Origin of the sequence: Bradyrhizobium sp. BRP23 (genome assembly GCF_020194135.1) — a bacterium.
In the GTDB taxonomy this organism is placed as follows: Bacteria; Pseudomonadota; Alphaproteobacteria; order Rhizobiales; family Xanthobacteraceae; genus Bradyrhizobium; species Bradyrhizobium yuanmingense.
Genome location: NZ_JADYVW010000005.1, coordinates 169,210 through 280,061, shown reverse-complemented (window position 1 = coordinate 280,061; position 110,852 = coordinate 169,210). Strand labels below are relative to the sequence as shown.

At 64.3% G+C, this 110,852-nt stretch carries 115 protein-coding genes, 2 tRNA genes and 1 pseudogene (2 of these 118 only partly in view); 44 read left to right on the top strand and 74 right to left on the bottom strand.

Annotation, left to right across the window (positions count from 1 at the left end):
- From I6F24_RS16255 to I6F24_RS16245, 3 genes are all read left to right on the top strand, one after another.
- On the top strand, positions 1–17 hold the 3' end of the coding sequence (locus I6F24_RS16255) for a TadE/TadG family type IV pilus assembly protein (RefSeq protein ID WP_036027076.1). The gene continues 424 nt to the left of window position 1, outside the view; 17 of the gene's 441 nt are visible here — the last part of the coding sequence; its start codon lies beyond the left edge, outside the window; it ends in the stop codon at positions 15–17.
- The gene (locus I6F24_RS16250; protein WP_225113339.1) at positions 14–391 is read left to right on the top strand and encodes a TadE/TadG family type IV pilus assembly protein; all 378 of its coding nucleotides are present in this window, start codon (positions 14–16) and stop codon (positions 389–391) included. The genes I6F24_RS16255 and I6F24_RS16250 overlap by 4 nt, the downstream gene beginning before the upstream one ends.
- 310 nt (positions 392–701) lie before the next feature.
- On the top strand, positions 702–929 hold the full coding sequence (locus I6F24_RS16245) for a hypothetical protein (protein WP_225150970.1): 228 nt from the start codon (positions 702–704) through the stop codon (positions 927–929).
- 317 nt (positions 930–1,246) lie between these two features.
- Here I6F24_RS16245 and lpxK read toward each other — a convergent pair whose 3' ends face one another.
- The 6 genes from lpxK to I6F24_RS16215 all read right to left on the bottom strand — a co-directional run bounded on the left by lpxK (position 1,247) and on the right by I6F24_RS16215 (position 6,781).
- A complete protein-coding gene (gene lpxK, locus I6F24_RS16240) occupies positions 1,247–2,263 on the bottom strand; it encodes a tetraacyldisaccharide 4'-kinase (protein WP_225150968.1) in 1,017 nt (338 codons plus the stop codon).
- A complete protein-coding gene (locus I6F24_RS16235) occupies positions 2,256–3,602 on the bottom strand; it encodes a 3-deoxy-D-manno-octulosonic acid transferase (RefSeq protein ID WP_225113342.1) in 1,347 nt (448 codons plus the stop codon). The genes lpxK and I6F24_RS16235 overlap by 8 nt, the downstream gene beginning before the upstream one ends.
- Positions 3,565–4,284 carry a lysophospholipid acyltransferase family protein gene (locus I6F24_RS16230; RefSeq protein WP_036039958.1) on the bottom strand — a complete coding sequence of 240 codons (720 nt, stop codon included), beginning with the start codon at positions 4,282–4,284 and terminating at the stop codon, positions 3,565–3,567. The genes I6F24_RS16235 and I6F24_RS16230 overlap by 38 nt, the downstream gene beginning before the upstream one ends.
- The gene (locus tag I6F24_RS16225) at positions 4,281–4,523 is read right to left on the bottom strand and encodes a DUF4170 domain-containing protein (protein WP_036039955.1); all 243 of its coding nucleotides are present in this window, start codon (positions 4,521–4,523) and stop codon (positions 4,281–4,283) included. The genes I6F24_RS16230 and I6F24_RS16225 overlap by 4 nt, the downstream gene beginning before the upstream one ends.
- 61 nt (positions 4,524–4,584) lie before the next feature.
- Entirely contained in the window at positions 4,585–5,403 is an 819-nt protein-coding gene (locus I6F24_RS16220) for a 3'(2'),5'-bisphosphate nucleotidase CysQ (protein ID WP_225150967.1), read from the bottom strand.
- Complete coding sequence (locus I6F24_RS16215; protein ID WP_036027073.1) at positions 5,390–6,781, bottom strand: TldD/PmbA family protein; 1,392 nt, start codon at positions 6,779–6,781, stop codon at positions 5,390–5,392. The genes I6F24_RS16220 and I6F24_RS16215 overlap by 14 nt, the downstream gene beginning before the upstream one ends.
- A gap of 264 nt (positions 6,782–7,045) precedes the next feature.
- Here I6F24_RS16215 and I6F24_RS16210 point away from each other — a divergent pair, with 264 nt between their 5' ends.
- Positions 7,046–7,564, top strand: coding sequence for a DUF6101 family protein (locus tag I6F24_RS16210; protein WP_225113345.1), 519 nt, complete (start codon positions 7,046–7,048; stop codon positions 7,562–7,564).
- Between the two features lie 108 nt (positions 7,565–7,672).
- On the opposite strand, the gene ubiA is transcribed toward I6F24_RS16210, so the two are convergent.
- The gene (ubiA, locus tag I6F24_RS16205; protein ID WP_225150965.1) at positions 7,673–8,629 is read right to left on the bottom strand and encodes a 4-hydroxybenzoate octaprenyltransferase; all 957 of its coding nucleotides are present in this window, start codon (positions 8,627–8,629) and stop codon (positions 7,673–7,675) included.
- A 140-nt stretch (positions 8,630–8,769) separates the two neighbouring features.
- Positions 8,770–9,432 (bottom strand): hypothetical protein, encoded by a 663-nt coding sequence (locus I6F24_RS16200; RefSeq protein WP_225124427.1) that lies wholly within the window; start codon positions 9,430–9,432, stop codon positions 8,770–8,772.
- Between the two features lie 208 nt (positions 9,433–9,640).
- On the opposite strand from I6F24_RS16200, the gene I6F24_RS16195 reads away from it, so the two are divergent.
- The 6 genes from I6F24_RS16195 (at position 9,641) to I6F24_RS16170 (ending at position 15,853) form a co-directional block, all read left to right on the top strand.
- The gene (locus I6F24_RS16195; RefSeq protein WP_225150963.1) at positions 9,641–10,396 is read left to right on the top strand and encodes a 16S rRNA (uracil(1498)-N(3))-methyltransferase; all 756 of its coding nucleotides are present in this window, start codon (positions 9,641–9,643) and stop codon (positions 10,394–10,396) included.
- A gap of 237 nt (positions 10,397–10,633) precedes the next feature.
- Positions 10,634–11,785, top strand: a complete 1,152-nt coding sequence (locus I6F24_RS16190) for an ATP phosphoribosyltransferase regulatory subunit (RefSeq protein ID WP_225150961.1) — start codon at positions 10,634–10,636, stop codon at positions 11,783–11,785.
- A gap of 3 nt (positions 11,786–11,788) precedes the next feature.
- Complete coding sequence (hisG, locus tag I6F24_RS16185) at positions 11,789–12,766, top strand: ATP phosphoribosyltransferase (protein ID WP_036014272.1); 978 nt, start codon at positions 11,789–11,791, stop codon at positions 12,764–12,766.
- An 86-nt stretch (positions 12,767–12,852) separates the two neighbouring features.
- Entirely contained in the window at positions 12,853–13,890 is a 1,038-nt protein-coding gene (locus tag I6F24_RS16180) for a glycosyltransferase family 2 protein (protein WP_057027634.1), read from the top strand.
- Positions 13,887–14,732: a ChbG/HpnK family deacetylase gene (locus I6F24_RS16175; RefSeq protein WP_225150959.1), complete on the top strand. Its 846-nt coding sequence runs from the start codon at positions 13,887–13,889 to the stop codon at positions 14,730–14,732. The genes I6F24_RS16180 and I6F24_RS16175 overlap by 4 nt, the downstream gene beginning before the upstream one ends.
- A 305-nt stretch (positions 14,733–15,037) precedes the next feature.
- On the top strand, positions 15,038–15,853 hold the full coding sequence (locus I6F24_RS16170; protein ID WP_036014279.1) for a DUF2076 domain-containing protein: 816 nt from the start codon (positions 15,038–15,040) through the stop codon (positions 15,851–15,853).
- A 649-nt stretch (positions 15,854–16,502) separates the two neighbouring features.
- On the opposite strand, the gene I6F24_RS16165 is transcribed toward I6F24_RS16170, so the two are convergent.
- Entirely contained in the window at positions 16,503–17,333 is an 831-nt protein-coding gene (locus tag I6F24_RS16165; RefSeq protein WP_225113352.1) for a L,D-transpeptidase, read from the bottom strand.
- Between the two features lie 316 nt (positions 17,334–17,649).
- Between I6F24_RS16165 and I6F24_RS16160 the strand changes: the two genes are divergently transcribed.
- Positions 17,650–18,435: a protein phosphatase CheZ gene (locus I6F24_RS16160; RefSeq protein WP_036014285.1), complete on the top strand. Its 786-nt coding sequence runs from the start codon at positions 17,650–17,652 to the stop codon at positions 18,433–18,435.
- Positions 18,436–18,665: 230 nt separating this feature from the next.
- Here the strand turns inward: I6F24_RS16160 and I6F24_RS16155 are convergent, their stop codons facing one another.
- Positions 18,666–19,187 (bottom strand): hypothetical protein, encoded by a 522-nt coding sequence (locus I6F24_RS16155; protein ID WP_036014287.1) that lies wholly within the window; start codon positions 19,185–19,187, stop codon positions 18,666–18,668.
- Between the two features lie 314 nt (positions 19,188–19,501).
- Here I6F24_RS16155 and I6F24_RS16150 point away from each other — a divergent pair, with 314 nt between their 5' ends.
- The 3 genes from I6F24_RS16150 (at position 19,502) to I6F24_RS16140 (ending at position 22,951) form a co-directional block, all read left to right on the top strand.
- Positions 19,502–19,798 carry a co-chaperone GroES gene (locus tag I6F24_RS16150; RefSeq protein WP_025033779.1) on the top strand — a complete coding sequence of 99 codons (297 nt, stop codon included), beginning with the start codon at positions 19,502–19,504 and terminating at the stop codon, positions 19,796–19,798.
- 118 nt (positions 19,799–19,916) lie between these two features.
- On the top strand, positions 19,917–21,548 hold the full coding sequence (gene groL, locus I6F24_RS16145; protein WP_225150954.1) for a chaperonin GroEL: 1,632 nt from the start codon (positions 19,917–19,919) through the stop codon (positions 21,546–21,548).
- A gap of 197 nt (positions 21,549–21,745) precedes the next feature.
- Entirely contained in the window at positions 21,746–22,951 is a 1,206-nt protein-coding gene (locus I6F24_RS16140) for a hypothetical protein (RefSeq protein WP_225150953.1), read from the top strand.
- A gap of 125 nt (positions 22,952–23,076) precedes the next feature.
- On the opposite strand, the gene I6F24_RS16135 is transcribed toward I6F24_RS16140, so the two are convergent.
- A complete protein-coding gene (locus I6F24_RS16135; protein WP_036014293.1) occupies positions 23,077–23,475 on the bottom strand; it encodes an META domain-containing protein in 399 nt (132 codons plus the stop codon).
- Positions 23,476–23,863: 388 nt separating this feature from the next.
- Here I6F24_RS16135 and I6F24_RS16130 point away from each other — a divergent pair, with 388 nt between their 5' ends.
- Positions 23,864–25,615: an ABC transporter ATP-binding protein/permease gene (locus I6F24_RS16130; protein ID WP_225150951.1), complete on the top strand. Its 1,752-nt coding sequence runs from the start codon at positions 23,864–23,866 to the stop codon at positions 25,613–25,615.
- A 141-nt stretch (positions 25,616–25,756) separates the two neighbouring features.
- Here I6F24_RS16130 and I6F24_RS16125 read toward each other — a convergent pair whose 3' ends face one another.
- From I6F24_RS16125 to I6F24_RS16110, 4 genes are all read right to left on the bottom strand, one after another.
- A complete protein-coding gene (locus I6F24_RS16125) occupies positions 25,757–26,770 on the bottom strand; it encodes a TorF family putative porin (RefSeq protein ID WP_036027050.1) in 1,014 nt (337 codons plus the stop codon).
- Between the two features lie 440 nt (positions 26,771–27,210).
- Positions 27,211–27,588 carry a hypothetical protein gene (locus tag I6F24_RS16120; RefSeq protein ID WP_036027048.1) on the bottom strand — a complete coding sequence of 126 codons (378 nt, stop codon included), beginning with the start codon at positions 27,586–27,588 and terminating at the stop codon, positions 27,211–27,213.
- Between the two features lie 85 nt (positions 27,589–27,673).
- Positions 27,674–28,996: a glycolate oxidase subunit GlcF gene (gene glcF / locus I6F24_RS16115; protein ID WP_074448046.1), complete on the bottom strand. Its 1,323-nt coding sequence runs from the start codon at positions 28,994–28,996 to the stop codon at positions 27,674–27,676.
- On the bottom strand, positions 28,996–30,237 hold the full coding sequence (locus I6F24_RS16110) for an FAD-binding protein (RefSeq protein ID WP_036014306.1): 1,242 nt from the start codon (positions 30,235–30,237) through the stop codon (positions 28,996–28,998). The genes glcF and I6F24_RS16110 overlap by 1 nt, the downstream gene beginning before the upstream one ends.
- Positions 30,238–30,386: 149 nt before the next feature.
- On the opposite strand from I6F24_RS16110, the gene I6F24_RS16105 reads away from it, so the two are divergent.
- Positions 30,387–30,722: an antibiotic biosynthesis monooxygenase family protein gene (locus I6F24_RS16105; protein WP_050996005.1), complete on the top strand. Its 336-nt coding sequence runs from the start codon at positions 30,387–30,389 to the stop codon at positions 30,720–30,722.
- 78 nt (positions 30,723–30,800) lie between these two features.
- Here I6F24_RS16105 and I6F24_RS16100 read toward each other — a convergent pair whose 3' ends face one another.
- The 5 genes from I6F24_RS16100 to I6F24_RS16080 all read right to left on the bottom strand — a co-directional run bounded on the left by I6F24_RS16100 (position 30,801) and on the right by I6F24_RS16080 (position 36,129).
- On the bottom strand, positions 30,801–31,607 hold the full coding sequence (locus I6F24_RS16100; protein WP_036027040.1) for a glucose 1-dehydrogenase: 807 nt from the start codon (positions 31,605–31,607) through the stop codon (positions 30,801–30,803).
- A 93-nt stretch (positions 31,608–31,700) separates the two neighbouring features.
- Positions 31,701–32,114, bottom strand: coding sequence for a DUF1850 domain-containing protein (locus tag I6F24_RS16095; RefSeq protein ID WP_036027039.1), 414 nt, complete (start codon positions 32,112–32,114; stop codon positions 31,701–31,703).
- Positions 32,075–34,195 (bottom strand): TRAP transporter permease, encoded by a 2,121-nt coding sequence (locus I6F24_RS16090; protein WP_036027038.1) that lies wholly within the window; start codon positions 34,193–34,195, stop codon positions 32,075–32,077. Before I6F24_RS16090 ends, I6F24_RS16095 begins: the two co-directional genes overlap by 40 nt.
- 162 nt (positions 34,196–34,357) lie before the next feature.
- Entirely contained in the window at positions 34,358–35,305 is a 948-nt protein-coding gene (locus I6F24_RS16085; RefSeq protein ID WP_036027036.1) for a TAXI family TRAP transporter solute-binding subunit, read from the bottom strand.
- Positions 35,306–35,649: 344 nt separating this feature from the next.
- Entirely contained in the window at positions 35,650–36,129 is a 480-nt protein-coding gene (locus tag I6F24_RS16080) for a hypothetical protein (protein WP_036014322.1), read from the bottom strand.
- Between the two features lie 193 nt (positions 36,130–36,322).
- Between I6F24_RS16080 and I6F24_RS16075 the strand changes: the two genes are divergently transcribed.
- Positions 36,323–36,628 (top strand): hypothetical protein, encoded by a 306-nt coding sequence (locus I6F24_RS16075; protein ID WP_036027034.1) that lies wholly within the window; start codon positions 36,323–36,325, stop codon positions 36,626–36,628.
- A gap of 124 nt (positions 36,629–36,752) precedes the next feature.
- Here I6F24_RS16075 and I6F24_RS16070 read toward each other — a convergent pair whose 3' ends face one another.
- Together I6F24_RS16070 and I6F24_RS16065 are read right to left on the bottom strand one after the other, a co-directional pair.
- Positions 36,753–37,970: a hypothetical protein gene (locus tag I6F24_RS16070; protein ID WP_225150949.1), complete on the bottom strand. Its 1,218-nt coding sequence runs from the start codon at positions 37,968–37,970 to the stop codon at positions 36,753–36,755.
- A gap of 56 nt (positions 37,971–38,026) precedes the next feature.
- Entirely contained in the window at positions 38,027–38,653 is a 627-nt protein-coding gene (locus I6F24_RS16065) for a CoA pyrophosphatase (protein WP_225144909.1), read from the bottom strand.
- Positions 38,654–38,723: 70 nt separating this feature from the next.
- Here I6F24_RS16065 and I6F24_RS16060 point away from each other — a divergent pair, with 70 nt between their 5' ends.
- The 5 genes from I6F24_RS16060 to I6F24_RS16040 all read left to right on the top strand — a co-directional run bounded on the left by I6F24_RS16060 (position 38,724) and on the right by I6F24_RS16040 (position 43,331).
- Complete coding sequence (locus I6F24_RS16060; protein ID WP_036014328.1) at positions 38,724–39,149, top strand: PaaI family thioesterase; 426 nt, start codon at positions 38,724–38,726, stop codon at positions 39,147–39,149.
- A 297-nt stretch (positions 39,150–39,446) separates the two neighbouring features.
- Complete coding sequence (locus tag I6F24_RS16055) at positions 39,447–40,457, top strand: aldo/keto reductase (protein ID WP_225144910.1); 1,011 nt, start codon at positions 39,447–39,449, stop codon at positions 40,455–40,457.
- A 12-nt stretch (positions 40,458–40,469) separates the two neighbouring features.
- Positions 40,470–41,783, top strand: coding sequence for a tetratricopeptide repeat protein (locus tag I6F24_RS16050; RefSeq protein WP_225144911.1), 1,314 nt, complete (start codon positions 40,470–40,472; stop codon positions 41,781–41,783).
- Between the two features lie 251 nt (positions 41,784–42,034).
- Positions 42,035–42,613, top strand: coding sequence for a hypothetical protein (locus tag I6F24_RS16045; protein WP_225144912.1), 579 nt, complete (start codon positions 42,035–42,037; stop codon positions 42,611–42,613).
- A 415-nt stretch (positions 42,614–43,028) separates the two neighbouring features.
- The gene (locus I6F24_RS16040) at positions 43,029–43,331 is read left to right on the top strand and encodes a hypothetical protein (protein WP_036027019.1); all 303 of its coding nucleotides are present in this window, start codon (positions 43,029–43,031) and stop codon (positions 43,329–43,331) included.
- Positions 43,332–43,381: 50 nt separating this feature from the next.
- Here I6F24_RS16040 and I6F24_RS16035 read toward each other — a convergent pair whose 3' ends face one another.
- The 19 genes from I6F24_RS16035 to I6F24_RS15935 all read right to left on the bottom strand — a co-directional run bounded on the left by I6F24_RS16035 (position 43,382) and on the right by I6F24_RS15935 (position 59,798).
- Positions 43,382–44,653 (bottom strand): NAD(P)/FAD-dependent oxidoreductase, encoded by a 1,272-nt coding sequence (locus I6F24_RS16035; RefSeq protein ID WP_225150946.1) that lies wholly within the window; start codon positions 44,651–44,653, stop codon positions 43,382–43,384.
- A 9-nt stretch (positions 44,654–44,662) separates the two neighbouring features.
- Complete coding sequence (locus tag I6F24_RS16030; protein ID WP_225150944.1) at positions 44,663–45,370, bottom strand: dihydrofolate reductase family protein; 708 nt, start codon at positions 45,368–45,370, stop codon at positions 44,663–44,665.
- 19 nt (positions 45,371–45,389) lie between these two features.
- Positions 45,390–46,052 carry a heme-binding beta-barrel domain-containing protein gene (locus I6F24_RS16025; RefSeq protein ID WP_225150942.1) on the bottom strand — a complete coding sequence of 221 codons (663 nt, stop codon included), beginning with the start codon at positions 46,050–46,052 and terminating at the stop codon, positions 45,390–45,392.
- A gap of 190 nt (positions 46,053–46,242) precedes the next feature.
- Positions 46,243–46,491, bottom strand: coding sequence for a hypothetical protein (locus tag I6F24_RS16020; protein ID WP_225113365.1), 249 nt, complete (start codon positions 46,489–46,491; stop codon positions 46,243–46,245).
- A gap of 170 nt (positions 46,492–46,661) precedes the next feature.
- On the bottom strand, positions 46,662–49,358 hold the full coding sequence (locus I6F24_RS37600) for an EAL domain-containing protein (protein ID WP_276573668.1): 2,697 nt from the start codon (positions 49,356–49,358) through the stop codon (positions 46,662–46,664).
- A 224-nt stretch (positions 49,359–49,582) separates the two neighbouring features.
- Positions 49,583–50,248 carry a DUF2182 domain-containing protein gene (locus I6F24_RS16000; RefSeq protein WP_345944114.1) on the bottom strand — a complete coding sequence of 222 codons (666 nt, stop codon included), beginning with the start codon at positions 50,246–50,248 and terminating at the stop codon, positions 49,583–49,585.
- A gap of 174 nt (positions 50,249–50,422) precedes the next feature.
- The gene (locus tag I6F24_RS15995; protein ID WP_036014350.1) at positions 50,423–51,055 is read right to left on the bottom strand and encodes a DUF1326 domain-containing protein; all 633 of its coding nucleotides are present in this window, start codon (positions 51,053–51,055) and stop codon (positions 50,423–50,425) included.
- A gap of 250 nt (positions 51,056–51,305) precedes the next feature.
- Positions 51,306–51,381 (bottom strand) — tRNA-Phe (locus I6F24_RS15990).
- 186 nt (positions 51,382–51,567) lie between these two features.
- A complete protein-coding gene (gene yacG, locus I6F24_RS15985; RefSeq protein WP_036027000.1) occupies positions 51,568–51,750 on the bottom strand; it encodes a DNA gyrase inhibitor YacG in 183 nt (60 codons plus the stop codon).
- 166 nt (positions 51,751–51,916) lie between these two features.
- On the bottom strand, positions 51,917–52,546 hold the full coding sequence (locus I6F24_RS15980; RefSeq protein WP_057027605.1) for a Maf-like protein: 630 nt from the start codon (positions 52,544–52,546) through the stop codon (positions 51,917–51,919).
- 154 nt (positions 52,547–52,700) lie between these two features.
- Positions 52,701–53,168, bottom strand: a complete 468-nt coding sequence (locus tag I6F24_RS15975) for an arsenate reductase ArsC (protein ID WP_036026992.1) — start codon at positions 53,166–53,168, stop codon at positions 52,701–52,703.
- A 71-nt stretch (positions 53,169–53,239) separates the two neighbouring features.
- On the bottom strand, positions 53,240–53,737 hold the full coding sequence (locus I6F24_RS15970; RefSeq protein WP_025032375.1) for a UPF0262 family protein: 498 nt from the start codon (positions 53,735–53,737) through the stop codon (positions 53,240–53,242).
- On the bottom strand, positions 53,734–55,029 hold the full coding sequence (gene hisD / locus I6F24_RS15965) for a histidinol dehydrogenase (RefSeq protein WP_225126906.1): 1,296 nt from the start codon (positions 55,027–55,029) through the stop codon (positions 53,734–53,736). Before hisD ends, I6F24_RS15970 begins: the two co-directional genes overlap by 4 nt.
- Positions 55,030–55,168: 139 nt before the next feature.
- Positions 55,169–55,612 carry a DUF2948 family protein gene (locus I6F24_RS15960; RefSeq protein ID WP_036014359.1) on the bottom strand — a complete coding sequence of 148 codons (444 nt, stop codon included), beginning with the start codon at positions 55,610–55,612 and terminating at the stop codon, positions 55,169–55,171.
- Positions 55,613–55,752: 140 nt separating this feature from the next.
- Positions 55,753–56,577 carry an alpha/beta hydrolase gene (locus tag I6F24_RS15955; protein ID WP_128264893.1) on the bottom strand — a complete coding sequence of 275 codons (825 nt, stop codon included), beginning with the start codon at positions 56,575–56,577 and terminating at the stop codon, positions 55,753–55,755.
- Between the two features lie 150 nt (positions 56,578–56,727).
- A complete protein-coding gene (locus I6F24_RS15950) occupies positions 56,728–57,237 on the bottom strand; it encodes a hypothetical protein (protein ID WP_036014365.1) in 510 nt (169 codons plus the stop codon).
- Positions 57,238–57,428: 191 nt separating this feature from the next.
- Entirely contained in the window at positions 57,429–57,737 is a 309-nt protein-coding gene (locus I6F24_RS15945) for an EthD family reductase (RefSeq protein ID WP_225150940.1), read from the bottom strand.
- Between the two features lie 126 nt (positions 57,738–57,863).
- Positions 57,864–59,570 (bottom strand): FAD-dependent oxidoreductase, encoded by a 1,707-nt coding sequence (locus tag I6F24_RS15940; RefSeq protein WP_225151142.1) that lies wholly within the window; start codon positions 59,568–59,570, stop codon positions 57,864–57,866.
- A gap of 39 nt (positions 59,571–59,609) precedes the next feature.
- A complete protein-coding gene (locus I6F24_RS15935) occupies positions 59,610–59,798 on the bottom strand; it encodes a hypothetical protein (RefSeq protein WP_036014369.1) in 189 nt (62 codons plus the stop codon).
- A gap of 317 nt (positions 59,799–60,115) precedes the next feature.
- Between I6F24_RS15935 and I6F24_RS15930 the strand changes: the two genes are divergently transcribed.
- The 5 genes from I6F24_RS15930 (at position 60,116) to dsr1 (ending at position 67,187) form a co-directional block, all read left to right on the top strand.
- Positions 60,116–60,190 (top strand) — tRNA-Thr (locus I6F24_RS15930).
- 79 nt (positions 60,191–60,269) lie between these two features.
- Entirely contained in the window at positions 60,270–60,620 is a 351-nt protein-coding gene (locus tag I6F24_RS15925) for a RidA family protein (RefSeq protein WP_225144921.1), read from the top strand.
- An 829-nt stretch (positions 60,621–61,449) separates the two neighbouring features.
- On the top strand, positions 61,450–62,607 hold the full coding sequence (locus I6F24_RS15920; protein ID WP_225156438.1) for a site-specific integrase: 1,158 nt from the start codon (positions 61,450–61,452) through the stop codon (positions 62,605–62,607).
- A 212-nt stretch (positions 62,608–62,819) separates the two neighbouring features.
- Positions 62,820–63,236 carry a hypothetical protein gene (locus tag I6F24_RS15915; RefSeq protein ID WP_036027439.1) on the top strand — a complete coding sequence of 139 codons (417 nt, stop codon included), beginning with the start codon at positions 62,820–62,822 and terminating at the stop codon, positions 63,234–63,236.
- 141 nt (positions 63,237–63,377) lie between these two features.
- Positions 63,378–67,187: an anti-phage defense-associated sirtuin Dsr1 gene (dsr1, locus tag I6F24_RS15910; protein ID WP_036027441.1), complete on the top strand. Its 3,810-nt coding sequence runs from the start codon at positions 63,378–63,380 to the stop codon at positions 67,185–67,187.
- 105 nt (positions 67,188–67,292) lie between these two features.
- Here dsr1 and I6F24_RS15905 read toward each other — a convergent pair whose 3' ends face one another.
- From I6F24_RS15905 to I6F24_RS15885, 5 genes are all read right to left on the bottom strand, one after another.
- A complete protein-coding gene (locus I6F24_RS15905; RefSeq protein ID WP_036027443.1) occupies positions 67,293–67,679 on the bottom strand; it encodes a hypothetical protein in 387 nt (128 codons plus the stop codon).
- Entirely contained in the window at positions 67,676–68,410 is a 735-nt protein-coding gene (locus tag I6F24_RS15900) for a hypothetical protein (protein WP_036027444.1), read from the bottom strand. The genes I6F24_RS15905 and I6F24_RS15900 overlap by 4 nt, the downstream gene beginning before the upstream one ends.
- Positions 68,411–68,431: 21 nt before the next feature.
- Complete coding sequence (locus tag I6F24_RS15895) at positions 68,432–69,520, bottom strand: DUF2235 domain-containing protein (RefSeq protein WP_225149178.1); 1,089 nt, start codon at positions 69,518–69,520, stop codon at positions 68,432–68,434.
- Positions 69,521–69,881: 361 nt separating this feature from the next.
- Positions 69,882–70,472, bottom strand: a complete 591-nt coding sequence (locus I6F24_RS15890; protein WP_225149179.1) for a recombinase family protein — start codon at positions 70,470–70,472, stop codon at positions 69,882–69,884.
- Between the two features lie 334 nt (positions 70,473–70,806).
- Positions 70,807–71,247 carry a hypothetical protein gene (locus I6F24_RS15885; RefSeq protein ID WP_141697558.1) on the bottom strand — a complete coding sequence of 147 codons (441 nt, stop codon included), beginning with the start codon at positions 71,245–71,247 and terminating at the stop codon, positions 70,807–70,809.
- A gap of 272 nt (positions 71,248–71,519) precedes the next feature.
- On the opposite strand from I6F24_RS15885, the gene I6F24_RS15880 reads away from it, so the two are divergent.
- The 7 genes and pseudogenes from I6F24_RS15880 to I6F24_RS15850 all read left to right on the top strand — a co-directional run bounded on the left by I6F24_RS15880 (position 71,520) and on the right by I6F24_RS15850 (position 76,414).
- The gene (locus I6F24_RS15880) at positions 71,520–72,146 is read left to right on the top strand and encodes a hypothetical protein (protein WP_036027451.1); all 627 of its coding nucleotides are present in this window, start codon (positions 71,520–71,522) and stop codon (positions 72,144–72,146) included.
- A 436-nt stretch (positions 72,147–72,582) separates the two neighbouring features.
- Entirely contained in the window at positions 72,583–72,798 is a 216-nt protein-coding gene (locus I6F24_RS15875) for a hypothetical protein (RefSeq protein ID WP_141697559.1), read from the top strand.
- 71 nt (positions 72,799–72,869) lie between these two features.
- Positions 72,870–73,469 (top strand): hypothetical protein, encoded by a 600-nt coding sequence (locus tag I6F24_RS15870; RefSeq protein WP_050996017.1) that lies wholly within the window; start codon positions 72,870–72,872, stop codon positions 73,467–73,469.
- 347 nt (positions 73,470–73,816) lie between these two features.
- Positions 73,817–73,999 (top strand): annotated as a pseudogene (locus I6F24_RS15865) (primase-helicase zinc-binding domain-containing protein); the annotation flags it as partial.
- A gap of 30 nt (positions 74,000–74,029) precedes the next feature.
- Positions 74,030–74,815, top strand: a complete 786-nt coding sequence (locus I6F24_RS15860) for a toprim domain-containing protein (RefSeq protein ID WP_225149388.1) — start codon at positions 74,030–74,032, stop codon at positions 74,813–74,815.
- Positions 74,812–76,038, top strand: a complete 1,227-nt coding sequence (locus I6F24_RS15855) for a hypothetical protein (RefSeq protein ID WP_050996018.1) — start codon at positions 74,812–74,814, stop codon at positions 76,036–76,038. The genes I6F24_RS15860 and I6F24_RS15855 overlap by 4 nt, the downstream gene beginning before the upstream one ends.
- Positions 76,039–76,204: 166 nt before the next feature.
- Positions 76,205–76,414: an AlpA family phage regulatory protein gene (locus tag I6F24_RS15850; RefSeq protein WP_036027454.1), complete on the top strand. Its 210-nt coding sequence runs from the start codon at positions 76,205–76,207 to the stop codon at positions 76,412–76,414.
- A gap of 11 nt (positions 76,415–76,425) precedes the next feature.
- Here the strand turns inward: I6F24_RS15850 and I6F24_RS15845 are convergent, their stop codons facing one another.
- On the bottom strand, positions 76,426–77,493 hold the full coding sequence (locus I6F24_RS15845; RefSeq protein ID WP_036027456.1) for a hypothetical protein: 1,068 nt from the start codon (positions 77,491–77,493) through the stop codon (positions 76,426–76,428).
- A gap of 654 nt (positions 77,494–78,147) precedes the next feature.
- Here I6F24_RS15845 and I6F24_RS15840 point away from each other — a divergent pair.
- The gene (locus tag I6F24_RS15840; protein ID WP_036026980.1) at positions 78,148–78,351 is read left to right on the top strand and encodes a hypothetical protein; all 204 of its coding nucleotides are present in this window, start codon (positions 78,148–78,150) and stop codon (positions 78,349–78,351) included.
- 126 nt (positions 78,352–78,477) lie between these two features.
- Here I6F24_RS15840 and I6F24_RS15835 read toward each other — a convergent pair whose 3' ends face one another.
- The 4 genes from I6F24_RS15835 to I6F24_RS15820 all read right to left on the bottom strand — a co-directional run bounded on the left by I6F24_RS15835 (position 78,478) and on the right by I6F24_RS15820 (position 81,269).
- Positions 78,478–78,954: a cyclic nucleotide-binding domain-containing protein gene (locus I6F24_RS15835; RefSeq protein ID WP_036014373.1), complete on the bottom strand. Its 477-nt coding sequence runs from the start codon at positions 78,952–78,954 to the stop codon at positions 78,478–78,480.
- Between the two features lie 273 nt (positions 78,955–79,227).
- Entirely contained in the window at positions 79,228–80,016 is a 789-nt protein-coding gene (locus I6F24_RS15830) for a class I SAM-dependent methyltransferase (protein WP_225150938.1), read from the bottom strand.
- 97 nt (positions 80,017–80,113) lie between these two features.
- Positions 80,114–80,752 carry a ferric reductase-like transmembrane domain-containing protein gene (locus I6F24_RS15825; RefSeq protein WP_225150936.1) on the bottom strand — a complete coding sequence of 213 codons (639 nt, stop codon included), beginning with the start codon at positions 80,750–80,752 and terminating at the stop codon, positions 80,114–80,116.
- A gap of 13 nt (positions 80,753–80,765) precedes the next feature.
- Positions 80,766–81,269 carry a twin-arginine translocation pathway signal gene (locus tag I6F24_RS15820; protein WP_036014379.1) on the bottom strand — a complete coding sequence of 168 codons (504 nt, stop codon included), beginning with the start codon at positions 81,267–81,269 and terminating at the stop codon, positions 80,766–80,768.
- 252 nt (positions 81,270–81,521) lie between these two features.
- Here I6F24_RS15820 and I6F24_RS15815 point away from each other — a divergent pair, with 252 nt between their 5' ends.
- On the top strand, positions 81,522–82,529 hold the full coding sequence (locus I6F24_RS15815) for an LLM class flavin-dependent oxidoreductase (protein WP_036026975.1): 1,008 nt from the start codon (positions 81,522–81,524) through the stop codon (positions 82,527–82,529).
- Positions 82,530–82,714: 185 nt separating this feature from the next.
- Here I6F24_RS15815 and I6F24_RS15810 read toward each other — a convergent pair whose 3' ends face one another.
- From I6F24_RS15810 to I6F24_RS15785, 6 genes are read right to left on the bottom strand one after another with little or no spacing between them, the layout of a single operon-like run.
- A complete protein-coding gene (locus tag I6F24_RS15810) occupies positions 82,715–83,590 on the bottom strand; it encodes an amidohydrolase family protein (protein WP_225140539.1) in 876 nt (291 codons plus the stop codon).
- Between the two features lie 12 nt (positions 83,591–83,602).
- The gene (locus I6F24_RS15805) at positions 83,603–83,998 is read right to left on the bottom strand and encodes a RidA family protein (protein WP_225140540.1); all 396 of its coding nucleotides are present in this window, start codon (positions 83,996–83,998) and stop codon (positions 83,603–83,605) included.
- Positions 83,999–84,023: 25 nt separating this feature from the next.
- The gene (hpaH, locus tag I6F24_RS15800; protein ID WP_225150935.1) at positions 84,024–84,827 is read right to left on the bottom strand and encodes a 2-oxo-hept-4-ene-1,7-dioate hydratase; all 804 of its coding nucleotides are present in this window, start codon (positions 84,825–84,827) and stop codon (positions 84,024–84,026) included.
- 4 nt (positions 84,828–84,831) lie between these two features.
- Complete coding sequence (locus I6F24_RS15795) at positions 84,832–85,692, bottom strand: fumarylacetoacetate hydrolase family protein (protein ID WP_036026966.1); 861 nt, start codon at positions 85,690–85,692, stop codon at positions 84,832–84,834.
- A 52-nt stretch (positions 85,693–85,744) separates the two neighbouring features.
- Positions 85,745–86,362 (bottom strand): flavin reductase family protein, encoded by a 618-nt coding sequence (locus I6F24_RS15790; RefSeq protein WP_225150933.1) that lies wholly within the window; start codon positions 86,360–86,362, stop codon positions 85,745–85,747.
- 3 nt (positions 86,363–86,365) lie between these two features.
- Positions 86,366–87,331, bottom strand: a complete 966-nt coding sequence (locus I6F24_RS15785) for a tripartite tricarboxylate transporter substrate binding protein (RefSeq protein WP_057027821.1) — start codon at positions 87,329–87,331, stop codon at positions 86,366–86,368.
- Between the two features lie 129 nt (positions 87,332–87,460).
- On the opposite strand from I6F24_RS15785, the gene I6F24_RS15780 reads away from it, so the two are divergent.
- The 4 genes from I6F24_RS15780 to I6F24_RS15765 all read left to right on the top strand — a co-directional run bounded on the left by I6F24_RS15780 (position 87,461) and on the right by I6F24_RS15765 (position 91,252).
- Positions 87,461–88,261, top strand: a complete 801-nt coding sequence (locus I6F24_RS15780) for an IclR family transcriptional regulator (RefSeq protein WP_109145389.1) — start codon at positions 87,461–87,463, stop codon at positions 88,259–88,261.
- A gap of 278 nt (positions 88,262–88,539) precedes the next feature.
- Complete coding sequence (locus tag I6F24_RS15775) at positions 88,540–89,835, top strand: O-acetylhomoserine aminocarboxypropyltransferase (RefSeq protein ID WP_036014390.1); 1,296 nt, start codon at positions 88,540–88,542, stop codon at positions 89,833–89,835.
- 4 nt (positions 89,836–89,839) lie between these two features.
- Positions 89,840–90,622, top strand: a complete 783-nt coding sequence (locus I6F24_RS15770) for an alpha/beta hydrolase (protein WP_036026951.1) — start codon at positions 89,840–89,842, stop codon at positions 90,620–90,622.
- A gap of 126 nt (positions 90,623–90,748) precedes the next feature.
- Complete coding sequence (locus tag I6F24_RS15765; RefSeq protein WP_036026948.1) at positions 90,749–91,252, top strand: DUF6496 domain-containing protein; 504 nt, start codon at positions 90,749–90,751, stop codon at positions 91,250–91,252.
- Positions 91,253–91,446: 194 nt separating this feature from the next.
- Here I6F24_RS15765 and I6F24_RS15760 read toward each other — a convergent pair whose 3' ends face one another.
- Genes I6F24_RS15760 through phnG form a run of 9 tightly spaced genes read right to left on the bottom strand, consistent with a single transcriptional unit; the run spans position 91,447 to position 98,430 of the window.
- Positions 91,447–92,058, bottom strand: a complete 612-nt coding sequence (locus tag I6F24_RS15760; protein WP_036014393.1) for a pyridoxamine 5'-phosphate oxidase family protein — start codon at positions 92,056–92,058, stop codon at positions 91,447–91,449.
- A gap of 28 nt (positions 92,059–92,086) precedes the next feature.
- Positions 92,087–92,683 carry a phosphonate metabolism protein/1,5-bisphosphokinase (PRPP-forming) PhnN gene (gene phnN / locus I6F24_RS15755; RefSeq protein ID WP_036014394.1) on the bottom strand — a complete coding sequence of 199 codons (597 nt, stop codon included), beginning with the start codon at positions 92,681–92,683 and terminating at the stop codon, positions 92,087–92,089.
- A complete protein-coding gene (locus I6F24_RS15750) occupies positions 92,680–93,828 on the bottom strand; it encodes an alpha-D-ribose 1-methylphosphonate 5-triphosphate diphosphatase (protein WP_036014396.1) in 1,149 nt (382 codons plus the stop codon). The genes phnN and I6F24_RS15750 overlap by 4 nt, the downstream gene beginning before the upstream one ends.
- 12 nt (positions 93,829–93,840) lie before the next feature.
- Complete coding sequence (gene phnL, locus I6F24_RS15745; RefSeq protein WP_057027587.1) at positions 93,841–94,539, bottom strand: phosphonate C-P lyase system protein PhnL; 699 nt, start codon at positions 94,537–94,539, stop codon at positions 93,841–93,843.
- A gap of 22 nt (positions 94,540–94,561) precedes the next feature.
- Complete coding sequence (gene phnK / locus I6F24_RS15740; RefSeq protein ID WP_225150930.1) at positions 94,562–95,359, bottom strand: phosphonate C-P lyase system protein PhnK; 798 nt, start codon at positions 95,357–95,359, stop codon at positions 94,562–94,564.
- The gene (locus tag I6F24_RS15735) at positions 95,352–96,248 is read right to left on the bottom strand and encodes an alpha-D-ribose 1-methylphosphonate 5-phosphate C-P-lyase PhnJ (protein ID WP_225150928.1); all 897 of its coding nucleotides are present in this window, start codon (positions 96,246–96,248) and stop codon (positions 95,352–95,354) included. Before I6F24_RS15735 ends, phnK begins: the two co-directional genes overlap by 8 nt.
- Positions 96,245–97,348: a carbon-phosphorus lyase complex subunit PhnI gene (locus I6F24_RS15730; protein WP_225150926.1), complete on the bottom strand. Its 1,104-nt coding sequence runs from the start codon at positions 97,346–97,348 to the stop codon at positions 96,245–96,247. Before I6F24_RS15730 ends, I6F24_RS15735 begins: the two co-directional genes overlap by 4 nt.
- Positions 97,349–97,352: 4 nt before the next feature.
- Entirely contained in the window at positions 97,353–97,961 is a 609-nt protein-coding gene (gene phnH / locus I6F24_RS15725; protein WP_225150924.1) for a phosphonate C-P lyase system protein PhnH, read from the bottom strand.
- A 4-nt stretch (positions 97,962–97,965) separates the two neighbouring features.
- A complete protein-coding gene (phnG, locus tag I6F24_RS15720; protein WP_225150922.1) occupies positions 97,966–98,430 on the bottom strand; it encodes a phosphonate C-P lyase system protein PhnG in 465 nt (154 codons plus the stop codon).
- A 119-nt stretch (positions 98,431–98,549) separates the two neighbouring features.
- On the opposite strand from phnG, the gene phnF reads away from it, so the two are divergent.
- Entirely contained in the window at positions 98,550–99,281 is a 732-nt protein-coding gene (phnF, locus tag I6F24_RS15715; protein WP_225150920.1) for a phosphonate metabolism transcriptional regulator PhnF, read from the top strand.
- Positions 99,282–99,417: 136 nt separating this feature from the next.
- On the opposite strand, the gene phnE (I6F24_RS15710) is transcribed toward phnF, so the two are convergent.
- The 4 genes from phnE (I6F24_RS15710) to phnC form a co-directional block, all read right to left on the bottom strand.
- On the bottom strand, positions 99,418–100,272 hold the full coding sequence (phnE, locus tag I6F24_RS15710) for a phosphonate ABC transporter, permease protein PhnE (RefSeq protein ID WP_225150918.1): 855 nt from the start codon (positions 100,270–100,272) through the stop codon (positions 99,418–99,420).
- On the bottom strand, positions 100,269–101,156 hold the full coding sequence (phnE, locus tag I6F24_RS15705; RefSeq protein ID WP_036026925.1) for a phosphonate ABC transporter, permease protein PhnE: 888 nt from the start codon (positions 101,154–101,156) through the stop codon (positions 100,269–100,271). Before phnE (I6F24_RS15705) ends, phnE (I6F24_RS15710) begins: the two co-directional genes overlap by 4 nt.
- Before the next feature lie 67 nt (positions 101,157–101,223).
- Positions 101,224–102,132, bottom strand: coding sequence for a phosphonate ABC transporter substrate-binding protein (phnD, locus tag I6F24_RS15700; protein ID WP_225144939.1), 909 nt, complete (start codon positions 102,130–102,132; stop codon positions 101,224–101,226).
- Positions 102,133–102,206: 74 nt separating this feature from the next.
- Entirely contained in the window at positions 102,207–103,022 is an 816-nt protein-coding gene (gene phnC, locus I6F24_RS15695) for a phosphonate ABC transporter ATP-binding protein (RefSeq protein ID WP_036026922.1), read from the bottom strand.
- Between the two features lie 174 nt (positions 103,023–103,196).
- Here phnC and I6F24_RS15690 point away from each other — a divergent pair, with 174 nt between their 5' ends.
- Genes I6F24_RS15690 through I6F24_RS15680 form a run of 3 tightly spaced genes read left to right on the top strand, consistent with a single transcriptional unit; the run spans position 103,197 to position 105,772 of the window.
- Positions 103,197–103,865, top strand: a complete 669-nt coding sequence (locus I6F24_RS15690) for a chloramphenicol acetyltransferase (RefSeq protein ID WP_036026920.1) — start codon at positions 103,197–103,199, stop codon at positions 103,863–103,865.
- Positions 103,862–105,055 (top strand): alpha-D-ribose 1-methylphosphonate 5-triphosphate diphosphatase, encoded by a 1,194-nt coding sequence (locus I6F24_RS15685; RefSeq protein WP_225150916.1) that lies wholly within the window; start codon positions 103,862–103,864, stop codon positions 105,053–105,055. Before I6F24_RS15690 ends, I6F24_RS15685 begins: the two co-directional genes overlap by 4 nt.
- 18 nt (positions 105,056–105,073) lie before the next feature.
- Complete coding sequence (locus I6F24_RS15680; protein ID WP_036026875.1) at positions 105,074–105,772, top strand: DUF1045 domain-containing protein; 699 nt, start codon at positions 105,074–105,076, stop codon at positions 105,770–105,772.
- 3 nt (positions 105,773–105,775) lie between these two features.
- Here I6F24_RS15680 and I6F24_RS15675 read toward each other — a convergent pair whose 3' ends face one another.
- The 4 genes from I6F24_RS15675 to I6F24_RS15660 form a co-directional block, all read right to left on the bottom strand.
- Complete coding sequence (locus I6F24_RS15675) at positions 105,776–106,369, bottom strand: hypothetical protein (RefSeq protein WP_085972252.1); 594 nt, start codon at positions 106,367–106,369, stop codon at positions 105,776–105,778.
- Between the two features lie 83 nt (positions 106,370–106,452).
- Positions 106,453–107,853 carry a selenium-binding protein SBP56-related protein gene (locus I6F24_RS15670; RefSeq protein ID WP_036026873.1) on the bottom strand — a complete coding sequence of 467 codons (1,401 nt, stop codon included), beginning with the start codon at positions 107,851–107,853 and terminating at the stop codon, positions 106,453–106,455.
- A 354-nt stretch (positions 107,854–108,207) separates the two neighbouring features.
- Positions 108,208–109,146, bottom strand: a complete 939-nt coding sequence (locus tag I6F24_RS15665; protein WP_036026912.1) for a dihydrodipicolinate synthase family protein — start codon at positions 109,144–109,146, stop codon at positions 108,208–108,210.
- A 127-nt stretch (positions 109,147–109,273) separates the two neighbouring features.
- Positions 109,274–110,852, bottom strand: the 3' portion of a protein-coding gene (locus I6F24_RS15660) for a methyl-accepting chemotaxis protein (protein ID WP_225150914.1). Its footprint extends 503 nt past the window's final position; the window shows 1,579 of its 2,082 coding nt (coding positions 504–2,082); its start codon lies off the right edge, out of view; the stop codon is at positions 109,274–109,276.

The window sequence follows — 110,852 nt, the reverse complement described above, 5'->3', positions numbered from 1 at the left end:
CCACGAGGCTGCAGTGAAGCTCACCGCATTATGGCGGGACACGCGCGGCACCACAGCGCTGGAATTTGCGCTGACCGCTCCCGTGTTCTTCCTGTTCATATTCGGGATCATCGAATGCGGGCTGCTGTTCTGGACTCAGCTCGGAATCCAGCATGGCAGCGAAATGGCCGCGCGCTGCGCGAGCGTCAACAACACGCTCTGCCCGAGCAGCAGCGCGATCACGACCTACGCTGCCCAGCAGGCCTACGGCCTCACGCTCCCCCCGGGGACATTCACCTTTGCCACGGCCGCATGCGGCAACCAGGTCAGCGCGAGCTATTCATTCGAGTTTCCGCAGATCATCAACCTGTCTCCGATCACGCTGACCGCGCGAGCCTGCTTCCCGAGCTGAGGTCGCCGACAGAAAAATGGATTCTGCCATGCCAATCGCTTGCGTTCTACATTCCTTGCAGCCGTGGGTGAGTCGTTTCGCCCTGTGGTTGGATTCTTTGTTGCAATTCCGCGCCCTAGAGTTGTTTGATGAAGTTCTGCTGAAACAAAGCACTGCTATAGTGCACGTTAGGTAATTGACCCTGTTCTTTTTTATCGCACAGACGATCCGGTCAACCAAACAGCCATCGAGCGTTGGAATTGGCGCGGTCTGTGAACGGGCTCATATCGAAGAGCCATCTGACGGGCGACGATCACCTTGAAAATTCGCGGTGGAATATCTGCAAATCGACAATCAAGCGATGGGGGTGATCATGCCCGCCATTTTCGACCTGCTCTATCGTGAATATTGCCGCGCCCGTCTCGCTGAGATGCGCAAACAGCTTCTGATCGCAGCTGAGCGCGCTGAAGCTGTCACAGCGGATCATTATCCCGCGACGCTGAGTGACGATGAGAGAACGGACCCGCACCGCAAGACCGGTCTCGGCCTGCCGAATTGAAGCGGCTCCAAGACCGGCGATCACTCCCGCGTAGCAGTGACCAAGCAATTGGCAACAGTTTGGGAGACGGCAATGAATACACCCGAATGCTACACCGTCGTCGTCGCCTGCATGTCGTGCCTCACCATCATCGGATTGATGGCCGCCGGCGCGTGGTGAGCATGGCTCGTTGCAGACATGATTCCGACTTCGACATGAGTACAGCCGCCGCGTCGTCCGACGGCGGCGGCTGAACTTTGGATCCGCAGATCAGCTTCCCGGCGGCGAATACGACACGTTTCGCGACCAGGGCAGAGACGTTGCCTCACGTTGCGCGATCAGCGCGCACTGAACCTTCGCTCGCGCGCTCTATATAGATGATCGCTGATCAATTGCCGCAGCTTCGCCAGGTCATCGAACTCGAGCTGAACGGCGAACGGCACGATGCCGTCAGGCACGCCTGCGCTGCCGCGCAAGCGTGCAAGATCCTTTTCCGTCGTCACCAGCGTGAGCTGCTCGCGCTGCGCCTCCGCTGCGAGCGCTGCGATCTCGCCGTCCGAAAACATGTGGTGATCGGCGAAGGCGCGCGTGCGAACGACGTCGATCCCGCTCGCACGCAGGGTACGGAAGAAACGCTCGGGATCGCCGATGCCGGCGAAGGCGAACACCCGCTTGCCGAGCAGCTGCGCGAGCGAGGCCGCATCCGGCTTCAGGCGCGCACGCAGCTCGGGCTTGTTCCGCTTCGCGATCTCCGCCGCGACGTCGTTGGCGGCATTGCCGTCGCCGATCAGCACCAGCGCATCGGTGCGCGCGAGCTGCGCCGCGAGCGGGGCGCGCAGGGGCCCTGCGGGAAACACCTCGCCGTTGCCGAGGCCGCGCTCGCCGTCGATCACGATCAGCGAGGCGTCCTTGAACAGGCGCGGATTCTGGAAGCCGTCATCCATCAGGATCACGGTGGCGCCTTGCGATTTCGCCAGCGCGACGCCGTCGAGGCGGTCGCGCGCGACCACGACCGGGACGTCGCGCGCCATCATCATGGGTTCGTCGCCGACGTCGGACGCATCGTGACGCTCGCGGTCGACCATCACCGGCCCCTTCAGGCGCCCGCCATAGCCGCGGCTGAGCACGACCGGCGTCTCGCCGAGCTCGCGCAAGAGCTTGGTCAAGGCCAGCACCGTCGGCGTCTTGCCGGCACCGCCGACATGGTAGTTGCCGACACAGATCACGGGGATGCCGGCGTCCACGCCCTGGCGCAGCATGCGCCGTGCAGTGATCGCGCCGTAAAGCGCACCGAGCGGCCATAGCGCGTACGATTGAAGGGAGCGTGGCCGGTACCAAAAGGCCGGCTCACGCATTGGCGGCCCCCATCTCGATCCGCAACTGCAGCAGATACGGCTCGAGCGCGGTCATGGTGCGATCGAGCGCACCGCCAAGCTGCTCGACCACGCCCGTGCCTGCGCGCTGCATCTTGTCGCGCATGGTGGGATCGGCCAGCAACTGGCCGAGCTGCTTGACGAGCGCCTCCTGCGTGTCGGCTTGCCGCGCCCCGCCGCTGGTATCGAGCGCTTCATAGACGTCGGCGAAGTTGAACACGTGCGGACCGTGGACGATCGCGGCGCCCAGCTTGATCGCCTCGATCGGGTTCTGCCCGCCATGGTGGATCAGCGATCCGCCCATGAACACGATTCCCGAGAGCCGATAGAACAGGCCGAGCTCGCCCATGGTGTCGGCGACATAGACGTCGGTCGTCGCGGTCGGCAGCTCCTCGCGCGAGCGCAAGCTGGGCTTCAGGCCCGACGCCGTGACGAGGCCTGCGATCGATGAGCCGCGATCCGGGTGCCGCGGCACGATCACGGTGAGAAGCTGCGGGAAGAAGCCGACCAGGCTGCGATGCGCCGCGACCAGCATCTCGTCCTCGCCCGGATGGGTCGAGGCCGCGACGATGATCGGACGCCCGCGCGTCATCGCCATCAGCCGTTCGAGCTTGGCGGGGTCGGCCGGCGGCGCGGGCACGTCGAGCTTGAGATTGCCCGTCGTCGCGACGTCGCGGCCGCCGAGCGCGGCAAAGCGCTCGGCATCTTTCTTCGACTGCGCAAGACAGATGTCGAACCGCGACAACAGCGCCGAGATGGTGCCGTGCATGCGGCGCCAGCGCGGGAAGGAACGCGGCGACATCCGCCCGTTGATCAGCACCATCGGCACCCGGCGCGCCGCGCCGGCGAGGATCAGGTTCGGCCACAAATCGGATTCAATGAACAGCGCCAGCGACGGCTTCCAATGATCGAGGAAGCGCGCGACGTAGCGCGGCGAGTCATACGGCACGTATTGATGGATGACGTCGGGGGGAAAGCGTTTTGCGACGACCGCGGCCGAGGTGACCGTGCCCGAGGTGAGCAGGATGCGCAGATTGAGATCGCGCAGGCGCTCGATCAGGGCGGCCGCCGCCAGGACCTCGCCGACGCTGGCACCATGAATCCAGACCAACGGGCCGTGCGGCCGCACGTCGGCGGACAGGCCGCGCCGCTCGCCGACGCGGGCGGGATCCTCCTTGCCCTGCTTCAGCCGCCGCTTGATCAGCGCAGGCGCGAGTGGCACCAGGCCGGCGGCCAGGCGCCGATACATCCGCAGCGTGATCGGCAGCGCAATGGGCAGCGACTTAGGCATCTTCCGGTCCCGGGCGGCCGAGCTGCGCATAGGCGCGCCGGGTCGCCTCGTTCAACGTGTCTTCCAGCTCCTGCCGCAACGTCTCCATCATGGCGGCGTCGGCATCTGCGGGAACGTGGATTTCCTTGATGCCGACCAAAGCGCCCCGCCCGAATGGCAAATTGATGGTGGTGCGATCCCAGTTCTTGAGCCGGACGAAGCGGCTGGTCGCCATCGCGAAAGGCATGATCGGCCGTCCCGATTCCCGTGCCAGCATGATAATGCCGAGCCCGACCACGCGCGAGCGCTTGGGGACATCGGCGGTCAACGCGACATTACAACCGGCCTGGAGCGTCCGCACCATTTCCTTGAAGGCGCCGACGCCACCTTTGCGGTGGAACGCGCCGCCATGGTCGCCGGAACCGCGGATCGTGCCGATCCCGAGCCGCTCGGCGGCGATGGCATTGAACTCGCCGTCGCGGTGCCGGGAGATCAGCACCTTGGCCCGATAGGAGGCCTTGTTCTGGTTCTTGATGAAGGGCGTCAGGAAATGCTGGCCGTGCCAGAACGCGAAGATCGCAGGGAGCTGCGGCTCGACGCGCTCGTAGACGTCGGGCGGATCGAAGGTGAAGGTGTTGGTCCGCCAGACCAGACGCAGATATTCGGCCGCCAGGACCCCGACGGCACGCTGAAACCAGCTGCTTCGCAGCGTATTGCGAAGCAGTTTCTTCAACGCGCCGGTTCTTGATTCGGATCGAGCAGCCGATGCAGGTGGACGATGAAGTAGCGCATCTGCGCGTTGTCGACCGTGCTCTGCGCCTTGGCCCGCCAGGCGGCGTGGGCGCTGGCATAGTTCGGATACAGGCCGACGATGTCGACCTCGTCCAGATTCTTGAAGGTGTTGTGCTCGAGATCGACGAGCTCGCCGCCGATGACGAGGTGGAGCAGTTGTTGCGGGGCGCTATCTGGCATGAGTTCTGTTCCTAAGGGGCTGCCCGGCAAAGCAGTGTTCGAGAAGCACCACGAATGCGCCTTAGGCTATCGGACGGTTGCGAAAATGCGCGACAATGCCCGCATGACGTTCGCGTCCCGCTGCCACCAGCACCCCGTGCGCCACTTCCCGGCGGTTATAGAGGATGGGTTCTCCGGAGAGGTCGCTCATCCTACCATCCGCTTCCTGCACGATCAAATCGGCCGCCGCAAGATCCCAATCATGGCTGTTGCCGCCCGCAAATGCCGCATCCAGCGCGCCATCGGCGACCCGGCACAGCCGCAGCGCCAGCGAGCCGATCCGCCGGTGCAGCTTGATCTCGCCGAGTGACGGCTTCAGCCGCTCGACCAGCGGCTTCGGGCCGGCGACGCGGGCGAAGTCGAGTTCGGATCCGCCTGTCGCGCGCACCGGCTTGTCGTTGAGCGTCGTGCCCTTGCCGCGCACCGCGAAGAAGAATTCGTCGCTGGCCGGGGCGAATACGGCGGCGAGCACCGGCGAAGCGTCCGCCACCAGCGCGACGCTGACGCACCATTCGTCATGGCCGCCGAGATAATTGCGCGTGCCGTCGATGGGATCGACGATCCAGGTCAGCCGCCGCGACAGCCGCGCCGCATCGTCGGCGCTCTCCTCGGACAGCCAGCCATATTCGGGCGTTTCAGCACGCAGGCGCGATTCGAGCAGATCGTTGACGGCGATGTCGGCCTCCGACACCGGCGAGGACGCGCCCTTGGTCCACTTCCTCAGCTCGGTGCGGAACATCGACTGCGCCAGCGCGCCCGCCTCCCGCACCGTGTCCTTCAGCAGCGCCGCGTCGCGGGTCAGGAGGGTGTGGTCGAGAGAATGCGCGTCAGCGTCCGCCAAGCGTCAAACCCTCGATGCGCACCGTCGGCGCATTGATGCCGTAGCGGAATTCGAGATTGTTCGCAGGCTGCATCGACCTGAAGATCTCGAACAGATGGCCGGCGATCGTCACCTCGCTGACGGGATAGGTGATCTCGCCGTTCTCGATCCAGAAGCCGGAGGCGCCGCGGCTGTAATCGCCGGTGACGCCGTTGACGCCGGAGCCGATCAGGTCGGTGACGTAGAAGCCCTGCTTGATGTCGGCGATCAGCTCGGCCGGCGTTGCAGAGCCGGGCTCAAGATGCAGATTGTACGGCCCCGGCGAAGGCGAGGAGGACACGCCGCGATGGGCGTGACCGGTGGTGGTGAGGCCGAGCTCGCGCGCGGTGGCACAGTCGAGCAGCCAAGTCGTCAACACGCCGTCGTCGACCAGCGCGGTCCGCTTCACCGCGACGCCTTCGGCATCGAAGGTCTGCGAGCGCAGCCCGCGCTTGCGCAGGGGATCGTCGATGATGCGGATGTTCTTCGCAAACAGCTGCTGGCCGAGCTTGTCCTTCAGGAAGCTGGTCTTGCGCGCGATCGAGGCGCCGTTGATGGCGCCGACGAGATGGCCGACCAGGGAGCCGGCGACGCGCGGATCGAACACCACCGGGACCTTGCAGGTCTCGACCTTGCGCGGATTGTAGCGCGCCACGGTGCGCTCGCCGGCGGAGCGGCCGACGACCTCCGGCGACAGCAGATCGGCGCCATGCGGCGCCGAGGTGAAGTCGTAGTCGCGCTCCATGCCGGTGCCTTCGCCCGATATGGCGGTGGCGGAGATGCCCTGGCTGGAGCGCAGATAGGAGCCGTGGAAGCCGGTCGAGGTGACGAGCACCATGCCGCCGATGCCGGATGAGGCCGAGGCGCCGCCGGACTTGGTCACGCCCTTGACGCCGAGCGCGGCAGCTTCGGCCGCGAGCGCGCGGCGCTCGAGCTCGGTCGTCGTGGGCACGGCGGGATCGAGCAGGTCGAGATCGGGAAAGTCGCGCGCGAGCAGCGCGGGATCGGCAAGGCCGACATATTTGTCGTCGGGCGCGACGCGCGCCATCGCAACCGCACGCTCGGCGAGCTTGGTGACGGCATCGCCGCTGACGTCGTTGGTGGAGACCACCGCCTGACGCTGACCGACCAGCACGCGCAGACCGACATCGTCGCCCTCGGACCGCTCGGATTCCTCGACGCGTCCGTCGCGGACCTCGACGCCCTGCGAGACGCCGCGCACCGCGACCGCGTCGGCCGCATCCGCGCCGGCGCGCTTGGCCGCCTCGACCAGCCGCTGCGCGAGATCGGAGAGCGCGGACTGATCGAACAGGTCGCGATTGGCGGAAGGCGAAAGCGTCGGGCTTGGTGAAGAGTTCACGAACGAAATCCTGTTGGGGCGGGGTTCGGGACCGGAACCCACAGATGTGCCCTGATAGCGCGGACTTCAAGCATTTTCAGCCCGCCAAAAGCTCAGATTCGCGACGTCGGCGCAACGTCTCGTCAATCATGCACGCCAAGGTCTTGTCAATCATGAGGAGCGAGTGACGGTGGGTTAACCAGCCTTTTTAAGCGGTTTCGGACCGCCCGGCGCTAAGGTCCTCGCATCGACCGGGAACATAATCCTGGCGGGGAGAACGAAGCCGTGAGGCGTCAAACAGCAACATGCGGGGCCCACCCCGCCGGGTCGAGCCGCTCCCTGCGGCTCGACCCTCTTTCCCTTCCGGTCCGCTTCGATGCGCATGATCCGCGCGCCGACGGACATGTCAGGCAGATCGAGCTTCATCGCGAGCGTGTCGTGCTGCGCCGTGCCGTGCGCGGCATGCAGATGGCGATCAACGTGCGCGTCGCCGACTTCACCGGCGTTGCGCTCCGCGGCAATGACGAGACGCAGACGCTCGTCCTCGTGCATCGCGATCCTTCGCTGTCCATCCCGCTACTGATCAGCGCGGACGCGGACGAGATCGCGCAGGCCTGGGCGATCTGGAGCGAGATCTTTGCGCTGCCGCAGCTCGACGAAGGCGCGCGCAAACCCGCACCGCGCCGCCGCCGCGCCAATGCGATCCGCGCCCGCCGTCCGAAATTCTTGATGCGCCGGCGCACCGCAATGGCGCGCGAGCTGCCGGTTCATCAGGGCGAGCGCGAGATCATCGCGAGGAATTGACGGTGCCGTAGGGTGGGTTAGCCCGAAGGGCGTAACCCACCTCTTTGCTTTCCGCGCAGATAGGAGTTGGTGGATTACGCTTCGCTAATCCACCCTACGCATTTCGCGTCACGCCGCCCGCAGCACCGCGTCGGCGAGCAACCCCGCAAACAACAGCAAGCCGGCATCGCGGTTCGACTTGAACAGGCGCAGGCACAGCTCGGGATCGTTGATGCGCAGCCGCACGATCTGCCACACCAGATGCGCGGCGAAGGCGGCAAGCCCGAGCCAGGCCGGCCAGCGCGCTTCGCCAGATGCCAGCGCGACGCCGATCAGCATCACCGCGAGCCCGTAGAACAGGACCAGCGCCTGGCGCGTATGCGCGCCGAACAGGCGCGCGGTCGACTTGATGCCGATCAACGCGTCGTCCTCAGTGTCCTGATGCGCGTAGATGGTGTCATAGCCGATCACCCAGGAGATCGCGCCGGCATAGAGCACGAGCGCGGTGGCGTCGATGCGGCCGAAGGTGACGGCAAACCCCATCAACGCGCCCCAGGAGAAGGCGAGCCCGAGCACGATCTGCGGCCACCAGGTGATGCGCTTCATGAAGGGATAGATCGCGACGATCAGGAGTGAGGCGATGCCCGTTGCAATCGCGAAGCGGTTGAACTGCAGCAGCACCGCAAGACCGACCAGCGCCTGCGCGACCATGAAGACCAGCGCCTGCCTGGTGGTCACCTGCCGCGACGGCAGCGGCCGCGAGCGCGTGCGCTCGACCTTGCCGTCGAGGTCGCGATCGGTGATGTCGTTCCAGGTGCAGCCGGCCCCGCGCATGACGAAAGCGCCGATGAAGAACAGCACGATGGTGAGCGGCAGGCCGCGAACGTCATGCGCCATGCCGGCGGCCAGCGCCGCCGACCACCAGCATGGCATCAGGAGAAGCCAGGAGCCGATCGGGCGATCGAAGCGGGACAGGCGCAGGTAAGGCCGCGCCCAATGCGGCGCGAGCGTATCGACCCAGTTGCCGGTGGAATCGGCAACGCGGGCGGATGTGCTGGTGCCCAGTTTTCGAAGTTCGTATTCCATCGCGGCGTATTCCGGTACGGACTTCGAAAACTACAAGGGCACGAGCAAGAAAACCAATTCATGCGCCGCTTATCGATTTGAAGTTCCTATGAGGATCTCGCGGCAAGCACCGTAGGAACTTCAAATCGGCGGCACGTGTATCATCGGGTCAGGACGTTGCCGTTGAGCGTATCGAAGGTGCTGCCGCCCTTCTTGCCGGCGTTAGCCTCGGGCGCGGAGCCAGAGCCCAGCACCTCGCTCAGCGACGGACCGGCCGGACCGCGCGGCTGGTTCTGCATCTGTTGCGCGACGTTGCAGACCTTCGTCGCCATGGCCTCGGTGTTCTTGTGACCTTCCTTCAGCTGCGCACCGATCTGGGGCGGGATTCCGCATTTGGCGGCATTGGTCTCGATGTACTTGATCATCTTGACTTCAGCCTGGCTGAAATTGCGGATCAGCTTGCAGGCCTCGTCCGGTTGCGCGCGACGATCGCTCGCGGCCTTGATCAGCTTGCCGCGCTTCTCGGCTTCCTCGCGCAGCGGAATGAATGCCTTCATGCAGTCCTCGCCGGGACCGGCCTGCGTCGGGGGAGCCGCGCTGAAGGCGCCGGCGCCACCGATCGGGGCAGCACCGTTCACGGGAAAGGACGATTGCGGCGCCGCACCGAGCGAAGCTGCGGGTGCCGAACCGTTAACCGGAGGAAATGGGGAATTGGCGGCAGGCTGGTTGGGCAGCGGCGCCGGGAACGCGCTTTGCGCAGACGCGCCCGCAGCACCCATGGCCACCATGGCGGCAGTGATCGGAACCATCAAATGGCGGATCATCAAGATAGTCTCTCCGGCAGGAGCTTACGGGTTCAGGGCTTCCCAATTGAAGCGCGACCAGCGTGTTCGCGTTTTTACGATTCCCGCCGGCGCTTAACAACCCGTGGAATAGGGCGAGAGCGCGGCGCTGGGACGCACCAGTTCGGCAATATTTACCCCCGAAATGGCGCCTTTCGGTTAAGAACGGCCGGTAATCGGATCCCAAGCGATGCCTTCCCACGATTTTCGCGCCCCCCGCCTGTTCGTCGATGCCACCCTGGCCCAGGACGCCAGGGTGCCGCTCGACCGCGACCAGAGCAACTATCTCGGCAATGTGCTGCGGCTGGCGGCCGGGGCCGAGGTCCTGGCCTTCAACGGCAGGGATGGCGAGTGGCAGGCCGCCATCGAGGGCCGCAAGCGGCCGGACGGCCTCGTGATCCTGCAGCAGACCCGGCCCCAGGACCATCTCGCCGACCTCACTTACGTCTTTGCCCCGCTCAAACATGCCCGGCTGGACTACATGGTGCAGAAGGCCATCGAGATGGGCGCCGCCGCCCTGCAGCCGGTGCTGACCCGGTTCACCCAGGCGTCCCGGGTGAACACCGAGCGGATGCGCGCCAATGTGGTCGAGGCGGCCGAACAATGCGGCATCCTCAGCATCGCCAGCGTGGCCGAGCCGGTGCCGCTGGAGCGCTTCCTGAGCCAGCGGCCCGCCGACCGCCTGCTGATCTTCTGCGACGAGGCGGCGGAGGTCCAGAATCCCATTCAGAGCCTGCAAGGCGCGCGCGAGGTCGGACGCGGTATCGACGTGCTGATCGGCCCCGAGGGCGGTTTTGCCGAGGAAGAGCGGGCGCTGTTGCTGCGCCAGCCCAAAATCCTGCGGCTGGCGCTCGGCCCCCGCATCATGCGGGCGGACACCGCCGCGGTCGCCGCCCTGGCGCTGGTGCAAGCGGTGCTGGGGGATTGGAGCGGAAAGGCCAGCTAACTTCGTCAGCGGTGCAAACGCATGGCGTCGTCATGCCCGGGCTTGTCCCGGGCATCCACGTCCTTTTGCGCCGGTGGGCAAGGCGTGGACGGCCGGGACAAGCCCGGCCATGACGAATTGCCCACCCGTTAAGCGATTGATCCTTTGGAGGTCGAAACCGCTGTCGGGCCATGCTAAGGGCTGCGCCAATTCGCCTCCCCTTGCCTGCCCGGTTCCGCCGGGCGATGGACCGCAGAGATGACCGCGACTGCCACCTCAAATGCTGCCGGCTCCGCCGCCTGGGCGGATACGCTGCTCTTGTCGTTTGCGCAGGCCGGCTATGTGAGGGCCGAACCCGCCATCCTGCAGCCGGCCGAGCCGTTCCTGGACCTCTCCGGCGAGGACATCCGCAAGAGCCTGTACCTGACCACCGACCTCTCCGGCGAGGAGCTCTGCCTGCGCCCGGACCTGACCATTCCTGTCGCGCGCGACTATCTGGCCTCGGGGCGCGCCGGCCAGCCGGCGGGGTTCAGCTATCTCGGCCCGGTGTTCCGCTACCGTAGCGGCCAGGCCCGTGAATTCCTCCAGGCCGGTATCGAATCGTTCGCCCGTGAGGATCGCGCCGCGGCCGATGCCGAGATGCTGGCGCTGGGGCTGGAGGCGACGGCCGCCTTCGGCGTCCGCGACGTCGAGATCCGCACCGGCGATGTCGCCTTGTTCAATGCGCTGCTCGACGCCCTCAACCTCTATCCGGTCTGGCGCCGCCGTCTGGTCAAGGATTTCAACCGCAAGATCAGCCTGGAGCAGGATCTGGAGCGGCTGGCGGCCGCGACCACCGCGACGCGCAGCGAGTATGAGGGCGTGCTGGCGGCCCTTGCCGGCTCCGACCGCAAGGCTGCGCTCGCCTTCGTCACCGATCTGATGTCGATCGCCGGCACCACCAATGTCGGCGGCCGCACCACGGCAGAGATCGCCGATCGCTTCCTTGAGCAATCGACGCTGAAGGGCGGCGCGCTGCCGCGCGAGGCGATCGCCGTGCTCAAGCGCTTCCTGTCGATTTCGGGCAATCCAGACGACGCCATCGCCGAGCTGCGCGCACTCACGACGAACGCGAAGCTCGATCTCGCATCTGCGATCGATCAGTTCGAGAGCCGGGTCGGCTTCATGGCCGCGCGCGGCATCAACGTGAGGCAGATTCGTTTCTCGACCGCGTTCGGGCGCGGGCTCGATTATTACACCGGCTTCGAGTTCGAGCTGCATCACAGCGGCAACGGCACCGAGCCGCTGGTCGCCGGCGGCCGCTACGACGGGCTGATGACCCAGCTCGGATCAGCTGAGCCGATTCCGGCGGTCGGCTTCTCGGTCTGGGTGGAGGCGCTGAACCGGATCGGCCGCAAGGTGGGAGCTTAAGTCATGAGCGCGCCATTCGTTCTGGCCGTTCCCTCCAAGGGCCGCCTGCAGGAGAACACTGAGGCCTTCTTTGCCCGTGCCGGCCTCAAACTGTCAAAGGCCGGCGGCGCCCGCGACTACCGCGGCACCATCGCAGGCCTCGACAATGTCGAGGTCGCCTATCTCTCGGCGAGCGAGATCGCCGCGCAATTGTCGCGCGGCTTCGCGCATCTCGGCGTCACCGGCGAAGACCTGGTGCGCGAGAACATCGCCGATGCCGACAAGCGCGTGTCGCTGATCGACGGGCTCGGCTTCGGCTATGCCGACGTCGTCGTCGCGGTGCCGCAGGCCTGGATCGACGTCCGCACCATGGCCGACCTTGACGACGTCACCACCGGCTTCCGCGAGCAGCATCACATGCGGATGCGGGTCGCGACCAAGTTCGTCAACCTCACCCGCGGCTTCTTCCAGGCTCACGGCATCAGCGATTACCGCATCGTCGAGAGCGCGGGCGCCACCGAAGGGGCGCCGGCGGCCGGCAGCGCCGAGCTGATCGTCGACATCACCACGACCGGCGCGACGCTTGCGGCCAACGGCCTGCGGGTGCTCGACGACGGCGTGATCCTGCGCAGCCAGGCCAATCTGGTGGCCGCCAAGGAGGCCGACTGGTCGCCGCAGGCGCGCGAGACGGCGCGTGTCATCCTCGATCACATCGCAGCGCGGGCGCGGGCCAACAAGTACCGCGAAGTCCGCACCCGCTTCCGGCAATGCGATGCCGCCCTGCTCGGGGAAGCCCACAGCCGGTTCGGCGTGGAGGCCCCGTTCGGCGGTCCGACCTCGTCAGGCATGCTGACCCTGCACTGCCCACCGGGGCAGCTCTACGCGCTGGCGAGCTTCCTGCGCGAGCATGGCGCCGAGACCGTCTCGGTGGTGTCGCTCGACTACGTGTTCGACCGCGAGAATCCGCTGTTCGCCAGGCTGGAGGCGTTCCTGCGGCGGTGAGCCCAAGGTTTGTTCAGCTTTGCGACAGCAAACAGCAGCTACCATATGCGGTTGAGAAGACCTAAACACCTCTGGAACCTTGATCGATGACGCTGGGCTCTGACGTATCCGGCATGACGACCACCGCAGCCAGCGCAGCCGCGAAGGGGCTGTCGATCGTCGTTCCCGTCTACAACGAGGCGGCTGGCCTTGCCGGCCTGCATCAGCGCATCTGCGAGCTCGCCAAGACCCTGCGGCAGCGCTATCGCCTGTCTTGCGAGGTGGTCTATGTCGATGACGGCAGCAAGGATGCGACGCTGGCGATCGCGCGCTCATTGCCGGCCGACGCCATCGACGTTCAGGTGGTGTCGCTGTCGCGCAATTTCGGCAAGGAGGCCGCGCTGATGGCGGGCCTCGACCATGCCCGCCTCGGCGCGGTGATGTTCATGGACGGCGACGGCCAGCATCCGCCGGCGCTGGTGGAACAGCTGGTGCGGCACTGGATCGATGACGGCTATGACGTCGTCTACACCGCCAAGGCGCATCGCGACAACGAGTCCTTCCTGCGCCGGGTCGCGGTGCACGGCTTCTACGCGCTGATCAATTGGGGCGCCCGCCAGAAGATTCCGGAGGACGCTGGCGATTTCCGCCTGCTGTCGCCGCGCGCGGTCGCGGCGCTGAGGCAGCTGCCGGAACGCAACCGCTTCTTCAAGGGCCTCGCCAGCTGGATCGGTTTCCGCCAGATCCGCGTCGACTACGAGCCCGCAGCGCGTGCCCATGGCGTCACCACCTTCAACGCCGCGAGCCTGCTTGGCCTGTCGATCGAGGGCCTGACGTCCTTTTCAGTGGCGCCCTTGCGCTTCGCCAGCCTGCTCGGCGTCATTCTCGCAGGAGGCGCCTTCCTGTTCGGCCTTTCGATCCTCTGGGAAGTGTTCACGACCGGCAAGCAGGTGCCCGGCTATCCCTCGCTCGTGATCGGACTGATGACGATCGGCGGCGTGCAGCTCATCATGATCGGCATCGTCGGCGAATATATCGGCAAGATCCTCTCCGAGCTGAAGGCGCGCCCGATCTACTTCGTCGCCGAGCACAGCGAGAAGCATTCCGAAGCTGATGATGCCGCGAGCAGGACGGCAGCCGAATGAGCGTGGCCGCGAGCCCGCGGCGGATCTGGCTCTGCGCCGACGATTACGGCATCAGCCCGGGCGTCAACCGCGCCATCCGCGACCTGATCGAACGCGGCCGCCTCAATGCGACGTCGGTGATGATGGTGGGGCCCGCGATCGCGCGCGGCGACGTCGAGGCGCTGCAGGCTTCGGCAAAGCAAAGCCCGCGCTGCGCGATCGGGCTGCATGTGACGCTGTCGGCGCCGTTCCGGCCGCTCACCATGCATTTCCGCCCCTTGGACGGCGACATGTTCTTCGCCTTTCCCAAGCTGCTGCGCGCCGGACTGATGCGCCGGCTCGACCGTGAATTCATCCGCAACGAGGTGAAGGCACAGCTGGCCGCCTTCATGGACGCGTTCGGACGCACCCCCGACTTCGTCGACGGTCACCAGCATGTGCAGCTCTTCCCGCAGGTGCGCGACGGTTTTGTCGATGCGGTCAGCGAAGTCGCGCCAAACGCCTGGGTGCGCCAAGGCGGCCGCGACCTGCCGCTGCGGCAGCGGCTGGCCTCCCCCAAGGCCATGGTGCTCGATATCCTCAGCGCGCAATTCCGCCGCCGCGCCGGCAGCGCCGGCCTCAGCTTCAACCCCGGCTTCGCCGGCGCCTATGATTTCACGCGCGCCGCCGATTTCTGCGCGCTGATGCGGCAATTCCTGGACGGCCTTCCCGATGGCGGCCTCGTGATGTGCCATCCGGGCTTCGTCGATGATGTCCTTACCGGCCTCGATCCGATGACCGACGTGCGCGAGCGCGAGCACGCCTATCTCGCGGGCGATGCCTTCGCGCGCCTGCTGGCGGATAGCAACGTGACATTGGAGTGATATGTTGTCCTCATGGACAATCGAGACCGCCCTTTTCCAGAGCTACCAGGCTGGCGTTTCACGCTGACGGAGACGTCTTTTGGCGTTTACCGGGCCGAAGGCTTCCACGAGGACGGTCGCTCCGTTAGCCGCATGGGTCACGACGTCCCACTTCTGATGAAGGAAACCGCCGAAGACGCGAGGAATCTGCCGAAGCGGCGAGGCAGCTTGTCGCATACCGAAATTTAATCCGGCCGGCACTGTTGGGGCCATAATGGAACCCTACATCTCCTCTCGCGCTTGGTTTGGCGCGAAGGAGACAGATCATGACGCCGCAGGAACGCCAGCTCGTCGACGACCTTTTTGACCGGCTTTCTAAGCTGGAGAATGCACAGCGCGATCCCGATGCGATCGCCGCGATCTCCGACGGGCTGCGCAAGGCGCCCGGCGCCATCTACGCGCTGGTGCAGACCACGCTGGTCCAGGACGAAGCGCTGAAGCGCGCCAATGCCCGCATCCAGGAGCTGGAAGCGGCCCACGCGCCCGAGCAGGCGCAGTCCGGCGGCTTCCTCGACACCATGCGCGACACATTGTTTGGCGGCGGCCCGTCCCGCGGCTCGGTGCCGAATGTGCCGCAGCGTGAGCAGCGTCCGGCTTGGAATACCGGACAGGCGATGCCGCAAGGCCAGCCGGGTTACGGCGCGCCGCCTTACGGACAGGCTTACGGCCAAGGTCCGGGTCAGGGCGCTCCGCCGATCGGCGGTGGCGGCGGCTCGTTCCTCGGCACGGCGGCGGCAGCCGCGGCCGGCGTTGTCGGCGGCTCGCTGCTGCTCTCCAGCATCCGCGGCATGATGGGCGGATCGCACCAGCAGGGTTTTGGCGACAGCAACGCGCTCGGCGACCGCAGCGCTGGTGGAAGTCCTTGGGGCGGCGGCGATCAGTCCGGCGGCTCGCTGGCGCGCGAGGCCGGCCTCGATGACATCGGCTCGAACCGGGAATCCCGCCAGGGCTTCTTCGACCAGGCGTCGAACGAGCGCGACAACTACGACCAGAACTACGGCAACGATCACGACGACAGCTTCGACACGGCCGACAACAGCGATTTCGGCGGCGACGACGACGGCGGCAGCGATTACGCGTAGGCCATTCGACCGACAGATGTGGAACGGCCGCCTCCGGGCGGCCGATTTCTGTTGAAGCAGAGCTCAACGCAGTTCTGCTCTGCCACCACACGCCATGATGCCATTCGATATAGTATGACTAGTGCGTGCGTTGTCGGACCGCACCGTGCAGAACGTCACGAGGTGCGCCTGACTTCACCATGCCGGGCGAAATCGTCCTCCGACACACGCCGCCGTAGACTCCCGGATTTCCAAATTTGGACATGGGTGTTCAATTGGAAGAACACACTGCTTATGCCACACATCGTGGCTGCCTCTCTTGGCTACAGTCGGGGGTTTTAAGAATGAGTTCACTTCAACAGCGCATCGCGACCCTGAGCGACGTCACGACCCATCTCATCACCGAATTGTACGAGTTGGAGGGACTGCACGAGCGCCTCAGGAAGGCAGAGCTGTCGGTGCGGCGGCTGAACCGCTCGGCTCGCGCACCGCATTCGGCTTCATCAGCTCGTCCTCGCCGCGCCGCTGTCCCTCGTCGCGGGTCGAGGCACCGTCAGCGGACGTAGGACTATTCAGGCGGACGTTTGGCCGCGGCAGCGTCCCTTCGACGCCGCGCATTTCGAGCCGACGCGGCACCCGGACTTGATCGCTCCATCGAGCGCATGACGCTTCACATCACCACGACCTTGGTGCCGACGTTGACGCGGCCATAGAGATCGATGACGTCCTCGTTGCGCATGCGGATGCAGCCGGAGGAGACATTGGTGCCGATGGTCCAGGGCTCGTTGGAGCCGTGGATGCGATAGAGCGTCGATCCCAGATACATCGCACGGGCACCGAGCGGATTTTCCGGGCCGCCTTCCATGTGCCTGGGCAGATCGGGCCGGCGCGCGAGCATTTCCGCCGGCGGCGTCCAGTCCGGCCATTCGCGCTTGGCGGTGATCGATTTCACGCCGGACCAGGTGAAGCCGGGACGGCCGACGCCGATGCCGTAGCGCAATGCCCGGCCGTTGCCTTCGACGAGATAGAGGAATTTGTTCGGCGTATCGACCACGATCGTGCCGGGACTTTCCTTGCCGCTATAGTCAACGAGTTGTTTCTCGAATTTCGGATCGAACGGACGCTGCCGCGGATCGACCGCCTCCTGCTGCAGAGACGCGCCCTGCTGATATCCGCCTTGTTGATACCCACCTTGCATCTGCGGCTCGCCCATCGGCGGCAGGCGCCGCTGGTCGTAATAGCCCGGCTGCTGCTGATACACCGGCCGCTCCGGCGCGTAGGCCGGGCCGCGGCCGGGGCCATCGCCGAACAGGAATTCGATGAAGCCGCCGCCCATGTTGGAATGGGACGCCACGCGCACCGGCGCCGGCGGCACGCGCGGCTGGTACAGCACCGCGGGCGGATCGTTCGGCACGCTGTTGTCGAAGGCGCCCGCGTCGTTCGCGCCGGCCATGAAGGTGCAAGCGCTGCCGAGCAGCGCGACAGACATTTTCTTGAACATCGACGTACTCTGTACTGTTTCGTCTAGATCACATGCGTCGTGGAGAGCCGGTGGCTGATCCGCGCTCTTCGACGTGGTCAATAAAAAGCAAAAGCCGTTTTGTTTGGTAAACGGACAGCGCGTTTGGATTCACCACGTCGCGAGCGCGCCTGCAATTTGGCGATCAGCGTTTATTTTCGATGAATGCCGCGCGGTGATGGTTAATCGCTTCTTTGCGCCGCGTCGTGCGCGGCCGATCAGCAGTTCCTGCTGTGAACTTCGTGTTAAATCGCTTCTGCCTACAAAGACGCGTGAGTGAGGTGGGGGGAGTATCCTGATGGCTGTTCACCGCAAGCGTTTTCGCGTCGAAGATATCGTCGGTGGCGAGATGCCCATTGTAGACGTAACTGAAGAGGCACTCCCGATGCATAGCGAGATCATGGCCGAGCTGCGCGCGATCCGCGCCCAGATGGCGAAGGGCATCGTCGCGGCCCCGCTGTCCGGCAGCGCTGCCATGGCGGCGATCGACGCCTCGACCGCGCACGAGCTTGCCGAAGCGCGCACCATGCTCGATACCTACCGGGCGCAGATCGAGCAGTGCGAGAAGCTGAAGGTCGAACTCGACCTCATCCACGACGCCATCGACCGCACCAAGCGCGAGATCGCGACGCTGCACGGCAAGAGCTTCGACGGCGGCGAGATGGCCAAGGTCAACGGCGAGCTCGGCGCGGTGGTCGGCGGCACCGAGCAGGCGACCCAGCAGATCCTCGAAGCCGCGGAATCGATCGACCAGGCCGCCAGCGCGATGTCGAAGGTGGACTCGATCGATCAGCAGAAGCGCCTTGCCGACGACATCCAGGAACGCGTCATCTCGATCTTCGAAGCCTGCAACTTCCAGGACCTGACCGGCCAGCGCATCAGCAAGGTCATGGGCACGATGAAGTTCATCGAGCAGCACATCAACGCGATGATGGAGATCTGGGGCGGCGTCGACGCGATCAAGTCCCATGTGCCCGCGCAGGTCGACAACCGCAGCGAGGACGAGAAGCTCCTCAACGGCCCCAAGCTCGCCGGCGACGTCGGCCACGCCTCGCAGGACGACATCGACGCGCTGTTCGACTGAGCGGCGACGACATCGGAATACCAAAACGCCGGCCTTGGGCCGGCGTTTTTTGTTTTGGCCGGTGCAGATCGTGAACTCTTCTTCTCCCCTTGTGGGAGAAGGTGGCGCGAAGCGCCGGATGAGGGGTTCTCTCGACTCGCAAGACCGTTCGTGAGGAGATAGACCCCTCACCCGTCTCGCCGCTACGCGGCGAGCCACCCTCTCCCACAAGGGGAGAGGGTAAGAGACCGTCACGCCCTCGGCGCGCAGCGGACGTAGACCATGTTGCCGTAGCGGGTGCCGGCGTCCTTGTCGATGAAGCGGGTGATCATGACGCGACCGTCGAAGGAGACGATTTCGCGGTCCTGGTCGCCGGGGGTCGGGCCGGCCGGCCCGATGTAGTTCTTGCCGCTCGGCGAGCCCTTCAGCCGCAGCTCCTGCGGCGTCGCCTGGTCGGCGAGATGCATGATCACGCCACCGGAGGAACCGGCGGTGATCACGTAGGGGTTCCTGCATTGCTCACGCGCCATCTTCTCGGTGCGGGCGCGATCGGCCGGGTTCTGGAACGAGGCGAGGCCCCAGCGGCCGACGATCTCGTCGGCGCGGATGCTGGCGGGCATTTCCGGAGCGACGCCAGGTTCGGCTTCGGGCGGCGGCGGGGACGACGTGAGGGACGGCAGGTTGAAGCCGCCGCCGCAGGCGCCCAGCAGCAGCGCCAGACAAGAGGCGGCCGCCAGATTGGCAACCGTGCGCGCGTGAGCCGAACTGATCATGGCATTCCCCCGAACAAGACCATGGCCGCACCCCTCCCGCAGCCAAGCGCAAAACCGCTGCCGGAGCAATGACGTCGTTCTTTACGGCGACGCCCCGAGCGAGTTTCCAATGCCACCATCCTATATCCGCCTCAACAATCGCTTAACCACCTTTGCTTGACAGGATCGCGGCCAAGCCATATTTCCGGACCCACTATTAGCACTCGGAAAGCCCGATTGCTAAGCGCGCCGTTCGATCCTCGACGCGAGGGCGGACGGAAGCGCCGCCCCACCGACCCCACTACTTCCGAAGCGAGCCTCCAAAGGGAAACGTCATGGCTAAATCCAAATTTCGTCCGCTGCATGACCGTGTCGTGGTCAAACGTATCGACGCCGAGGAAAAGACCAAGGGCGGCATCATCATTCCGGACACGGCCAAGGAAAAGCCGTCCCAGGGCGAGGTCGTCGCCGTCGGCCCCGGCGGCCGCGACGAGACCGGCAAGCTGATCCCGATCGACCTCAAGGTCGGCGACCGCGTGCTGTTCGGCAAGTGGTCGGGCACCGAGGTCAAGATCGACAACGAAGAGCTCCTGATCATGAAGGAGTCGGACATCATGGGCGTGCTGGCCTAAGGCCGTCCGCCTGAACAGCCGCTGAATGTCATGCCCGGATCCAGGCGATCCGGGCATCCATCGTTCCGCCGCACGGCACAAGACAACACACATCACATAACACGAGGGATTGCAGACCATGGCTGCCAAAGACGTCAAGTTTTCCGGAGACGCGCGCGATCGCATGCTGCGCGGCGTCGACGTTCTCGCCAACGCCGTCAAGGTGACGCTCGGCCCGAAGGGCCGCAACGTCGTCATCGAGAAAAGCTTCGGCGCCCCCCGCATCACCAAGGACGGCGTCACGGTCGCCAAGGAGATCGAGCTCGAGGACAAGTTCGAGAACATGGGCGCCCAGATGGTGCGTGAGGTCGCCTCCAAGACCAACGACCTCGCCGGCGACGGCACCACCACCGCGACCGTGCTGGCCCAGGCCATCGTGCGCGAAGGCGCCAAGGCGGTCGCCGCCGGCATGAACCCGATGGATCTCAAGCGCGGCATCGACACCGCGGTTGCCGCCGTCATCAAGGACATCGAGAAGCGCGCCAAGCCGGTCGCCGCCTCCTCCGAGGTCGCCCAGGTCGGCACCATCTCGGCCAACGGCGATGCCGCCATCGGCAAGATGATCGCCCAGGCGATGCAGAAGGTCGGCAACGAGGGCGTCATCACCGTCGAGGAGAACAAGTCGCTCGAGACCGAGGTTGATATCGTCGAGGGCATGAAGTTCGACCGCGGCTATCTCAGCCCCTACTTCGTCACCAACGCCGAGAAGATGACCGCCGAGCTCGAGGACGCCTACATCCTCCTGCACGAGAAGAAGCTCTCGGGCCTGCAGGCCATGCTGCCGGTGCTGGAGGCCGTGGTGCAGTCGGGCAAGCCGCTCGTCATCATCGCCGAGGACGTCGAGGGCGAGGCGCTGGCCACCCTGGTCGTCAACCGGCTCCGTGGCGGCCTGAAGGTGGCCGCGGTGAAGGCGCCGGGCTTCGGTGACCGCCGCAAGGCCATGCTGGAGGACATCGCGATCCTGACCGGCGGCCAGCTGATCTCCGAGGAGCTCGGCATCAAGCTCGAGAACGTCACGGTGAAGATGCTCGGCCGCGCCAAGAAGGTGGTGATCGACAAGGAGAACACCACGATCGTCAACGGCGCCGGCAAGAAGCCCGACATCGAGGCCCGCGTCGGCCAGATCAAGGCCCAGATCGAGGAGACCACCTCGGACTACGACCGCGAGAAGCTGCAGGAGCGCCTCGCCAAGCTCGCCGGCGGCGTCGCGGTGATCCGCGTCGGCGGCGCCACCGAGATCGAGGTCAAGGAGAAGAAGGACCGCGTCGAGGACGCGCTCAACGCCACCCGCGCCGCGGTTCAGGAAGGCATCGTCCCGGGCGGCGGCGTCGCGCTGCTCCGCGCCAAGAAGGCGGTCGGCCGTCTCACCAACGCCAATGGCGACGTCCAGGCCGGCATCAACATCGTGCTGAAGGCGCTGGAAGCCCCGATCCGCCAGATCTCCGAGAACGCCGGCGTGGAAGGCTCGATCGTGGTCGGCAAGATCCTGGAGAACAAGTCCGAGACCTTCGGCTTCGACGCCCAGAACGAGGACTATGTCGACATGGTCGAGAAGGGCATCATCGATCCCGCCAAGGTGGTGCGCACCGCGCTGCAGGACGCCTCCTCCGTGGCCGGCCTCTTGGTGACTACCGAAGCCATGGTCGCCGAGATGCCGAAGAAGGAAGCTCCGCCCGCGATGCCCCCCGGCGGCGGCATGGGCGGCTTCTAAGCCTTCCGTTCCGTGACAGAGTTGCGAAGGCCGCCTCCGGGCGGCCTTCTTTTTTGCCGACCCTGCCCGTTTCGCTTTCCGATTCAACCAGCGGCCAAAACCCACTACGGTGGCGCGCCGATTCTGATTGTTTGGGCATGATCCTAGAGACCGCTTCACGCTTTCCGGATCATGGCCGTTGCGCGAGGATGTCATCGATGCGTGCGCTTCTGGTTTGCTCCACGGCCGTTCTGGCCCTGCTCGCCGTTCCGCCGCAGGCCTCCGCCCAGATGAAGCTGTCGCCGAAGGCGACCGCGCCGGGGGGAACCGAGACGCGCTATTTCACCGCGATGGACGGGCTGATGGACGGCAATGCCGACGTGATCCTGAAGGAGACGCGCCAGGGCAAGACGCTGACCGCGGCGGTGCTCGACGTCTGCTACCCCATCGCGAAGAACTCCGACCGCAAGGACCGCTTCGTCGTCAACCTCCAGGTCGCCGGCCAGACGCTGACCGGAACGACGCAGAGCATCAGTGAGAAGTCGCCGGTCAGCGTCAAGCTGACGCGCAAGCAGTCCGGCGACATGTTCGAATTCCGCGGCCAGATCGCGGTCGGCCAGGCGGTGACCGAAGTGACCTCGCCGGACAATTCCGATCTCAGCGAAAAGGAATTCCTGGACAGTCAGGCCTCCGACGACGGCATCACGCCGCAGCCGAAGGATTTCACCGACGTCTCGCCGGAAGCGATCGCGGTCAAGGTCAAGCTCGACGCCGCGACCGACTTCCTGAAGAGCCTGAAGGGCCAGGAGGTCGAGGTGACGCTGGCGAGCCTCAATGTCGGCTGCGACGCGCTGCGCGCGGGCGAGCAGACCATCACCATGTCGGTCGATCCCGAGCGCGCCGGCGCGCTGCTGGCGAAGTTCAAGGCAATGCCGGGCGTCACCGCCGCAGGCTGGACCGCGGGCATGACCGAGATGGACCGCACCATCCGCTTCCCTGCGGTCGACTGGCGCGAGGGCGACAAGATCAACAAGGGCAAGCTTGCAACGGCGGTGGCGAGCGTGCTGAGCAGGACGCTGGCGGCAAAGCCGGTCGCGCAAAACTTCAACCCGGCCACCGGCAGGCTCAAGCTGGTGTTCAAGCGGCCGAACCAGGACTTCCCGGCGCTCGAGCTCACCGACACGATCGAGGTCGCAGGCCTGGTCTCGCCCGACAAGCCGGGCACCACGGACAAGCTCATGCTCTGGATCGGCAGCCCGGCGACCACGACGGCCGACGAGGGCAGCGGGGCCAGGCTCAATCTGTCCGACGATGCCAGCCTCGACGAAGAAGGCGATCTGCCCGACGACAACGGCTCGATCGAGGCGCTCGTCAAGGAGCTGAAGGGTCAGCGCTGGGACGCCGACAAGTCGGTGTGGAAGTAGGCTGAGACAGCCACCGCTGTCATCGCCCGGCTTGACCGGGCGATCCAGTACTCCGAGACAGCAGCGATGGAATCGATAGGCTGCGGCGTACTGGATTCCCCGCCTTCGCGGGGAATGACAGAGGCCTAATTCCCCGTCGTCCTGAAGCGCAGCGGCTTCGGGCCGATCAGCGTCAGCACGTCGCCCTGGCGCTTCCAGGTCTCGACGCTGCCGAGGGCTGCGACGAGCTCGTCGTCGGCCTGCGCTCTCGCCGGCGGACAGTTGCGGTTCTGGATCTGGCCGGGCACGAAGATCACGGTGTTGCCGGCGACCGAGAACTGGCCCTTGCCGCCCTTGCACCAGAGCTCCAGCACGACCTCGCCATTGTCGCCGATCTCGATGTTGGGAATCCGCTTCGAGCCTGCCTGCGGCAACGCCTCCAGCGTCATCTCGGTGCCGAACGGAAACCCCTCCTGAGCACGCGCGAGTGTGGACATCGCGAACATTGCAACCGCCGCACACACCAATCGCTGGAACGAAACCATGAGACCTCTCGACCGACCTGACTTGCCGCACCTTCTATGAGACGGCGGGGGCGTTGAGAAGGTTCGCGCATGGTCGGATGCAGGCGCACCGGCATGGCGAAGCCCGGGGCGCCTTCGAAGACCACGCCGAACGAGAAAGCGATCGGCAGCCAGTTGCAGCCGCGGCGCGAAGTTCTCGCGCATCCGGCGGTTCCCGTCCGCTCACAAGGTCGCGAAATCCCGGAGCACCCTGCCCCGCACCGGCGGGCACCATGCTAGGGTTGCTGGCTGCGACAATCCAACGCAAATTGCAGAACTTGCGACTTTCGTCTAAGCGCGCCCATTTCCGCCATCGCCTCAGCTATTTGGCTCTGGGCATCGTGCACATCCCCTGAGGAGATCCAGCTCTGTGAACAACATCCGCGCCACGCTCGCGATCGTCTGGCGAATCGCCATCCCTTATTTCCGATCAGAGGACAAATGGGCCGGCCGCGGCCTGCTCGGCGCGGTGATCGTGATCGAACTGCTGCTGGTCGCCATCGATGTGCTCGTGAACCAATGGTACAGCCGCTTCTACAACTATCTCCAGGAGCGCGACTGGAACGGCTTCGTCTGGGAGCTGGGCGTCTTCACATTGCTCGCGAGCGCCAGCGTCGCGCTTTCCGTCTACCAGCTCTATCTCAATCAGTGGCTCCAGATTCGCTGGCGGCAATGGCTGACGCGTCACTATCTGGCCGAATGGCTGAATAGCGCGACCCACTATCGGATGCAGCTCAAGGGCGATGCGGCCGACAACCCGGACCAACGCATCACCGACGACGTCCGGAGTTTCGTCGAGCAGACTCTCAATATCGGCATCGGACTGCTCTCCTCGATCGTCACGCTGCTCTCGTTCGTGGTCATTCTGTGGGGGCTGTCGAACGCGGCACCGCTGCATATCTCGGGCCTCGACTTTCCCATTCCCGGCTATTTGGTGTGGGCGGCGCTCGTCTACGCGATCTTCGGCACCGCGCTGACGCACTGGATCGGTTCGCCTCTGGTCAATCTCAATTTCGAGCAGCAGCGCTACGAGGCCGACTTCCGCTTCAACCTCGTCCGCGTGCGCGAGAACTCCGAACAGATCGCACTGCTCAAGGGCGAAGGGGCCGAACGCGAACGACTGCTGCACCGCTACGGCTATGTCGTCGGCAATTGGTACGCGATCATGAGCCGGACCAAGCGTCTGACTGCTTTCACGGCGAGCTATTCCCAAGCCGCCGTGATCTTCCCCTTCATCCTCACCGCGCCTGCCTATTTTGCCGGTAAGATTCAACTTGGAGGGATGGTGCAGACCGGCTCCGCCTTCGGCAGCGTGCAGAAGGCCCTGTCCTTCTTCGTGAGCGCCTACCGATCCCTGGCCGAATGGCGTGCGGTGGTTGCCCGTCTCGATGGCTTCGAGATGTCGGTCGCCTCGGCGGTCAATCTGCCGGCGCATGAGCCTGCCATCGCGCTGGAAGTCGCTGGCCGCCATATCGACCTCGAGCAGCTCTGCGTGAACCTGCCCAACGGCACGCCGCTGGTGGCCGCCAAGGCCTTCACCATTCAGGCCTCGGAGCGCGTGCTGGTGACCGGACCGTCCGGCTCCGGCAAGTCCACGCTGTTCCGGGCCATCGCCGGCATCTGGCCGTTCGGCACCGGCACGGTTGTGGTCCCGGAAAAGGCAAAGCTGATGATGCTGCCGCAGCGGCCCTATTTCTCGGTCGGTGTGTTGCGCGATGCCGTGGTCTATCCGGCAGCGCCGGGCGCGTTCGACGCCGCGCAGGTCCGCGAGGCCCTGATCGCGGTCGGGCTGCCCGATCTCGCCGAGCGGCTGGACGAGGACGGCCACTGGAACAGGATGCTCTCGCTCGGCGAGCAGCAGCGTCTCGGGCTAGCGCGCGCGCTGCTGCATGCGCCGGACTATCTGTTCCTGGACGAAGCCACCGCCTCGCTCGACGAGCCGTCGGAAGCCCGGCTCTACCGGCTGCTGGCGGAGAGACTGCCGCAGGCCACCATCGTCTCGATCGGCCACCGCTCGACGCTCGATGCCTTCCACACCCGCAAGGTGGCGCTGGTGAACGACGGTGCGATCCACGTCGTCGGCGGCGAGCGGACTGCGGCGGAGCCGAGCGCCGCGCGCTGAGGCGAGCGCTGGGTAGCCGCTGATCATTAAGTTCGAGTCGTCACTCCATACATGCGTCAAGCCCGGCCATGACGGCGTGGAGAAAAGCAAAAGGGCGGCAGGTTGCCCTGCCGCCCTCGCGAAGTCGTTTCGGAAAGAAGCTTACTTCAGATTGCTCATCGCCGTCAGGTCGAACGAGAGCTTGGCCACGCCGGCCGCGCTGCACCAGTTGGAGCCGAAGCCGCCCGGGTTGATGGGGGTGAAGCTTCCGGTGAACTTCGCGGTGTGATCGCTGGTCAAGGCGTTGCAGTCGCCCTTGTTCAGGTCGGTGTCGTGATAGCGCAGATCGAGCGTGAACACCTTGTAGGTGAAGCCGACGCCGACGTTCCAGGTATTATAGCTCGGCTCCTTGATGCCGTTCGCATAAACCGGATCGCCCGCGATGCCGTAGAAGATGTCGGAAGTGCCGAACCACTGCCGGCCGAACTCACCCGACACGTACATGCCGACGCCGCTGGCACCGAAGATTGTGCTCGGGGCGGTCCACTTGGCCGTGATCGAGGCGTAATTGCCCCAGGCGCCGAGGTTCAGGAAGTTCGGCGAGTAGTACTCGTTGAAGCCGACCGTCCACTGGTCGTTGATGACGACGTTCAGCTTGGCGTAGGCTTCGAAGAAGCTGGCGTCCTTCTTGGCGAAGTTGCCGTTGATCGGAAGGCCGATTGCGCCCTGCGAGTAGTCGATGTCGCCGCCACAATTGCCCTGAGCCAATGTGTACTGCGAGCCGAAGCATTGTCCGCCCGGATAGAGGTAGCCCCAGAGACCGAAGTCGAAGGCGAACATGCCGAAGGTCGGGCGGATACCGCCGTAGAAGTCGACTTCCGCCGCAGCGCGGTTCGGGAAGGAGATGCTCGAGGCGGACGTACCGACGTAGAGCTGCAAGTCCTTGGTGACGTTGTAGCGAGGCTCGAAATAGGCCGTGACGGCCGGCTTATGGTTCGACTGGGTGATGCCGCGGAAGACGTAATCGCTCATGATGCCGCCGCCGAAGGCGATATCCCAAGGATCGAACGCCGGGGGCGGCGGGGCCTTCAATGCCTTCACGCGCAGATCTGCCGCGAACGCCGAACCCGTCGTCACCATTGCCAGCGCCGTTGCCAACAAAGCCACTTTTTTCATTTCGATCCCCATCTACCCGTTCTTACTTAGCAGTCGCCCCCGGAAGCCCCCCGGGGCATGCGGCCTACCTGCAAAATTGCGTCACTGCGGCAATTTGGATCGATGGACAGGAACCGTGAAGCAAAAAGCACGGGCATCTGCCGACTTTTTAGGCGTTTTGACGAATTCACGAAAGGTTGTCAGGCTGTGTGGCTTCTCGATCACATTATTTGCATTCCAAGGTGCAGTGCAGACCCGTGTAAACCCGGGGATCGCCAGGCGGCGTGACACCTTCGCTACGAATCAGGGTGGGCCCGGAGCGCCAGCCGCCAAGGGCGGCTTCCGCGATGCAAAAAGGCCGCAGCACCGGGGGGTGCCGCGGCCTTCTCGTTACAATCCCAAGTAACAATCCCGAGTAACAGTCCCGAGTGACAGTCCGAAGGCGATGAGAGACCGCCTTCCTACCCCTGCCCCTCGGCCGGCGCCGCTTCCGCAGAAGACGAAGGCATCGCCCAGCTTGTCTCGGCGGGCGCGGGAGTCTCCGCCGGTGCCGACGGCTTCGGAGCAGGCGCTGCCTTCGCCTTCTTCGGTGCCGCCTTCTTCGCGGCCTTCTTCGGAGCAGCCTTCTTGGCCGCCGACTTCTTTGCAGTCGTCTTGGCAGCCTTCTTCGGGGCGGCCTTCTTGGCAGATTTCTTGGCAGACTTCTTGGCGGTCTTCTTGGCCGCCTTCTTCTTCGTCGCCTTCTTCGCGGACTTCTTCGCCGCTACGGCCTTCTTGGCCTTCTTGGCCTTCTTGGCCTTTTTGGCCTTCTTGCTTTTCTTCTTCTTCGCTTTCGCCATCGTGGTCCTCCTGTTGCCGCCGAACAATGCTTGATCGGGCGTCTTCAGTCGTCACCTCGGGAGGACAGTTCGGGCTCCTGAAAGCTCAAACCTGCGCGTTCAGTGCCGGCCGCGCCCCGCCCGTCGCCCAATCGAGAAGCTCAATCGTGTGTACGACCGGAACTGACGTGCCACTGGCAATCTGCACCATGCAGCCGATATTGCCCGCGGCAATCATGTCCGGCTTGACGCTCGCGATGTTGGCGACCTTACGATCACGCAACCGACCCGCAAGCTCGGGCTGGAGAATGTTGTAGGTCCCCGCCGAACCGCAACACAAATGGCTCTCGGGCACATCTTTCACCACGAATCCATTCTTGGAAAGCAATTCTTTCGGAAGCCCTGTGATTTTCTGTCCATGCTGCAACGAACACGCGGAGTGATAGGCGACGACGATGTCGTCCGCTCGCGCCGCGGTCGCAAGCTCGAGGCCGGCGACGTATTCGGTGATGTCCTTGGCGAGCGCCGAGACCCTCGCAGCATCGGCCGCGAACGCTGTGTCCTCGCGCAGGAGATAGCCGTAATCCTTGATCACCGTGCCGCAGCCGGAGGTCGTCACCAGGATGGCATCGAGCCCCTCGCCGGCCATTTCCTTCCGCCACGCCGCGACGTTGGCGCGAGCCCGCGCCAGCGCATCCTCGTCGTTGCCGAGGTGATGGGTCAGCGCGCCACAGCACTGCTCGTCCCTGACAAGGACGACCTCGATGCCGTGGCGGGTCAGGAGACTGATGGCGGCCTGGTTGATGCGCGGCGCCAGCACCTGCTGGGCGCAGCCCTGGAGCAGTGCCACACGGCCGCGCTTCTTGCCCAGCGCCGCGAACACGCTGCCGGCGGCGGGCCCTGCGGGCGGCAGCCGGTCCGGCGCCAGCGCCAGCATCGCCTTGATGCGCTGGATCAAGCCCGGCGTCGCCGCAGGCCGGGGTGTCGGCAGCAAGACGCCGAGCGGACGGACGAGCCGCGCCAGCCACATACTGACGCGAAAGCGCTGCGGGTCCGGCAGGACGAAGGCCAGCACCTGGCGCAGCAGCCGCTCGGTCAGCGGCCGCCGATAGCGCTGCTCGATTTGCACCCGGGCCTGATCGACCAGGTGCATGTAGTTCACGCCCGAGGGGCAGGTCGTCATGCAGGCAAGGCACGACAGGCAACGGTCGATATGCTTGACCACGTCGGCGGTCGGCGCCTGGTCCTTCTCCAGCATCTCCTTGATCAGATAGATGCGGCCGCGCGGGCTATCGAGCTCGTCGCCGAGCAGCACATAGGTCGGGCAGGTTGCGGTGCAGAAGCCGCAATGGACGCAGGCGCGCAGGATCTTGTCGGCTTCCGCGATATCGGGGTCGGCGAGCTGCGCGAGTGAGAATTCGGTCTTCATCAGCCAGCGCTCCGCGTGAGCCGCCCCCGGTTGAGAATGATCTTCGGATCGAAGCTGGCGCGCACCCGCTCGCTCAGCGCGGCAATCCCCGGCGCCTGCGGATGGAACACGTCGACCTCGCGCCTGACATCATCAGTCGCCCGGATCAGCGTGGCATGCCCGCCGGCCGCGTTCGCGTGCGCACGCACCGCCGGGGCATGCGCGTCCGGCTTCGGCGGGAGCGCCGCCCAGATCAGGCCGCCGCCCCAATCGTAGATCACATCGCCCCCCGTCTCGCGCGCCAGCTGCGTGCCCAGCGCCGCGCCCGAGGCCGGCGGGCAGACGATCCGCCAGACCGGCCAGGCGCCGAGCGCGCCGCTCGCCGCGAACGGCAGCACGTCGCGGATCGCGCTCCACAGGGCCGCGGATGCCACGTCCTCGATCAGCGTCGCGGTTCCAAACGGCGCCAGCAATTGGCGCAGCGAGCCGGCGCGGTGCGCAGCGGACGCGGTGATGCCCTCGAGCCGCAGCACGGTCAGCGCCTCGGCCTCGCCTTGGCCCGCAATGTCGCCCAGCCCCTCGGTCCCGGCCCGGAGTGCGGATTTCGGCAGATGCGCGGCGGCGGAGACGTCGAAGGGCGAGCCCAGCGCCGCAGTCATGGCCTTGTTGGCGGCGGCATCATCTAACCCGCGCAGCAACAGCGTCCGCTCGGCCTCGGGCTTGGGCATCACCTTGAGCGTGACCTCGGTCATCACCGACAGCGTGCCCCAGGACCCCGCCAGCAGCTTGCAGAGGTCGTAGCCGGTGACGTTCTTCACCACCTTGCCGCCGGTCTTGAAGCTGTCGCCGAAACCCGAGACGGCATGCGCGCCGAGCAGGTGGTCGCGCGCTCCGCCCGCCCGGATCCGCCGCGGCCCGGCGAGCCCTGCCGCGATCATGCCGCCGATGGTGCCTGTTGCCGTCGTGCCGAGCAGCGGGGCGGTGTTTACAGGCTCGAAGGCGAATTGCTGGTTCTTGGCGTCGATCAGCGCCAACACGTCGGCCAGCGGCGCGCCGGCCTGGAGCGTGATGATGAGCTCGTTCGGCTCGTAGGCGGTGACGGCATTGAGTGCGGAGACGTCGAGCACGGCGTTGGTCGCCATGGCGTGGCCGATGCCGCGCTTACCGCCATGGCCGATGATCTCGAGCGGCTGCTCGCTCGCGATCGCCGCGCGCACCACCTCTTCGACGTCTTTAGCGTCTCTGACCTTGAGCGTATCCACGGGAAAAGGCGGTAGCGAAATTCGCGCAGGAAATCAATTCGACCCGCGACGGAACGCTGGGCCGCGGCGACATTCGCACTACGATCTTCATCGAACCATTGCCGCCCAGAGCCGCGCTATCGAATGGAGCATTCTCAAGGAGCTCCATCATGACCGAACAGGCAATGAATCAAGAGGCCGGCCACCCGGCCATCGGCGGCGGACTTCTCGTCGTGGCGCAATGGGAAGCAAAGGCCGAAGAGGTCGACCGGGTTGCTGAAATCCTGCGCGGCTTCCTCCCTCAGGCGCAGCGCGAGCCAGGCGTCAAGCTGTTCCTGATCTCGCGCGCCAAGGACAATCCGGCCCAGTTCCTGTTCTACGAGTTGTTCCGCGACGAAGACGCCTTTAGGGCGCACCAGGAGAGCGCGCATTTCAAGAGCTACATCGCGGAACAGGCGCTGCCGCTGCTAACCAGGCGCGAACGCGCGCAATACGCCCTGCTGTGAATGATCTGCTTCCTCCTTGCGAGCCAGGGCGATCGCCTATGACTCGCAGCGGCGGGCTGCGTGCAAGCTGGGGCTGGATCAAGCCCCGGCCTTGCACGTGATCCCGCCGTCGACAACGAGCTCGATGCCCGTCACGTATTTCGACTCGTCCGAGGCCAGGAACAGCGCGGCGTTGGCGACGTCGAATGCATCGCCCATATGGCCCATCGGCACCTGGGCGTCGCGCGCGCGCCACATCGCCTCGACATCGCCCTTGGCGTAGCTGGCGGCGAGGCCGGCGGAGTGCTCGACCATCGGCGTCTTCATCAGGCCGGGCAGGATCGCGTTGACCCGGACGTGATGGCGCGCGAACTCGATCGCTGTGGTGCGCGTCATCTGGTTCATCGCCGCTTTCGAGGCGCCGTAGGTAACGTAGGAGATGCCCATGTGGCGGATCGAGGCGATCGAGGAGATGTTGATGATCGAACCGCCGCCCTGCTTCACCATGACGGGAACGACGTGCTTCATGGCGAGATAGGCGCTCTTGAGGTTGACGCTGAAGACGCGGTCCCAGCTGTCTTCGCTCACCTCGACGACACTGCCCATCTCGGCGATGCCGACATTGTTGTCGAGCACGTCGATGCGGCCATAGGCCTTGAGGCACGCCGCGACCATCGCCTCGATCTCGGCAGGCCGCGACACGTCGGCCGTGAACGCAATCGCCTTGCCGCCCTCGCCGCTGATGATCCTGGCGGTCTCCTCGGCCGCGGCACCGTTGCGATCGACGCAGAACACCTGCGCGCCCTCGCGCGCAAAGGTCACCGCGGTCGCCTTGCCGTTACCCCAGCCTGGACCGATCGAGCCGGCCCCCACCACCATCGCAACCTTGCCCTTGAGCCGATCCATCGCGTGTCTCCCGTGTTGTTGTTCTTGTAGCTCGGATGGAGCGCAGCGCAATCCGGGGCAGTGGTCCCGGATTACGCTTCCGCTCCATCCGGGCTACGGTTCTTTGCAGACGCTCAACGTGGTCACGTTAGCACCAATGGAATGCCCGACAATCGCCGACAATGTCCGGCACGTCCCGTCATGGCAGAGCAGCCATTCGCCGGCCGCGCCGGAATTGCCGAGCACCAATTCCGGCATCGGCGCACGCTGCGGCCGCCATCGAAACCAGCCGTCGACCAGCCGCGCTTCGGCCGGCGGCTCCATGCCGGGGCCGGTGCCCTTGACGCGGGCCTGCACCAGTTCGAGGCCGGCGGGCGTGAGGCGCCAGTCTTCCTGCCATTCGACCTTCGCGATCGAATGCGTCCAGACAAGCGTGAACGCGGACAGCGTCAGCGCCTTCACACCGCCCGCTGTCGCAAGACAGAGGCTCACACCGCCTCGACCGGCGCCGGCGGACGCTGCCGCCATTGCCACAGCACCAGCGCGGCGGCGAGCACGAAGCCCGCGCTGTCGCTGAAGGGGAATTCGCCGAGCAGGCAGAACGCGGCGCCGAGCGCGACCAGGCGCTCGATCAACGTCAGCCGCGTGAACAGGAAGCCGATCGCGGCCATGCCGAACAGGCCGATCGCCACCAGCGCCTTCAAGCTCGCCAGCGCCACCGCGCCGTAGAAGCCGAGCTTGGCCGCCATGGGATCGCCGGCCTGCAGCATCAAGGCCGGCGAATAGACGAAGATGAAGGGAATGACGTAGCCGGCGAGCGCGATGCGCATCGCCTCCCAGCCGATCTTGTCCGGGTTCTCCTTGGCGATCGGCGCCGCCGCAAGCGCGGCGAGCGCCACCGGCGGCGAGAGGTCGGCCATGATGCCGTAATAGAATGCGAACATGTGGCTCGCGATCAAGGGCACGCCGAGCTTGGCCAGCGCGGGAGCTGCGAGCGCGGCGGTGATGATGTAGGTCGGGATGGTCGGAATGCCGGTGCCGAGCAGGATCGACAGCAGCATGGTCATGACCAGCGCCAGGAACAGGCTCTTCTCGCCGAGCCCGATCACCCAGCCGCCGAAGATGGTGCCGACGCCGGTCTGCGACATCATGCCGATGATGACGCCGACGATCGCGCAGGCCATGCCGACGGTGATGGCGGATTTTGCGCTCTCGGCCAGCGCATCGCGGCAGGCGCGCAACGCCGCGAAGCCGCCGCGTACGAACGCCGTGATCACGATCAGGCCGACCACGACGGTCGCGACCGGCACGATCTGGAGGCCGTCGCGCGACAATGCCGCGACGACGAGCGCGAGCCCGACCCAGAAGATGGTCCGGATCACGTTCGAGGAGGCGCCCGTCGTGATGGCGGTGCCGAGGATCAGCGTCACCGTGAGCGCAAGGCCCATGCTGCCGGCATAGAGCGGCGTAAAACCCTCGAACAGCATGTAGACCAGCGCCGCGAGCGGCAGCACGAGGTACCAGCGCGTCACCAGCGCCTTCCAGGCGCTCGGGATCTCCGAGCGCTTCATGCCGACCAGGCCGTGCTTGCCGGCTTCCAAATGCACCATCCAGAACGCGGAGGCGAAATAGAGGATCGCGGGGATCGCGGCGGCCTTGACGATCTCCGAATATTGCACGCCGAGCGTCTCGGCCATGATGAAGGCGACCGCGCCCATCACCGGCGGCATGATCTGGCCGCCCATCGAGGCCGTCGCCTCGACGCCCGCCGCGAAGGCGCGGCGGTAGCCGAACCTGATCATCAGCGGGATCGTGAACTGGCCGACGGTGACGACGTTGGCGACGCCCGAGCCGGAGATGGTCCCCATCATGCCCGAGGCGAACACCGCGACCTTGGCAGGTCCGCCGCGGGTGCGGCCGAACAGGCCGAGCGAGACGTCGGTGAACAGCTGGATCATGCCGGCGCGCTCCAGGAACGAGCCGAACAGGATGAACAGGAAGATGTAGGTCGCGGAGACGTAGACCGGCACGCCGTAAAAGCCTTCGGTGCCGAACGACAAATGCGTGACGATCTGGTCGAAATCATAGCCGCGATGGTTGAGCGGCGACGGCAGGTACTGACCGAAGAACCAATAGACGAGACACGCACCGCACATCAGCGGCAGCGCCGCGCCCATCAGCCGCCGCGTGCCCTCGAAGATCAGCACCGCGAGTAGGGTGCCGACGGCGAGATCGAGCCTGGTCGGATCGCCATCGCGCGCGATCAGGTCGGCATAGAATATCCATTGGTAGAGACCGCAGTAGAAGCCGGCGGCGCCGATCGCCCAGCCCAGCGCACGGCCGAAATTGCTCTTCGCGGTGAAGTTGGCGATCAGGCCGAAGGTCAGCAGCAGCAGGAATCCGACATGGACGCCGCGCACCACCTGGCTCGGCAGATAGTTGAAGGCGGCGACGTAGAGCTGGAAGATTGCGAACGCGATGCCGATCCAGTAGGCGAGCCGGCCCCACCAGCCCGGGCCGAAGCCTTCTGGGAAGCCATGCTCGAAATTGTCGAACTCGACCTTGACCTTGTCTGGCGCGATCTCAGTCCCCTCTGCCTTTTCCAGCATCTCAGCCCATCCCCAATCGTCGAGCGCTTGTAGCATTGGCACGGTATGTCCCGAGCCGTCATGCCCGGGCTTGTCCCGGGCATCCACGAAACTTCCATGCACAGCCGCAGAACGTGGATGGCCGGGACAAGCCCGGCCATGACGTCCGACGACAGGAGCTGATTACTTGATCAGCCCCTTTTCCTTGTAATAGCGGATCGCGCCGGGGTGCAGCGGGACCGGGCTGCCGGTGGCGGCGGTCTCGAGCTTGATCTCCTTGCCGGCCGCGTGCGCAGTGACAAGTTCGGGCAGCGATTCATAGACCAGCTTGGTCATCTGATAGGCGAGATCGTCCGAGACGGCGGAGCTGGTGACCAGATAATTGATCACGGCCGCAGTCGGCACGTCCTTGTCCTGGCCGGTATAGGTGTTGGCCGGAATAGTCGCCGCCACGAAGGGCGGGCCGATCTTGTCGACGGTCTCCTTCGGCACCGACACCACCGTGATCGGGCTCGAGGTCGAGAGGTCCTTCAGCGAGGCGACACCGAGCCCGGCCGATTGCAGCGTGGCGTTGAGCTGCCGGTTCTTCATGAGATCGACGGATTCGGCGAACGGCAGATATTCGACCTTGCCGAGCTCCTTGTAGCTCATGCCGGCAGCGGCCAGGATCGCGCGGGAGTTCAGCTCGGTGCCCGACTTCGGTGCACCGACCGACAGGCTCTTGCCCTTGAGATCGGCGAGCGTCTTGATGCCGCTGTCGGCGGTCGCGACGATCTGGATGTAGTTCGGGTAGATCGCGCCGATGGTGCGGAGCTTGTCGAGTTTGGTCTTGAAGCCCGCCTCCTCCTCGCCCTCCCAGGCGGCTTTCAGCGAGTCGCCCAGCGTGAACGCCAGCTCGCCGCGGCCCTGCTGCAGCAGGATCAGGTTCTCGACCGACGCCTTGGTGGCCTGCACCTGCGTCTTCACGTTCGGAATCTTTTCGCCGTAGATCTTTCCGATCGCGACCCCGAGCGGATAGTAGACGCCGGAGGTGCCGCCGGTCAGCACGTTGATGAAGGATTGCGCCTGGGCGCAAGGTGCCGACGCCGCCAGAGCCAGAGCCGCGGCCGCGCCGAAAATCGTCCGTTTCATGGTTGTTGTTCTCCCCAAACCGGCGGCGAAATTGGCCGGACGAGGGATGCGGGTCAACCCATCCAAAAGGCAAAACAGGACTGCGGCAAAGGGCCGTTCCCGCTGGGTTTTTGGGAACCGGACGGTGCGGCGAGGTGGCGCAGCGGGACTGGAGTCGCGTTAGGTTCGAGTCGGAGCGGCTTGCTCGGTCACCTCTCCCGCTTGCGGGAGAGGTCGCGCCGAAGGCGCGGGTGAGGGTTTTCTCCTCTAGGGGATTGTCCCGATGCGGAGACACCTCTCCCCAGCCCTCCCCCGTAGGCGGGGCAGGGAGCGCACCGTCTACGCAGTGGCTATCGAGCGCTCGCTCACTGGAACGTCATGTCCAGGCATTTGGAGATGTCGGAGCCGAGGCCGGAGGAGATGGTGATGCAGCCGCGCACCTTCTGCGCGCCGACGTCGGCGGCCCAGACCGAATAGCCGCCGGGGCCGAAGAACGAATTGGTGTTCGGCGGCTCGGTCTCGGTGGCGTCGAAATCGTACTTGCCGTCGGTCTCGAAAATGCGCGGTTTCTTGGTGCAGCCGCCGTCGGTCTGGACGTTGATGACTTCCTTGTTGTCGCGGGTCAGCGCCAGGGAGACCTGGCAGCGGAAATATTCCGAGGTCCTGGTGTTGAAGAGATAGGTGTAGGACTTGCAGGTCGCCGTGTTCAGCTTGCCCGGGGCAAGGCCGCGGCTGCACGAAATCCGCTGGTTGTGGCTGAGCCGGTAGTCATCGGCTTGGGCGGCCGGCGCCAGCGCCGTGAGCAACAGCGCGGCAGCCGAGCAGGCTTTGACGACTAGGTTCATTCGAATCATCCCCACCAATATTTTTGTCGAGTTGCGTTCTAAACGGAAAGCGGAACATAGTCGCGAGGGGACGGAGGGAAAATCACAAACTGCTGGGCAAGACGTGATGCGCTGCGGCGCTATCGCAAGTTGACCGGGACGCATCGTTCGTGATTTGTTCAATCATGGAATGTCCCGATCTTGGGAGGATGGGATGACGGCATTTTCAATCAAGACATTTGCAATCGCAGCCGCCCTCGGCGCATTGGCAGCGCCCGCATTGGCGCAAACCGCAGCGACGCCCTGGGAGCTGAAGACCGACACCGGCTACGCCTACGACAGGGAAGGCAAGACCTATTCCTACAAGATGGGGACCAGCAACGCCGGCGAGCTCTTGAAGGGCGCCAAGAAGGTGCCCAAGGGCACGCTGTTCTTCATCGGCCAGAACGGCCAGCTCTACATGCGCACCGGCCCGTATCTGGAGGGTGACGGCAAGTTCAAGTTCGGGCCGGATCAGTAGGGGCCGCGCTCGCAGGCGACAGAGCGTAGGGTGGGCAAAGGCGCGTTAGCGCCGTGCCCACCATCTCATATCGTCGAATCAACAATGGTGGGCACGCTTCGCTTTGCCCACCTGCGCCAGCGTCCTAGAACGCCCCTGCCAATTCCCTTGCGCCGGCTTTGCCGCTGTTCACGTCCATGCGCTCGTCGGTGACGGCCAGCAGCTTCGCCACCGTGTTGTGGCGGATCGCGACCGGGTTGCGCTCATAGCCGCCGCGCTGGAAGAAATTCGAGGTCGGCACCCGCTCGCGCAGCGCCTGCGGCATCGTCACCATGTCAAGGCCGGTGCCGTCGCCGGTGAGGTTCATCATCTCGAGCTCGGCCGCCGACAGCGGGCGCGAGTGTCCCTTGGCGCGGGCGAAATGCACCGAAGTCAGCAGCTTGTGGGTCTGCAGCATCGGTCCGATGTCAACGTCGAGCACCATCGCATGCATGGCCCAGCCCTGCGGGGTGGCGCCCATCTTCTCGTGCTCCGACCAGGTATCGGGCACCGACTTCGCGTGCGCCACCATCTTCTTCAGGACAGTGAGCTTGTGCTCGAGCGCATGCCGCGCCGGTCCAGATGTGCGCGTCACCTTCTCGGACAGCGCGCGGATCAGTTCATGGCCCTGCTCGGCGAGCAGCTCGACGCTGTTGGTGGTGAGCAGCTGGTTGTAGCCCATCGCGGTCGAGATCGCGCGCTTGCCGCCATGCTCGATGCCCGCCTGCACGTCGTAACTGCCGGTGCCGCCGGTCTCGAACGAATAGACCCGCACCGCCTGCTCGCGCGTCAGGCCATGGGCCAGAGCGTAGCGCGCATAGGCGCGCTTGAACTCGAGCTCGCTGGACGGGCGTTGCGGCGTGAACTGGTAGAGTTCCTGCGCCGCACGCAGGAAATCGGCGACCACGGGGATCGGTCTTCTCGCGGGGCGATCCGGCGTTTCCTCCGGCTCCGGATTCACCGGCTTCTTCGGCCCGGTATAGAGCGGCGGATGCTCCAGCACGTAATCATCGAGCGTGATCTGCTGCCCATTGCGCCGCTTGGCGTTCCGCGTCTTCCGCTTCTCGGAGATCTGGCTCCAATAGGCGCCGGCCTCGGCATCGTAGGCGGCGCGCGCGGCCTGATATTCCGCGAGCTTGCGGCGATATTCGAGCACGGCCGGCGAAGCCCCCCCGCCTTGTGCGAAAAACTGCGACAGCAGCTGGGCGTTGGCATTTCGAACGGCGGGCGGCAGCGCCTCGGCCTCGGCGCCGCGCGCCGCGGGCGAGATCAGGACGAGCGCGAGCGGAACCAGCGCCAATTTGTTTCGAATCGAATGATGCATGCTGCCTTCTTAGCAGGCATCCGGTAACCGTCGCGTTAACGCGCCGTTTACCATCGTCACGTCCAGGCGAATACCGGCTGTTCCAGGTCGGTGACGCGGGTGTGCCGCCCCGCCAGCACCTCGCGGAACTGGTAGATCAGCGCCGCGGTCGGGGCATGGATCAGGCTCATCTGATGATGGAAGCGGATCACGCGGCGGTTGCTCTCGGGGATCTCAGTGAAATCGAAGGCATCGTCGCGCTCGATCGTGGCCAGCGCGATGCGATGAACGGAGGCGACCTCGTCCGGGTTCGGGCGGATCGCAGCACTATCGGCCGCCCAGACGACGACCGGCGTGATCAGATAGCCCGAGCGCGTCGGATAATCGTCGAGCAGGCCGAGCACCGCATCGGCTGACAGCGCGAGTGCGAGCTCTTCGTCGAGCTCGCGCAGCGCCGCCTCGACCGGCGTCTCGCCGGCATCGCAGCGTCCGCCGGGCAGCGCCCATTGGCCGCGATGGGCGCGCAGGTGCGAGGCGCGCCTGGTGAGCAAGAAGGCGGTGTCGCCACCGTCGTCGGATTCGGTCAGCGCCAGCACCACCGCGGCGCGCTTCAGCGCCGGCGGCTCGGCTGTGTCGGGCAGCCGCGCGAAGGCCGCGCAGGCCTCTGCGATATTCCGTCTGGTGGCATCGTCGAACGCTCTCATGATGCTTGACTACACCAGGACTGCATCTGATGAAACGAGGAGACATCGCGTTGCAAGGACGAACGACGACATGACCAGCAAGGCCGCCGCAAGGTTGAAATCAGAGGGCTGGAGCATCCTGGAGACCACGGGCTTCCTGCATCTGATCGGCCCGTTGTGGGAGCGCAAGGTCGACGGCCATTACGAATTCGCGCTCGCGACCGAGGACAAGCACCACAACCGCCGCGGCATGGTCCAGGGCGGCGTGATGATGACGTTCGCCGATCGCACCTGCGGCATGACGGCCCGTTACGTCTCCGGCAAGGAGTACTTGGCGACGGTGCAGCTCGACACCCATTTCGTCGAGGCCGGCCAGATCGGCGACACCCTGATCTCCCGCCCGCGGGTGGTGCGCTCGACCCGCAGCCTGATCTTCATGAGCACCGAGGTGACCGTGGACGACCGCTGCATCGTGATGGCGAACGGCGTGTTCAAGATCTTGAAGGGGCCGGGGTAGCGGGCGATCAGGCCGGCGCTGCTGCGCGCCACACCCGCAGCCGTCATTCCCCGCGAAGGCGGGGAATCCAGTACGTCGCGGCCCCTCGATCGATCACGACTGTCTCGGCGTACTGGATCGCCCGCCTTCGCGGGCGATGACACTGAATGTGAGGCGCAAACGTGCCCCACCGTCATTGCGAGCGCAGCGAAGCAATCCAGCATCCCTCCGCGGACACATCTCTGGATTGCTTCGCTGCGCTCGCAATGACGGACTTTGCTGGCTATGCTGCCGTCCACCAACATCGAGGACTCGCCCATGCAATACCGCCAGCTCGGCCGCAGCGGCCTCAAGGTCTCGCCGATTTGCCTGGGCACCATGATGTTCGGCGGGCCGACCGATGAGGCCACGTCGAAGCGGATCATCGACAAGGCACGCGATTCCGGGATCAATTTCATCGACACAGCGGACGCTTATTCCAAAGGCGCCTCCGAGGAGGTCGTCGGCCGCGCCATCGCGCGCAATCGTGGTGCCTGGGTGCTTGCCACAAAGCTCGCAAACCCCATGGGGGACGATCCCAATCGCGGCGGGCTGTCGCGGCGCTGGGTGTTGCAGGCGGCGGACGAGAGCTTGATGCGGCTCGGCACCGATCACATCGACATCTACTATCTGCACAAGGAAGACCATGCCACGCCGTTGGAGGAGACGGTGCGCGCCATGAGCGACCTGATCCACGCCGGCAAGGTGCGCTATTTCGGCGTCTCCAACTACCGCGCCTGGCGCGTCGCCGAGATCTGCAACATCTGCGACCGACTCGGCATCGACCGCCCCGCGGTGAGCCAGCCTTATTACAACGCCATGAACCGCATGCCGGAGGTCGAGCACTTTCCGGCTTGCGCTTATTACGGCCTCGGCATCGTGCCCTACAGCCCGCTTGCGCGCGGCGTGCTCACCGGCAAGTACAAGGTGGATGCAGCTCCCGACAAGGAGACGCGCGCGGGGCGCAACGACACCCGCATGATGCAAACCGAATGGCGGCCGGAATCGCTCCAGCTTGCGCAGGAGATCAAGGCTCACGCCGAGAAGAAAGGCATCACCGCCGGCCAGTTCGCGGTCGCCTGGGTGCTCAACTCCGCCTTCGTCTCGTCGGTGATCGCCGGTCCCCGCACCGAGGAGCAATGGGACGGCTACATCAGCGCGCTCGATTATCGTTTCACCGCGGAGGACGAGGCGCTGATCGACCGCCTGGTGACACCAGGCCATCCCTCGACGCCGGGCTATAACGACCCGGCCTATCCGATCGAAGGCCGCCGCGCGCGGACGGCGTGAGGGGGGCCTTCGATGGCGCTTCAAGACCGCTACGGCCTGCCGCTCTCCACCACCTCGCACGAGGCAGCATCCGCCTATCGCGACGGCGTCGACCTCATGCTCGCGGGCTGGACCGGCACGGCGGAGATGCTGGAGCGCGCGATCGCGGCCGATCCTGATTTCGCGCTGGCCCACATCGCCCGCGGCCGCGTGCATGCCTTCTACCAGCAGGGCGATCTCGCGCGGCAAAAGGCGGCACGCGCGCGCGAGCTCGTGGCCGAGCGCGGCAGCGAGCGCGAGCGCTCGCATGTCGAGACGCTGGCGCTCGCGATCGAGGGCCGGCTGCCGGAGGCGATCGCATCGACGCTGAAGCATATCGACGCATGGCCCCGCGACGCATTGGTGCTGTCGCTGCCGCTTGGCGCGTTCGGCCTGTTCGCCTTCTCAGGCATGGCCGATCACGACCGCGCCCGGCACGAGCTCTGCGAATGCGTCGCCCCACATTACGGCGAGGACTGGTGGTTCCTCACCATGTCCGGCTGGGCGATGACGGAGAATGGCGACGTCGCGCGCGGCCGCGCCGTCACCGAGCGCGGCTTCAATCTGCGCCGGGAAAATGCCCACGCCGCGCACGCGGTGCTGCATGCGATGTTCGAGGATGGATCGACCGAGGACGCCGATCGTCTCGTCGACGAATGGCTGCCGGCTTATGACCGCTCCGGAATCCTCCACGGCCATATCCGTTGGCATCAGGCGCTCGGCGCGCTCGAGCATGGCGATGCGGCGCGGGCGCTCGCGATCTATGCCGACGTGCTTCGGCCCACTGCCACGCAGGCGCCGCCGCTCAACGTCATCACCGACAGCGCTTCGCTGCTGTGGCGCCTGTCGATGTACGGTCATGCGGTACCGAAGGCGCTGTGGCAGGAAGCCGACGCCGCCGCGCAAAAACTGTTTCCGAAATCGAGCCTGTCCTTTGCCGACGTCCACATGGCGCTATTCGCAGCCGCGACGCAGAATCGCGAAGCGCTCGCCGCCCGCCTTGCGGCGATCGAGCAGCGGCTGGCCGACGGCAAGCTGCCGGCGGGCCCTGTGGTGCCGGCGATCTTCCGCGCACTCGCGGCTTTCGCCGATGAGGATTACCGGACTTGCGTGCAGATGCTCGCGCCGGTGCTCGGCGAGGTGGTGCGCATCGGCGGCAGCCACGCCCAGCGCGAGCTGATCGAGGACACCTATATCGTCGCGCTCATGCGCAGCGGTGAGCTGCCCCGCGCCCGCGCCGTGCTGGACGCCCGCCTCCACCGCCGCCCCTCCTTCCGCGACAGGCGCTGGCAGGCGGCGATGGGTTAGGTTATTGTTTGAGCATGAGCCTTTCGGAAAATCGCTACGCACTTTTCCGGATCATGCCACGAAAAAAACACCGCCCTGATGGCATGTGCCCGCCGGGATGGATCGGGCGATTTGAACGAATCGCCGTCGGGGTGGCCGTGGTGGTATTCCAGACGGGATTTGCAGCACAAACGGGATCGCAACCAATTTGCGGCTCGATGGCTATGGTGCGGAACTCTTCCGCCATAGCCCTCTGGCTCATGAGCCCGACGATGCGCCTTCGCCGATTGGTCCTCGCCGCGCTGCTCGTGCTTGCGGCAAGTCCTTGTTTTGCCGAGACTTCCAAACCGATTCCGGTCAACAATCCGCCGGCGCGGCCGAACGCCTTCATCGATCTCCTGGCGCTGATGTCCGGCCACTGCAAGACGTTCAGGGTCGCAGGCCGCACCTTCCCGTGCAAGACGGTGGCCTACGCCCATGGCGACACGGGACGGGTCAATTTCGCCGTCGCGGTCGACGATCCCTCCGATGACAGCCACGTGGTGTCGTTCTCCGGCGAGAACGGCAAGCGCGCCGACGACAATTCCTACGAGCTGCGGATCGACCGCGTGCTGCTCAACTCCAAGAACCGCCCCAAGGTCGACGGCCTGCCCGTGCCCGCCGAGCAGACCTCGACCGGCATCTGCCGGCAGACCGGCAACTTCGCCGCCAGAAAGGTGAACGACGTCACCTGCTCGGCGACCGATAGCGAGGGCCGCAAATACGAGCTGCTGTTCGTCTCCGACGGCACGCCGGTCAGCGTGCGCCGCATCCGCCAGTCGGCCCCGTCGATCCAGGACCCGTTCAAGTAGGTCCGTGTCCGCTGGCGTCAACGTGTACGATCGCGCTGATGCCACGCAGCCCTGGCACTGCGCTCAGCTATCACGGTCGTACATTCATCGCAGACAAGGACGCGATCCTCGCTGCGCTCTCCGAGCGACACCGCTTTCCTAATCCGCATCCGTGACAGTTGCGAAAATCTACATGCGCCACTCTCGTGTCCCGGACTCGCACCGCATCGTCGAAGAGACGCTGCGCCGCGTTCGGGGCGCGAGTCGCAGGCCATGCCTCTTCATGCGACGATAGATCGCGCGGCCTTCGCTCGTTCACAAACGTTAACGTGCGTTCATCGGGGAACTGAAAATCTGCGTCGTTTCGACGCCCGCAGTGGCTGGAACGCGCGGGATACTCATGTGTTGTCACACGACCTTCAACTGGAGTGATGACATGAAATATCTCATTGCCGCGATCGCCCTTGGTGCTGCGGCGTTGGCCGGTGGATCGGCGAGCGCGGCCGGCAATACAAGTGCCAAGCAGACCGCGCAGGAAAGCCAAACCACCGACATCAGCGCGCACCGCAGGCATTACCGCCACCATCATCATTGGCGGCATCATCACGGCTATTACCGGCCGTATTACAGGAGCTACGGTTATTACCCGCGGCACCACGGCTATTACGGCGGCGGACCGTACGGCTATTACGGCGGAGGCCCCGGCGTGACGTTCAGCTTCGGCGGCGGCCGCTGGTAAGTTCTGGAGAGACACGCGACGAGAGGCCCGCATCAGATGCGGGCCTCTTTTCATTGTCCCCGAAGGATCATGTCCGCCGTCTCCAGGCCGCTCGCCAGTGCCGCCTCGACCGTGCCCATGTCGCGGCCGCGATAGAGCGCTTCGCCGGAAAACAGCACCAAGCCGTCGCCGCGCGCGAGGATCGCCTGTGCCGCGCGCGTGCGCGGCGTCGCCCACGAATAGGCGCCGCGCGCGAACGGATCATGCGCCCAGTTAGTCGCGGCGGACGCCACCAGCTCGCGCACGATGTGATCGCGCGGCAGGCCGAAGATTGCGGCGAGCGAGCCGAGCCCGGCATCGATCAATGCTCGCGCGTCGAGGCTTTCCAGCTCGGCCGTGCGGGGGCCACCGAACCAGCCCGTCAGCACGGGATGCTGGTCAGGATAGCGCGTCCACCAGACCGGGATCGCCTCATCCGACAGCAGGAAGGTCATGTCCGCAAGGTCTTCCTTGCGCTCGCGCCACCATGGCCGCGCGAAGCGCAGCAGGATCTTGATGACGTTGCCAAAGCCGATGTCGTCGACAGCAGCCAGCTTGGCACGCGCGCCTGCCGGTAGCGCGATCTCGCGCAGCAGCGGCAGCGGCACGGTGAGGATCATGCGGTCGCAGGCGTGCACGTCGCCGCCGGCGCAGCGAACGATCACCGCGCCGCCCTCCTCCGCAATCGCCGACACAACGCTGCCGAGGCGGATGGTGACGCCCTGCCTGCGGCAGTCGGCCGCCAGGAAATCGATCATCGCGCCGTAGCCGCCTTCGATGCGCGCCTGCGGAGCGTGCCCGCCGTCCATCCATTCCGCGCGCAGCGCCAGCGTGGAGGCGCGTTCGGGATCGGCCGCGTCATAGCCTTCGACCATCCGCTCGATCGAATGGCGCAGCGGCGCGTAATTGTCGCCTGCAAAATGCCGGCGCAGGAAGTCGGCGACCGTGAGGTCGTCCTTCAAGTCCGCCAGCTTGGCCTGAAGCTCCGCTTCATGGGGATCGTCGCGCTCGCGCGTGAGCTTCGTCCCGTCAAAGCGCCACTGCTCGCCTTCGATCTCCTGAAGCGACAGGCCGGCTTCGCGCAGCAATGCGCGGGTGACCGGCGCCTCGCCATGGACGAACTCGGCGCCGCCGTCGGCGGCATAGCCGAACTGCGAGGCCGGCAGCGGATGAATGCGGCCGCCGCAGCGCTGGCGCGCCTCCAGGATCGTCACCTTGCGCCCGGCACGCGCCAGCTCGCGCGCCGCCATCAGGCCGGCCGCGCCGGCGCCGACGATGACGATGTGCTCGGACGGATCGGACATGGCCGCGCCTTACCGGCTCACGGCTTGCGGGTCGTTCTGGATCAGATAGCGCAGCAGCAGGACGCCGCCGCCGAGCTCGCGCGTGCTCTCCAGCGTCATCGCGGCGATCGGCGCGCGCCGGTCGCTGTCCGCCTCGGTGGAATCGAACACGAACGGGGCGCCCTTTGCGCCGTCGATCGCAGGGCTGAGGATCAGGTTGAATTCGTCGATGAGGCCGGCGCGCAGGAACGCGCCGTTGGCGACGCCGCCGCCCTCGACCAGCAGGCGCTTCACGCCGAGCTCGCGGCTGAGAATGTCCAGCGTCAGTGCGAGGTCGATCTCGGATTTGCCGGCAAAGATGTAGGACACGCCCTCGCCGCGGAGGCCAGCGAGATGCGAATCCGGGACATTCTCGGTCAGCACGACGACGATCGGATCGCCGCCGATCTCCGCGCGCCCCCAACCGATCTTGCCCTCGGCATCGAGCACGACGCCGTAGGTCTTCGCATCGCACCGGGCGAACCAGTTTTCGCGCGGAACTTTCGCGTCTGTCGGGGGATAGGGCCTGCCCTTGGCGAACTCCGAACCCGTGACGCGACCGATCACCCAAGCATCGCCGCCGAGCTCATCGTGGATCTTCTCGAACCAGTCCGTACCCGCGCCCTTCGGACGCCAGCGGCTGGGATGCGTGCGGCCGTCGAGGCTGGAGTGCATCAGGCAGATGACATACGGTTTCATGCAATCCTCAGGGCAGCGCTCAGGCCGCGGGTCCACCGCGCGCGGCACGATCGTTCACGATCGCCGCCAGCGGATTGAGCCTGGGTGGCGCTATGAGCTGGAGCGTGTTGGTGTCGTGGTGATTGAACGGCGCGCCGCGCACGAACAACTCGGTCTGGATCAGATAGGTCCAGCTGCCGTCGTCGTTGAAGGTGATGTCGCAGCGGTAAGCATCGGTGCGAAAGGCCTGCTCCAGAAAATTGGTCGAGCAGATCCCGTAGGCGGTGTCGCCGCGCTTGGCGGTGACCGAGATCGTCTTGTCGTCAGGCCCGGCCTTGCCCGAGGCCAGCAGCACCTGCCCGCGCGGGATCGCCAGCGTCTGCATGATCAGCCCGGTCGCCGGCTCCCACAGCCAATAGCCGACCTGGTCGTGGAAGGTGATGTCTTCCTCGGGCGTGTTGATGTGGATGTGGTAGCGCAGCCCGTATAGCAGCTGCGGCCCGTTGGCCTGCGGATCGATCGGATCCATGCGGATGTGCTCGATGAAGGTCCGCCGCTCCGGCCCTTCCGCCTTCGGATTGATGTCGATGCCCTTGTCCGCCTGCCAGGTGCCGGCAAGACGCCGAAGCGGGCCGAGATTGGCCAGGCCGTCGGGCGAGACGTCCTCGGGTTCGGTGAAGATATCGGCGGGAATGGGGAGCATGGCGGCCTCGCGGGGGTGCAGAGACCAGCCATAACACGGGCAGGCGGCGGCCTGAATTCAACTGTTAGCGGCACAGCGTCGGAGGCATTCGAGCCATGCGAGGATGCGCATTGCATCCCGCGCCCGCCTCTGGCGCTGCAGCCGGGCCGGTTGACGAAGACGCCGAGGCTGGCGCGCCCCCGCGACCGCTTCAAGCCGCTTCCGACACCGATCTCGCACGCTGCTCGAGCACGCCGATCGTCGCGACCAGATTGTCGCGCCGGGCGCGAAGGTTGGCCGCGAGAAGCGGGTAGGTCGGCTGAACCGGGTCGAACACCCCGGCGCGCGCCTCTTCCTCGAGAATGTCGGTATTAATCAGCCGAACGCGCCACCATAGATCGGCGATCAACGCGTCGAGCCGGAGTTCGTCAACAGCACCAGAACGGGACACTTCCTGCATCACTTGCCTCAACCTGAAACGGCCTCTCCACCGAGGCCCGGGCTTGGATCAGGACTGAGCAAGGGGAGTGCCAGGACGGGCGCAGGCTTCCGAACCGGCAATTGAGGAACGCTCTTCGGCCGAAGGGGCTGCAGTGGCGAGGCATGATGAAAACGCCTGAGGCATTGACCTCACGCCACCCGCCGTTTCCGGCGCGCCGTGGGGGCTTGCCAGGAGAGGCTTGCAAGCGGCACGGGCTTGCTGAAGTGAAATCCCTGGCCGAGCGGGATGCCGAGTGATTGGAGCCGTCTGACCTGTTCGGAGGACTCGACCCCCTCGGCGACGATCGACAGCTTCAGCGTCTTTGCCAGCTGCACGATGGATTTCAGCACGGCGACGGTCTCGCAGCGATCGATCCTGTCGATGAAGGATTTGTCGATCTTGACCTTGTCGAAAGGAAAGGCCGTCAAATAGGACAACGACGAGTATCCGACACCGAAATCGTCGAGGGCAATGGAGACGCCGAGCGCCTTGAGGCGCTGGAGCGTCCTGAGGTTCTCCTCGGTGTCGGCGAGAAATACGCTTTCGGTGATCTCGAGCTCGAGCCGGGTCTGCGGAAGCCCGCTCTGCGTCAACGCAAAGGTCACGGTGTCGACGAGATTGGCGCTGGCAAATTGCAGGGCGGAGAGATTGACAGCGACCTTGATGTCGCCCGGCATGCTCATCGCATCGCGGCAGGCCCTGGCGAGCACCTGGTGGCCGAGCTCGACGATCAGTCCCCCCGCCTCGGCAACCGCAATGAACTCCGCCGGAGGGACGTAGCCCCTGGTGGCGTGATGCCAGCGCGCCAGGGCCTCGACCGATTTTACCCGACCAGTGCCGAGCTCGATCACAGGCTGATAAAACAGCTCTATCTCCTCACGCCAGATCGCTTCACGCAGCTCGATCTCGAGCACGTTGCGTTGATCCGCTTCCGCCTTGAGCTCCGGTGAATAGACGTGGAAGCAGTTTCTGCCGGCATTCTTTGACCTGTAGAGCGCAAGATCGGCGTTGCGAAGGATCTCGTCGACCCGCGTGCCGTGCTCGGGCACGAGCGCAAGGCCAATGCTACAGCCGCTCACGACGGGGTGGCCATCGATGTGAAAGGGTTCGGCAATGGCCTCGACCAGCCGCGCGGCCAGGCTTTCAGCGCCGTCGCGCATCGCGGCCCCGCCGGGTGCGACGATGACGGCAAATTCATCGCCGCCGATTCGCGCCGCCGTATCGGCATCACGGATCTGCGCCTTGATCCGGTCGGCAACCTGCTTCAGCAACGCGTCGCCGCATTGGTGGCCGAGCGCATCATTGACCGACTTGAACTTGTCGAGATCGAGCAGGAGTACGGCGAACGCGGGCTCCGGCCGGCGCGGGCGGGCCAGCGCCTCGTCGATGCGCTCCTTGAACAGGTTGCGATTGGCAAGGCCGGTCAGGCTGTCGTAATGCGCGAGCCGCTCGATGCGGTCCGCCGACGCCTTGCGCTCGGTGATGTCCTCATGCGTGGCAACCCAGCCGCCGCCCTCGCGCCGGCCGTACGAGATGTAGACGACCCGTCCGTCCGGAAACTGCACGGTGTTCGAGATCTGCTCCGACTGGGCGAGCCGGTTCTTCAAATCGACGAGGTACGCTTCGACGTCGAGCACGGCGGTCTGCTTCGCGAACACCTCCCGGAAGTCCATGCCGATCCGGATGTCTTCCGGCACGAGGTCGTAAAGTTCGAGCCATTGCCGGTTGAACGCGATCAGACGGTCGCGGCCATCGAACATGCTCAAGCCCTGGGGGAGGTTCCTGAGCGCATCCTCGAACTTGCTGGCGAAATCGCGCCGCTCGCGGTGGGCGCGATCCAGCGCCTGCTGCCGTCGCCAATGAAATGTCGTCGCGGCGAGGATGATGAACGTGAGCAGCACCGCGCCGCCGAGATAGACCTTCTGCCTGAAGGCGGAGCGGGAATAGATCTCCTGCTCCGAAATGCCGACGGTGAAGATGAGCGGAAACGCACGCGACCTGCGCGCCGTGATCAGTCGGTCGCTGCGGTCCGGTCGGTTCTCGTTCCAATATTGCGCATAGAAGCCGTCGCCCAGTTCGCCCGCGACGCGGCTCGGCGCGCTTTGTCCCAGCACTGACCCCTGGTCCACGCCCCGGGCGGCGAGCACGACGTGGCTCGCATTCCTGAGCACCAGCGTTCCTCCGACGCCGAGCTTTGCGGTGTCGTAGAACCTGCCGACGACGTCGACGCTGATCGAGCCGACAACCACGCCGACCCGATTGCCGGCGAGATCGAACAGCTTTCTCGCGAGCTGTATCGTCCACTTTTTGGACGCGCGGCCCAGCACCGGCTTCGCCACGTAAAGGCGATCGTCGACCTGCGACATGGTATGAATGAAGTGCTCGCGATCACCGAGATAAAGCGGCGGACCGGAATAGCCCGCCGTCGTCTCGATCATGTATCCGTCCGATCCGATCAGAGCGAACTGGACCACGTCGCCGGTGGCGAGGCGGGCCTTGTCGGACCAGAACTTCAGGCTGAAGGCCTGCGGATCCTGGGCGTAGAGTGCCTGTACCACCAGCAACGACTGATCCACGCGCTCGAAGATGCGCTCGGTGTTCTCCTCGAACAATTCGGCGACGCTGTTGCCGTGCGACCGCGCTTGCTGGATCGCATCCATCCGCTCGGAGGCGGTAATTGCGAAATAGCCGATCCAGACTAGCGGCAGAAAGAACAATGCGATCTGCAGCGGAGCATTCCGCAGGATCGCTCTTCCGGCTTTGCGGACTGCCCCTGCGGGAATCACGACGCGCCCCCCCCGCTTCAGCCGCCAGGGCAGAACTGCGCTCGCCCGCAGTATTGGCATCGCCTTGTCTCCGCCTCGACCGCACAGGGACACCCGGAACCGAAGGCGGCGCGCGGGTGCTGTTCGTGGCGCAAAGCTAGTTGAAACAGCCTTAAGTTTCTGTTTTGAGGAAGCTCAATTCTTAGCTCAAAGCATCCGTATCATCACGGAGGCCGGCCGGTTTTGAGCAATTAAGCCGGTGGGCATATCGCAAGCGGCACATTTTAACCGTCTTTGGACCGCTTTCACATCGCGCGCGCAAGAACGATCGTGCCGGACAGGATGAGGAGCGCGCCTGCCGCATAACTCAATCGTTGGCCGAACGGCAGCAGCTTCTCGGCGGCCACATAGAGCGCGATGCCGATGATCCAGGCCAGGTTCATCACGCCGCCGACGAACAGCAATACCATCAGAAACCAGCAGCAGCCGACGCAGTAGCTGCCGTGGCGAAGTCCCATCCGGAATGCGCCGCGCGTGCCGGGCCGCCAATATCGACTGAGAAACAACAGCGGACTGTCGCAGTAACGGAGGCAGGCCTGTTTGAGCGGCGTGAACTGATAGAGCCCTGCTGCAATCAGCACGCCGCCGCCCAGAATCGCGCTGGTGCTTGCCATCGCCATCGACAACAACCCGAAGCGTTCGAATGCTCCTTGCACCAGGACCGCAGCGAGACTGAACCCGGCCCACGTCACGAGATAACCGGCGAGAAAGATCCAGCTATCGATTGCGGCGCGGGAGGCAGCCTCCTGCCTTCGCTTGACGGTCGCATACAGGAGAACGGTGGGCACCGCGCTCGGCGCCATCATCGCGATCATCATCACCCACCACATCACGAACAGCAGCGCGCCATAGAACGGCGTCCACGGCATCGGCGCCATGTCCGGCATGTCGGCCATCATCTCGGTGTCCATGCCGGCGCCCGCAGCGAGATAGGCCCAGGCGAGCGCGACCACTGCGGCGGTCCCGATCGCGACGATCAGCCGGTCGCGGTGGAGCAAGTGTTCGAGTATCGAGCGCTCCTGCATCGACTTGTCCATGGCGAAGAGGAGCTGACACCGAGATCTCGTGTCGGTGTCAGCGCCGCATCACGCCGCAACGCCCTTGGGCGTCTGCACGACATTGGCGAGCGAGCTATGCGTAGCGCGGGTCTCGAACCGGATCGCGCCGGTCGAGCGGATGTCGGCGGATGCGACCTCGGCCGCCCGATGTTCGAACCCTTCGGGCATGACCACCTGGATGCGGTGCGGATCACCGGTCACCGGATTCTTGATCGGCTCGACATCGGTCTCGAGCACGCCCTTGGCGACGAGTCTTGCGACGCGTCCGTCCTTGTCGAAGGAGAATTCGAACGGCACAAACACGGGATCATGGATCTTGGTGACGATCATGCTGACGATCTGGAACAGCGTGCCTTCGGCCGAATGCTTACCGGAGAAGATATCGAACAACGCCTGTCGCTGCTCCGCCGTGGCGCGTTCGTCGATGATGGGCTGGATTGTCCCGTTGCCCTCATGCAGCGGCCCGGGGAAATCGACCGTGATCGCAAAGCAGAGACCATCGAGCCTGGTCCCTTCGAAATGTCCCTTGGCGATCCGCATGGCGACCAATCCCTTGCAATAGCCTTGGGTCGGCCGTGCGTTGAAATCGCAGGGGCAGCCGAACGCACAGGTGCAGTTCTTCATCCATTCGCCTTCGAGACGCCAGTCCGATGCAGCCATGGCACATCTCCTGATGTGAGCGGGGACGCGGCAGCCGTTGGCGAATTTGTTCAGCGTTCTTGTCGAAGCAATGCGAAATGGCGCGAGCGGGATCGAGGTCCGATCAGAAGGCCGGCATCGCAGAAAAGTATGGTGGCGAGCTGCCGTTTACCGTCGGAGGATCATATCAGCGGCCGCCGGCTACGTATAGCGGACGAGGGTAGTGGCTCGGGGGCAGCTACAGCTCGGGGGATATTCGATGTCAGGGAAATGGTGCCCAGGGGCGGAATCGAACCACCGACACTGCGATTTTCAGTCGCATGCTCTACCAACTGAGCTACCTGGGCGTGCTCCAAGAGAGGGGCCAAAGCCCATCGAGCGGGCGGTTTATAGTGGGCTCGAGGCGGCCTGTCCACCCGGCTTCGCCAAGTGGCTGCGCCGGGCGCGGCCCGTCTGTGCACAAGATCGGGCGGGGTTGCTGCGGCTGCTGCTCGGCGCTTCAGCGAGGCAATTAAAGCTTTGATACAGCTCGATTATTCGACGTCGTCGGTTTCGTCGTCGCGGCCGGGGATGACGTAGGAGCCCTTCAGCCAGCGGTTCAGGTCGACGTCGCGACAGCGCGAGGAGCAGAACGGACGGGTGGCCTGCGTCTGCGGCTTGCCGCAGATCGGGCAGGTTTTGAGCGGGCCGGTGGGCTTGTTGACCTGGTCGTCCATGGATGTCGGCAGCTTACACGGGGTGACGGGGTTCAAGAGCCTGCCCGGAAACGGGTTCCTGGCGCAGCCGCGCATGCGCCGCGGCGCGGACCCGGCAGGGCCATTCTACTGTGCATGGGGTTGTTTTCGAGGTTTTTGTCGGCGCGGCCCTTGGGCTCACTTGGGCTCACACCGCGGTGGTATTGAGCCAGCCGAAGCGGATCGGAAAGCCCTCGCCGCCGAGCAGCGTCGTGGTCTCGTACAGCGGCAGGCCGACGACGTTGGTGTAGGACCCCACCATCTTGACCACGAAGGATCCGGCGATGCCCTGCACGGCGTAGCCGCCGGCTTTGCCGCGCCATTCGCCGGAGCCGATATAGGCCTGGATGTCGTCCTCGGACAGGCGCTTGAAGCGCACGCGCGTCTCGACCAGACGCTGGCGGAAAGCCTCGCGCGGCGTGACCAGGCAGATCGCGGTGTAGACGCGGTGGTTGCGGCCCGACAGCAGCCGCAGGCACTGCGCGGCCTCGTCGACCAGATTGGCCTTGGGCAGGATGCGGCGGCCGACCGCCACCACTGTATCGGCGGCGAGGATGAAGGCGCCGCGCAGCTCGTCGTCGAGCTGCACGGATTTCAGCGCAGCGTCGGCCTTGGCCCTGGCCAGCCGGTTGGCGCAGGCGCGCGGCAGCTCGCCCCGCTTCGGCGTCTCGTCGACGTCGGCCGGCCGGAGCGCATCCGGCTCGATGCCGGCCTGGTTGAGCAGCGACAGCCGACGCGGCGAGCCGGAGGCAAGTACGAATTTGGGGCGGCCAAGCATCAGGTGATTTGGAAGATGAGGCAGGGGTGAATTGCGCGCGGAACCTATCGGAAGGGGGCTGATTTCACAACCCGGGAACCGGAGTTTGGTGATTCGAGGTATCCGCCACGGCTGTGCCTGCTCTCTGTGACGCGGGTGTTACGGAGGGCCGATGCTACCCGCTCGCCGCGCCGACCTTGGCGAAGCGCCGCCGGATGCGCATCAGGAGCTGATCGCAGACCTCGCGATAGGCAGCTAACTTCTGGTCGCGGCTGCCTTCGATGGTGGTGGGATCCTGCGTCGGCCAGTATTCGACCTCGGCCGCGAGCGTTCGCGTCAGCTCCAGCGCCTTGTGATGCGCCTCGGGCGAGAGCGTGATGATGAGGTCGAAATTCAGTCCCTCCCAATCCTCCAGCTCCTCGAAGGTCTGCGGCTTGTGGCCGGAGATGTCCTGGCCGAGCTCGCCCATCACGGCGACGGCGAAGGGATCGAGCTCGCCCTTCTTGGTGCCGGCCGACTTCACATAGAGCCCTTGCGGAAACATGTGCTGCAACAGGCTCGCGGCCATCGGCGAGCGCACGCTGTTCATCGCACAGGCGAACAGCACCGACTGAGGATCGCGTGCGCGTGGCGGATCCGCCATCGCGCTCAGCCTCTTTTGATAGAGGGCATGGCCTTGTCGGAAAACCGCTGCACACTTTTCCGGGCCATGCCCTAACCCTTCCAGTGCAGGACTGTAATGAGCGTGAACAGCCGGCGCGAGGTCTCGAAGTCGACCCGCACCTTGCCTTTCAGCCGCTCCTGCAGCGTGCGCGATCCTTCGTCATGGATGCCGCGGCGGCCCATGTCGATGGCCTCGATCTTGTCGGGGGTCGCGGTGCGGATCGCCTGGTAATAGCTGTCGCAGATCATGAAATAGTCCTTCACGATCCGCCGGAACGGCGTCAGCGACAACAGATGCGCGACCACGGGCGTGCCGTCCTCGCGGCGGATGTCGAACATCAGCCGGTTGCCGGTGATGCCGATATGCAGCGTGAACGGGCCCTTGCCGTCCGCACCCTCGGGCGCAAACAGGTTCTGCTCGATCAGATCGTAGATCGCGATCGCCCGCTCGTGCTCGATGTCGGGCCCGGAACGGCCAATCGATTCCTCGTCGAGCGTGACGCCGACGATGCGATTAGTTGAGTCGTCCTGTGCGGGCGGCTTTGTCATGACAGATTGAGGCGCAATCCAATCGAGCGGGAATGGGCGTCCAGCCCCTCCGCCTTGCCGAGCGTCATCGCGGCAGGTCCCAGCGCACGCAATTGGTCGGGCCCGCATTTCAGGATCGAGGTGCGCTTCATGAAGTCGTGCACCGAGAGCCCGGAGGAAAACCGCGCCGAGCGCGCCGTCGGCAGCACGTGGTTGGAGCCGCCGACATAATCGCCGATCGCTTCGGGCGTGTGCGGTCCGAGGAACACCGCGCCGGCATTGCGGATCTTCGCCGCGAGCGCGTCGGGATCGACGGTCATGATCTCGAGATGCTCGGCCGCGATGGCGTCGGCAAGCGGGACGGCGTCGCCCAGGTTCTTCACCATGATGACGGCGCCGAAATCGGCCCAGGACGCGCTGGCGATCGCGGCGCGTGGCAGCGTCTTCAGCTGCGCCTCGACCGCCTTTTCGACGTCGGCGGCAAGGCGCGCCGAGTCCGTGATCAGGATCGACTGCGCGCTGGAATCGTGCTCGGCCTGCGCCAAGAGGTCAGCGGCGATCCAATCGGCGTTGCCGGTGTCGTCGGCAATGACGAGCACCTCCGAGGGGCCGGCGATCATGTCGATACCGACCTTGCCGAACACCAGCCGCTTGGCGGCAGCGACATAGGCATTACCGGGGCCGACGATCTTGGCGACCGGCGCGATGGTCGCGGTGCCGTGCGCGAGCGCGGCCACCGCCTGCGCACCACCGACACGGTAGATCTCGGTGACGCCGCCGAGATGGGCGGCCGCCAGGACCAGCGGATTGAGCTTGCCGTCCGGCGAGGGCACCACCATCACGAGGCGCGACACGCCGGCGACTTTCGCCGGCACGGCATTCATCAGCACCGATGACGGATAGGCCGCCGTGCCGCCGGGGACGTAGAGGCCGGCGGATTCGATTGCGGTGTAGCGCCAGCCAAGCTCGACGCCGAGCGGATCGGTGAAGCGCTCGTCCTTCGGCAGCTGGCGGCGGTGATAGGTCTCGATACGGTCGCGCGCAAGCTCGAGCGCATCCAGCGTCGCAGGCTCGCAGGCCTTCACGGCGGCCTGGATCTCGGCGGCGGAGACGCGCAAGGAGGATGCGTCCAGCCTCAAGCGGTCGAACTTGGCCGTCGCCTCGAGCAGGGCGGCGTCGCCACGCTTGGCCACGTCGTCGACGATCGCGCGCGCGGCGGCCTCGACGTCGGCCGACGCCTCGCGCTTGGCGGCGAGGAAGGCGGCGAATCGCTGGTCGAAATCGGCGCTGCTGCGGTCGAGGCGAACGGGCATGTTTCGCTTGGCTTCCGGCTGGTCTTGAGGGGCGGGTCGGCGCACCAGGTCCCCTGCTCAATGGCGCGGCGGGGAAGCTGCGTCAACCCTCGGCAGATGCCATCCCAGCCAGGGCCCATTCGGCTGGTATACGGCCTCTTCAGCCCTCCCCCTGGACTCCAGTGCCCAGCGTGTCGGCCCCGAGGTCGGTCAGCTCGCATTCCAGACACTCGACGTCCAGGCGGATGGCGCCGCCCTGGGCGAACAAAAGCAGGGCGCTGCCGCCGGGCTCCTCGGCGCGGCCGTCCCGGGGGTGAAATTCAATGCCGACGAGATCCAGGATCTTGTCCGGCGCGGCGAGGTCAATGTTGCGCGACTTGCAGGCGAGCACACGGTCGAAACGGAGCGCTGCGACCAGCCGGCGCGGCTCGGTCTCGCCCTCCAAGGTCTGCTCCCAGTCCAGCCGGCTCATTCCGACCACAAGCCGTTTCTCGCCCTGCCGCCAAATGATATCGGAAGCCTGGACGCGGGCGTCCTGGACATGGGTCGAGATCACGGCGAGGTCGTCGGCGTCGAGAGCGATCAGTTTGAGCTGGGGCGACATCGCCGCGCCTCTCCTTGAGTGGACGGGGCTCAACGCGCGCGAGCCCCGAAATTTCCACACAAGTTAAGCCCTCGTCCGGCTCGCCGCTACGCGGCGAGCCACCCATTCCCACAACAAGGGAGGGTGAGAGTCGTGAAACCTCACTCCCTGAAGAACGCCAGGAGATCCGCGTTGATCGTCTCGGCATGCGTGGTCGGCATGCCGTGGGGGAATCCCTTGTAGGTCTTCAGGATGCCTTTCTTGAGCAGCTTGGCCGAGAGCGGCGCCGAGTCCGCGTATGGCACGATCTGGTCGTCGTCGCCATGCATCACCAGCACCGGGACGTTGATCTTCTTCAGATCCTCAGTGAAATCGGTTTGCGAGAACGCGACGATGCCGTCGTAATGCGCTTTCGCGCCACCCATCATGCCCTGGCGCCACCAGTTCTCGATCACCGCTTCCAGCGGTTTTGCGCCGGGGCGGTTGTAGCCGTAGAACGGGCCGGCGGCGATGTCGCGGTAGAAGGCCGAGCGGCCGGCGGCAAGCTGGGCCTGGAAATCGTCGAACACGCTCTTCGGCAGGCCTCCGGGATTGGCTGCGGTCTGCACCATCAGCGGCGGCACCGCGGAGAGGATCGCGGCCTTCGCGACGCGGCTCTCGCCGTGACGGGCGATGTAGTGCACGACCTCGCCGCCGCCGGTGGAATGGCCGACATGGAGGGCGTTCTTGAGGTCGAGATGCGCGGTGAGCGCGGCGAGATCGTCGGCATAATGATCCATGTCGTGGCCGTCGGCGACCTGCGCCGAGCGGCCGTGGCCGCGGCGGTCATGGGCGATGACGCGATAGCCGCGCGTGACGAAGTACATCATCTGCGCGTCCCAATCGTCCGAGGACAGCGGCCAGCCATGGCTGAACACGATCGGCTGGCCCGAGCCCCAGTCCTTGTAGAAGATCTCGACGCCGTCTTTGGTGGTGATGGTGGGCATGGTGGGGCTCCTTTCAATGAGAGACGTCATTCCGGGACGCGCGTCAGCGCGAACCCGGAATCTGGAGATTGATAAATCGGGATTCTCTGGTGCGCGATTGCGCACCAGAGTTTATCGCTGTGCGATGGCCGGAATGACGAGAGGGGCCAATCAGGCAAACGCCAGGGGCTTGTAGCGGCGCCAGGCGCCGATGGTCAGCACGACGAAGAACACCAGCACGATGCCCTGCACCACGGCGAAGACCGGCCCCGATGGCGGCGCCGGGGGCACGGCGGGCGCGAGCGCGGCAAGTGCGGGCACCTTGAGGAACGACTGGATCACCAGCACGAAGACGTTGAAATAGAGCGAGATCATCGCGGTGACGATGTAGACCGGGCGCCAGACGCCGCCGAGCTTCATGCCGTAGAGCGCGAAACAGGCAATCGCGAGCAGCACCAGCGAGATGATGCCGATGATGTGCGAGGGCAGCAGCTCCTTGAATGGAAACAGGAAACCAGTCGCGCTGGTGAGAATGGTGAACAGCAGGAAGATCGCAGTCAGGCCCGGCATCGACTTCGAGCCAAGCAGGCCGAACATCACGACAAGCCCGGCGACGATGGCAATCAGGCTGATGATGACATGGATCAGCGTAAGGGCGGGCAGGCTTAAGCCAAGCACCATGACATCTCTCCTACTCTCGGCGTTGAGGTGACTAGAATAGTATTACGGTCCTCATCGGATTACCACCTGCGTTGTCGTCACATGCATGAGCGCAGCCATGCGTCATCGTGCGAAATCGAAAAACGCATGGCTGAACTTTTTGCAGCGCTGTCACAAACGACGGCAGGCTTTCGACGAAAGTTGAATCGAACTCACACGTTCTTGGTATCGAAGATCAGGATGTCGGCACCGCCGCTGGCGAATTTCGGCACGTCGGCGCCGGTTGCCTTGCCTTCCGGGCTGCCAAAGGCGGCCTGAACGTCGGCCACGCTGTCGAAGGTGAGGATGGCGACGAGATGGATTCCGGAAGGGCCTGCGGGAGATGCGACCGGCCCTTTACTGACGGCGTAGTTCTTCAGGCCGGGAAGTTTCTTGGCGAGTGGAATGTGCGTCTCGGCATAGTACTTGTCGAAGGCGGCAGCATCCTTGGGTGTCTTGTAGAGCACGACGACTTCAGCCATTTGGTCCTCCCGTTGAATCGTTGTTTTTTCCGCGCGCGATTTGCCTCGCGACGAGGGGATAGTCACGCATTGCGCAGCAAGATGACAAGCCGGATTTGGCTTGCCATTGCCTTGCCTTGTCCTTGACTAAAGCGCCGGTTTTGCGGCGTCGCCGAGATAGCCATGCAGGGAGGCAACGACCTGCGCGCCCTCGCCGATGGCGCCGCCGACGCGCTTGACCGAGCCGGAGCGGACGTCGCCGACGGCGTAGACGCCGGGCACGGAGGTCTCCAGCGGCGCCACCAGCTTGCCCTGGTTCTGCTCCGACTGCGCGCCCGTGACCACGAAGCCGCCGCGATCGAGCGTCACGCCGCAACCGTCGAGCCAGGACGTGGCGGGATCGGCGCCGACGAACAGGAAGAGATTGCGGATGTCGGCGGAATCCTCGTCATCCGAGAGCCGGCTCTTCCAGCGGATGCGCCGCAGCAGCGAGGCCTCGTCGCCCTCGAGCGCGGTGATCTCGGTGTTGAACATCAGTTCGATGTTCGGAGTCGCTTCGATGCGCTCGATGAGATAGCGCGACATGCTGGCGCCAAGGCCGCCGCCGCGGATGATCATCAACACGCGTTTGGCATGGCCCGACAGGAACACGGCCGCCTGGCCAGCCGAATTACCGGCGCCGACCAGAGCCACCTCCTCGCCGGCGCAGAGTCGCGCCTCCACGGGCGATGCCCAGTACCAGACGCCGCGGCCCTCGAACTTGTCGAGGTTGGCGATATGGGGACGGCGGTAGCGCGCGCCGCTGGCGACCACCACCGAACGGGAGCGCAAGGTCTCGCCGCAATCCAGCGCCAGCGCGAAGGTGCCGTTGGCGCGCGAGCAATCCAGCGAGCTCACCGACATCGGAATCATGATGTCGGCGCCGAACTTCTGCGCCTGGGTGAAGGCGCGGCCCGCCAGCGCCTGGCCGGAGATGCCGGTCGGGAAGCCCAGATAGTTCTCGATGCGCGCGCTGGCGCCGGCTTGGCCGCCAAAGGCGCGGGTGTCGACGACCGCGACCGAGAGACCTTCGGACGCCGCATAGACCGCGGTCGCGAGCCCCGCCGGCCCGCAGCCGACGATGGCGACATCGTAGATACGGTCGTCCTTGGCCCCGCCAATCATGCCGATGGCGCGGCCGAGCTCGGTCTCGCTGGGATTGCGCAGCACCGTGCCGCCGGCCGTGACGACGAGCGGCCAATCCTCCGGCTTCGGCGAATAGCGCGCGATCAGTTCGGCGGCGTCATGCTCGCTCTCGGGATCGAGCAGATGATGCGGCTGGCCATTGCGGGTGAGAAAGCCCTGCAGGCGCACCACGCCCGCGGAGTTCGAGGGCCCGATCAGCACGGGGCCGCCGATGCCGCCCTGGATCAGATTGACCCGGCGCAGGATCAGCGCGCGCATGATGCGCTCGCCAAGCTCGGCTTCGGCCACCAGCAGCGCGCGCAGCCGGTCCGGCGGGACGAGCAGCACCTCGACATTGCCTTCGGCGCGGCCGTCGACCAGCGCCGGCCTGCCCGAGAGCTGGCCAAGCTCGGCCAGAAATTGACCCGGCCCCTGATCGATCACCGGAGTGACGTGACCGAGACCGTCGCGCTGGGTGATGGCGACGTGGCCCGCCAGCACCACGAACATGCCGGGCCCGGGCTTGCCGGTCTCGAACAGCAACTCGCCGTCCGCATAGGTGCGGATTTCGCCGAAGTGCCTGATCCGTTCGATCTCGGCGGGCGTCAGCGCCGGAAAGGTCTGCTCGGGGCGGGTGAACCGCAACAGCTGCGCATCACGGTCGGTTCGTTGTGTTTCGTCCTGCCCCATGGCCACTGCATGCACTCCAAAATTTCCAGCCGCCGGCGTTCAACGAGAGGTCTTACCGGCGGCCCCCTCATTTAGGGAACCATCGTCGTTCTGCGAGGGGTCGGTGCTTGCGGCGCGTTCGCGCGCCTGCAACTTCCGCCGCTTCAGGTTTTCGCGCAGCGCCGATTTCAGCCGGTCGTCCCGGGACGCCCTCGGCTGCCTCGCGCTCTTGTCAGTCTCGTCGCCCATCGCGGCTCCATCACAGCAACCGGCCACAGGATGCCATCGAAGTGTGGCAGCTCAAGAGGGTGAGGCGATAGGACCCTTGCGAAACGCGAGATGGATCGAATCCGGCTCCCCGGCCAACTGACCAGTTGGGCAGGGATACCAGACCGTGAATCGGCGTGAACTCGGTCGTTTCGCGCGAAAACGGGCATTTTGACGCCGATATCGGGCCGATTTTCTCGTTTTGGCGGGGCTAGCAAGCTTGCACAGGAGGGGGGCTTGTGGCAGATATCGGCCCGCTTGGTAGGCCCCTCGGGCGGCCGATTCTTGTCCCAGCACATGCTGCCGTAGCTCAGTGGTAGAGCACTCCATTGGTAATGGAGAGGTCGACAGTTCAATCCTGTCTGGCAGCACCAGCTTTCCTCACCGACGCGAGCCGTGTTGAACCAAGCCTTGTGCCTGGCCAGCGCGCCCGCAACACCCATGGATGCGATCGTGATCACACGCTCCCTGCCCTATGAAGGACTGCTCCACGAGATCGTCGAGCACAATGGCGTGCTCTATCTCGGCGGCATCGTCCCTGAAGATGCCGGGCTCGACATGGCGGGCCAGGCCGAGGATGTGCTGCGCCAGTTGAGGACCCTGCTCGAGGGAGCCGGCTCCGATCTGTCCTGCGTTCTGCAGGTGACGATCTTCGTGGCCGACCTCACGGAGAAGGCCGCGTTCAACCAGGTGTGGAAGCGCTATTTCACTGCGGAGCATCTGCCGGCGCGGGCCGCGATCGGCGTTGCGGATCTCGGCCCGGGCGTCAAGCTGGAGCTGACGGCGATCGCCGCGCGCCGCTGATCCTCACGGGCGAGAAGAGCAAGCTCGGTCGTTTCGTCAGTCTTCCACACATGGCTTGGCATTCTCGCGGCCCGAAACGCCCGAGTTTTGCTCGTTTCCTTGTCCCTCTTCTATGAAGAGGGCGCAGGGAAGGCCGGGTGCCGGCTGGCACCCACGGTCCGCTGTGCGACAGCACACGCAGAAAACTGCACAGCGGCATACAGGTGAAGCCCAACACACGGCCTTCCCTGCGCAGTGGTTTGACGGCTTATGCCTGCTCTCCCCGGAGCCGAGTTCCTTCTGGCCTCCGTCACCTCGCGAATTGACGATGCCTCAAGGCCCGGTTGAGCCCAGATGCATCTCCGCAAGGTTTGACCGTAGCAACGACGGTCAGGACCACACGTCTATATTTTGGCATTCGGTGAAACACGCCGAAACTAAGAATGTGCTTTAAAACAAGCACTTTTCGACTACCCTGATGCGGGCTGTTTCAGCGGGCTTCACCAAAACAAGGGCCCGGCCCTAAGACTTTCAGCGTCCGCACGACAAACTGAAAGCCTCGAAGCCGAGCCCTTTGGTCCCAAGCCTTAGGAGCCGAAACCAGATGGATACTACCACTGTCCCCTCCCCCGCCGGCAAGCGGGGCCGCAATAGCAGCGTCATTCTGACCGACCGGCTGTGCGAGAGGCGAGTCGCCCAGCGGACGAAGTTTTACGACCGCAAATGCCCCGGCCTCTACGTGAGCATCACGACCGCCCGGGTTGCGACCTTCTCCTTCAAGTTCACCGACAGGCAGACCGGCAAGCAGCGCACCGGCTGGCTGGGCCTCTACAATCCGGAGACTTTCACGGTGGAGGACGCCCGCAGCAAGGTCTACGGCCTCAAGGCCATGGGCGGCGACGCCCTCGCCGAGACCTTCCGGGACCAGAAGGCCACGAAGGCCAAGCGCGGCAAGACCGTCGCTGAGATCATCGACGAGCGCATCAAATGGATGCAGACGCCGGTCAAGAAGCCGGACGGCGAAATGCGGCCGCGGCTGGAAAGCTGGGAGAACACGGCGAGCCATCTCAACCGCTTTCTCCGCCCCCGCCTCGGCAAGAAGCTGGCCATGGAGGTCACCAAGCACGACATCGCCACGTTGTCGAACGACATTGTGGCAGGCAAGTTCGGCAAGCCCTCCGTCAGCAACGCCCGCCATATGCGGAAAGCAGCCTCCGGCCTGTTCAACTGGGCCGCAGAGGCAGGGCGCGACTACGTGACTGCCAGCCCCTGCGTAAATCTGCCCAAGCTCGACCCGGAGCATCCCCGCACCCGCGTCCTGTCCGAAGACGAGATCAGGACCTTCTGGCATGGGCTGGATCGCGACGACCTCCCCTATGACCGCCGGACCCGGTTGGCGCTCAAGTTCGAGTTGGTCACGATGCTCCGCTCACGCGAGTTGCTCGGCGCGCAGCGAGATGAGCTGTTCGACCTCGACGGCGAGCATCCGCGCTTCGATGTCCCGCTCAAGCGGGTTAAGAAGCGGCGGGTGATCCAGCAGCCACTCTCTGATCTGGCGATCGAGATCATCAATGAGGCCCTGGCCTCGGCTGATCAGCAGTTTGTCTTCGAGAGTCCCATGTACAAGGGCCAGCCGATCCACCGCAAGGCTATGGCTGATGCGCTGCGCGGCACCAAACACGAGAAGAACAAGGATAAGACCAAGACCGCCGGCCTCTGCGAGCTGCTTGGCCTGAGGCGGTTCACGCCGCACGATTTGAGGCGGACGGCGGCAACGCTCGCGGGCGACCTGGGCTTTGACGATTCCGCCATTGCCAAGTGCCTCGATCATGCCGCCAGCAAGAAATCGGAGCAGATCGTGCCGACCGTTACCGGCAAGGTCTACAATCACTCCAAGCGGATGAAGGAGAAGCGCGCAGTGTTGGATGGTGTTGCCAGTGAGCTGCGGCGGATCATCGGCAAGCCGGTAAAACCCGCCGCGCAGGCAGGGCTGATGCTCGCGGCTTGACCAACCCGCCGATCTTGGACGATTGCAACCGGGCGGCGCACCTCGCCGCCCGCCCTCGGAACAGTGGCGAGCCGTTAGCTCGGAAGCGGCCGGCCGACAGAGTCCACCCCCCTCTAACTCGGAAGAGCCGGTGGAAATCGAGAATTACCGCTGGACTCGGACACCCGCTCTGGTCGTAGCATGAGGCTGCCGCAAGCGGAGGACGGGATTTCATGGTCACGATTGCAGAAGGCGTGGCTGCCGCCACGACCGGATTGAACTTCGCGAAAGATTTGCTCGGTCTAAAAAAGATCTACGAGGATGCCGAATTAAAGCTCAACATCGCCAGTTTGAACGAAGCGCTCGCGAAAGCGAAGACCGCGCTATCGGATGCCGAGAAACTCTTGCGCGCAAAAGACACAGAGATCGCGGAGCTAAAGAAGAATTTCGAGTTCAGAGGGACGCTAATCGAAATGCGCGGTTATAAGTACGAAAAGGGTGCGGACGGAAAACCCACCGGCTTCGCGTTCTGTCAGCGGTGCGAGCAAGAAGGAAAACTCCACCGGTTAACCAAATCGCACCGGCCACAGTATTTCACCTGTCCTAACTGCGCTCGGGACTTCAAGGGTGGCGTCACGCAGTATCGGTGATTTGGATATTAGGCGATCACACCCGCGCGCCGTGTCAATTTTGCTTCGATTCGGGAAGCAGAAGTTGCCAAGGGCCCCCCGCACGCTGGCTGCCTCAATCCCGAGTTTTCCTGCTTGTTTATAGTGCACGATTGAAAACTCATGCAATTTATCGCTAACGGGCCCGATATTCCCGACTCCCTCTTGCAAGCACATGAAGAAGGCCGGGTTGTATTTTTCTGCGGAGCGGGAATTTCCTATCCTGCTGGCTTGCCGGGATTCAAAGGCTTGGTAGACGACGTCTACAAACGTGTAGGCATCAGCCGCTTGGCTATTGAACAGGACGCCTACGATCGCAATCAATTCGATGCCACTCTCGATCTGTTGGAGCGCCGACTCCCTGGAAATCGGATCGCTGTTCGACAGAAGCTGATGGAAGCTTTGAAACCCAATTGGCGCCGCAAAGGCGCCACCGATACTCATGACGCGCTTCTTGAATTAGCTCGTTGCCGTGATGGCTCGCTCCGTCTTGTGACCACAAATTTTGACCGCATATTTGAGCGAGTGGGAAAACGCCCCGGTAAAGCCTTTGAGCCCTACGCCGCTCCCATGCTCCCTATACCGAAAAACAGCCGATGGAATGGCTTAGTCTATCTGCACGGCTTGCTACCGCTTAAACCGGACGATACCTCTCTTCACCGACTGGTACTAACTAGTGGCGATTTTGGCCTTGCATACCTGACTGAACGATGGGCGGCTCGTTTTGTCGGCGAGTTGTTTCGAAACTATATCGTTTGCTTCGTCGGATACAGCATCAACGATCCGGTCTTGCGTTACATGATGGACGCGCTGGCTGCTGATCGGCTGCTCGGCGAATTTACGCCGCAAGCGTACGCTTTTGGCGATTATGAGACCGGACACGAGCACGCAAAGACGGTAGAATGGGCTGCTAAGGGTGTCACGCCCATCCTTTACGAAGTCCGTGCGGGCAGTCACTCGGCGTTGCACGACACCCTAAAATCGTGGGCAGCCACCTATCGCGGTGGCACACTAGGCAAGGAGCAGATTGTCGTTGCGCACGCTCTTGCACGTCCTTCTGGTAGCACTCGGCAAGACGACTTCGTAGGTCGAATGCTCTGGGCACTATCGGACGAGTCGGGGATGCCAGCGAAGAGATTCGCAGACTTCAATCCCGTGCCGACGCTCGAATGGTTGGAGGCGTTCTCAGATCAACGCTACCTGCACCGCGACCTACCCCGCTTCGGGGTTCCGCCGCGCCAAGATGTGGATGATAAGCTCCGCTTCAGCTTGATCCAGCGCCCTGCGCCTTATCGGTACGCACCACTGATGACACTAGTGTCCGGTGGCGCTGGCGGCAGCCAATGGGACGATGTGATGTTCCATCTAGCCCGATGGTTGGCCCGCCATTTGAACGATCCCGGATTGATCCTTTGGGTAGCACAGCGCGGCGGGCAATTGCACGAGCGCTGGGCGTGGCAGATCGAACATCAATTGAACCATTTTGCCCAGTTACTTCGTGAGGGACGGATCGCCGAACTAGACGATATCCGCGCTCAGTCGCCCAATGCCATTCCCGGTCCGCTCTTACAGATTGTCTGGCGGCTACTTCTTACAGGGCACGTGAAAGCGACATGGCGCGACCTAGACTTTTACCGCTGGAAAGATCGGCTGAAACGCGACGGACTGACAACAGCGCTGCGGCTCCAACTGCGCGAGCTACTGTCGCCGAAAGTGAAGTTGAAAAAGCCTTTCCGGTGGGGATCAGAAGAGGACGCGGGGGAGCCGACCAGTATTAAGCAGCTCGTGGACTGGGAGCTTGTGCTCGCTGCTGACCACGTCAGATCGTCCATTCGTGACCTGACAGACGATCAATGGCGAGGCGCGTTGCCCACCCTTTTGGATGATCTTCAGCAGTTACTTCGCGACGCCCTGGACTTACTGCGGGAGCTGGGCGAAGCCGACGACCGAGATGACCGTTCGTTCTGGGATCTACCATCGGTCACGCCACATTGGCAGAACCGGGGCTTCCGCGACTGGGTGATCTTGATCGAATTGTTGCGTGATGCATGGGTTGAAGCCTACAAATCCACACCTGATCGCGCCCGGTCTACAGCCGCCGCCTGGTTCAACATACCTTATCCAACATTCAAGCGATTAGCGTTGTTTGCAGCCAGTCATAATGACGCTGTCGATTCTGAGACGTGGGTCCGGTGGTTAGTATCAGATGATCAATGGTGGCTCTGGTCCGGGGGGACGAAGCGCGAAACGATGAGATTACTCGTGCTTCAAGGATCGACGCTTTCGCCGGAAGCTAGAGAAACACTAGAAACGGCAATTTTAGCCGGACCGCCGCGTAAAATGTATCGAGAGGGCCTCGCGCCTGAGGATTGGGACTCAATAGTAGAGGACGCAATTTGGCTACGTCTTGCCAAGCTCCGCGAGGGCGGCAGTGCGCTAGGGCAAGACGCATCCTTGCGTCTCGACAGCTTGACGGTCGCAGAGCCTCGTCGCCGGCTTGCAAGCAACGAACGGGACGAATTTTCGCACTGGATGAGTGGGACGGGGGATCCCGACTTTGAATCAAGGCGGAGGATCGACATAGCCCCTCGTAAACGGGCAGATCTCGTCCAATGGCTCAAGCACGCACAGCCAAAGACGTCTTCCCTTTATGATGAAGACACATGGTTAGATGTCTGCCGAACTCGGTTCTTTCATAGCCTACTTGCCTTATGCGACCTGGCCAATGAGGGTATTTGGCCTGTTGCACGTTGGCGAGAAGCGCTCCAAGCATGGAGTGACGCAAATTTACTGTCGCGGTCGTGGCGATATGGGGCGCCGTTAGTGCAAAGGATGCCTGACGAAACCATGCGGGAAATCTCTCATAGCCTCACGTGGTGGATGAGGGCAGTCTCGAAGAGCGCTGCCCCACATGAGGGAATTCTGCTCGACCTTTGTAAACGCTCACTTGCAATGCCCTCAAACTCCGATGCAGATGGCAAGGATCCAGGCAATGAGCCGGTAACGGACGCCATCAATCACCCGGTCGGTCACGTCGCAGAAGCACTGCTTGACCTTTGGTTCGAACGCAAACCCAACGACAATGAAGGGCTACCTCACGACATCGAGCCGCTTTTCACAGCGATGTGCGAGGTCGGAGTGGTGCGCTTTCGGCACGGACGCGTGCTACTCGCGTCACGTTTGATCGCATTATTTCGGGTGGATCGCCCATGGACCGAGAAGTATCTGCTGCCACATTTTGACTGGGATCGTAATCCGATTGAAGCAAGGTCAGCCTGGGAAGGATTTCTCTGGTCACCTCGGCTGTACCGACCACTTCTTATTGCCTTCAAACGACAATTCCTGTCCACGGCACACCACTTTGAAAGTCTTGGCGATCACGGCCGACAATATGCGGCATTTCTCACCTACGCCGCCTTGGACCCGGCGGACGGCTACACGTCCGAAGATTTCCAAGATGCAGTTGGCGCTTTGCCTGCAGAGGGCTTGTTAGAGGTGGTGCAGGCCCTCACGCAAGCGCTCGGCGGTGCTGGTGCGCAGCGGGAGGATTATTGGAAAAATCGAATTCAGCCGTTCTGGCAACAAATCTGGCCCAAGTCGCGCGACCTCGCGTCGGGTAGTATTTCCGAGTCGCTCGCAATTATGTGTGTTGCGGGGGAAGATATCTTTCCCTCCGTGCTGGCAGTTGTCGCCGACTGGCTGGGTCCGATCGAACATCCCCACTATGCAGTGCATCGGCTTCATACAACTGGGCTGTGCACGCGCTTTCCAGAGGCTGCGCTACGCTTGCTCGCCGCAATCTTGTCGGATCAGTTCTGGGCACCCACAGATCTAAGAGATTGCTTGGATGCCATAGGACAGGCCAAGCCTTCTTTGCGCAGCGACTATCGATATCAGCGGCTAACTGAGTACGCACGACGGCGCAACCATTAGCTCAAGGAATTCTGAGGCTATGCGCTGCTGCGCTGATAAGAGTCTCCGGCGATCGAATTGATCAGGCTTACCGCTCCTCTTGTACACCAATCGGAGCGAGAGACCCTAAACCCAGCCGCCCAACCATCCTGCGCGTTTGGTCGTCTTGAGCGGTTGCGGTACGAGCGGCTGCGGCCCTGGTCCCTGCATCTCGCCAACCTTCCAGTTTTGCGGCTTCGCCTCACACCGCGGCGGCCGGATCCCTAGCGGCTTCGCTTCGACCTGGGCCACGGGACCCAGCAAGTCGCGATCCGGATAAAACCGGGTGCCTTGCATCATCTCGGTGGTGAGCCGGCAGAGCGTGTCGGCCGGCAAGTTTTTGCGGTCCTGTGCGAATTCGAACAGGTCGTCCGGAGCAATGCCGACGTCCTTTGCCAAGCGAGCGTAGTCGATTTTTTCGACGCGAGCCGCCGCGACTTGGCGAAGAAGCTCCGTGCCGGTGATTTCAGTCATTGTACCTCTCCTGACGTTGCATTGATCGCATCGACCAAGGTTCTGAACTCAGTTTTCGGTCGTGGCCTTGTCGGCGCATTTACCGGTGTTGGCCTAGAGCGCGCCAAGTCGCACACGGATCGTTTGTCGGGACCCGCGACGGTTTGGGGAGGCGCAACTTGAGCGGCATTCATGACCCGCAAGGCCGCGACAACGCCCTGCGCACAAATAATTCCGCGCTTGACGATGTCATAGAACTCGACTGCCGCTGACTGCCGATAACGATACAGGACCACCGCGGCGGGATTGGCCGGAACATTGGTCAGGGTGATTTCGTCCAGCGTGGCGCAGGTGACGAGGGCGTGAAAACTCTCGCGATCATTGACCTCCCGAAGCTGATAGCCGTGGATCGTCGCGGCGATACTGAAATGGGTGCACCGTTTTGCATCTTCGTCGCGAACCAGCGCGCGCACGTGCAAACCTTCGTCGGTGCCGCGGATTTCCAGCACTTCGCCAGCCGGGCGGCCGTGGCGATACAACAGTGGAATGTCGGACTTGAATGGCAGCCAGCAATGAGGGGCGAACTTGGTGCGTTCGTGGTCGATTACTGTCGGCGCCGCAAAGCCTTCGAAGATCCAGTCGCCCTCGACGGGCGGTAGAGGTGCGGTTGGCGAGCAATGCGCGGGCGCGATCCGATAATTGCGCGCGAGGCGTTTCAGTTCGAGCCGCATCCGGATTGCTTCGCCGCTCATTCGCACGCCCTCCGGCGGATTTCAGCGATGCGCTTCTTGATTGCAAGCATCTGCGCTTCGAGCGCGTCCCGTTCCGCAGCCAGAGCTTCGAGCTTGGCAGCGGACGGCGGCGGCCCGGCTTCCTTCAGGACGTCGGCGAACATCTCCGCCATATCGGGCGACAAGCGCCCAACGCGTGCTGGATATGCGCCCCCGGTCAAAACGGCGCCTTTGCGGATCCTGGATCTGTCTGGTGACATGTGGGCGCCTCCCGTGGGCGCGCGATCCGGCGTGCGCCGCGATTGCATGACGGGTAAGCCTTGCGACTCCGGTCGCGTCAGGATCCTGCCGGATCAGGCGGGATGTCAAGGCGGTTGGCAACCATATCTCGCGCAGCTCACATGTGCCGTTGAAAGCGAACCGACGCGGCGGAAATTCCGCACGGTTCTCGTGCATACTCAACAAGTGAACAATCGACGAAACATTCGAAGCGGGCTTCTGATCTCGCGCGATGAGATGTTCCCCTATGTCACGATCAAAGGGGCCAGTTACGGTGTCGAATAGTCCCATGAACTTGATCTTGGGCGCTTCGTGGAAAACCTGGTCGCTCTCACATTGTTCGGCCAAGTTCTTCTTAAGGTCTTCAATCGCTCGGTAGTATTGTGTGTCATCTTCTTTCTCTGAGACTGCAATGAAGTCTCTCCACATTCGGTCCAGGTGCGTCAAAAATCCCGATTTCAGTATCCCAAAGTCCGAAATGAGTCTTGAAAAAATACGCGCTGCCGCAGCGCCGCGCGAGAAACCAATCAGAATGATTTCATCACCTACACGGTAGTTCGCAACGAGATTTACATACGCACGCAAAACCAACTGATCGAGATTGTCGCCGAAGATATACTGCGTTTTCCGAAGCAAGATTTCGCTAAAAATCGAGGCCGCGCTCACAGTGAACTTTGTTCCAACTCCCGGAAGATAAAATGTGACCTGCGTCGATATCTCATTTCCTTCTTGCTTGTGATCGGCAATCAGTTGATTGATAGCGTAGACGTTAGAACACGTCTCGGTCTCAGAAATAATTTCAGTGGCGTCATTTGCGGTACCGTCCATCAAGAAAATCATTGTCTTCGACATGCTTTCTCCCTCCGGCAGCCGATCCTCTCGTAAAAGTTGCGCGACCGCAAGCTAAGTAAGCTAGCGACGGCAGCCTTTTTTGTTGTTCCCTCGCTCGGGCGCGAATAGACGGAGGACTATATACATCGAGAGCGACAAGGGCTCTGACCCTCTCGACCGTCCGCAACTCGCGCTACCTTGGCCGCGGCACGATACTCGGTGTCGCACAGCGGACCTGGCACGGATTCCGCTCCTGCCGATCCGCCCAAAGCGTGACGTTATACGTACCGCGTACCAACCGGAAATTGGACGCGGTCAAAGGGAAGGAGCCGCTCCGTTCGCCGGGCAGGCCGGAGGTAAACGTCCTCCCCCCTGATCGCAGTTAGGCGGCGCCCTTGAGCACCGACTGAACGCGACCTGTGCCGCAACCGAGCTTCCTGCCAATTGCGATCACTCCCATGCCCTTCTCGCGCAGTCGGAGGATCGCAGCATCCGTTGCGCCTTTGGCGCGCGGGCGGCCGAGTCTCTTGCCTTCGGCCTTGGCGCGCGCGAGGCCGGTAGCGACGCGCTCGCGCAACATCGCCCGCTCGAACTCCGCGAACACGCTGCTCATCTGTAGCAGCGCACGGCCGGCTGGCGTCGAGGAGTCGACGGCCTGCTGATGCAGGTAGATGTCTACGCCAAGCGCAGAGAGTTCCGCAAACAGTTGCACAAGGTGCGACAGGCTTCGGCCGAGACGGTCGACCGACCATGCGGCAACCATATCGAACTCGCGCTTTGTCGCGGCCTTCATCATGGCGTCCAAGCCCGGTCGCTTGTCGCGGCCCTTGGCGCCGGAGATCTTGTCCTCGAAGGTGGCGACGATCTGCCAGCCCGCGCGGGTGGCGATGGCTTCCAGCTCGCGGCGCTGGTTATCGGTGGTCTGTTGGCCATTGTTGGTGCTGACACGCAGATATAAAGCGACACGCTTCACGAGTTTGAACTCCATCCTGCCCCGGCTATACTAAAACATTTGATTTAGTACAAGCGAAAGACGAGAAGATGGCCCTTTGTTTTTGCAAGGCTTTCGCAGCGTCGAAGGAAAGGAGATTTAGTATAGGGCCGTCGGGCCGGTACATCCGCGGTGCCGACGGCCTTTGACGCGAGCGCTAGGCGCTTCACGTGAAACCGCCTCAGGCTAGTTCGGCTTCGGCCGCTCGATCTCGCGCTCGATGCGGCACAGCGTGGCAACGGCCTCGTCATGGTCGCGCGTGATCAGCTCCTCGACCAGGACTTCCAAGATCGCATCAGCATCGCGTTCAGACGGCTCACTGATCGCTTGCCGGACTCTTGACGGCTTCATGCGCGGCTTCCCTGACTGACGCCTCCACGGGCTCGGCATCGAGCTGGAGTGTCTTGTCGGTGACGTACTGGCCGGATGGAATGGCTTGGATGTTGATTTGCGCGACGAGGGCCGGACCGATGCTGCCTTCAATTACATGAGGAACAAGCTTGCCGAGCAGGTTCAAATAGCTCTTCGGATGCTTCCGGGCGCACATCGCGAGATAGCCCTTCAGTCCTCCGGCCCCCTTTCCATCGGATCCGCAGCTAATTGCTCCATCCAAGATGCCGTTCTTGAGGTCGCGTGTGATCTTTGCGACGGCGCCTTTTGTTTTCGTCGGCGGGTTACCACGCCCGTGCCGGCGCGGTTCTGCAATCGGCGTGACTGAGAAATCAGCGGGCAGCGGGCGGTCGGGACCAAACGTCATGGCGTGCCACGTCCGTTTTTCTAAGTTGGGCGAGGTCTTGGCTCACCCTACGCTCCTCGCAGCCCAGGTCCAGCGCCCCTTAGAAACGGAACCCTGTCCAGAATTGTCAGAGGGGGATTGGAGCCTCTTTCTAAAACCCCTCAACCATACTTACTGCCAAATCTGGTACGCACAGGCGACCGTGCCATGATAGCCTGATCGAGGCGGCCCCGCTCGGTTGTGGTGACCGAAACGGGGCCCGAACATCGTCAACGCGCGCGGAGCGTCGACAAATGCCCGGCCCATTTTATAACGGCGGGGATCTTCCGCTAGACGATGTCCGCTGGCGGTCGATCAGCGTGGCGGCGGAGCGGTTGTTCGAGCGGCTTCGATCCGGCCCTGACGTCGTTCGCGACCTTGAACAGGCATGGGCTCAGGGAAAAATCCGCTGCATGCTTCGATCCTGGACCGGCGAACGTTCGCTGTTGCCCACGGCAACCTTGGACGAGTTCAAGCTGACGTGGCGGGGACTCCACAACAACCCGGAAGAGCCTCGCGTAACTCTCGAAGAGCGTCGACGACACGGCGCGGGTGAAGCGCCCTCACTGACAAAGGGGACCATCTACGTCTGGGGACCCGACTTCGAGGCGACTTGGCCTGCCGCACCAGCCGTGGCGAAAGAGGCGTCAACGAGCGAGAGCGTTTTGGAACTGCCAAGAACCTCAGAGCGGGAACGCGCGGAGTGGCGGGAGTTTCTCGTGCCCATCCTGAACACGCTGCGGGAGGTCGACAAACTTCCCAACAAAAGCACTGCGTTTAACGTGGTCGATCGTCTTATGACGACCTTAGGACAGCCAATGTCCAAGAGCACGATCTACGAGGGACTCAAGCGACACTGCACAGGTTGGTGGTCCGAGTAAATCGGACGATACCCGGACAATACCCGGACAGTTTTCCCTCGCAGTTTGAGGTTTGCTCTTCCGCACCGCTTAAACAGCGACACGGAGAGCAAGATGCCCGTCCCCAAAAGCGAAGTTTCGCAGACACGGCGCCTGATCCCGGCTCGGGACGTCGCCACGAGGTACGGCGTCCACCTAAGGTCAATCGTGCGTTGGGTCGCGATGGGTGTCATCCCACGGCCTGATCAGATCATAAACCGAAGAAATTACTGGTGGATCGACACGCTTGACGCCGCCGATCGCGCCCGCACTGTCGAAGCCGCCAAGGGAACGCCGGCCAGGCATCACGGCTCAAACGCAGCCCTCTAATCAACAAAAACGGCCGCGTCCCGAGCGAGCCGCGACCGTCTGTTCCGTTGAAGCTCGCTCTCCCGGCCAAGGAAGAAGGAGACCCTTGATGACTCTATATGAGTTTCGGGACGCAGGCGTCAACCCAGTCGAAGGACGCGATGCCTACCTGCTCGCCACAGCACTGCGTCGCTTCATCGCCACAGAACTCGCCAAGCCCACGCGTTACCGCGCAGACCGGGACGTTCGCGCCGCCAGAATCATTCTTGCAGCCCTCTACTCCGACGACGATGAGCCGTTCGAGCAAGTCTCCCGCAGCAAATAGCCAAAGAACCGCCGGTGCCGGCCTCCGGGCCGGCATCTCTTCCTCCAAACAAAATCGATTGGGCAGAGACGATGGGCAAGCGCTCCGACTTCGAACGAATTCCGCGCGACCTCTACGCGACGCCAGCAAAGGCCGTTCTGCCACTGCCAAAGTATCTGCGTCGCGACGGCATCAGGACGTTCGCCGAGCTTTGCGCCGGCAACGGCGATCTGATCCGGCACCTGGAGGCGCACGGCCTGCGCTGCGTCCATCAGAGCGATATTACCACTGGTAATAATGCGCTTGACGTCAAGCGGTACAAAGGCAATCCCGACGTCGGCATCACGAATCCTCCGTTCCGCCATCCCGAGGATCCGAGGCGCAGCACCCGCCTGTTACGCGAGTTGATTGCCCACTTCCTTACACTCGGCAAACCGTTCTGGCTTCTGCTCCCACACGACTTCTCAACCAACCAGAATGCCGCGCCCCTGATGCAGTATTGCAGCGACATCGTTGTAGTCGGCCGCGTGCGGTGGATCGAGGGCACCGACAACGACGGTAAAGATAACTCGTGCTGGTACCGCTTCGACGCCAGCTTTCGCGGAGAGATCGCGTTTCATAACGACCGCGGCGAGCCGGTCGCGGTCATCTGGGCGGCGACGCGTCGCTCAAGGTTGGAGACCGCGTCATGACAGAGCAGGACGAAATTTGGTTCAACGACCATCCATGGCGCTATCACCGCGTTAGGCCGGTGTGCGCGGAAGATGGCGTCCCTCCGAATGCTCCACCCGGCTGCACTCGGGTCGCCGTTATCCGGCGCCTTCGTTCCTGCCGGCTTATAACGGCCTTTGCAGTCGAGCGCAGTCCTAGGAAATTTTGGAAGCTGAACGAAGCAGCGGCCGCCGCGATCTTTGATCGTGCGGCTGCGTCAGAGCCTACAATCCGGGCCTTGCTGGCACGTGCCGAAAGGGACGAAACATGGCCGTAGAAGTGGTGCGGCACAACCACGCCAGCGACTCTCACTTGAAGGAACGCGGGAATGAGCAGCAAACGCGCATTCGACGATTGGGTTAGTTGCGCCCGCGCCGCCAGGATCGAGGAGATACTACGACAGCGCAATGTTAGGCTCAGGCGCAAGGCGGGACCATGCCCGGTGTGCGGGGGCCGAGACCGATTCAGCATCAACGCGGCTAGACAACTTTTCTTCTGCCGGCACTGCGCTCAGGGCGGCCACGGGCCAATCGACCTTGTGATGTTCATCGATGGCTGTGACTTCCTCGCCGCTGTCGAAACACTCACCGGCGAGCCGCCACCCAAACGGCGGCGCGAGGAAACCGATGACGAGCGTGGCCTCCGTGAGCGACGTATTCAAGAGCAGCGCGAGCGACTGGACCAGGAAAAGCTCGCCCGCCAGCAGTGCGAGGCGGCGGAGCTGCGAGCAACCCTGCAGTATTGCGATCGGCTCTGGGCAGAAACCGAACGGCTGCCGCAAGCAGCCATCAGCTACTTCAAAACACGCTCTATCAATCTCGACGACGTGCCGAATCAGGGCGGCCTCCGATTTCACCCACAATGCCCATTTGATGGCGCAGTCATGCCATGCATCGTCGCTCGCTACAGTGGTGTGGTGACGAATGCGCCGGGCGGCATATGGCGTCGTCCGATCAATGGCCAGAAGCCAAAGTCTGTCGGGCCTATCAAAAATCATATCATCCGCCTATGGCCGAATGAATACTTGACCGGAAGACTGGCAATCGGCGAAGGAGTTGAAACGACAATTTCTGCCTCCACCAACAAGGCACTTCGCGGCATAGCGCCAGCATGGGCAACTGGCTGCGCTGGCGCCATGCGTGACTTTCCAGTCCTTTCCGGCGTCGAATATCTGACACTCCTTGCTGATGCCGACGCGAACGGCGTCGGCCAGAGCGCTGCGCGTGCATGCGCTAACCGCTGGGCCGCAGCAGGTCGTGACGCCGAAGTGCTAGTGCCCAACAGGATCGGGGCCGATTTCAATGACTTGGCGCGAGTCGCATCATGAGCCCGCAACAACATTTTCACAGCGAAAAATACAAATCCCGCGGGTCGGTCGGTGGAAACAGTGGTGCAAGCACGTTCCGGGCCTGCGCGCTCGACGAGGTCCACGATACTTTTCGCCGCTGGTTGGGCGACGACTATGACATAGAGACGTTGGACGCGGTGCTGGCAACAAGCGCTTGCGAACAACTTGCCGGTGATCCGCCATGGCTGCTGGTGATTGCCGGCAGTGGAAATGCCAAGACCGAGACAGTGCAGTCCCTCAGCGGTTTGGATGCGCATATTGTCTCGACCATCTCAAGCGATGGTGCGTTGCTATCGGCATCACCGCAGAAACAGAAAGCCAAGACTGCTACCGGTGGGCTGCTGCGCAAGATCGGGCAGCGCGGAATTCTCGTGATCAAGGACTTTACCTCGATCCTCTCGACCAGCCGTGAGATCCGTGGCGCAATACTGGCAGCCCTGCGCGAGATCCACGACGGCCATTGGGTGCGAAATGTAGGCACCGATGGTGGCCAGACGCTGGATTGGCACGGCCGGATCGTGGTGATCGGCGCCTGCACGACCGCCTGGGACCAAGCACACACTGTCGTCGCCAGCATGGGCGACAGATTCGTTGTCATCCGGCCAAACTCGCGGATCGGCCGCATCAATGGCGGCCTGAAGGCTATGCGCAACACCGGAAGCGAGGTCGCCATGCGGGATGAACTCGCGGAAGCCGTGGCTGGGCTTATGAGCGGAATTGACACCAGTCAGCCCTATGAGCTGACGAATGACGACGAGACGACAATCGTGGAAGCAGCTGAGCTGGTGACACTGGCGCGCACCGGCGTGGAAGTCGATTACCGCGGCGACGTCATCGATGCTCACGACGCCGAAGCGCCCACCCGATTGGCCAAGCAACTGACGCAAATCCTGCGCGGTGCGATGGCTATTGGCATGGCACATGATGATGCGATGCGACTGGTGAAGCGTTGTGCCAGAGATAGTATGCCGCAACTGCGGCTGCTGGTGCTGAAAGACGTGGCCACGCACCCTCACAGTCCAGTTATGGAGATCCGCCGGCGGCTTCAGAAGCCAAGGACCACCATCGACCGCACACTGCAAGCCCTGCATATCCTCGGCCTGCTGGTCTGCGAGGAAAAGGAAATTGTGCGAGGCAATCAGACCGTCTGGACGCGTAGATACGAACTCGACCGCAGCGTTTGCCTCCAGCCCCTTTCGTGATCAGTGACACCCCTACGCGGAGTCGGCGCTTTCCTGTACTCGCCCGTGATGCTCCGACACAATACACGACGAAACACCGAGCCGATGCGTGGTGCTCCAGATGGCAACAGCAAAGCGAGTGCAAGCCGATAGACCCGCTCACGCGCGTGGCTCCGAGCCCCGGCGAATGCTCAACGAGCCGCAGGTTCTTGCGATCATCCCCGTCAGCCGCACCACGCTCTACCGCATGGAGAGGGCGGGCCGGTTTCCCAAATCGACTTACATCTCGCCCAACCGGCGCGTTTGGTTCGAGGACGAAATCGTGGCGTGGCAGAACGCGGTCAACGAGTTCAATCCGAACCGTGGCAGAGGCAAGGGGCGGCGCACTGGTGTATAGCCAGTGGAAATTCAGTCCGTCGTAGCGGAAAACTCGATGTGGAATTGAGAGTATTTTTCCTTCAATACATTCATTGCTCGGTGCCAGCTGGCTCCCCCCCACTGATTCGAGAATGCATAGGTTCTCCCATTAGCCCGCACTAACTCGCCGTCGTCACAAAACCACCGGCGGCTGTTGAAAGTCTGACCGTCTTTTGCCGCACGCTCGACCGCTCCTTTTTCAAACTCTGAGGCGTCGACAACGTCGCCCTCAATTGCAAACCAAACGCGATTGGAGCGCCAATCCAATAGTGATTTTATTTCTTCTGGATTGATCCCCCGGTCGCACAGATGCTTGCAGACTAAGAAGATCGCATTTCTCTTCCACTGTGAGACATACTTCTCAGCTTCAATGCGGACATCATATCGCGTAAAGTCAATGTTGCTGGTCCGCGCTTGGCGTTCTTGCTCCCTCTTTTCACGAATTTGTATTTGATACTCCGTCGCCTCCGGCGGCGGAATAATTTGCTGCACATCGACAAGAATACGCCCATTCATGTCATAGGGCTTCAGTCGAACGCAGCGAATATCGATCCCGTGGTCGATGAGCCATAAGACAGATGATGTCAGTTCTCTGTTGAAGTCACCGGCGGCAAGAACGATACGAACATCTTGCGCGAACTCATTGTCGTTTCGTTCGTCCCAACCCAAGAAATCCAGAATCGCTTTTTTAGCGTCTAGTTCTTTGCCTTGCTGCCTATGATACTCACTCAGGACGTCTGCCGCTTTCTCAAAAGTCATAGTGGACACCATGGCTGCGTATCGGATCGCCTGAAGGTCCATGTGCCCGCCATCCTCCGTCCGCTTTAGCTCGATGACGACCAGGTTGGCATCTTTGTCGATTGCAAGTAGATCGATACGACGCTGGGATTCCTCCCAATCCTGAAACTCTTCGGAAATGACGAGCGTCTCCGGTGAAATCACCTCGATGTGGTCACGCAACAGTCGTTGAAGATCGCGCCGTTCGTGCAGACCCGCCACATTGAACGTTATTTCATCAAGACGGCGAATGCCGGTTTGCGCAAATTCATAGATCGCCATTTTTGTGTCTTATCGCATTGCCCCAAAAAAATACGGTGCTCGATCTTGATGATGGGCTCCCTTGCAAGACCCATATTTGGCAGAAGAACTCGCTTGAAACTAGGGCCTATTGGGGCCCAGCGAGTCTGGGGCGGCTTGTCGCTTGTTAATGCGAGCAGCTAAAATACTATTGTTTTCAATTGTTTGAGCCGATTGAAACAACTTCAGAAAAACACTTGCAGCCAGGACCACACGGTTTTGCCGTACGCAGCTTCCGGCTCCGCCAAGAGGCTTCGCCGGATGTTGGCGCCGTCCGTTCCGCACGCTGTGAGACCTCACGAGGTTCATCTCGCCCTGGTCCCGCCCCGCGTGCCCGACGCAGCCGCGTCCACCGCACCCTGGCCCTCGTTCGTGACGACGTACGATCGCCCCTCTCCTTGGGCCGGGATGAGCGATGGATACTGCAATTCCGAATTTCGGTAAAGTGGAATATATTTGCGGGAAGGGATTGACGGGGGCTGCGCGGGAGAGGTGGTGTTTTGCCCGACGGGCCAGAAGCGTTGCGATCGGTGTCCTTCCGGTTGCGCCTCTTCGAAAGGTTGCGGCCACACGGCACGTTGACCCCTCATTTCATGGTGCTAGTCTTTTCGCTCGCGACCTGTCCGGGAGGACACGATGGGATGGTTCGACCGCCTGTTTGGAAGGATGTCGGAGCCGACGATTCCTCTTCTTGCGAGATTTCGGCGGAAATCAAAAGCACCGACCGATCCTGATCTTTTGAAAATCGCCAAGGACCGGAAGGGACATGTTTCCCGCAGAGCCGTCAGGGACGAGTATAATCGGCTGGTCCTGGAGAAGTACGCGCACGACAAGTCGTGATGCGCGTCGAGGATCTCAGTAGCCCGTAGGATGGGTAGAGCGAAGCGAAACCCATCTGCTCCTTGTCGAGCCACGAAACATGATGGGTTTCGCAAGGGCTCTACCCATCCTACGCACTGCGCACCATCAATGGTCGCCATTCATTTGCAGTGCTGCGAAGCGGTCGTCCGAACGGCGCAACCGCCGGCATAGCTCGCGATTGATGTTCTGCAGGACGATCACGTAGGCGTGGATGTCGGCCTTGTAGCAGGCATAGAGCTTTTGGGCCGTCAGCTCGTACAGCACGGTCGGCGCCTCCGCGATAACAGTGGCGGAGCGGTTCTGCATTTCGATCAGCGTCATCTCGCCGAAGAAATCGCCAGGCTCCAAACGCGATATCGGGATGACCCTGCCCGCATGCGTGCGTTTGCTCACCGCCAGCCGGCCGGACTTGACGATGAACATCGAACGTCCCGGCTCGCCCTCGGCCACAACGGTCGCGTCGGCCTCGAAGCGGCGCTCGACTAGCATCGAGATCAAGAGGTCGAGGCCTGCCTCCGAAAGCCCGCCGAAGAACGGCGTCGCCAGCAGGAACGCTTTCAGATCGGGGGACGTGACGAGCATTGCGCGAGGTTACGCCCGGTCGAAGGCTGCGGCAAGCTAAGCGGTGCAGCCAGGTTCCGTCATTGCGAGCGTAGCGAAGCAATCCAGGAATGTGTCCGCGGAAACAGTCTGGATTGCTTCGTCGCAAGGGCTCCTCGCAATGACGCGGCGAGAGATTTCACCTCTCGACTCTGGACCACTGCCGCGCGCAGCGAAACCCATCAGACTCGTGCGGTGGCGAAGATGATGGGTTTCGCAAGTGCTCTATCCATCCTACGGGCCGCACAGTGCGAGCTATTTGGGCCGGCGCCCCGTGATCGCGTGCGCGCGCGCAGTGCAGGTGATGCGACCGTCCGCATGCGCCGGCAGGCCCGCACGCACCCGCGCTATGAGCGTCTCGACGTCTGCGGGCCTCATGGCGGCAACGGAAGGCCGGAGCGCGGGGGACTTCAGACTGATTGCCCAGAAGTCGTCGAAACCTGAAAACGTCCGTTGCACCGTAATCTCTCGCGTTTGCACGTCCTCGAGACCTGCTCCTCGCCACAGGTCCCGCAACGCTTCCATGCGAGAGGCGTCCATCCGCGGCGGGCGCGTTGCCGGAATGCCCATCGCCTTCATCTCGTCGTAGATCGGGTCGAGCGGAAAGCCGCCGCCCAACATGTCCCACATATACGTCATGACCGCACCGCCGGGGACAACGACCCGCACCATTTCGCTGACGCCCCTCGCGGGGTCCGGAACGAACACCAGAACCAACGCCATCACGGCCGCGTCGAAGCTGGCGTCGGCGAAAGGAAGTGCGATCGCATCGCCCTGGTGAAACTTTGCCACGCGCGCCGCAGGTCGTGTGCGCGCAAAAGCGAGCTGCTCTGCCGAGGGGTCAATGCCCTGGACCTCGGCGGGGTTGCAGCGCTCGACCAGGAGTTCAGTGAAGGCGCCGTTGCCGCAGCCGATGTCGATCCACCGCAAGCCTGCAGGAGGTGCCAGCCAATCAAGGAATATCTCGCCTGCGAACCGGCTCCAGATTCCCATCATCTGCTCGTAGGCGGCACCGTCGTCGAAGCGAATGGTCTGCTCTGCCATGTCGAGATCCTCCCGGCCCGATGACGATGCTTGGCGCGCGCCATTCTGCGCACAAGAGATGGGACTGGGGAAGTGCCGGAGTGACCTGATCCGCGGATTATTGCCGCGCGACATTCTCCCCGCGCGGCGTCCTTCGCTTCCGCCACACCTGCAGGTCAATCATGACTTTCACGGCCGCCGCGAGGACGAGCGCACAGAGTGCCACCTTGGAGATCGTCTCCATCGTCCCCTCGATCAGCAGGCAATGGACCACGCTGGCTGCGACGATGACGATGGCGAGGGGAATATGGATAATGCGCCAGGTTCGCGGGCGCAATCCCAACCGCCTTCGCAACAAAGCCAGGAATGCAACCGCGAAGATGGCCCACATCGCGGTCACGCCGAAGGGAGAGAACGGCGTCGGCGATGAGAAGGTCAGTGCGTCCACCATGTCGGGCGGGCTGGTGATCCAGAGGCCGGCGACGTGGATCAGAATCGCGAGAGCAAGCGCGCCGCCGATCCAGTGATGGGCGCGCCTGCCGCGATAGGCCGACAATCGCGGCAGGTAGCCGCCGATCAGCAAGGGCTGCACGAGCACGAGACCGAGGGCGATGATCCCGGCGAAGCCGGCGATAATGTAGACAGGATCGCGCCATGCCAGCTGCTCGCTGGCCGCAGCAAGCGCAACCGGCACGCCGATCGCCAAGCCAAGGGCGCCCCAGATCAGGGGCGCCCGGGCCGATCTCCATCGCGTCATCTGCAAGTCGGGTTCAAGCCGGCTGCAGCACGAAGTGCGCCTCCAGGCTGGTCTCCTTGGCGCTCCGCATCACCGGCCGCAGGAAGACGGTCTTGAACTCGCCGCTGTCATAGGCGAGGTGGCCGTGCGGCTGGCCGAAGATCGGAATGATCTGCGGCATCTCCAGCCGGAACCTGCCGTCCTTGTCGGTGAGCGTTGCGCCGTGGCTCTGCGGCTCGTGCTCCCGCCCTTCGACGGTGTGCGCCCAGATCTGGATGCGCTGCCCGGCCAGCGGAGCCCCGTCGCCAGCGCGGCGCACGGTGCCGCTCATCCAGAAACCGCCCTTGCCGATCCGCTCCACGATCGCCGCGCCCTTGCGGTAATTGTTCGCGCCGCCCGACATCGACTCGGTCGGTGCCAGGCCGCTCGCACGGGCGGGCAGCAGGACGCCGGAAGCGCCGGTTGCCAGAAGGCCCGTTGCGAGGACGGAGCCGCCGGCAGCGAGGAGGTTGCGGCGGGTGAAGACGACCGTGGTCATGTCAGTTCCTCCTGGCAGCAGCGCAGCTGCTTCCCGCAAGCTACAATACCAGGTGTAAAACGCCCAGTTGGCGCGAGGGGCGCCAGGGCCTGCAATAACAGTGTTGTGAACGGCCGTCTTCGCGGCGTGCATCTCTCAGATGAGCTGACAAGAGGGGCTCGCAAGTGCTCTACCTATTCGGCGCGCTGCCACTACATGTGTGTCCTGCAAGCGCGCACCGTCACGCGGCCCCTCCACACCGGCAGCCCTCCCATGATCCCCTTCTCCGTGCTCGACCTCGCCCCCATCTGCCAGGGCGGCGACGCGTCGCAGGCGTTCCGCAATTCGCTCGATCTGGCCCGGCATGCCGAGACGTGGGGCTTCAAGCGGTTCTGGCTGGCCGAGCATCACAACATGACGGGCATCGCGAGCGCGGCGACGTCGGTAGTGATCGGCCACATCGCGGGCGGAACGAAAACGATCCGCGTCGGCTCCGGCGGGATCATGCTGCCGAACCACTCGCCGCTCGTCATCGCCGAGCAGTTCGGCACGCTGGAATCGCTCTATCCCGGGCGGATCGATCTCGGGCTCGGCCGGGCGCCGGGCACCGACCAGTTCACCGCGCGGGCGCTGCGGCGCGACCTCGCCACCACGTCCGAGAACTTTCCGCATGACGTGCTGGAGCTGCAGGCGCTGCTCGGCGACGTGCAGCCGAACCAGGCGATCCGCGCCGTGCCCGGCATGGGGACCAAGGTACCGCTGTGGATCTTGGGATCGAGCACCTTTGGCGCGCAGCTGGCGGCAATGCTCGGCCTGCCCTTCGCGTTCGCCTCGCATTTCGCGCCGCAGATGATGATGCCGGCGCTGCGCGAATATCGGGCGCGCTTCGAGCCCTCGGCGCAGCTCGACAAGCCCTATGCGATGATCGGCGTCAACGTGTTCGCGGCCGACAGCGATGAAGAGGCACAGCGGATGTTCTCCTCGCTGCAGCAGCAATTCATCAACCTGCGCCGCGGCACGCCGGGGCCGCTGCCGCCGCCGGTGGAGGACATGGACGCGTTGTGGTCGCCGGCCGAGAAGGCCGGCGTTGCGCAAGCGCTGTCGTGCTCAGCGGTCGGGTCGCCCGATGTGGTCGAAGCGAAGCTGAAGGCGCTGATCACTGAAACCGGCGCGGACGAATTGATGACGACGGGGCAGATCTACGACCACACGGCACGGCTGCGCTCGTTCGAGATCGCCGCGGAGGTGCGGGATAGGCTCGCGAAGCAGCCGGTGGGGTGAGGGCCCGATTGTCGCGGCGATGAAGGTGCGCTCCCTCCCCCGCTTGCGGGGGAGGGTTGGGGAGAGGGTGTCTCCGCAATGGGACAATCCCCTAGAGGAAAGAGCCCTCACCCCGACCCTCTCCCGCACGCGGGAGAGGGAGCGCACCGCGCGTGGCGAGCTGCTCAGCCCAATCCTCTCATGCCCTAATCCGCAAAGCCGAACAGCTTGGCCGGATTGTGCACCAGGATCTTCTCCAGCTCCGCCTGGTCGGGCGCGTAACGGTACATCAGCTCTAACAGATCGGCATCGTTCGGCGGCTGCTTCACCGAGACCGGATGCGGCCAGTCGCTGGCCCAGACGCAGCGATCGGGAGCGGCCTCGATATAGGCGCGCGCGATCGGGATCACGTCGTCGTAAGGCGCGCCGGTCTTCGAGGTTTTCTCGCCGAGCGAGAGCATGACCCAGAAATTGCCCTTGGCGAGCAGCTCCAGCATCTTGCGCAGATTCGGATCGTTCCTGCCGGCCTCGGGGTCAGGCCGCGCCATGTGGTCGATCAGCACGGGCACGTCGAGGTTCTCGTATTTGGCGACGCTCGAGACGATGCCGTCCTTCTCCGGCTGGATCTTGACGTACCAGCCGAGCTCGCGGATGCGGGCGATGGCACGGGCGAAATCGGCATCCGACAACACGGCGCCGAGCTCCTGGCGGAAGCTGAAGCGCGCGCCGCGCACCCCTGCGTCGTGCAGCTTGGCGAGATAGGCATCGTTCGCTTCCGCGAACACCAGCGCATTGGCGCAGCCGCGATAATTCGGGCCCATCGCGGCAAGGCCGTCGAGCACGACGGCGTGGTCGGCGCCGTAGGTCGTGGTCTGCACGATGATGCCGCGCTCGATGCCGAGCGTCTTGTGCATGCGCAGCGCCGCTTCCCAGGTCGCGGTCGGCATCCGATAGGCGGCGCCGGGACGCTCAGGATATTTCTCGATCGGACCCAGCACGTGAAACTGGCTGTCGATGGTCTTCGGCGGCGGCGCCTTGCTTGGGCGGCGCGGGTTGGGGTCGAACGGCAGATAGGTCGGCATGCGAGCGCTCCTTCAGTCGATCACGGCGGTGAAGTCGCACTGCACCAGCGCGCCGCCATCCATGTTGTCCATCGGCAGCGCGTGGCGCGCGGGGCGCGAATGCTCGTCCGGAAACATCTTCAGCCACTCGACATTGAGAGGGCCGCGGTTGCCGCGGTCCTTCAGCCACACCGTCATCTTGATGATGTCGGAGGTCGAGCCGCCAGCTGCCTCCACCGTCGCCTTCATATGCGCGAACATGTTGGCGCATTGGGCATCCAGGCTTTCGGGCATCGCATTGGTCGCGGGATCGCGGCCGAGGATGACGCCCGACATCACGAGATTACCGATGCGGCAGGCGTTCGGAATCGGGTTGACGTGCTTGAAGCCGCCGATGTGGACGCTCCTGCGCCGCGTTTGACCACTCATGGTTCGCTCCCTGCTCGCTATTGCTTCAGACGAATTGGCACGACACCGAGCCGAAGGCGCCGTAGTCGGCATGGAAAGTGTCTCCGCGGCGGATGTCGACGGGCCGCGTGAACGATCCCGCCAGCACGACCTCGCCGGCTTTGAGATGCTCGTCATGCGGTGAGAGGCGGTTGGCGAGCCAGGCGATGCCGTTGGCGGGGTGATTGAGCACGCCGGCGGCAAGCCCGGTCTCCTCGACCTCGCCGTTGCGGAACAGCAATGCGCCGATCCAGCGCAGGTCCGCATCCATCGGGCGGATCGGCCGGCCGCCGAGCACCAGCGCGGCATTGGCCGCGTTGTCCGAGATCGTGTCCATCACCTTGCGGGTCCTGCCCGTCTCGGGGTCGACGCGGTGCATGCGCGTCTCCAGAATCTCCAGCGCAGGCGTGACGTAGTCGGTGGCGTTGAGCACGTCGAAAATGGTGCAATCGGGCCCGCGCAGCGGCGCCTTCAGCACGAAGGCGAGCTCGACCTCGATGCGCGGCGCGTGGAAGCGGTCGAATGGAACAGGCGTGGCATCGGGGTAAAACATGTCGGCGAACAGCACGCCGTAATCGGGCTCGTTGATGCCGACCGCGTTCTGCATCGCCTTCGAGGTCAGACCGATTTTGTGGCCCTTGATGATTCGGCCGCGGCCGAGCTGGAGTTTCGTCCAGGCGCGCTGGACCGCGTAGGCATCCTCGATGCTGAACTCCGGATAGTCCTTGGTGAACATCGGGATCAGCGTCTTGGTTCGCTCGGCTTCATCGAGCCGGGCGGCGAGGCGTTCGATCGTGGCGGAATCCAGCATCGTTTTACTGCTCCGCCGCCACGGTGTTGCGCAGCACGCCGATGCGGCTGGACTCGACCTCGACGACGTCGCCGTCCCTGAGCCAGCGTGGCGGATCGAACCGGGCGCCCGCGCCGGTCGGTGTGCCCGTCACGATCATGTCGCCAGGCTTGAGGGTCGCGAAGGTCGAGAGATAGGAAATCAGGAAATCGAACGGGAACATCAGCCGCTCGGTGGTGTCCTGCTGGCGCACCTCGCCGTTGACGCGCGTAGTGATGTCGTGAGGCCCGCGCGGGTCGAGCTCGTCAGACGTCACGATCCACGGGCCGATGCTGCCGGAGCGATCAAAATTCTTGCCCTGCGTGACGTTGAACTTGCCGTGGCGCAGCCAGTCGCGGATCGTGCCCTCATTGCACAGTGTCATGCCGAAGATGTGCGACCACGCTTTTTCGCGCGGAATGTGGCGGCCGCCCTGCCCGACCACGATGACGAGCTCGCCTTCATAGTCGAGCTGGTCCGAAACCTTCGGCTTCTCGATCGGCTGGCCGGAGCCCGTCATCGAGGACATGCTGCGCACGAACAGGCTGGGATATTTGGGCAGGTCCGAATTGTCTTTATACTCAGCGTTGCGCTCGGCGTAATTGACGCCGATGCACCAGAGCTTCTCCGGCGCCAGCACCGGCGGCAACAGGACGAGCTTGTCCAGCGCATGATCCGGCTTTTGCCCCGCGACGGCCTCCTGCGCTTCGGCGAGTGCGTTGGCCGCGATCAGCGCCTTGACGTCCGAATAGTCGCGGCCGATGCGCCTGGTCAGATCGACCACGCCGCCGTCCACGGCCGCGCCGTAGCGCGCCTCGCCGTCCAGCAGATAGCTCAGCAGTCGCATTGTATGTCCTCCGATGATCTTGGGGCGGCGGCCGGCGATGAGGCCCGCACGCTCAGTCTTTCGACTTGGGAGTCTGGAACACGCTGCCCAGCGTCACGATCTCGCCGAGGCGGGCGTAGCGCGGCCCGCCGATGCGCGCGATCGGGTCGAGCGCCCTGGTCTCGACCTTACCGTCGTTGACGAGACCGTCGCGCAAATGGAACAGCACGACCTCGCCGACGATGAGCCGGCTCTTGGCGTCACCGAATTCGAGGCACTGCCGGAATCGGCACTCCATCGCGACCGGCGCGGCGGCAAGCCGCGGCACCTTGATGCGCTCGCTCACGAGCGTCTCCAGGCCGAGATGCTCCACCTCGCTGATCTCGGGCGGATGCTCGACCGATGAGTCGTGCACGGCATTCATCAGCGGCGTATCCGCGATGTGGATCACATATTCCTCGGTGTCGAGGATGTTGTGCGCGGTGTCCTTGTAGTCGGCGCCCTTGCGGCCGACGCTGATGGCGAGCATCGGCGGCTTCTGCGAGACGAAGGTGAAGGCGCTGAACGGAGCGAGATTGAGCACGCCCGTAGCTGACAAGCTCGTCACCCAGGCGATCGGGCGCGGCACCACGATGCCGGTCATCAGGCGGTAGATGCGCTCGGCGCCGAGCTCGGTCGGATCGATCCGCATCGATCAGTCCGCCCTGATATTGGCCTTGCGCACCACCGGAATCCACTTGGCGTCCTCGCGCTCGAGATAAGCCTTGAACTCGGCCGGCGTCATCGGCGTGGCTTCGCCGCCGAGCTTCTCGAACTTGTCCGCAATGGCAGGGTCCTTGAGGATCGCGACCAGCGTCTCGTGCAGCTTCTCGACGATGGGCGCAGGCGTGCCAGCGGGCGCGAACAGGCCGGTGAAGGTCTGGCCGTCGAAGTCCTTGTAGCCGAGCTCGGCGAAGGTCGGCACGTCGGGCAGCGATTTCAATCGATGCGGTGAGGTGACGGCGAGCGCGCGGAACAGGCCGGCCTTGATGTGCTGGAGGCTGACCGTGAGCTGGTCGAAGGCGAACTGCACCTGACCGCCCAGGAGATCGTTGATGGCCGGCGCATTGCCGCGGTAATGCGCCGTGACCCATTGCAGGCCGAGATTCGACTGCATCAGCTCGCTGAGCAGATGGTTGGTGGTGCCGGGACCGGGCGAGGCCATGGTCAGCTTGCCGGGCTCGCGCTTGGCGAGGTCGAGAAACTCCTTGAGCGTGGTCGCCTGCACCGAGGGATGAACCTCGAGCACCAGCGGCGTCATCGAGATCGTCGAGATCGGGAGAAAGTCCTTCTTCCAATTGTAGGCGTCGCGCTTGTTGATCTCGGTCGCGAACAGCACCGGGCCGTTGGCGCCGACGAACAGCGTGTAGCCGTCGGGCGCCGATTTCGCGAAGGCTTCGCCCGCGATCATGCCGCCGGCGCCGGCCTTGTTCTCGATGACGAAGGGTTGGCCGAGCTTCTCCTGGAGCTTGTCGGCGACGATGCGCGCGGCGCTGTCGACATTGCCGCCGGCGGGATAGGGCACGATCAGCTTGACGTTGCGCGCCGGCCATTGCTGGCCGGAGGCGGGTCCCGCCAACATTGCGGCTGCTGCAGCGATGGCAATCCAGATTAATCTCATGTTAACCTCCCGGCGGCGCTTCCAATTCCATATCGGGCGCAGACTTTCGTGCATGGCATCCCGATCGAAGCGCAATCTCCAGATGCGCGCTTGCCCTGTCGAGCGAATTGTGGCGTTCTTGTCCATATTATGGACAAACGACGCGCAACGAAATCCACCCGCAGCGCCGTGGAGCCGCGACATGGCGCGCAGGCGATCCGGCGCGCGCTCGCGGTGCTGCGCATCCTGGCCGCAGGGCGCGAGGACGGTGTGCCATTGGCAGAGGTGGTCCGCACCACCGGCCTCACCCGCCCCACCGTGCATCGCATCGTCCACGTGCTGATCGAGGAAGGCATCGTCGAGCGGCACGGCCGGAGCGGCCGCTACGCGATCGGCAACCAGGTACCGGAACTGGCGCTGGCGCGTCCGCGGCCATCGCGGCTCTTGGTCGCCGCAAATCCGTCGCTGCAGCGCGCGTCCGCCGCGATCGGCGACACGCTGTTCCTGACGGTGCGCACCGGCAACGACACGCTCTGCGTCGATCGCCGGATCGGCGTCTACCCGATCCAGGTGCTGTCGATCGAGGTCGGCGCGCGCCGGCCGCTCGGCGTCTCCAGCGCCGGCGTTGCCATTCTCGCCGCAATGCCGGCGCAGGAGGCGCGAAAGATCGTCGCGGCGAACGAGAAGCGGTTCGAGGCCTACCGGACCGACGTCGCGACCGTGCTCGGCGAGGTCACCGCCGCCAGGCGGCTGGGATATGGCATGAGAGAGATCGGACTGGTGCAGGGGACGAAATCGATCTCGACCTGGATCAAGACGCCGGACGGGCAACCGGCTGCAGCGATGACGGTCTCCGCCGTTCGCACGAGGCTCGGGCCAAGGCGCGAGCAGGAGGTCGCGGAGATCCTGCTGCAGGAGGCGCGGACCATCGAGCAGGCGATCGGGGGGTGAAGCGCGGACGGCGCCTCTTCGCCTCTCCCGCTTGCGGGGAGAGGCCGGAAATTTGCGCAGCAAATTCCGGGTGAGGGGGAGCCTCCGCGAGTCCAGCTGCCACCATCTTCGTGGAGAGAGCCCCTCACCCCAACCCTCTCCCCGTAAGAACGGGGCGAGGGAGCGCACCGCCGGCGCGGCTGGAGCTCGCTTCAAACCCAGCGCTGTCAATGGGCTGACGTACCGCTCCGTTTTGTGGCACAACGGCCGCCATCGCCGACCGATCAACGAGGCCACGCATGCCCGCGCCGAAACCGCCTGCCTTCGAGACCCTGAGCCTGCATGCGGGCCAGCATCCGGATCCCACGACCGGCGCCCGGGCGGTGCCGATCTACCAGACCACGTCCTACGTGTTCCAGGATTCCGATCACGCCGCCGCGCTGTTCAATCTGGAGCGCGCCGGCCACATCTATACGCGCATCTCCAATCCGACCACCGGCGTGCTGGAGGAGCGGCTTGCGGCGCTGGAAGGCGGCGTCGGCGCGATCTGCACGGCGAGCGGCCAGGCGGCGCTGCACCTCGCCATCGCCACGCTGCTCAATGCCGGCGACCACATCGTGGCGTCGAGCTCGCTCTATGGCGGCACCATCAATTTGTTGGCGCACACGCTGCCCCGCTTCGGCATCACCACGACGTTTGTGAAACCACGCGATCTCGACGCATTCCGCGCGGCGATCAAACCGAACACGAAGCTCGTGATCGGCGAGACCATCGGCAACCCCGGCCTCGAGGTGCTCGACATCCCGAAGGTTGCGGCGATCGCGCATGAGGCCAAGATTCCGCTTCTGATCGACAACACCTTCGCCACGCCCTATCTCAGCCGTCCGATCGAGCTCGGCGCCGACATCGTGATGCATTCGGCAACCAAATGGATCGGCGGCCACGGCATTGCGATCGGCGGCGCTATCGTGGACGGCGGCCGCTTCGACTGGCGCTCCTCCGGCAAGTTCGGCGTGCTGACTGAGCCCTATGGCGGCTATCACGGCATCGTCTTCGACGAGCAGTTCGGCACCGCCGCGTTCATCATGCGCGCCCGCACGGAAGGCCTGCGCGATTTCGGCGCCTGCCTGTCGCCGACCAATGCGTTCCAGCTGCTCCAGGGCGTCGAGACGCTCGGCGTGCGCATGGACCGGCATATGCAGAACACGCATCTGGTGCTGGAGGCGCTGAAGTCCAACAAGGCCGTGGACTGGGTGCTGCACCCGTCGCTCGAGGACCATACGGACTACCAGCTTGCCAAGACGCTGCTGCCGCGCGGTGCCGGCTCGATCGTCTCCTTCGGCATCAAGGGCGGCCGGCCTGCCGGACGCAAGTTCATCGAGAGCTTACGCATGATCAGCCATCTCGCCAATGTCGGCGACGCCAAGACGCTGGTGATCCATCCGGCCTCGACCACGCATCAGCAGATGGACGCCGAGCAGCTCAAGGCGGCCGGCATCGGCGAAGAGCTGGTGCGGCTCTCGGTCGGCATCGAGACCGCAAGCGACATCATCGACGACCTCAACCAAGCGCTGCGCATCTCGCAAAAGGCCTGACACCATGAAGCTCTCCGTCAACGGCACCGATGTGTTTGTCGCAACCGGTGGCCGCGACTTCGACAAGTCCCTGCCCGCGGTCGTCTTCATCCACGGCGCCGGCTTCGACCATTCGACCTGGGCGTTGCATACGCGCTGGTTCGCCCATCACGGCTTTGCCGTGCTGGCGCCCGACCTGCCCGGCCACGGCCGCTCTACTGGGCCTTCGCTCGGCAGCATCGCCGAGATGGCCGACTGGACGGCGGCGCTGCTCGATGCGGCGGGCGCCGCAAAGGCGCATCTGATCGGTCACTCCATGGGCTCGCTGATCTCGCTGGAGACCGCCGCGCGACATCCCGACAAGGTGTCAGCGCTGAGCCTGATCGGCACCGCCGCGACCATGACGGTGGGTCCGGATCTGTTGAAAGCCGCCGAAGCCAACTCGCAGGATGCCAACGACATGGTCTCGATCTGGGGCCTCGGCTTCAACGCGGAGCTCGGCGGCAGCCTGGCGCCGGGCCTGTGGATGCATGGCGGCGCGCAGGCGGTGCTCAGGGCATGCGAGCCGGGCGTGCTGTTCAGGGATCTGTCGGCCTGCAACTCCTATACGAATGCGCTTGCCGCTGCGGCGACCGTGAAGGTGCCGACGACGCTCATCCTCGGCGAGCGGGACATGATGACGCCGGCGAAGGCCGGCAAGGCGCTCGCCGCGGCGATCCCGCATGCAAAGACCGTTGTGGTGCCCGGCGCCGGCCACATGATCATGGCCGAGCGGCCGGACGAGCTGCTGGCGGCGCTGAGGAACTAAAGTTGTCTACGCATGATCTTTCCGGAAAACCGCTTCGCACTTTTCCGGATCATGCTTTAGGCGGATCAATCTTCCGTCTTGCGCGTTGCGGTCAGACATCCCTCTCACTCAGAAGGGAACTGGACCATGCCGAGACAGGAAGTCATTCGCAAAGCCAGGCAAGACAAGCGCGCCGGCAAGTCGGCCAGCACGCAGGCCGGCGAATTCGTCAAGGACGAGATCGACAGGATCCGGAAAGGCAAGCACGGCGCACGCTCGACCAAGCAGGCCATCGCGATCGGCCTCTCCGAAGCGCGTCGCGCCGGTGTCGATCTGCCGCCACCGCGCAAGGGAAGCACTAAGAAGTCGACGCGCCGTAGTGCCAAGTACGCTTACGAGGTCGGCCAGGGCAAACGCACGCCGAAGCGGAGGCCAAAAGTATCGCGCGCCGCCACGAACGCTCTGAAGAAGGAACCGCGATCGACCGCATCGCGCAGTGCGCTGTCGAAACAGGCCAAGCGAGCCGCAAGCCGCCGAACCGCAGCGTCCCGTTCAGCCGCCGCGCGCAAGGCAAGCCACACCAAGGGTGCCAAGGTGCGCTCCGCCGCCGCGAAGAAGGCGGCGCGCACCAGGGCGCGCCGCCAGAGCTGATCAGCTCAGGCGGCGTCAGGCGGATTCATCTGGCGCGGTCAGAAGTGGTCGGCACCACATCGCGGGCGTCTGTGGGGTGGGCAAAGCGAGGCGTGCCCACGATTTCTTCGCCGCGTTGGGCAGGTCGTGGGCACGGCGCAAATGCGCCTTTGCCCACCCTACGATTCCGTCGATCGTGGAAAGAGACGGCTCACTCACCACATCGTCGCGGCGGCGCGCTCGGGCCAGATGCGGTCGTATTCCGCGCCGCCGACTTTGTTGTCGCTCATCTCCGCAAGAATCTGCCCCGGTGTCGGCAGCGTCTTCGGATCGACGCGCTTGTCGGGATTCCAGAGGTCGGAGCGAACGATGGCGCGGGCGCACTGGAAGTAGATTTCGTCAACGTTCATCACCATGACGCTGCGCGGCGCCTTGCCCTCGACCTTGAACGAGGCCAGCAGTTCCGGATCGATCGACAGATGCGCGCGGCCGTTCGCCCGCACCGCATTGCCCGAGCCGGGAATCAGGAACATCAGCGACACGCGCGGGTCGCGCACGATATTGCGCAAGGAATCGACCCGGTTGTTGCCACGGCGGTCGGGCAGCATCAGCGTCTTGGGGTCGTGGATGCGGACAAAGCCGGGCAGATCGCCGCGCGGCGAGCAGTCGATGCCTTCGGGCCCGATGGTGGCGAGCGCGGCGAACGGCGCCTTCTCGATGAAGATGCGGTAGAGCGGGGTGACGTGGTCGGCAACTTTGACGGTCGAGGCATCGTTCGTGACGCCGTAGATGGCCTCCAGCTGCTCGACCGTTTCAATCACCGTCATTCCACTCTCTCCGTGTTATTGCCCGCAACTAATCTTGCCAGCCTTGATTCCTGATCACGCGCACGAGCTGGCGGCTGTGATAGTCGGCGCTGCCGGCATTGAGGATGGTGACATCGGCGTGTGCCGAGGCGTCATCGACGCTGCGCGACAGCCGCTCGGCGATGTTGCCATCGCTTTTCCGGGCGCGCGCGGCAAGCCGCTGCGCCAATACGTCCGGCGGCGCCGTGATCGCGACCACCACGACGTTGGCATAGGCGCGGCGCAAGGCAGAGATCACGGTGCGTGAGACGTTGGCAACGATGGTGCGGCCCGCGCGGACGTCGTCGTTGATCTCGAGCGGCAGTGCATAGGAATGCCCATGCGCCTCCCAGTGCACGGCAAAGTCGCCGTGCTCGCACGCGCGGCGGAATTCGTCGGGACTGACCGCGATATTGTCTTCATCGGCCGAGGACGCACGCGTCACGATGCGGCGCGGGAAGACGATGTCGGGATCGTCGCTGCAAGCCGCCTGGGCCAGCCGCAGCAAGGTATCCTTGCCGGCGCCGCTGGGGCCGACCACGAGCACGAGCCGGCCGGGGCCGATCGCACCCGTCTCGCCTTCGCCCGTGGCCGCCATCTCGCTCATGCGACGCGGTGTCCTTCGCGCCAGACGCTGCGGACCACGGGAACGTGGCCTGCGACATGGACGCGGATCAGATCGGCGCGCTTGCCGGTCGCGACCTCGCCGCGGTCGGTGAGGCCGACCGCTTCGGCGGGCGCTTTCGTCACGGTGCGGACCGCGGCCGGAAGGCTGATCGCGGGCACATGCTCGGGCAATTGCAACGCGGCCATCAAAAGGCTCGACGGAATGTAATCCGACGACAGGATGTCGAGCAGGCCCTCGCGGGCGAGATCGACCGCGGCGATGTTGCCGGAGTGCGAGCCGCCGCGCACCACGTTCGGCGCGCCCATCAGGATGTCGATGCCGGCCTGGTGCAGGCCGCGCGCGGCCTCCAGCGTGGTCGGGAATTCCGCGACCGAGACGCGGTCGCGCACGGCGTCCGCGACGTTCTCCTCGGTGGTGTCGTCGTGGCTCGCTAGCGGAATGTTGTACTGATGCGCCAGCGCTACGATCTCGCGCATGTTGGCCGCGGCGTAGAGCCTCTGATACTCGAAGCGCTTTGCGAATAATTCGTCGAGCTCGGCATCGGTCTTGCCGCCGCCCTTGCCGCGGTAATAGTCGCGCAGCTTGACCTCGTCGCGAAACTGGCGCTGGCCCGGCGTGTGGTCCATCAGCGACATCAGCTTGACGTCGGGACGGTCGATCAGCTCCTTGGCCTCCTCGACCACGCTCGGCATCGGGATCTCGCAGCGCAGATGCAGGAAGTGATCGGCGCGCAGCAGGTTGGCCTCGCGCGCGGTGGTGATCGCGGCGGCGAGCACGCCGGCGCGGCCATCGACCTCCTCGGCGCCGTCCTCGCGCCAGACCCGGAGCGAATCGAACACGGTGGTGATGCCCGAGGTCGCAAGCTGGCCGTCATAGGAGATGACGGCGGCGACAGGATTCCAGAACACCTTTGGCCGCGGCACGTAATGCGCCTCGAGATGGTCGGTGTGGAGTTCGATCAGGCCGGGCATGATCAGATCGCCGCCGGCATCCTCGGCACCCGCGGGCGCAGTCCCCTCGCCGATCTCCGCAATGCGGCCGTCGGCAAGCGCGAGCCAGCCCTGTTCGATCACCCGGTCAGCCAGCACGATCCTGGCGTTGGCGATCACGGATTCCTTCTTCATTTCCCCATTCCTTCAGGCCGCGGCGGCAAAGCCGGTGACGTCGACGATGCGGTCGGCAATCAAATGACGGATTTCGTCGTCATGGACAATGGCAACCATGGCGACGCCCTGACGTTTCTTTTCAGCGACCAGCTCGACCACCACGGCGCGATTGGCCGCATCGAGCGAGGCGGTCGGCTCGTCCAGCAGAAGGATCGGCAGGTCGGAGATGAAGCCACGGGCGATGTTCACGCGCTGCTGCTCGCCGCCGGAGAAGGTCGCGGGGGGAAGCTGCCAGAGCCGTTCGGGGATGTTGAGACGATGCAGCAGCTCGCCGGCGCGCGCCTGTGCGTCTGCCCGGCTCATGCCATTCGCGATCAGCGGCTCCGCGACGACGTCGATGGTGGCGACGCGCGGCACCGCGCGCAGGAACTGGCTGACATAGCCGATGGTGGAGCGGCGGATGTTGAGCACCTGGCGTGGCTCGGCGGTGGCAAGATCGACCACTTTGCCGCGATGGCGGATGCCGATGCAGCCGCTATCGCAGCGATAATTGCCGAAGATCATCTTCAGGATGGACGACTTGCCGGCGCCCGACGGCCCCGACAGCACGACGCACTCGCCTGGATTGACCTGGAAGGTCACGCCACGCACGACAGGCAGCTCGATGCCGCCCTGCAGGTGCATCGTAAAGGTCTTGCCGGCGTCAGTGATGTCGATCATGGCGGTCATTGGAAAGCTCATATCGTAAAGTTCATGGCGGCAGGATCGAGGAGACGAGGAGCTGGGTATAGGGCTCGCGCGGGTCGTCGAGCACCTGGTCCGTGAGACCGGTCTCGATGACGCGGCCGCCTTTCATCACCATCACGCGGTGCGACAAGAGGCGCGCCACCGCGAGATCGTGGGTGACGATGATGACGGCGAGGTTCAGCTCGGCGACGAGGCTGCGCAAGAGATCGAGCAGGCGCGCCTGCACCGATACGTCAAGGCCGCCGGTCGGCTCGTCCATGAACACGAGCCGCGGCTCGGTAACGAGGTTGCGGGCGATCTGGAGGCGCTGGCGCATGCCGCCGGAATAGGTGCGCGGCGCATCGTCGATGCGCGCGACGTCGATCTCGACGCGCGTCAGCCAATCCGACGCGGTCTCACGGATGCGGCCGTAGTGATTCCACCCCACCGCCATCAGCCGCTCGCCGACATTGGCGCCGGCCGAGACTGCCATGCGCAGGCCCTGCGCGGGGTCTTGATGCACAAAGCCCCAATCGGTGCGGAACAGGAAGCGGCGCTCGGCCTCGCCGAGCGTCGTGAGATCGCGGGTGACGCCATCACGCATCCGATAGGACACATGGCCTGCACTCGGCGCGAGCTGGCCCGACAGCATTTGCAGCAGCGTCGACTTGCCCGAGCCGGATTCGCCGACGATCGCCAACACCTCGCCGGGATAGAGCGAGAACGACACGCCGCGACAGGCATTGATGCGGCCGAACGACTTGCTGAGGGATTTTGCGACCAGCAGCGGCTCGTCGTTCTCGACCAGATTCTGATCAGCCATTCGCGGCCTCCTGCGCCTTATCCTTGTACGGCGCGGCACTGAGGCTGCCGTGATGGCCGGCGCCCTGGCGGCCCTCGCAATAATCGGTGTCCGAGCAGACGAACATGCGGCCGCCCTTGTCGTCGGTCACGATCTCGTCGAGATAGGAATTCTCCGCGCCACACAGCGCGCAGGGCGCGTTGAAGCGGTAGGGCTCGAACGGGTGATCCTCGAAATCGAGCGACACCACTTGCGTGTAGGGCGGGATCGCGTAGATGCGCTTCTCGCGGCCGGCGCCGAACAATTGCAGCGCCGGGGAATTGTCCATCTTGGGATTGTCGAATTTCGGTGTCGGCGACGGGTCCATCACGTAGCGCGCGTTGACCTTCACGGGATAGGCATAGGCGGTGGCGATGTGGCCGAAGCGGGCGATGTCCTCGTAGAGCTTCACATGCATCAGGCCGTATTCGGCCAGCGCGTGCATGCGCCGCGTCTCGGTCTCGCGTGGCTCGAGGAAGCGCAGGGGCTCGGGGATCGGTACCTGATAGACCAGCACCTGGTTCGCACGCAGCGCCGTCTCCGGGATGCGGTGACGGGTCTGGATCACGGTTGCCTCGTCCGTCGCCGTCGTGGTCGCAACGCCCGCGGTCTTGGCGAAGAATTTGCGGATCGAAATCGCGTTGGTGGTGTCGTCGGAGCCCTGGTCGATCACCTTCAGCACGTCCTGCGGGCCCAGGATCGCGGCGGTGACCTGCACGCCGCCGGTGCCCCAGCCATAGGGCATCGGCATTTCGCGGCTGGCGAACGGCACCTGATAGCCGGGGATGGCGATCGCCTTGAGGATCGCGCGGCGGATCATGCGCTTGGTCTGCTCGTCGAGATAGGCGAAATTGTAGGCGGGCGCGTTCATTCCGCGGCCTCCTTCATGGCATCGGGCGTATTGGCATCGGCGAACTCCTGACGCAGCTTTCGGAGCAGGCCGAGCTCGGACTGGAAGTCGACATAGTGCGGCAGCTTCAGGTGCTCGACGAAGCCGGTCGCCTGGACGTTGTCCGAATGCGACATCACGAACTCCTCGTCCTGCGCCGGTGCGAGCGCCTCCTCGCCGAGCTCACGGGCGCGCAATGCGCGGTCGACCAGCGCCATCGACATGGTCTTGCGTTCGCTCTGGCCGAAGGCGAGGCCATAGCCGCGGGTGAAGCACGGCGCCTCGGTCGCCGAGCCCTTGAACTGGTTGACCATCTGGCACTCGGTGAGCTCGATCGCACCGAGCGGCACGGCGAAGCCGACGTCTTCCGCGACGAATTCGACCTCGACCTCGCCGAAGCGGATCTCGCCGACGAAGGGATGGTTGCGGCCGTAGCCGCGCTGGGTGGAATAGCCCATCGCGAGCAGAAAGCCTTCGTCACCGCGCGCGAGGTTTTGCAGGCGCAAATCACGGTCCGCGGGGAAATTCAGCGGCTCGCGGGTGAGATCGCCGACGCTGGTGCCGTCCTCGGCTTCCGGCGATGATTCGATCAGCCCGTCGCGCCCGAGAATGTCTGTCACGCGCGGCGTCGGCGCGGTGGAGGCTTCGGCCGCAGCCGGCCTCTCCGGCACAAAACCTTGGGCGAGCGATGGATCGAGCAGGCGGTGCGTGTAGTCGAAGGTCGGCCCCAGGATCTGGCCGCCGGGAATGTCCTTGAAGGTCGCCGACACCCGCCGCTGCACCCGCATGATGCCGGTGTCGACCGGCTCGCTGGCACCGAAGCGCGGCAGCGTGGCGCGGAAGGCGCGAACCAGGAAGATCGCCTCGATCAAATCGCCGCGCGCCTGCTTGATCGCAAGCGACGCGAGCTCGCGGTCATAGAGCGAGCCTTCGCTCATGACGCGATCGACGGCCAGGCCGAGCTGCTCCGAGATCTGGTCGAGCGTGATTTCCGCAACGCTCTGGTCGCCGCGCCGCTTATGCGCGAGCAGGCGATGGGCGTTCTCGATGGCGCGTTCGCCGCCTTTGACTGCGACATACATGCTTCTAGCTTCCCTTGCTCACGACGCGCGTGGTGCGGGGGATCGCGACCACGGCGTTATCGGCGACCAGCATCACATCGATGCCGCGCGGAAACAGCGCCTCGTTGATATGCAGGCGCTCGAACAGGTCGAACGGCTTGATCGACGCTTGCAGCGTGGCGACCCCGTCAATGCCGGGGCCGCGCAGCTCGAAGCTGCGCCCGGAGGCGAGGCTGTCGACCTGGATGATGACCGTGGTCGACCGGTCCGGATACTCGCTGGTGCCGAGCGCGAAGGATTCGAACGAAGGCAAGGCGCCGCCGTCACTGATGAGCGCGAACGAAGCAACCGACGAATCCTGCACAACCGGCGCTCCGGTGTGGAACTTCAGCCACTTCGTCACGTCCGCGCTTTCCGCCATCCGTGCGTCGAGCCAGAGCGGCGTGTCGTGGTCGAACAGCGTCAGCGCGATCGCGGCGGTGCCTCGCATCATCGGCCCTGGCGCGCCCGCCATCGGCACGATGCGCTGGACCGAGCCCGGCCGCGCCATGGCGTCCATGACCGAGCGAAAGGTCGATTGCGCCGACAGCACCTTGTCGGCGAAACCCGGCGGCAGTTCCGCAATCGTGGTCATGATCTCACCCCTCACCGCGCACCATGGTGTAGAAATCAACCTTCGTCGCGGCGGCCGCTGCCGCCGCCTGCTTGCGCCTGACCATAAGCTGCTCGCGCAACGGCGCGATAACGTCGCGCTCCACCGCTCCGCCGAAATCGCGGGACTGCACCAGCGCATCGCACAGCGCGATCAGCCGCGCCTTCTCACCGTCGCGGCCGAGCGTGTAGCCGAACCCGACCTCGCCGCTCGCAAGCCGCACCGCGGCGCGCGACACCGTCGCTTCGCCGAGATTGAACGGCGCGCCGTCGCCGCCGACCCGGCCGCGCAGCATGACGAGGCCGTTCTCGGGCGTGCGCAGATCCTGATGGCCCGGGAGGGACAAGTTGCGGAGGCGAGCGGCGATCTCGCCCGCCTCCGCGTGCGCCAGCACCGCCATTGCGGCCTTGCGCTGGGCTTGCTGGTCGTTGTGCTGGGTCACCTGGTCCACCGAGCTTTTTGACAGAACTTGCCGCGTCGAAGTTGTCTATGATAATAGACAACTTCATACGGACGCGCCATGACTGTTTCGTGACAATGCCGTGATTTCTGGAGTAGGTTTCCCGCGACATGAGCATGCAGGACACAGCCTCCTCGGGCGTCGCGCTATGGCGCCTCGTGGCCGATGGCATCGAGCGCGGCATCGCCGACGGCCGCTTTGCGGCCGGCGACAAATTGCCGGGCGAGATGGAGATCGCCGAAACCTATCGCGTCAACCGCCACACCGTGCGGCGCGCGTTGGCAGCCCTCGCCGAGCGCGGCCTGGTGCGCGCCGAGCGCGGCAGCGGAACCTATGTCGAGGCGCAAAAGCTCGCTTATCCCTTGCGCTCGCGCACGCGCTTCTCCGAGATCGTCGGCGCCGATGGCCGCGAACCGCATGGCCGGCTGATCGAGGCGACCGATGACGTTGCGACGCGCGAGCTCGCACGAGAGCTGGGATTGAAGACCGGCGCGCCGCTGGTGCGGATCGAGGCGATTCGCCTCGCCGACCGCACCCCGATCTGTGTTTCCACCACCTGGCTCTCGGCTGACCTGTTCCCGGACGCGGGCGCCGTGTTCGCAGCAACGCGCTCGATGACGAAGCTGCTGGAGCATTTCGGCGTCCGCGATTATCGCCGCGGCGCGACGAGAATCACCGCAGGGATCGTCGACGCGAGCGACGCCGCACGGCTCGACCTGGCGCTGGGGCGGCCGATCCTGGTGGTCGACGCCACCGACCATGATCTCATGGGCAAGCCGCTGGTGACGAAGCACTCGCGCTTTGCGGCAGAGCGGGTGGAGTTTTTGGTGGAGAACGCTTAGATCAGAGCGTTTTCCAGCGAAGCCTGCCCTCGGACTTGATCCGGGGTGGAAACGATTTGCGTCGAGAAAACGCGTCAAAACAAAAATCAGAGCTCCGTTCCGATCCAATCGGAACGGATAAGACTGCAGCACGACGTTAGGCGACCGTCCGCTTGCCGATGATCGCGAAGCGCAGCTTGCCGGAAATCCAGTCGATCGACGATACAGTTACCAGGATCAGCAGGATCAGAAACGATACCTTCTGCCATTCCAGCACCCGGATCTGTTCGGCAAGCTGAAGGCCAATGCCGCCAGCGCCAACGATTCCGATGATCGTCGCCGATCGCGTATTCGACTCGAAATAGTAGAGCACCTGGCTCAGCAAGACCGGGAACACCTGCGGCAGCAATCCGAAGCGGACGCTGTGGAGATGGTTGCCGCCCGATGACCGAACGCCTTCCGCGGGGTTCTTCTCGGCGACCTCGATCGCTTCCGAGAACAGCTTGCCGAACGTTCCGAAATCGCTGCAGATCACGGCCAGGATGCCGGCAAACGGCCCCAGCCCCACGACGCCGACCCAGATCAGTGCCCAGATCAAAGTGTCGACTCCACGGATGGTATCGAGGCCACGACGCGTCAATAGGCGGATGATCCGGTTTGCAACCACGTTGCGCGCCGCGAGCAGGGATACCGGCAGCGCGAGCAGCGCGCCGCCCAGGGTGCCGAGAAACGCGATCGACACCGTCTCTCCGAGCGCATGCAGATATTTCAGAACCTCCGCCCAAGAACCCGGGTTGGGCGGCAACATGAGCTGGACGAATTCGCCCAGCCTGACCATGCCCAGGGAGAGCCGATTAAAGGGAATATCGAGCTGGACGATCCCGAACAGGAACAGCCCGACCGTCCCGCCGACGAGTATTGCGATCCTTCCCCGCTGCCACCAATCGGTCCGGAAGACGTCGGGATACCGTTGGGCAATGCCGGCCCGGTTTTCAAAACTGAAGGAGCTCATCGGGTGCTTCCCTCCAGCCCGAGCAGGCGGTGTCGCAACCGTTCCGTCAGGAAGTCGATCAACATGACGGTAAGGACGATGAGCAGCAGGATGGCGCTGACGTCGGTGAAGTAGAACTTGCGAACCGCCTCGATCAGATCCTGGCCGATCCCGCCGGCGCCGACGAAGCCCATCACGGCCGCGCCACGCACGTTGATCTCGAACCTGAGCAAGGCATAGCTCACGAAGTTCGAGAGGACCTGAGGCAACGCGCCGAACCGAACAACCTGAACCCAGCTGCCCCCGCTTGCCGCCACCCCTTCGACCGGCTTGCTGTCGATGTTCTCGACAACCTCGGCGAATTGCTTGCCCAACGCTCCGGCGGTATGGATTGCAATCGCCAGAACGCCCGGCAGCGGCCCGAGACCAAAGGCCAGCACGAAGATCAGGGCAAACACGATCTCCGGCACGGTCCTGAAAAACTCCAGAACGCGCCGGGTGACGAAAACAGTCGTTCCTGATTTCACGAGATTGGCCGAGGCGAGGAAGCAAAGCGCGAAACCGCACAGCGCACCCGAGAGGGTGCCCATATAGGCTATCAGCAACGTATCCCCGAGAAGCCGTGCCCAGCGCGGCAATCCCCACAGCCAGTCCGCCAAATCGCTCCATGCGGTCGCGAACGAAAATTTGGGTGCGATGCTGACGAAATAGGCCGGGAAGCGCCAGAAGTTCTCGACAAAATTTCCGAGACTGACCTCGCCCATCCAGCCCGCGGCAATGGCAACGGCGATCAGGACGGCGGCACCGAGCCATACGCGCCGGCGCTTGGCGGCAATTGCAGCCGCATAGCGATCGGCAAGCTCACGCAGCCTGGCTTCCGGAAATTCGGGAACTGCTGTTCGCATGGGATGTTCGGAAGAGCCGACGGGCAGATCTTGCAATCTGCCCGCCTTGTCCAACCCTTCGTTTCCCTCAGGATTTCTGCTTACGAATGCTGTCGACAAACTTGGTCAGTTCGATCACGGCCTCATACGCCTTGTGGTCGACCTCGACGTAGGGCAATTGCTTCCCCTCATAGATCTTGTCGAAAGCCGCCTTGTCCTTCACCGCAATTTCCAGCACGGCTTTCTTGATCGCCGCCTTGAGGTCGTCAGGCAGGCTGCTGAGATAGGCCATCGGCGAGTTCACGATCTGCTCGGACTTCATGATGATCTTGAAATCAGCGGCCTTCGCCATGCCCTTCCGTTCCATCCGGAGCAGGTTCGATTCCTTCTCGTCGTTCCACCAGTTGAACGCCGCGTCGCAGGTGCCCTGGGAAAGCCCGATCACCGCGTTTTCATGGCTCCCCGAATAGACCACCTTGGCGAAGAACTTTTCCGGGTCGATGCCCATCTTGTTCATCGCGAAACGCGGCACGTTGTTGCCGGAAGTCGAATTGGGATCGACGAGGCAGAGGTTCTTGCCTTGCAGGTCCTTGACGTCCTTGTAGCTCGAATCGCTTTTGACATAGAGAACCGAGTAATAGCCTTTGGTGCCGTCGCCGTTCACCTCGATCGCGAACGGTTCGACCTTCGCGCCAATGATGTAGGCACGCGCGTAGGACGCCGGGCCGTACATCGCGATGTGAATGTTTCCTGCACGCTGACCTTCGATCACCGCGGCGTAGTCATTGGCGATGCGCAGCGTGACCTTCGTTCCAAGCTCGCGGGACAGGTACTCCGTCAAAGGCGTCCAGCGGTTGGTGGTGCCGGAGGCATTCTCGTCGGGGACTTTTGCGAAGATCAACTCAGGATATCTCGCCTTCCAGTCCTGCGCCGCAGCGGCTGAAACTGAAAATGCTAGGGCCGCCGCAGCGGCAACGATCGTACGACGGTCTATCATGACGTCTCCCATTTCAAGGTTATGAAACTGTCGAGTTCCGGCTCTGCGCTAGGCTCGATTTAAAGAAGCAGCGATCAGGCCACGGCAACCGTGCGGAGGGCAGGAACTGCTGTGCCGACCGATGCATCCGCGGGCGCAACATCCATGACTTCATTCGCCTCGAGATCGTACAGCTCGCGCGCGATATGATCGGTCAAGGCCGCCGGCGCGCCGTCGAACACCACGCGTCCGGCCGCCATGCCGATCAGGCGGTCGCAATAGCTGCGGGCGAGATCGAGCGAATGCAGGTTGCAGAGCACGGTGATACCGAAATGCTTGTTGATGCGCAGAAGCGCATCCATCACGATCTTGGTGTTGCGGGGATCGAGCGAGGCGATCGGCTCGTCGGCAAGGATAATGTCGGGCTGCTGAACCAGCGCCCGCGCGATCGCCACGCGCTGCTGCTGACCGCCCGAGAGCTGGTCGGCGCGCTGGGCCGCGATGGCAGCCATGTCGAACTGCTCGAGCGCCGACATCGCGATGGCCTTGTCTTCTTCGGGCCAAAGCTGCAGCAGCGACCGCCATGTCGGCACCGTCGACAGCCGCCCCATCAGCACATTGGTGAGGACGTCGAGCCGGCCCACGAGGTTGAACTGCTGAAAAATCATCGCCGACCGCGCACGCCACTGCCGCAGCTCCTTGCCGCGCAGCGCGGTGACGTCGACGCCTTCGAACAGGATGCGGCCTTCGGAGGGCTCGGTGAGGCGGTTGATGGACCGCAGCAATGTCGACTTGCCGGCGCCGGATCGCCCGATCACCCCGACGAAGCCGCCGGGGGAAACTTGAAACGAAGCATCGTCCACGGCGGCCTTCGCGCCGAAGCGACACGTCAGGCCTTCAACCACCAGCATCGAGGGGCTCCAGAGTAGCTGGAGCCAACCGCTAACGCCCGTGGTTAACACTTGTGTGACAAGGCTGCTGCAGTGCGGCCATCCTACGCACGTCATCCCCTGTCATCTCATTGTCACGACACCGTCATCCGGCCGCTCGAAGAAAGACTCCCGCCCTCGCACTTCGGATGCAACATGGCCAAAGCTCTTTCGGTTCAGCCGACCGTCGATCCCTCGGCCAAGCTGCATGAGACCAGGCTTGGCGCCTACACCGAAGTCGGCGCGCGCACGATCCTGCATGAAGTCGCGATGGGCGATTATTCCTATGTCGTGAACGATGCGCAGATCACCTACGCCACCATCGGAAAGTTCTGCTCGATCGCGGCGATGACCCGCATCAATCCCGGCAACCATCCGATGCATCGCGCCACTCAGGCGCATTTCACTTACCGATCCAGCGCCTATTTCGAAGGTGAGAGCGACGATCTCGAGTTCTTCGACTGGCGCCGCCGGCATCACGTTCATATCGGCCATGACGTCTGGATCGGCCATGGCGCGATCGTGCTGCCGGGCCGCAACATCGGCACCGGCGCGGTGATCGCCGCCGGCGCGATCGTCACCAAGGACGTGCCGGCCTACAGCATCGTCGCCGGCAATCCGGCCCGCATCGTGCGGCGGCGATTCTCGGAGGAGATCGCCGGACGGCTCGCAAGGCTTGCTTGGTGGGACTGGGATCACGACAAGTTGCGCGAGGCGCTGCCCAATTTCCGCAAGCTCGGGATTGAAGATTTCCTCTCGGCATACGAAGCAAAAGCGAGCTCACTCGCCAATTCTCCTGCCAGCAAACGAAGCGCGGTCGCGTGACAGACATATTCATCGAAGGCGGCCGGGCCCTGATCGGCGCCGAGCTCGTCGAAGCCTCCCTTCTCGTCTCCGGAACAGACATTGCAGAGGTCGATGCTTCTCGCGGCCGGGCGCGGCTGGCACTGGATGCCCGTGACCTGCTGGTGCTGCCCGGCATCGTCGATCTGCATGGCGATGCCTTCGAGCGGCAGATGATGCCGCGCGCCGGCGTCGACTTTCCGATCGACGTCGCGCTCGCCGACAGCGACCGCCAGGCGATCAGCAACGGCATCACCACCGTGTTTCACGCCACGACCTGCTCGTGGGAGCCGGGCCTGCGAAGCGCCGACAATGCGCGCGGCCTGATGGAGGCGATCGAGCGGCAGCGTCCGCAGTTCGCTGCCGACACCCGCTTCCACCTGCGGCACGAGACCTTCAATCTCGATGCCGAAGCGGAGATCGCAGAGTGGCTCAGCGAGGGCCGCGTCGACCTGTTCGCCTTCAACGATCATATGGACGGCGTCGTTGCCGACATCTCCAACCCACGCAAGCGCAACCGCATGGTGGAGCGCACCGGTCTGTCGAGCGAAGAATTCGACCGGCTGGTCGAGCGCGTGGTCTCGCGCGCCGACGAGGTGCCCGCCTCGGTGTCACGCCTGGCCGCCGCGGCCCGCGGGGCCGAGGTGCGGATGCTCTCGCACGACGATTCGAGCCCGGCGATGCGCCGGGACTTTCGCGAGCTCGGCGCCTTGATCGCGGAGTTTCCGATCAACGAGGAGACGGCGCAGGCTGCGGCCAGCCACGGCGATGCCATCGTCTATGGCGCGCCGAACGTCGTGCGCGGCGGCAGCCACACCGGCTGGACCAGGGCCTCCGACATGATCGCCAAGGGGCTCTGCTCGGTGCTGGCGTCTGACTATTATTATCCCGCGCAGCTGCTCGCCGCGTTCCGCCTGGCCGCCGATGGCGTGGTGCCTCTGGCTCAGGCCTGGGATCTGGTCTCCGCCGGCCCGGCGCGGGCAACCGGCCTCACCGATCGCGGCCTGCTCGCGGAGGGACGCCGCGCTGACATTCTCCTCGTCGACGACAACGTGAAGCTGCGGCCGCGGCTGATCGCGGTGATCTCAGGCGGCAGGCTCGTGCATCTCACCGACGCGACGCGGCTGCTCACCGCAGTGGCGGCGCCGCGCGAGACTGTCGTCGCGGCGTAAATTGGTTATGCTGAGGCAATGACAGGTTTCCCCCGCTACGCGATCTATCATGCCGCAGGCCGCGACAGCGCCCTCTCCCGCTTCGGCGCCGAGCTGCTCGGCTATGACGCCTACAGCGGCGGCGAGATTTCGTTTCCAGAGCAGGCGCTGCACGCCGCGCCCGACTGGCGCGAGGTCAGCGCCGATCCTCGCAAATACGGCTTTCACGCCACGCTGAAGGCGCCGATGGCGCTGGCGCCTGGCAAGACCGAAGCCGAGCTGCTGGCCGCCTGCGCGGCCTTCGCGGGCAGGACACGTCCGATCCCGGCGATCCGACCAGTGGTCGATGCCATCAGCGGCTTCATTGCCGTTATTCCGGCCGAGCCGATGGAAGCGCTCCAGCAACTTGCCGCTGATTGCGTTCGCGAGTTCGACCCGTTTCGCGCCGCGCTGACGGCGGAAGATCGCGCTCGGCGCAAGCCGGAGAAGCTCAGCGAGCGGCAGCGCGATTATCTCGACCGCTGGGGCTATCCTTACGTGATGGAAGAATTCCGCTTCCACATGACGCTGACGGGGCGGCTGGATGCGGAGCGGCGCGGGCCGATCCTTCAGATGCTGCGAACACGGTTTGCGGCGCTGGGGATCGAGACGCTCGCGATCGATCGCATTGCGCTGTTCAGGCAGGATGATGCCAAGGCGCGGTTTCGCATCATCGGCGAGTGGGCTTTGGTGCGGTAGACCTCAGCGCGAGGCCGCAAGATTGAAAGCGAGCGCCACTGCGCCAACCAGAACGAGGCTGGTCGCCCAGACTGCATCCAGGTTGAACCAGCTTCGCGAGACGAACCTCAGTCCCAGATGGCGGTAGACCAGCCACGCCAGACATCCGCCGGCGCCGACCATGGCGGCAACGTGCACCAGCGACACCAGCACCGCCATCCCGAGATTTGCCGTCATCAGCGCGCCCGCCGCCTGATGGCCGGCATCGAGCTCGAAGGCCTGGCAGAGCCCGAGATAGATCGGCACGAGCATCAGGGCAGCGCCGTGAGCGATGGCGACGGCAAATGACCAGAGCACCAATTGCGTCGGCGGAATTCGTGCCAGCGCGCGCGGATGACGCCGGTCGATCAGCCGGTAGACGCCAAAGCCGATGACGAGAAGACTCGCACCGATCTGGATTGGACGCTGCCATTCGGCCAGTACGAGCAGGAAGGCGAACGGCAGCAGCACGAGAAGTGTTGCCAGGAGGTGCCCGGCCGCCAGAGCCCACAATGCACGGAAGAGCGCGAGGGGGCTCTTGTCCATGAGCCCGGCCGAAACGGCGAGCGGCCATCCCATTCCCGGATTGACCCCGTGGTAGAGACCGCTCGCAACAAGCGCGAGCCACAGCCAGCCAAGGGCCGGGCTCGCCTGCGTCCCATCTAGACCGACGGGTAGCAAAATGAGTCCGTCGAACAATCGCCGCCCTCGAGCCTGATCTGGTGCGCACGATATCCGTCGGGGAAGCTCACGAAATAGTCCTTGTCGAGTTCGAGGCCGCCGTTCCGACCGACATTGGCCATGACTTCCACACCCGGAACCCCGTCGGGATAGAACTGGTCGTCCCAGGTGGAATAGAGCGAATTGGTCCAGTACACGCGCCGGCCGTCGCGGCTGATCTCGACCATCTGCGGACCCGCCGCAAAGGGCTTGCCGTTCGGATGGGGCGTGCGGCGCGCGATGCCGCCGATGTGGACCGAGCCCGCAAGCTTCGGCTTTCTGGGATCGCTGACGTCGTACTGGCGCATCTCACCCGTGCCCCAGCACGAGACATAGAGAAACCGGTCGTCCATCGACAGGTCGATGTCCGTCACCAGCGGCGGCACGGCGCCAAATCCCTGCAGCAGCGGCGGCAGCTTCTCCTTGGGCGCGGGTTCGGGAGGGATCGTCGCCGTTTTCTCGGCATGGAATTTTCCGCCCTCGCGCCACCAGGTCCAGATCGACGCTTCGAGGTTGGTGGTGTCGACCACGACACCGACGAAGCCGTACTCGCGAACCGGATCGTGCGCGGGGCGCACCTCCAGCGCCATCTGATGATTGGCGCCGAGGTCGATGGTCTGGACGTTGCGACGGGCGCGAAGGTCCCAGAAGTGGAGGCGATGGCCATATTTGTTCGCAAGCAGATCTTCCGGGACGATCCCGTTCTCGAACTGCGGCGGTAACGCCCATTCGCTCGTCACCATGTAATCGCGCGGCAGATTCCACCAGAAATCATAATGCAGCGTTTGCGGGCCACGGTCGATCTCCCATCGTCCAAGAACTTCGAACGTCTCGCAATCCATGATGAAGACGCCCGGAGGTCCGTTGGTGCCGTCCTTGCCGCCGCCACCCAGCGTGCTCACGTAAATGCCGTCCGGCCCGCAATGGATCGTGTGCGGTCGCGAGTAGCCGGTCTTCTTGAAGACCTCCTCTGGCTCGATGATCTTGTGGATCTTGGCCTTCGTCGGATCGGGCTTGGTATCGATCACGTAGATCCGCGACGAGCGCAGCCCCGGGATGATGAGATAGCGCCGCTCGATGAAGGCGTGTCCGGCGAGCGGCGACAGGGCGGAGGAGCAAGCATTCCAGCCGAAATGGTGAAACTCATCACCCTTGTTGGGCATCGTTACGGTGTGGACGATCTGGCTATAGGTCGGCGATCCCGGCTTGACGTCGATGACCGCGAGAGCATCCGGCTTTGAGAAATCCGGACTGAGCAGCAAGGTGTAAGCAAAATTCTCCGCAGGCGCTTCCATCGCAAGCTTGGGCGATGCGTGAAAGGTAGGATCCGGCCTCATCGTCATGGCACTGCCTCCCTGTTCTGTCGGTTTGCACCAACCTGGCTCGGGATAGTGGCAAAAGAAGAGCTGTTGCGAGATGTCCTGGGAATCTCCGCACGGCCGGTTGGCGCGCGTACATTATGCCATCGCGGGGCCATGGGGAACGGCCCGGCACGCGCTAATTCGACGCCTTCAGGCGAAATGGGCATCCCTCGTTCATTTCGAGCGAGGGCGCACAAGTCGCTCCTCGCAGCCTTCGTAGGGTGGGCAAAGGCGCAAAGCGCCGTGCCCACCGCTCTTCCCGCGGGCGCGCAAGTTGGTGGGTACGCTTCGCTTTGCCCACCCTACGACAGGTTCACGCAATGACGGGGGAGAGAATTACTTCCCCCACCTGAGCGCCAACGCGTCGCGCTCCTTGGCGAGCTCCAATAGCCCGGCGCGCGTCGCCGGATGCAGCGGCTGCAGCGGATGGCGCACCGCCTCCGACTTGATCACGCCGCCGGCCTGCATCATCACCTTGCAGGCGATCAGGCCGCATTGGCGGTTCTCGTAATTGATCAGCGGCAGCCAGCGCTCATAGGCGGCCTTCGCCTTTTCGCGATCGCCCGCGAAATAGGGATCGATGATCTGGCGGATGCCGTCGGGATAGCCGCCGCCGGTCATGGCGCCGGTGGCGCCGGCGTCGAGATCGGCGAGCAGCGTGATCGCCTCCTCGCCGTCCCAGGGGCCCTCGATGTCCTTGCCGCCCGCCTCGATCAGGCTGCGGAGCTTCGAGGCCGCGCCCGGCACCTCGATCTTGAAATAGCGGATGTTGGAAAACTCGCGCGACAGCCGCGCGAGCAACTCGACCGACAGCGGCGTGCCGGCAACCGGCGCGTCCTGGATCATGATCGGGATGTTGATCGCGCCGGAGAGCACCTTGAAGAATTCGACGATGCCTTTCTCGGGGACGCGGAAGGTCGCGCCGTGATAGGGCGGCATCACCATCACCATGGCGGCGCCGGCCGCCTCCGCCTGCTTGCTGCGCGCGGCGCATACGGCCGAGCTGAAATGGGTGGTGGTGACGATCACGGGAACCCGGCCGGCCACATGGTCCAGCACCGCATGCATCACCGTGTCGCGCTCGGCATCGGTGAGCACGAACTGCTCGGAGAAATTGGCGAGGATGCAAATGCCGTGCGAGCCGGCGTCGATCATGAAATCGATGCAGCGGCGCTGACCCTCGAGGTCGAGCTCGCCGCGCTCGTCGAAGATGGTGGGCGCGACCGGGAACACGCCGCGATAGGGGCGTTGGGCCTTGTGTGGGGTGACCGGCATCGAACTCTCCATCCCTGATGTGTCTTGCGTCTGCCGCCGCGCCCGTGGGAGCGAGGCGGCACAGATGTACCCGCAGTGCCGAGCTGCGGCAATGCCCGCGCGACGTCCGATGGAAAGAGTACGAAAATCAGGCGCTCTTCACGGCGCCCAGGAAACCCTCGACCGCGACGCGAAGACGATCGGCATCCGCCGACATCTTCTTGACGGACTCCGACAGCACCGTGCCGGCGTTGCCGGTCTCCTGGTTGAGCCTGGCGACGCTGCCGATGGTATCGGTGACCTCGCGGGTGCCCTGGGCCGCCTGCTGGAAGTTGCGCGAGATCTCCGTCGTGGCCGCGCGCTGCTGTTCGACCGCGGCGGCAATCGCCGTCATCTTCTCGTCGATGCCGCCGATGGCGCCGCCGATCAACCGGATCGCGGCGACCGCCTGGCCGGTCGCGCCTTGGATCTCCTCGACCTGGCGCGAGATCTCTTCCGTCGCCGTCGCGGTCTGCGCCGCAAGGCTCTTGACCTCGCCTGCAACCACCGCGAAGCCGCGGCCGGCCTCGCCGGCGCGCGCGGCTTCGATGGTGGCGTTCAATGCCAGCAGATTGGTCTGGGCCGCGATCGCGTTGATCATCTTCACGACCTCGCCGATGCGACTGGCCGTCTGATCGAGAATCTCGACCGTCGCGTTGGTCTGCTCGGCCTGCGCCACGGCCTCGCGGGCCTCGCGCGCGCTCGACTGCACCTGCGCGGAGATCTCGCCCACGGATGCGGAGAGCTCCTCGGTCGCGGCGGCGATGGTCTCGAGATTGTTGGTGGCCTGCTCGGCTGCCGAGGAGACCGCCGCGGTCTGGCTGCTCGATTCCGAGACCAGCGAGCGCACGCCGCTCGCGGTGGCGTCGAGCTCCCGCGTCGAGGCCGCGACGCTCTGGATGACCGCCTGCACCGTGTCGTCGAAGCTGCGGCAGGCGGTGTCGACGGTGCCGGAGCGGGCGAGCTGAAGCGCCTGCTGCGATTCGCGTTCCTTACCCAGCCGCTCCGCGGTCGCCGCGCTCTCGCGCAGGCTTTCGAGCGCAGCCGCCATGGTGCCGAACTCGTCGGGATGTCGCGATTGCGGCACCGGCGTCGCATAGTCGCGGGCGCCGATGCGGGCGATGGCGTCGAGGATGGCGCGCACCGGGCGCATCAGCCGGTTGCGCACCACAAACACGCCCGCGACAGTCACGGCCAGTGCAAGCAGGAAGCCGAAGGATTGCACGATGAGATTGGTGAGGGCCTTAGCCTGAACCGCCTCCGCGTGCGCGATCGACAGGTCGAGCGCCTTGCTCGCGACCGCGACGATGGAGGCGAACGGAGCCTGGCACAACGCGTTCCATTCCGCGGCGGGCATCGCGGGCCGGCCGCTGCCGTCGAAGCCCTTGGTGATCTCGCCGATCTGCTTGAGGGCGCCGTCAGTCTTGGCCCTCGCCTCCTTGGCCGTGTTGACGAGGTCGGCCGGCACGTCAGGCGCAGCCAGCAGCTCCTCCATGCCGGTCCAGCCGGCGGTGACGACGCCGTTCCATCCGGCCACGGTCTGCTTCTGGGCATCGTCGAGCGGCTTGCTGGCGTTGACGTTCGGCCGCAGGGTCGAGCACTGGATGCCGTAGCGGTCGCGCACCTGCCAGGCGAGGCGGCGGGCCTGGATCATGCGGGCGATGTAAGGATCGTTCATCCAGGCGCGG

Excerpts from the sequence above, each read along its gene's own strand:
- lpxK (WP_225150968.1), bottom strand. The coding sequence starts at position 2,263 with ATGCGTGAGCCGGCCTTTTGGTACCGGCCACGCTCCCTTCAATCGTAC.
- I6F24_RS16235 (WP_225113342.1), bottom strand. The coding sequence starts at position 3,602 with ATGCGCAGCTCGGCCGCCCGGGACCGGAAGATGCCTAAGTCGCTGCCC.
- I6F24_RS16225 (WP_036039955.1), bottom strand. The coding sequence starts at position 4,523 with ATGCCAGATAGCGCCCCGCAACAACTGCTCCACCTCGTCATCGGCGGC.
- ubiA (WP_225150965.1), bottom strand. The coding sequence starts at position 8,629 with ATGGAATACGAACTTCGAAAACTGGGCACCAGCACATCCGCCCGCGTT.
- I6F24_RS16200 (WP_225124427.1), bottom strand. The coding sequence starts at position 9,432 with ATGATCCGCCATTTGATGGTTCCGATCACTGCCGCCATGGTGGCCATG.
- I6F24_RS16195 (WP_225150963.1), top strand. The coding sequence starts at position 9,641 with ATGCCTTCCCACGATTTTCGCGCCCCCCGCCTGTTCGTCGATGCCACC.
- I6F24_RS16190 (WP_225150961.1), top strand. The coding sequence starts at position 10,634 with ATGACCGCGACTGCCACCTCAAATGCTGCCGGCTCCGCCGCCTGGGCG.
- hisG (WP_036014272.1), top strand. The coding sequence starts at position 11,789 with ATGAGCGCGCCATTCGTTCTGGCCGTTCCCTCCAAGGGCCGCCTGCAG.
- I6F24_RS16180 (WP_057027634.1), top strand. The coding sequence starts at position 12,853 with ATGACGCTGGGCTCTGACGTATCCGGCATGACGACCACCGCAGCCAGC.
- I6F24_RS16175 (WP_225150959.1), top strand. The coding sequence starts at position 13,887 with ATGAGCGTGGCCGCGAGCCCGCGGCGGATCTGGCTCTGCGCCGACGAT.
- I6F24_RS16170 (WP_036014279.1), top strand. The coding sequence starts at position 15,038 with ATGACGCCGCAGGAACGCCAGCTCGTCGACGACCTTTTTGACCGGCTT.
- I6F24_RS16165 (WP_225113352.1), bottom strand. The coding sequence starts at position 17,333 with ATGTTCAAGAAAATGTCTGTCGCGCTGCTCGGCAGCGCTTGCACCTTC.
- I6F24_RS16160 (WP_036014285.1), top strand. The coding sequence starts at position 17,650 with ATGGCTGTTCACCGCAAGCGTTTTCGCGTCGAAGATATCGTCGGTGGC.
- I6F24_RS16155 (WP_036014287.1), bottom strand. The coding sequence starts at position 19,187 with ATGATCAGTTCGGCTCACGCGCGCACGGTTGCCAATCTGGCGGCCGCC.
- I6F24_RS16150 (WP_025033779.1), top strand. The coding sequence starts at position 19,502 with ATGGCTAAATCCAAATTTCGTCCGCTGCATGACCGTGTCGTGGTCAAA.
- groL (WP_225150954.1), top strand. The coding sequence starts at position 19,917 with ATGGCTGCCAAAGACGTCAAGTTTTCCGGAGACGCGCGCGATCGCATG.
- I6F24_RS16140 (WP_225150953.1), top strand. The coding sequence starts at position 21,746 with ATGCGTGCGCTTCTGGTTTGCTCCACGGCCGTTCTGGCCCTGCTCGCC.
- I6F24_RS16135 (WP_036014293.1), bottom strand. The coding sequence starts at position 23,475 with ATGGTTTCGTTCCAGCGATTGGTGTGTGCGGCGGTTGCAATGTTCGCG.
- I6F24_RS16125 (WP_036027050.1), bottom strand. The coding sequence starts at position 26,770 with ATGAAAAAAGTGGCTTTGTTGGCAACGGCGCTGGCAATGGTGACGACG.
- I6F24_RS16120 (WP_036027048.1), bottom strand. The coding sequence starts at position 27,588 with ATGGCGAAAGCGAAGAAGAAGAAAAGCAAGAAGGCCAAAAAGGCCAAG.
- glcF (WP_074448046.1), bottom strand. The coding sequence starts at position 28,996 with ATGAAGACCGAATTCTCACTCGCGCAGCTCGCCGACCCCGATATCGCG.
- I6F24_RS16105 (WP_050996005.1), top strand. The coding sequence starts at position 30,387 with ATGACCGAACAGGCAATGAATCAAGAGGCCGGCCACCCGGCCATCGGC.
- I6F24_RS16100 (WP_036027040.1), bottom strand. The coding sequence starts at position 31,607 with ATGGATCGGCTCAAGGGCAAGGTTGCGATGGTGGTGGGGGCCGGCTCG.
- I6F24_RS16095 (WP_036027039.1), bottom strand. The coding sequence starts at position 32,114 with ATGGCGGCAGCGTCCGCCGGCGCCGGTCGAGGCGGTGTGAGCCTCTGT.
- I6F24_RS16090 (WP_036027038.1), bottom strand. The coding sequence starts at position 34,195 with ATGCTGGAAAAGGCAGAGGGGACTGAGATCGCGCCAGACAAGGTCAAG.
- I6F24_RS16085 (WP_036027036.1), bottom strand. The coding sequence starts at position 35,305 with ATGAAACGGACGATTTTCGGCGCGGCCGCGGCTCTGGCTCTGGCGGCG.
- I6F24_RS16080 (WP_036014322.1), bottom strand. The coding sequence starts at position 36,129 with ATGAACCTAGTCGTCAAAGCCTGCTCGGCTGCCGCGCTGTTGCTCACG.
- I6F24_RS16075 (WP_036027034.1), top strand. The coding sequence starts at position 36,323 with ATGACGGCATTTTCAATCAAGACATTTGCAATCGCAGCCGCCCTCGGC.
- I6F24_RS16070 (WP_225150949.1), bottom strand. The coding sequence starts at position 37,970 with ATGCATCATTCGATTCGAAACAAATTGGCGCTGGTTCCGCTCGCGCTC.
- I6F24_RS16065 (WP_225144909.1), bottom strand. The coding sequence starts at position 38,653 with ATGAGAGCGTTCGACGATGCCACCAGACGGAATATCGCAGAGGCCTGC.
- I6F24_RS16060 (WP_036014328.1), top strand. The coding sequence starts at position 38,724 with ATGACCAGCAAGGCCGCCGCAAGGTTGAAATCAGAGGGCTGGAGCATC.
- I6F24_RS16055 (WP_225144910.1), top strand. The coding sequence starts at position 39,447 with ATGCAATACCGCCAGCTCGGCCGCAGCGGCCTCAAGGTCTCGCCGATT.
- I6F24_RS16050 (WP_225144911.1), top strand. The coding sequence starts at position 40,470 with ATGGCGCTTCAAGACCGCTACGGCCTGCCGCTCTCCACCACCTCGCAC.
- I6F24_RS16045 (WP_225144912.1), top strand. The coding sequence starts at position 42,035 with ATGCGCCTTCGCCGATTGGTCCTCGCCGCGCTGCTCGTGCTTGCGGCA.
- I6F24_RS16040 (WP_036027019.1), top strand. The coding sequence starts at position 43,029 with ATGAAATATCTCATTGCCGCGATCGCCCTTGGTGCTGCGGCGTTGGCC.
- I6F24_RS16035 (WP_225150946.1), bottom strand. The coding sequence starts at position 44,653 with ATGTCCGATCCGTCCGAGCACATCGTCATCGTCGGCGCCGGCGCGGCC.
- I6F24_RS16030 (WP_225150944.1), bottom strand. The coding sequence starts at position 45,370 with ATGAAACCGTATGTCATCTGCCTGATGCACTCCAGCCTCGACGGCCGC.
- I6F24_RS16025 (WP_225150942.1), bottom strand. The coding sequence starts at position 46,052 with ATGCTCCCCATTCCCGCCGATATCTTCACCGAACCCGAGGACGTCTCG.
- I6F24_RS16020 (WP_225113365.1), bottom strand. The coding sequence starts at position 46,491 with ATGCAGGAAGTGTCCCGTTCTGGTGCTGTTGACGAACTCCGGCTCGAC.
- I6F24_RS37600 (WP_276573668.1), bottom strand. The coding sequence starts at position 49,358 with ATGCCAATACTGCGGGCGAGCGCAGTTCTGCCCTGGCGGCTGAAGCGG.
- I6F24_RS16000 (WP_345944114.1), bottom strand. The coding sequence starts at position 50,248 with ATGGACACCGAGATGATGGCCGACATGCCGGACATGGCGCCGATGCCG.
- I6F24_RS15995 (WP_036014350.1), bottom strand. The coding sequence starts at position 51,055 with ATGGCTGCATCGGACTGGCGTCTCGAAGGCGAATGGATGAAGAACTGC.
- yacG (WP_036027000.1), bottom strand. The coding sequence starts at position 51,750 with ATGGACGACCAGGTCAACAAGCCCACCGGCCCGCTCAAAACCTGCCCG.
- I6F24_RS15980 (WP_057027605.1), bottom strand. The coding sequence starts at position 52,546 with ATGCTTGGCCGCCCCAAATTCGTACTTGCCTCCGGCTCGCCGCGTCGG.
- I6F24_RS15975 (WP_036026992.1), bottom strand. The coding sequence starts at position 53,168 with ATGGCGGATCCGCCACGCGCACGCGATCCTCAGTCGGTGCTGTTCGCC.
- I6F24_RS15970 (WP_025032375.1), bottom strand. The coding sequence starts at position 53,737 with ATGACAAAGCCGCCCGCACAGGACGACTCAACTAATCGCATCGTCGGC.
- hisD (WP_225126906.1), bottom strand. The coding sequence starts at position 55,029 with ATGCCCGTTCGCCTCGACCGCAGCAGCGCCGATTTCGACCAGCGATTC.
- I6F24_RS15960 (WP_036014359.1), bottom strand. The coding sequence starts at position 55,612 with ATGTCGCCCCAGCTCAAACTGATCGCTCTCGACGCCGACGACCTCGCC.
- I6F24_RS15955 (WP_128264893.1), bottom strand. The coding sequence starts at position 56,577 with ATGCCCACCATCACCACCAAAGACGGCGTCGAGATCTTCTACAAGGAC.
- I6F24_RS15950 (WP_036014365.1), bottom strand. The coding sequence starts at position 57,237 with ATGGTGCTTGGCTTAAGCCTGCCCGCCCTTACGCTGATCCATGTCATC.
- I6F24_RS15945 (WP_225150940.1), bottom strand. The coding sequence starts at position 57,737 with ATGGCTGAAGTCGTCGTGCTCTACAAGACACCCAAGGATGCTGCCGCC.
- I6F24_RS15940 (WP_225151142.1), bottom strand. The coding sequence starts at position 59,570 with ATGGGGCAGGACGAAACACAACGAACCGACCGTGATGCGCAGCTGTTG.
- I6F24_RS15935 (WP_036014369.1), bottom strand. The coding sequence starts at position 59,798 with ATGGGCGACGAGACTGACAAGAGCGCGAGGCAGCCGAGGGCGTCCCGG.
- I6F24_RS15915 (WP_036027439.1), top strand. The coding sequence starts at position 62,820 with ATGGTCACGATTGCAGAAGGCGTGGCTGCCGCCACGACCGGATTGAAC.
- dsr1 (WP_036027441.1), top strand. The coding sequence starts at position 63,378 with ATGCAATTTATCGCTAACGGGCCCGATATTCCCGACTCCCTCTTGCAA.
- I6F24_RS15905 (WP_036027443.1), bottom strand. The coding sequence starts at position 67,679 with ATGACTGAAATCACCGGCACGGAGCTTCTTCGCCAAGTCGCGGCGGCT.
- I6F24_RS15900 (WP_036027444.1), bottom strand. The coding sequence starts at position 68,410 with ATGAGCGGCGAAGCAATCCGGATGCGGCTCGAACTGAAACGCCTCGCG.
- I6F24_RS15895 (WP_225149178.1), bottom strand. The coding sequence starts at position 69,520 with ATGTCGAAGACAATGATTTTCTTGATGGACGGTACCGCAAATGACGCC.
- I6F24_RS15885 (WP_141697558.1), bottom strand. The coding sequence starts at position 71,247 with ATGACGTTTGGTCCCGACCGCCCGCTGCCCGCTGATTTCTCAGTCACG.
- I6F24_RS15880 (WP_036027451.1), top strand. The coding sequence starts at position 71,520 with ATGCCCGGCCCATTTTATAACGGCGGGGATCTTCCGCTAGACGATGTC.
- I6F24_RS15875 (WP_141697559.1), top strand. The coding sequence starts at position 72,583 with ATGACTCTATATGAGTTTCGGGACGCAGGCGTCAACCCAGTCGAAGGA.
- I6F24_RS15870 (WP_050996017.1), top strand. The coding sequence starts at position 72,870 with ATGGGCAAGCGCTCCGACTTCGAACGAATTCCGCGCGACCTCTACGCG.
- I6F24_RS15860 (WP_225149388.1), top strand. The coding sequence starts at position 74,030 with ATGTTCATCGATGGCTGTGACTTCCTCGCCGCTGTCGAAACACTCACC.
- I6F24_RS15855 (WP_050996018.1), top strand. The coding sequence starts at position 74,812 with ATGAGCCCGCAACAACATTTTCACAGCGAAAAATACAAATCCCGCGGG.
- I6F24_RS15850 (WP_036027454.1), top strand. The coding sequence starts at position 76,205 with ATGCTCAACGAGCCGCAGGTTCTTGCGATCATCCCCGTCAGCCGCACC.
- I6F24_RS15845 (WP_036027456.1), bottom strand. The coding sequence starts at position 77,493 with ATGGCGATCTATGAATTTGCGCAAACCGGCATTCGCCGTCTTGATGAA.
- I6F24_RS15840 (WP_036026980.1), top strand. The coding sequence starts at position 78,148 with ATGGGATGGTTCGACCGCCTGTTTGGAAGGATGTCGGAGCCGACGATT.
- I6F24_RS15835 (WP_036014373.1), bottom strand. The coding sequence starts at position 78,954 with ATGCTCGTCACGTCCCCCGATCTGAAAGCGTTCCTGCTGGCGACGCCG.
- I6F24_RS15830 (WP_225150938.1), bottom strand. The coding sequence starts at position 80,016 with ATGGCAGAGCAGACCATTCGCTTCGACGACGGTGCCGCCTACGAGCAG.
- I6F24_RS15825 (WP_225150936.1), bottom strand. The coding sequence starts at position 80,752 with ATGACGCGATGGAGATCGGCCCGGGCGCCCCTGATCTGGGGCGCCCTT.
- I6F24_RS15820 (WP_036014379.1), bottom strand. The coding sequence starts at position 81,269 with ATGACCACGGTCGTCTTCACCCGCCGCAACCTCCTCGCTGCCGGCGGC.
- I6F24_RS15815 (WP_036026975.1), top strand. The coding sequence starts at position 81,522 with ATGATCCCCTTCTCCGTGCTCGACCTCGCCCCCATCTGCCAGGGCGGC.
- I6F24_RS15810 (WP_225140539.1), bottom strand. The coding sequence starts at position 83,590 with ATGCCGACCTATCTGCCGTTCGACCCCAACCCGCGCCGCCCAAGCAAG.
- I6F24_RS15805 (WP_225140540.1), bottom strand. The coding sequence starts at position 83,998 with ATGAGTGGTCAAACGCGGCGCAGGAGCGTCCACATCGGCGGCTTCAAG.
- hpaH (WP_225150935.1), bottom strand. The coding sequence starts at position 84,827 with ATGCTGGATTCCGCCACGATCGAACGCCTCGCCGCCCGGCTCGATGAA.
- I6F24_RS15795 (WP_036026966.1), bottom strand. The coding sequence starts at position 85,692 with ATGCGACTGCTGAGCTATCTGCTGGACGGCGAGGCGCGCTACGGCGCG.
- I6F24_RS15790 (WP_225150933.1), bottom strand. The coding sequence starts at position 86,362 with ATGCGGATCGATCCGACCGAGCTCGGCGCCGAGCGCATCTACCGCCTG.
- I6F24_RS15785 (WP_057027821.1), bottom strand. The coding sequence starts at position 87,331 with ATGAGATTAATCTGGATTGCCATCGCTGCAGCAGCCGCAATGTTGGCG.
- I6F24_RS15780 (WP_109145389.1), top strand. The coding sequence starts at position 87,461 with ATGGACAAACGACGCGCAACGAAATCCACCCGCAGCGCCGTGGAGCCG.
- I6F24_RS15775 (WP_036014390.1), top strand. The coding sequence starts at position 88,540 with ATGCCCGCGCCGAAACCGCCTGCCTTCGAGACCCTGAGCCTGCATGCG.
- I6F24_RS15770 (WP_036026951.1), top strand. The coding sequence starts at position 89,840 with ATGAAGCTCTCCGTCAACGGCACCGATGTGTTTGTCGCAACCGGTGGC.
- I6F24_RS15765 (WP_036026948.1), top strand. The coding sequence starts at position 90,749 with ATGCCGAGACAGGAAGTCATTCGCAAAGCCAGGCAAGACAAGCGCGCC.
- I6F24_RS15760 (WP_036014393.1), bottom strand. The coding sequence starts at position 92,058 with ATGACGGTGATTGAAACGGTCGAGCAGCTGGAGGCCATCTACGGCGTC.
- phnN (WP_036014394.1), bottom strand. The coding sequence starts at position 92,683 with ATGAGCGAGATGGCGGCCACGGGCGAAGGCGAGACGGGTGCGATCGGC.
- I6F24_RS15750 (WP_036014396.1), bottom strand. The coding sequence starts at position 93,828 with ATGAAGAAGGAATCCGTGATCGCCAACGCCAGGATCGTGCTGGCTGAC.
- phnL (WP_057027587.1), bottom strand. The coding sequence starts at position 94,539 with ATGACCGCCATGATCGACATCACTGACGCCGGCAAGACCTTTACGATG.
- phnK (WP_225150930.1), bottom strand. The coding sequence starts at position 95,359 with ATGGCTGATCAGAATCTGGTCGAGAACGACGAGCCGCTGCTGGTCGCA.
- I6F24_RS15735 (WP_225150928.1), bottom strand. The coding sequence starts at position 96,248 with ATGAACGCGCCCGCCTACAATTTCGCCTATCTCGACGAGCAGACCAAG.
- I6F24_RS15730 (WP_225150926.1), bottom strand. The coding sequence starts at position 97,348 with ATGTATGTCGCAGTCAAAGGCGGCGAACGCGCCATCGAGAACGCCCAT.
- phnH (WP_225150924.1), bottom strand. The coding sequence starts at position 97,961 with ATGACCACGATTGCGGAACTGCCGCCGGGTTTCGCCGACAAGGTGCTG.
- phnF (WP_225150920.1), top strand. The coding sequence starts at position 98,550 with ATGAGCATGCAGGACACAGCCTCCTCGGGCGTCGCGCTATGGCGCCTC.
- phnE (WP_225150918.1), bottom strand. The coding sequence starts at position 100,272 with ATGAGCTCCTTCAGTTTTGAAAACCGGGCCGGCATTGCCCAACGGTAT.
- phnE (WP_036026925.1), bottom strand. The coding sequence starts at position 101,156 with ATGCGAACAGCAGTTCCCGAATTTCCGGAAGCCAGGCTGCGTGAGCTT.
- phnD (WP_225144939.1), bottom strand. The coding sequence starts at position 102,132 with ATGATAGACCGTCGTACGATCGTTGCCGCTGCGGCGGCCCTAGCATTT.
- phnC (WP_036026922.1), bottom strand. The coding sequence starts at position 103,022 with ATGCTGGTGGTTGAAGGCCTGACGTGTCGCTTCGGCGCGAAGGCCGCC.
- I6F24_RS15690 (WP_036026920.1), top strand. The coding sequence starts at position 103,197 with ATGGCCAAAGCTCTTTCGGTTCAGCCGACCGTCGATCCCTCGGCCAAG.
- I6F24_RS15680 (WP_036026875.1), top strand. The coding sequence starts at position 105,074 with ATGACAGGTTTCCCCCGCTACGCGATCTATCATGCCGCAGGCCGCGAC.
- I6F24_RS15675 (WP_085972252.1), bottom strand. The coding sequence starts at position 106,369 with ATGGGATGGCCGCTCGCCGTTTCGGCCGGGCTCATGGACAAGAGCCCC.
- I6F24_RS15670 (WP_036026873.1), bottom strand. The coding sequence starts at position 107,853 with ATGACGATGAGGCCGGATCCTACCTTTCACGCATCGCCCAAGCTTGCG.
- I6F24_RS15665 (WP_036026912.1), bottom strand. The coding sequence starts at position 109,146 with ATGCCGGTCACCCCACACAAGGCCCAACGCCCCTATCGCGGCGTGTTC.